Here is a 115,343-nt window from a genome sequence, read left to right as displayed (position 1 = left end):
GGGATGAATGCTCTATCGTGAGTGAGGACAACCAGTCCTCTATTACGCCAAAAGAGAAGCTAGAACAAGCAGAAGAGATTCTTACACGCCAAATCAGCAAGCAAACCAAAGAATTCCAAGATGAAACAGAACCAGAAGCCCGAAAGGAAAAACGTAGAAAGTTAAGCGAATCCAAGAAACTCAAAAAGCAAATTCGTGAAGATTTTCGTCCACGCCTTGAAAAGTATGAATACCAACAACAGTTATTCGGTGAGCGCAATAGCTATTCTAAAACGGATACCGACGCCACATTCATGCGGATGAAAGAAGATCACATGCAAAATGGACAATTAAAACCGGGTTACAATATACAAATGGCAACAGAAAATCAATTCATTCTTTTTTATACTCTGCATCAACGTCCAACTGATACACGATGCTTTATTCCACATTTGGAAGAATTGAAAAAATCATCCGTTCCGTTCCCAAAAAACGTCATAGCAGATGCCGGTTATGGAAGTGAAAGCAATTATCTCTATTCAATGGACCAAGAATTTCAGGCATTGATTCCTTATGGCACATTTTTAAGTGAACAAAAACGAAGTTATAAAAAAGACATTCGTCATGCAAGTAACTGGGTTTACAACGAACAAGATGATACATACATATGCCCTAACAATCGAAAAGTACCTTTTAAACGTTATTCTACACGTACAGATAAATATGGTTTTTCACGAGACTTCAAAATATATGAATGTGAAGATTGTACAGATTGCCCATTGAAAGCACAATGTTCAAAATCTAAAGGGAATCGACAGATTCACTACAATACCGTTTATGAAGAACTCAAAGCAAAAGCACAAACTAGCCTTTGGTCTGAACCAAACGCACAAATTTACGCTCGACGGAAAATCGAGGTAGAGAGTGTATTTGGTCATATCAAGGGCAATCGGTCGTTTCGTCGATTCTCACTTCGAGGTTTAGAAAAAGTGATAACGGAGTACGGCATTGTGGCAATGGCCCACAATTTACTGAAAATAGCTGGAATCCTCCAGCTATTTTCACCAAAACAGAGAAAAACGAAAAAAGTTCCAAAGAAAAACAGTACGTTTTTCTTTGGAACTTTTATTTTAGGGACTTATTAGACAGCCCCTTTTTTAGTCCTCATTTTTAATCTAAAGAAGAACTTATTGTAAATTTTGCTTCTGTTTATTAATGTGGAGTTTTATCTTAATTTATAGCTAAGATTTAGGAATAATTGTCACTGCTATTGTACGTGTATGGGTATTCTGGTTGTCAGTTTTTTCATTGTAATACTTGAGCATTAAACTATTTAATTCTTGCTGGAAATTATTAAAATGTTCATCATCAATTTTTAATTCTAACAGTGAAAAGGTCGCCTTATCTTCTTTAGATCCATCTTGCTCTAATCCAGAAAGGTAACTCTCATATTGAGTCATTAAAGATAATTGATAATAAGATAAATAACTAACCTTTTCATCTTTGGATAGTTTTTGCCATTCTTCTGAGTCAAGTCGAGCGGCTTCTTCGTTTAGTGTATAGTATTTCTCAAATACAGATCTAACTTTCTTTTCCCGAATAATTTGGATAATACCAGCATCCAAAAGCACTTGAATATGTCTATATAGAGTGGCTTGTGGCACATCTTCTATAATTTTCACCATTTCAAGGGGAGTAAGGCCAGTTTCTTTATTTCTCATAAGTGCTTGAGATATTTTCATACGGACAGGGTGAATTAAAACTTCAGCTTTATTTATCATTATTTCTCCTTAAAAAAATATTTTCATTATCCATAATGATAACATTATCGATATGAATTAATAAATTGCAAATACAAGAGTAAAATTATTTTAAGTCAAAATGATTTGCTCAATTAAAATAATTTGAAAATAAGTCTATACAAGTACAGCGTAATTATATTATCATTATCGATAATGATAATAAAAATAAAATATTAGATAGGGGATACTTAAATGCAATTACATTATGGCTTGGATGAATTAAAGGATATCGATTGGATGTCAGTTTTACCAATCATATTACCTTTCATGGGAGTAGGATTTATTCTTATTTTGATTGCTTTAATGGATTTATATCGAAATCGTAAGACGCGGGATAACGTATTTATATGGACAATCGTTATTTTATTTTGCAATACAATTGGACCGATTTTGTATTTTGTAATAGGAAGAAGGGACGGTAAGTCATCTTGAAACTAGAAATTAAAAATGTAACAAAAAAATTCAAAGAAAAGATTGCTGTTAATCAATTTTCAATGGTATTAGAAACGGGGCAGTGTGTAGGATTAATAGGACCTAATGGAGCGGGGAAATCGACTCTAATTAAAATAATTGCTGATATACTTCATGCAGATGAAGGTGAAGTACTGTTAGATGGTAAAAACATCTCGAAAATGAAGCGTGAAATTGGGTATTTACCTCAATATCCAAATTTTTATGAATGGATGACAGCGAAAGAAACACTCTTTTTTATGGGGCAGCTGTCGGAGATTTCAAAAAAAGAATTGATAGAGGAGGTTCCCAAAATGTTAGCTAAAGTAGGGCTTTCAGGTGAAGAAAATACTAAAGTTCGCACTTTTTCTGGGGGTATGAAGCAAAGACTTGGTATTGCTCAGGCATTGTTACATAAACCAGCTTTTATCGTTATGGATGAACCAGTCTCAGCCTTAGATCCAGTTGGCAGAAGAGAAGTACTAAATTTAATCCAGGAAATAAAGCAAGAAACGACTATATTATTATCCACTCATATATTAAATGATGCTGAGGAAATATGTGAAAGGTTCGTCATCATTAAAAATGGAAATAAGATTGAAGATACAACGATGATTGATTTGATAAGTCGTAATAGTAAACCTGTTGTATGTTTAGAAATTTCACCAACAGATAAATTTTGGATAGAAACTGTGAAAATGCTTCCCTATGTAAAAAGTGTAGAAATGGCCGGTCATAAAGTGAAAGTTACATTAGATGATGTTGCTGAAAATAAAAATAGACTTATCCAGAATGCCATAGAAAATAAGGTTGATATCATTCGTTTTGAAATTGATGATCACGAAACACTTGAAGAAATATTTTTGAAATTGGTGGTGGGGGCATGAATTCATTAGGCGTACTAATGAAAAAAGAATATAGTTTAGTTTTGCGTGATTTTAAAGTAATTTGGTTGCCACTAGTATTTATCTTTTTAGGAGCTACGCAACCAGTCATGACGTATTACTTACCAGTTATTTTAGAAGTTCTTGGAGGGACACAAGGAATATCAATCGATTCATCAATGATTGAACAGACAGGAGGGCAAGTACTTGCAGCCACATTAGGCTCTCAGTTTGACCAACTTGGGATAATGATTATAGTCATTGCAATGATGGGATTAATTCAGTCTGATAAATCTAGCGGAATGTTAGCTTTTATCTTAACAAGACCAGTTTCTGTTAGTTCCTATATTAGTGGGAAACTAATCTCGAATTTTTTACTAGTTTCAGTAAGTATTTTACTAGGTTATTTTGTTTCTGTGTTATACATTCATTTTCTATTTACCAATATAGAGTTATCACAAATGATAATAGCACTATTGTGTTATTTAGTGTGGATTCTCTTTTGCGTATCGTTTACTACAATGTTAAGTGCAGTATTAAATAGCCAAGCGTTAATTGCAATAATAGGTATTATTACGTTGCTAATTTGCAGGATGTTAGTTGGGCTTCACCCAATGTTAGATGCTGTGAACCCAGCTGGTATGAGCCAACATGCCATGAATATACTTATAACTGGCTCAATAGGTGCGAACTTGTTTATAAATATTTTAGCAACAATTCTTGTAGTGATGATAACAGTGATGGTTACATATTATTGGATCCAGAAAAAAAAATACCATCCAAATTAGAGTGAAATAGAGTTAACGATTTCGAATTTAAAAAGCTATCAAGTAATCAATGCATTTTAAATGGAGAGGTAATAAACCATGACTAGTATAGGTGACTGTAAGACAATGCAAATTATTGTACTTGGAGGTGGTGACTTTTCTACGAATATAAACGAACCACTACAAGAACAATATATATTACAACAAGCATTAAATAAAAATCCTAAAATTTGTTTTATAGCAACAGCAAGTGAAGATAACGAAAACTATATTAAAGATTTTTATAAAGTTTTCTCTCCTGAAAATTGTAACGCCACACATATTACGATTTCAGACATGAAAGAAGGATATTTAGATTCCATTATTGAGCAACAAGACATTCTTTATATTGGTGATGGTAACCTGGATTTTATGATCAATAAGTGGAGGGAATTTAATATGGAAGAGAGGCTTAAAGAAGCCTATTATAATGGTCAAATCATAGTTGGAGCAGGTACGAGTGCAATATACTTTTTTGAAGAAGGGGTAGGAAAGGATGAGTCTGGAGGGTATAAAATTTCCTCGGGTTTAGGATTAGTAAAGGGAGTATTATGTCCGTACTACAATAATGAAGCGAGTAAGCAAGCTCTATTTAATTATATTAATAAAGGACAAATTTTATCAGGATTAGCAGTAGATGATGGTGCTGTTGTCCACTTTGAAAATGGTGAATTATCAAAATGTATTATTTCAAAGAAAAACTGCTCGGCGTTTTCACTGTCAACAGATGATGAAAATATGAAAGGGAATGTTGATGTTATTATGCTGGATTAGCGTTTTAAATCGTCGAAATAACAGTAACTATAGTTAATGTCATACGCCTTGAATACAATTACTTTATTAATTTTTAAAAGGTTGTCGAACAAGTTCAGTCTTGTATTTGTAGATAGATGATTTTAATAGAAGGGCTAAAGACTAGCTGAAATCAGTTAGTCTTTTTTATATTTCAATGTAATTATTTTGAATTTATAGGATAATGAGATGTGAGTAATGGTTAGAAGAAACAAGGTGTTTTTAGATGGATAAAAAATTAAAAAGAATTCTTTGGGTTATTTCTAAGGTATGTTTTATTTAACTGGAATCATTTTATGTATATAGGTGGTAAAAAATAGCTTTAAAATATTTGGATTCATAATAGTTTTGGCGTTTACTATTTTCGGAACCTATAGAATGGATAAAATCTGGACAATAATATGCGCGCATTTTTAAAATCTAGTCATGATTGATATTATATTTTTGGCAATTTAATCATAAGGATATAATGATGAGAGGAGAAAATATAAACTATGGCGATTTACTATGAAGTAATTTGTGGTTTATGTAAAGAACAGTATAAATTGATGGAAGGTACAAAGCATTACAAGCTATTTAAAGAGAGAAAAGCGAAAAACTTTCATTGTGTAAGTTGTACAAAGAAATTGGAGCAAGTGGCGAAACGGAAGATGTATTGATCTATAAAGGTATGTAGAGTTACATTAAATAGGAATATAACCTATTGTATATAAGGAAGTGATCTTATCTATGAAGAGAATAGAAAAAGTTTTAAAACTGCGAGCGGGTAAATTGTTAGAAGCATCCAATCAATTAATGCTGGATATACAGCAGGATTATCCAGAAGATGCATTTGTTAATTATCAAACTGCGTGGAGTTTTGATGTTCTAGGTCTAGAAAATGAGGCCATTCCTTATTATGAAAAAGCTATTACATTAGGATTAGATAATCAAGATGAACCTAAAGCATATATAGGATTAGGCAGTACCTATCGAACGATTGGAGAATATCAAAAGTCAGAAAAAGTGTTTCAAGAAGGCATCGCTAAACATCCGGATTTTAAGGCACTTCAAGTATTCTACGCTATGACATTGTTCAACTTAAAAAAGCATGAAGATTCCATTGGACAATTACTTAATGTGATTATTTCTTCGGCTAAAGATGAAAGTATTATAGAATATGAGCGTGCTATTCATTTTTATAAAGATAAACTTCATCTAGTTTGGTAGAAGGGATTGTGGAAAAGTGTTTTTCATTCAAATGTCTGGATTCCCTGGTTCAGGGAAATCCACATTAGCTCAAGCTATTGCAAGGCGTACTGGTGCAATTATAGTTGATCATGACATCGTTAAATCTGCACTAATAACGAGTAGTACAGAAACTTTAGATAGAAAAACATCAGGCTCGATTTCATATGAAATCGATTGGCAGTTAATCGATTATTATCTTGGATTAGGCAATAGTGTAATTTTTGATAGTCCATGCTTGTATGACGTAATGATCGAAAGGGGGCTTTCACTACAGAAAAAACATAATGTGTTTTATAAATATGTGGAGTGCTTTCTAAATGACTTTGAAGAAATTAATTGTCGTTTAACTTCAAGAAACAAAATGTTAAGCCAAATTTCATCAGTTAATTCAAAAGAGGATTTTTTATATACGATTCACAACAGTAAGAAGCCTGAAAAGATTAACTGTTTAAAGATAGATACTTCACAGCCTTTAGAATCTTATATTGATTTAGTAGTTGATTATATTCAGAATGATCATCTTTGAACTTTTGATTAGGTGAGAGCTGTAAATGAATTTAAGGCAAGTGCGGTTTAAGTATAAATAGTGTTATAAATCTATTTTTCTCTAGAGATTGCTACTTCTAGGAAGCTTTTTGCGAGTTTCTTTAAATTCATAGCAGCAAAAGTAAGCTTCTTCTGCATGGACACTTTTTTAAGACCTTTTAAGGTTATCCATCCCATCCTTATCTTTCGTATTAGCCTTTACATGTGTAGTTGATTGGAGTGAAGGTAGCGCCCGCTCGCTCGCGGAAAGCGTCCACCGTAGCGGAAATCAATGGTCTTATCTAATTATATATTTGTTAAAATGAAAAAGACTGTAGATAAACCCCAATTTCTTCGAGTTTGTCTACAGGTCTGAAACGCACTAATAAAGAGTGCGTTTTAATATTAAATCCCCATAATGTTATAGCCACCATCAATATAAATCGTTTCGCCAGTGACGCCACGAGATAAATGACTAAGCATAACAATTGTCATATCGGCTACTTCCGCTTGTGTAACATTACGTTTTAATGGTGCGCTTTCTTCAATACGATTTAAAATTTTGTTGAATGAAGGAACGCCTTTTGCTGCTAATGTTTTAATCGCACCAGCAGAAATGGCATTAACACGAATATTATCAGCACCGATATCTGCTGCTAAATATCTAACAGATGCTTCAAGTGCGGCTTTGGCTACACCCATAACATTGTAGCCTTCTAACACACGTTCTGCACCAAGATAACTCATTGTAACAATTGAGCCACCTTCAGTCATATAAGGATGTGCAGCTTTTGCTGCCGCAATTAGTGAATAAGCACTTGTATCTTGTGCGAATGCATAGCCATCACGTGAAGTTTCAAGGAAGCGGTTTTTTAAATCATCTGCGTTTGCAAATGCTACCGAGTGTACGATACCATGAATTGTACCAACCTTAGCACCAATCGTATCAAAAGCCGCTTTAATACTTTCATCGCTATTCACATCACATTGGATGAAAGTAGCTTCTTTATCTTCATATGCTGCCATTAATTTTTCTAATTTCATTAAAGAGCGTTCTTTTCGATAAGTAAAAATGACGTTTGCGCCAACTTCGAAAAGAGATTTTGCGATTCCCCATGCAATGCTACGATCGTTTGCCACGCCCATTACAACGATATTTTTATTTTTTAATTGTAGTAAGTTATCCATAATAGCCTCCAGTATATAGTTACTATTAGTACCTGATACTAAAAATTTTAACCTAAATCAGAGATGAATGCAACAAACAATTTCGCTACTTTGTATAACAATGTAGTTGACAACCAATATGTATTAGCATATAGTCAATGTAGCTACTTGGTAATGCAAAGTAGCTTTTTATTTACTTAACTACCTTGTCATGCAATGTACTAGGAGGTGTTGAATTCGGTGTCTATAAGAAGTCAATTGCTAAAAGGAATTTTAGATGGCTGTGTATTAGCTGTTATTGAAAAAGAAGTTGTGTATGGCTACGAGCTATCAAAAAAGCTACAAACAGTAGGCCTATCTGATGTTAGTGAAGGTACGATTTATCCAGTGCTTCTACGACTTCAAAAGAATGATTTAATTAAAGGTGAAATGAAACCTTCAGATTCCGGCCCAAATCGCAAATATTATAAACTTACAAAAGCGGGCAAAGATGCTTTAAATGATATTCGTTCTGAATGGCTAGGTATTTCTGATGCTGTTGGCAAGCTAATGAAAGAACAGGTGTAATATATAAATGAATTATCCTATATTAAAATTTTACGTTTTTTGAATGATTATTGAAAGGGGATTAGTTGAGATGGTTATAGTGAAGAAGTTAATAGCAGATAATAATGAGAAGCGTAAGTTATTAATTAAAGAAAATGAAGTCTATTATGATAAGATACTTGTCTATGTTAGAGCGCATATACTACTTTCTGAACGTCAATCAGAGGAAGTATTAACAGAGATACTAGATCATCTATTAATAGCACAAGAGGAAGGTAAAACAGCTAGGGATGTGTTTGGACCTAATCCGAAAATGTACGCAGAAGAAATAGTGCAGGCATTGCCGAAGGAAAAGAAGGGAAGCATTGTAACTTTTGGTGTCGAAATTTTATGTGACATAATCGGTTGGTTCATTATTATTGGAGCGATTGGTCGCTATTTCACAAAATCAGATCAGATTTATTTATATTCGACTATTATAAATGTCATTGCAGTTGTTGTGATAGGTTCGGGATTACTTTATGTCATATTAAAGCAATTAAAACAAGGCGCATTTGAAGAAACAATGTCTAAAGGCACTATATTAAAATCAGGTATATTTGGTGTTGTAACGTTCGGTTTGTTTATAGCTATTCTTTACTTTACAGATGAGCTAGGTCCTCTTGTCAACATTACATGGTTCGCCCAGTTTGGTGCTGGTTCAGCATTGTTACTTATTAGTTATTTAATGAAACGCGATCGGACGAAAAGCTATTAAAAAACTGCGGAAGCAATTCGAGGGCACTGAAAAAGTCCATAAAATGAATTTTAGCCAGGGCTTTTTCTTCGATGCCGTTAATTTCCGTTCCGGCGGATGCTTTCCTGGGGACAAACCTTGAGCCTCCTCTCCAAAGTATCAGCCCCTTAAGCATAAATAGATTTATTATAAATTACTATTTTTGAAAAAAATAAAGATAATAAGCTATTATTTTTATCCATAGAACGACGAGACTGCTTTTACTCAATTATACGGACAAGTAATTCGGAATATGGCTACGACAAAAAAGGCTATTTCCACAAAAGTGAAAATAGCCTCCGTCTGTTAATACTATTCGTATTTCAATGCATCGCCTTCGAACGACTCATCAGCTACTTTAATTGAATCAGTAGGACAGCCTTCAAAAGCATCTTGCATATCTTCCATTAGATCATCTGGAACTTCTTCTGTTCCCATGTTATCATCTAAAATAACGAAGGCAATACCCTCGTCGTCGTAATCATAAATATCTGGTGCAGCAGCTCCGCAAGCACCACATGCAATACATGTATCTTTATCTACAATGGTAAATTTCGCCATGTTTCTCTCTCCTTTTTACAATCGCTCCTATTTAACTTCCTTTTCATTCTAAAGTGCTTTTCAACACATTTCAACCAAAATTACTTATTCATGGGGGAAATCGCATTGTACATACAACAAATATTGCTACAGATTTTTCATAAATTTGGAGGCGAACGCTCCGTTTCAGCAGGATTTCATTTGCTAAAAGGAAAACGCTCGGGACAAACAATTCAAGATGTAGGAAATTTTAATCTCCATTCTTTTTTCGGCCTAACACCTAAGCTATCAAAGGAAATATATTTGGAGCATGCAGAGCAATTGATCGACTTAGGCTATGCTACATATAGAGATGAGCACTATTTTATATTAACTAATAAGGGTTTAGAAGTACTTGAAAATAGTAAACCTATGTATTTTAATGGATGGTATTATCGTGGAAATGAGCATATATTTTTCAAAAGATTATCTCTAGTAGTACAATCATTGTCTTATTCAGTTCAGGAAATTAAATCGTTTGCCCCTATTCAAAAAAATGAAGATATTCAATTGTGGGTGAAACAATTTTTAGTGAAAAATAATTATAAATCAAATGTATTTTTTCAGGCTATTCGCGATGAAATCTCAGATTCTCTTAACAAGCTGACTGTTGATGATTCTTCATTAAATCTTTTACTCTATCGTTTAAGTGGCTTTAATACACCTGGATGGACTTGGCAACAGCTTGCTAGGGAACAAAATCGTTCTTTGCTAGATGTTCAACTAGCATATATAGAAGCTCTACATATGTGGTTAGATACTTTATATGAAGAGCCGAAGCACTATTTGATTCAATTAGCTGAAGGAATTCGTATTGAACAACTCTTAACGGAGTCATCTCAAAAAACTGCGAATTTGTTTCAACAAGGTTTTAAGTTGGAACAAATTGCTACTATGCGCCGTTTGAAAGAAAGCACGATTGAAGATCATTTCGTAGAGATGGCGATGACTATGTCGCAGTTTCCACTTTTACAATTTGTGGCATCCCAAGATGTTGAGGCCATTGTACATGCTGTAAAACAAACGAATAGTAAAAAGTTAAAAGTATTGCGTGATGTCGTTCCTGAACTTTCTTATTTTCAAATCAGGCTCATTCTTGCGGCGAAAGGAGTAATGTGAAATGACAAATATAGAACGGCTGTTAGAACAACATTTTGGTTATTCAACATTTCGTCCTGGTCAAAAAGAAGTAATAGAAGCGGTCATCAACAAACAAGATGTAATTGCTCTACTGCCTACTGGTATGGGGAAGTCACTTTGTTATCAATTACCTGGATATATATTAAATAAACCGATTTTAATCATTTCCCCTTTGTTGTCATTGATGCAGGATCAAGTAGAGCAATTAAAACGATTTGGTGAAAAGCGTGTTGTCGCATTAAATTCATTTTTACAAATGACTGAGAAGCGAAATGTTTTACAACATTTACAGCAATATCGTTTTATTTTTACTTCTCCTGAAATGCTGATGAATCCACATGTGCAAGGTGCGTTTAGTGAAATGCAGTTTGGGCTAATTGTAGTGGATGAAGCGCATTGTATTTCACAATGGGGATTTGATTTTAGACCTGATTATTTGAAAATTACTGACTGGTTAGATGATACTAAACGTCCGGCTATTTTAGCACTAAGTGCTACTGCAACAGAGCAAGTTGTAAAAGATATGAAGAATTATTTGCATATGAAGGAGCCATTTGAATATATTCATTCTGTGGACCGTTTGAATTTACATTATGATGTAGTACAACTTGAAAATCCGTCTGAAAAAGCACCCTGGATATTAGAGCATGTTCTAAAAACGTCTGGCCCAGGTATTATATATACACAATCACGTAAAAAAACGGCTATCTATGCAGAGCAACTTTTAGCTAATGGCGTTCGTGCAGCTGCTTATCATGCAGGGATGGAGGGAGAAGATCGACAATTTATCCAACAGCAATTTTTGGCAGGACACCTAGAGTGGATTTGTGCAACAAATGCTTTTGGTATGGGGATTCATAAAGATGACGTTCGTCAGATCATTCACGATCATATCCCTTCTACTGTAGCTAACTATATGCAAGAGGTTGGACGTGCGGGACGTGATGGACAGGAAGCTCTCTCAATATTGCTCTATGCTCCAAATGATGAGGATATGACGAAGTTTATCGTCACAGAAGATTTGCCTCAGCAACGCCATGTTGAGCAATATGTAACCTTCACGCAGCAGGGGGAAAACCCCACAGTAATGTTAGATATGAATCAAATAAGTGAAACTGGATTTCGTGTACTCTCTTATTGGATGCAAAGTTTAACGCCAGAAGAAGTGCAACAAAAGTTAACTGCGATTCGTTTTAGTAAAGTGCATCAAGTAGATGAAATGAAGGAATTAATAACAGCAAAGAAATGTATTCGAGAGCAGCTACTACATTATTTTGGGCAATCATTAAAAGAAAAACCTGCTCATTGCTGCCATTTTTGCGGTTTAGATGTTGGTGTAATTTTGAAGGAAAGAGAACGATTAGAAATGAAGGGAAATATATCTTCTTGGGAGGGGAGATTGACGGCTTTATTACCGAATCTTTAACATAACGAACATTTACTTTTATGTTGTATTTCGTCATAATATAGAATAGTACTAGTGAAAAAGGAGGGGTTAAGATGGCTCAAAAGGATTATCGCGAAAAAATAGAAGAGCATCGTCAAACCATTAAGTTAAAGCTCGATTCTGAGAATAACGAAAACCCTTCAAGAATGACCCGTAGTCAGCTTCATGGTAATAGTAAAAAGAAACGACGTATTAATCCATTACCAACGATTTTAGCCGTTATCTTTATATCGATTCCAATATCAATCCTTATTTATGTAGGTTTTTTCTATGACAAGGGTAGTAATGAAGAAACGGAAATAGAAAAAGACCATGTGAAATTTGAAACCAATACAAAAGCAAATACACAAGCAAAAGCTGAAGAAAAAACGGAAGACAAGAAGGAAAAAGTGAAAGCTAAAGAAGAAAAGAAAGTGAATAAAGAAAAAGAGAATACATCCACTAAAAAAGTTGATAATCCAGTGGTTGAACCTCCTAAGGATCCTAATGTAACCAATCCAGATAATAGCGGAGCGACTACTGAAACCAATCCAACTTCACCTGCAGAAGCCTATCAACAAGCTCAAGCAAGTGGCCGTTTACATACTGTTCAAACAGGGGATACACTTTATAACATAGCCATGAAATATTACGGCAGTATAGATGGTATAGCGAAGATTAAACAAGCAAATGGCATGACTAGTGAAAATGTAGTTGTTGGAACGAGCTTAGCGATCCCCCAATAACTTCTAGTTGGATTTTTGGAAATTACTTGGTAATATGAATGCCTTAAGGAATATCTAGTACTTTATTTCCTAACATTGAGGTTGTTTCATTATTCACTAACATTTAGTATGTATTTTTTGCAGACACTGACATGATTGTCATTGTCTGCTTCTTTATTTTGTCCAATGCTATGTTAAGTAACTAGGTGGTATTTATTTAAACCAAGGTGGTTCTTCAAAGTTTCGTGGTATTAGTCACGAACAAGTTTGTTTTTGTCGCAAAGGACTGCCAAAATTCCACTTACTCTGTTGTTCGTAGATAATGCATCTCTAAATTTAATTAAAGAAGGGTAATTAAATTTACTTGTTACAGGGGAATAGCTAAGAAGAGATAAATTGAAGTGCACATATTATTGAAAATAAGTCACAAAGAATCTGTTTATGATATTTATTCCTAAACGGATTCTTTTTTTTGCTCTAAATTCTGGGTGACTGTCTATGACTTCATTACTTAATCAATAAAAGTAGGCTCCATTATACTTGTACAGTAATATATGCTTTATAGGGTAAGGGGTATTGTAGAAGTATGCACGTATTTTCGAACTCTGTTTTGATAATATCTAACTTGTAGTTCGTGGTTTTTAGTGTAAGCCTCATACTCCAAGGTTTGTTAAAAGAGGAATATTAGGTAGCGTGTCGAATCAATTTATATAAGTGTGGTTATTCAAATAACTAATTTGTCAGGTTAGGTGATAATAAAATGAACTATTTAGTTAAAATGAATGAATTAGAGTTTTACAAGTACATTGAAGAAAAAGAAAAGCGATATGCGGAAACACTAGCTCAACATACTTTTGAAGTAACAGAACCAGCAGATGTTCAAGCAAGAAAGCAATTACAAGGTTATTTACCGCGAGGATTTCAAACTGAACTTCATGAGTTTTATAATATTATCGAAGATGGGCATATTTGTGGATATGTTTGGCTGAAGGTCGATGATACTAAGAAGAGTGCATTTTTGTATGAAATTTATTTGTTTGATGAATGTAGATCAAAGGGAATTGGCAAAAAAGTAATGAAGGAAATTGAGGGATATTTAAAGGTGAAGGAGATTTTATATTTTAAGCTGCATGTTTTTGGTACTAACTATAAAGCAATCAAATTATATGAAACATTAGGTTTTGAAGTCGCTGGTATTAATATGTACAAAGAAATTTATAGTTAAGAAGGATCTGTATGTATTTAATATTTAATTTACAATTAGACAGGTATTAAATAAGGAGATTAGAGATGTTAAGGTTTATTGATGATTTAGCTGGGGCTGTCTATGATTTCTTTAAGTTTATTTTCACAAGCATTTGCTACGCTGTTACGGGTATGTTGATTATCGGAATACCACTTTATTTAATTGCACTAGTATTTGGATGGTTTCATTAACTGTTTGCTTTTCTATATACAAATGGATCCGTATGTTCTTACTTCAAGTAAAAGTGGTTATTGTTAAATCTTCGCTCTCGAAATACCAAAATTAAAACTGAGCTGATTCTACGTATTTGTAGAGCAGCTCTATTTTTTTGCCAAAAATAATGCTGAAATTTAACAAAGCCTTGTCGAAAAAGGTGTAATAACCAAGAAATATTTAATGGATGAGCGTATAATAAAGATGTTAAAGAGTATAAAGTGTCACATCTCCTTGTCTATAGGAGATGTTTATTTATAAGGAGTGAAGGTTCATGCGTCAAACTGATGCAATTATCGTAGGAGGCGGCCCTTGTGGCTTAGCAGCAGCGATTTCATTACAAGAGATTGGGTTACAACCTATCGTTATCGAAAAAGGTAATATTGTAAATGCCATTTACAATTATCCAACACATCAAACGTTCTTTAGTTCAAGTGAAAAATTAGCCATTGGAGATGTACCATTTATCATTGAACAGCCTAAACCAAAACGAAATCAGGCTTTAGTATATTACCGAGAGGTGGTAAAACGTAAAAACATTCAAATTAACCGTTTTGAAACTGTTCTTAATGTAACACCAACTAACGGAACATTCGAAGTCAAAACAGATAAAGACCATTATGTAACTCCATATGTAGTAATTGCCACAGGTTATTATGACCATCCAAATTACATGGGGATTGAAGGTGAAGAACTACCTAAAGTCCATCACTATTTTAAGGAAGCTCACCCCTATTTTGATACAGATGTATTAGTAGTTGGCGGGAAAAACTCTTCAGTTGATGCAGCGTTAGCTCTTCATAAAGCAGGTGCTCGTGTAACAGTTGTTTACCGAGGTGCAGAATATTCCCCGAGTATTAAGCCGTGGGTATTGCCAGATTTCGATGCCCTTGTTCGTAGTGGTGAAGTAGAAATGATGTTTGAGACAAATGCTATTGCTATTAAAGAAGATGAAGTTATCTTATTAAAAGATGGCGAAGAATTTGCTGTGAAAAACGATTTTGTCTTTGCAATGACAGGTTATCATCCAGATCATGATTTCATCCGTGCGATGGGCGTTACAGTTAACGGTGAAACAGGCCGTCCAACATACGACCCAGAAACAATGGAAACTAATGTACCAGGTCTATTTATAGCTGGTGTTATCGCTGCAGGAAATAATGCTAATGAAATCTTTATCGAAAACGGCCGTTTTCACGGTGGTCTAATTGCGAGCTATATTCAAGAGAAATAAGTAAGAAGCTGTCTCACTAGGAAAGAGGCCACTGAAAAAATCCATAAAATGAATTTTAGCCATGGTGGAAACGATTAATCGTTTCTGCCATGGCTTTTTCTTCGATATCGTTAATTTCCGTTCCGGCGGACGCTTTCCTTAGGTAAAAATAAAACACAAACGTATTACTTTGACATAGAAAAATGTAAGGTTTTCCATTACAAGATGGCTGTAATAAAGACGGTGCCAAAAGTAAAACGTATTCAGTTTCCATAAAATCAACCGGACATGAAGCGTAAGTAGCTTTTCGAAAAATGGAAAGAATCGAAGACTTAGGGAAAAAGCGCTTTAAAATTGAAGCGAAGAATAGTAAGTTGAAAAATCCGCATGGCTACAATACGGCAAAATCGACGGGTTTCATACTAATAGTGTTTAATACATAGTCAACAATGATAAACCATATAATTGCATAAGCCATTAAATATGATGCAAGAATGCATTATTGAAAAATAAAAGGATGTGGGCAAAAATGGATAATAAAAACGTTGGTAAAGAATTTGAAAAAACACAATCCCAATTAAAAATAATTTCCGAGATAAACGGAATTAGTTTATCCTTTAATAATATTTTATGGTTACGAGGAGGGTGGGCAATAGATTTTTTACTTGGAAGGATTACTCGCGCCCATTCTGACGTTGATTTTGTTTCTTGGATACAATATCGGGAACCATTAGAACAGGCACTTGTATGTGCTGGTTTTCAGATAACCCCAGTCAGCGAGTATCAAACTGATTTCCTGAAAAACGATGTGGATGTGAGCATAGTATTCGTAAAAAGATCGGAAGAGGGGAACATAATAGCAAATGGCTTTCCAGAATGGGTATGGAGGTCGGATGCTTTATCTACACAATTCTATAATCTACAAGGTGTATCAGTTTGTGTATTAAATCCTCATCAATTGCTTGAAGAAAAGAAAGCTTATGAACTAGGAACAGGACTAAAACTTCGATTAAAAGATTTTGAGAGTATGAAAATAATCCAGCAAGTTATAGATGCTATGGATTGAATGGAGTTGAAAGTAAAAGTCTTAGAATAGGATTAATTGAAGTATCAGGGCTTTAAAGGAATAATAGATGGAACTTCAATTGAGAAGATTCTTCAGTTTGTCGACAAAAGGCATACAGAATGGTTATATCCGGTATGTCTCTTGTTAATTTTGTATATCTTGGTTATTTAAGATCCTCCTTCATGCCAATTGGACTTTGCCAAGTCTAATTGACCAACTTTTTTTAATTCATAGCAGCAAAAGTAATCAGCGCCGCATGGACAAATTTTTAAGACCTTTTAAGTTTGTCCAGCGCCTCAAAAGATTTATTCTTATTACATGTGTAGTTGATTGGAGCGGAGGTGCGACTTCTGCGGGAAAAGCGTCGACCATAGCGGAAATCAAGGTCTTATTTATTCATATATATATTGAAATAAAAAAGACTGTAGATAAACTCGACTTTCATTGAGTTTGCCTACAGTAAAATTTAATAAAACAAATTAATTAAAAGAAATGTGCAACTTCGATTGGGGAATGTACCTGATTTAAGCCGATTAAAAGTTTTAAACGAGCTTTTTGCCCGCTAATCCCAGGAGCGTAAAACACACCCATATCCTCCAGCATTTTACCGCCGCCTTCATAACCGTAAACACCTTGTGCAATACCGTTAAAGCAACGTGATACTAAAACAACCGGAATTTGATGCTCAAGCAGAGCTTGAATACCTGCTACAACAGCAGGAGGAACGTTACCTTGTCCTAATCCTTCTAACACAACGCCATCATAACCGTTATCTATAGCAGACAATAAAAGGTCAGCTTCCATTCCTGCATATACTTTAAAAAGGGCAACCTTTTTTTCAATTGTAGAAACCTCCACATATTGTTTGTGTAAAGGTACGTGGTGAAAATGAATCATCGTTTTAGTAATTAGTCCAATAGGTCCGTACTGCGGACTTTGGAAAGTACCAACATTAGAAGTGGAAGTTTTTGTGACATTTGCTGCGGCATGAATTTCATCGTTCATAACAACTAGCACACCCTTATTTTTTGCCCCTTCGGAAATAGCCACTCTTATTGCTTCGACTAAATTATAAACTCCGTCAGACCCTAACTCATTAGAAGAACGCATAGCTCCTGTTAAGACAATAGGAATATCCATATTCGTCGTTAGATCAAGAAAATATGCTGTTTCTTCTAAAGTATCAGTACCATGAGTGATAACAACGCCGTCAATTACTTGTTTACTGATTGCTTCTAAAATAAAATTTCTCAATTTGAGCATTTCTATAGGTGTCATATGCGGAGAGGGTAGATTAAAGGCATCTAACTCTATAATATCAGCATATTGGGCTAGTTTTTTACTTTCAGTAATTAATGGATTAGTTTCTTTTGGAACGACGGCACCTGATTCCTCATTTACATGCATGGATATCGTTCCACCTGTATGTATTAATAAAATTGTTTTTTTCATGACAAATCCTCCTTGGATTACTTTAGCTATGTCTTATGAATGGTATAATATAAATACAACGATTGAAAGGAGCAACTTCATGTTTATACTATTAACAGTGGCGATTGCTCCTGGCCTCGCGCTGTTTAGTTTTTTTTACCTCCGTAATCAAATGGCTACGGAGCCTAGGAGAACATTGTTCCATACATTTATATATGGTGCAATATTAACGTTCCCTATTCTTTTCTTACAATATGTTTTTCAAGAAGAGCAAATTTTTTCGAATAAGATTTTGCAAGATGTGGTCTTTACAGGTGTCGTTGAAGAGTTTTTTAAATGGTTAATATTAATGATTGCCATATACCATCATGTAGAGTTTGATGATCCGTATGATGGGGTTTTATATGGTGTCGCGATTTCATTAGGTTTTGCGACAGTAGAAAATATTTTATACTTACTTTCTTACGGTGTAAACACTGCATTTTTACGAGCGTTAATGCCAGTTTCTAGTCATGCACTATTTGGTGTCGTCATGGGATTCTATTTGGGGAAATCGAAATTTTCTAAGAAAGAAAATGTGAACGAATACATAATTGTTGCATTATTTGCGCCAATTTTACTTCACAATACTTATAATTTAATCTTCTTTTTACAAGATCATTGGTCTTATTTAATGATTCCATTTATGTTATTTTTATGGTGGTTTGGACTAAGGAAAGTAAAACTAGCGCACAACCACCTAATTCAACATCTATACGCTCAGAAAAAAATATAAATGCCTAGAGAAAATTTCTGATTCTCTTGGCGTTTTTTTTTTTTGATTTAGTATAAAAAATCTAGTTTGAGACATTCTACGAAAAAGGAGGCTCACAATCAATGAGACTTTTTAAAGTTCTTCTCATCATACTTATGACTTTCACTATTTTTGCTATGAACGATGTTCAACGCGGAGAAGCATTTTCTAATCAGGTGATTGCAAGAGGGGCAAATGGCGATGATGTAATTGAATTACAGGCAAGGTTGCAATATATCGGTTTCTATACCGGTAAAATTGATGGTAAATTTGGCTATGGCACTTACTGGGCACTAAGAACCTTCCAAGAAAAATATGGGTTAAAAGTTGATGGTGTCGTTGGTGCAACAACGAAGAAAAAATTAACTGCAGCTTCAAATTATAATAAAGAATTTGTTATGGAGCAGTTAAATAAAGGTAATCGATTTACACATTATGGTGGTAAACCACTAAATCAGCAAGTGCAACAGGGAACAGGTACACAATCTAATACACAATTACCAACTAAATATTCAGATCAAGATTTAAAATTAATGGCAAATGCTGTTTACGGTGAAGCAAGAGGTGAGCCATACGAAGGTCAAGTTGCGGTAGCAGCTGTTATTTTAAATCGATTAGATAGTCCTGAGTTTCCAAACACTATATCAGGTATTATTTTCCAACCTAGAGCTTTTACTGCGGTAGCAGATGGTCAGATTTGGCTAACACCTAATGAACGCGCGATGGAAGCAGTAATTGATGCAATGAACGGGTGGGATCCAACTGAAAATGCGCTCTATTATTTCAATCCAGCAACAGCTACTAGTGAATGGATTTGGACTAGACAGCAAATTAAAACAATAGGACAGCATATTTTTTGCATATAGGAGGTGCTTGATTGAAAAAGTTAACATTCTTTCTTGTTTATGCGGTTATTGTTCTTTCGGTATTTAGTTATACATCTTTAAAGGAAAAAACAAATTTGAAACAGTTATTGCATGCTCAATATACAAATCAGATGTCAGATGCTTCTAGCCAGTTGAATGAGTTGCAAAAATCCGTACAACAATCTCTACTTTTTAGTGACCCTACTGCATTAAATGACTCATTACAGGATGTTTGGCGTATATCTTCAGATATTCGTCAAACAATTGGAGGTTTACCACTAGATCGTGAATTTACAACGCAATGGATGAATTATTTAGGGCGCCTAGGTAATCAAGCAAAGCTAACAATGACTTCTGAAGAATCAAAAGCTAATTGGAACAAAAGTGTATCCAATGTAGCATCAAACTTAAGTTCATTTTCAAGTGAGTGGGACGTAGCAACAGCTCATTTATTACAAGAAGACAAGCATTATAATAAATGGCTAAATCAACTATCCAATATGGATACGAAAAACAATTTTACAAACTTATCGGCAACTGTAAAATCTTATGCAGAAAGTGATTTTCCATTGACATCAAGTGAATCGGATTATCAGAAGAAAAAAGATCTTATTGCACTAAATGATCAAGTCATTACAGAGAAACAAGCTTTAGCACGTTTTAAAGAAATGTTTCCTCAATATGAAAAAGCAACGATTCGTATTGAAGAAAGTAAAAAAACAGCTCCATATCCCTTCTACCATATAACTTTCCATGAAGGAATTAGATTGGGTTATGCAGATATTACGAAAAAAGGTGGACACTTACTTTCGTTTTTAGCGGAACGACCAGTTGATAAAAATACTTTAAGCCAAGAAGAACTTATTAACAAGGCGAATAAACAGATGAAAGCACTAGGCTTTGATGATTTAAAAATTGAAGCTTCTAGAGAGAACACAATGGCATGGCATTTAAATTATGTTCGTATCAACCCATCAAATAAAGCGAAAGTATATGCAGATGGCGTACAAGTGAAAATTGCTAAAGACAACGGTGAAATTATCGGAATTAATGGTATGGAGTATATTCAAAAAGAAACACTGAAAGATCAACCAATGAAAAAAATCGATTGGAAAACGTTTTTCGATAAAAATGTTGAAATCGTAGAAGAAGCATTATCTTATAGTGAGAACGACAAAATGGAAGAACGTTTGTGCTATGAGATGACAGTTGTTTATTACAATAAGAATGTTCCACATACATTCCGTGTATTAGTAGATACAGAAACGGGAGAAATCATCAAGAATGAAAAATTATAACCGTGCTGGGGGCATTTTGTAATGTCTCTAGCATATTTTAACAAACCATGTCATAATTAAACCACTACTAAAGTGGCATAAAGGGGGATTGACATGGAACTTAAAATAGGTACATTAATCACGTTAGAACCTATCAATTCAGAATCTATGGAACGTTTTAAATGTAAAATTGTGGAACAAAAAGATGGTGATATTTATATTGACTATCCAGTAAGTATAACCACTAATAGGACTTCCTTCTTATCTAAGGGCAGTCAATTTCGTGCATCTTTTATTGATGAAGAGAAGATAGCACATGCTTTCAAAACAGAAGTACTTGGAAGGGTAAAAGCGAATATTCCGATGATTATGCTATCCTTTCCAAAAGACGAAGAAATTTATAAGATACAACGTAGAGAATTTGTTCGCGTCTTAACGCCTGTTGATGTAGCTATACACTTCAAGAATGAATATTATCAATTTGTCACAGAAGATATTAGCGCCGGAGGTTTAGCAATTATATTAAACCAAAAAGTGGCGTTTAAAGAAAATGATGAATTCGATATGACGATTGCTTTACCTTTTTCAAATAAGGATGTTAAATATATTCAAACAAGAGCGTCCGTCATTCGAATTATCGAAAGAGACGATTGTGTAATTGCACCGTTGCATTTTACCGACACAGATGAACTAGATCGCCAACATTTAATACGCTTCTGTTTTGAACGTCAGCTATTAATTCGAAAGAAAGAAACTGCTTTTTAATTACCAAAGAGTCCTCTAATTTTTAGAGGACTTTTTATTTTAGTAGGGAATATGTGAAGTAGTGGCTTAATTTTAAGTAAAAAAATTAATATGGGAAAACTATGTTGATAATGATTTAGATAGCAGTTATATAAGTAGCTTAGTGATATGACAGTGATTATTTTAAGTACTTAAAGTTTTAGATAGACTTTGGTATTTAAGCACTACATGATTCGTTGTTAAACGTGTCGCCTCAGCATTTCGGTTGTGATACAATATTACGGAAAGAAGGGGTTGAAACCGTGAAAAAGAATATTCAAATCGCAATTGACGGCCCTGCTGGAGCAGGTAAAAGTACAATTGCTAAAATTGCAGCAGAGGCTCTCGGCTATACATACATTGACACAGGTGCTATGTATCGAGCTCTTACATTAAAAGCATTGAAAGAAAATATAAATTTAGAAGATGCGGAAAGTGTAACAAATTTATTAGGAGAGACTGACATTACATTAAAACTTTCAGAAGATGGACAACTAGTATTTTTAGATGGCCAAGATGTTTCTCAAGAAATTCGCTCAAATGAAGTGACGAGCAATGTTTCTAAAGCAGCAGCACATGCAGCTATGCGTGAAATTATGGTTCAACGCCAACAAGAAATGGCGAAATTAGGCGGGGTTGTTATGGACGGCCGTGATATCGGAACAGCCGTATTAACCGATGCAGAATTAAAATTATATATGTCTGCAACAGTTGAGGAACGTGCACGTCGTCGTTTTGAAGATAATAAACAACGCGGTATTATTTCTACTATTGCACAATTACAAGAAGAAATTGCACTACGTGATAAATTAGATAGCGAAAGAGAAGCTTCTCCACTTGTACAAGCAAAAGACGCCATTTTCTTAGATACAACTGAGTTATCTATTCAACAAGCAGCAGATGCTATTTTAAAATTAGTGAGTGAAAGGATGGCATAATATGGACTTTTACCAATTTGCTAAATCTGTTGTCTTTACCGCTTTAAAACCGATTTACCGTATGGAAGTGATAGGCCTCGAGAATTTCCCGAAAGAGGGTGGCATTTTACTATGTTCCAATCATATAGATGCACTAGATCCACCCGTTGTAGGAATTACTTCTCCTAGACCGGTAAATTTTATGGCTAAGGAAGAGCTTTTTAAATTACCTATTCTGAAAAAGATTTTACCAAGTGTTCATGCATTTCCAGTTAAACGTGGCTTAAGTGATCGACAAGCGTTACGTACTGCCCTTGAGTTATTGAAAAAAGGTCAAGTTGTTGGTATTTTCCCAGAAGGTACAAGAAACAAAACAGGTACTCTTGGTAAAGGTTTTTCAGGTGCAGGTTTTTTTGCATTAAAAGGTGAAGCAAATGTAATGCCATGTGCTATTATTGGACCTTACAAGCCCTTTAGACGCTTAAAAGTGGTCTATGGTAAACCAATTGACATTGCACCTTATAGAGAACGTCGAGCAAAAGCAGAAGAAGTAACAGAGGTCATTATGGCGAGTATTCAAGAGTTACTTGATGAACATTATAAGAAAAATTAAAAAATTTCCAATAAAAAAGAGTTAATTTTTGTTTTTGTAAGAGAATTCGCATAAAATAGAGATGGAACGTTGTGAAGGAGGATTACATATGTCTGAAGAAATGAACTTGAATCAAGGTCAAGAATTCCGTGAGGGAGATATCGTCAAAGGTATCGTTGCTCAAGTTGAAGAAAAGGCAGTAACCGTATCAATTGAAGGTGCACCATTTGATGGTGTCGTACCAATCAGTGAGCTATCAAGCTTGCATGTTGATAAAGCTTCCGACGCAGTCTCAGTCGGTGATGAATTTGAATTAATTATTACAAAAGTAGAAGAAGAGAACTATGTGCTTTCTAAACGTAGAGTTGATGCTGTTCATGCGTGGAAAGTGTTAACAACCAAGTTTGAAAATGGCGAAGTAATCGAATCAGAAGTAAAAGATGTTGTGAAGGGCGGCCTAGTCATTGATTTAGGTGTACGTGGCTTCGTACCAGCATCTCTAGTAGAAGATCATTTTGTTGAATCATTTGAAGATTACAAAGGTAGAACTATGGTCTTTAAAATTGTTGAAATGGATCAACAGAAAAACCGTTTAATATTATCTCATCGAGCAATCGTAGAAGATGAAAAAGCTTCTAAAAAAGAGCGATTATTAGGCGGCATCAATGAAGGTGAAGTATTAGAAGGAACTGTTCAACGACTAGCTTCATTTGGTGCATTTATCGACCTTGGCGGTGTAGATGGTTTAGTCCATATTTCACAAGTGTCTCATGGGCATGTGGAAAATGTTTCAGACGTTCTTTCAGAAGGTCAAAAGGTAACAGTTAAAGTATTGTCTGTTGACAAAAACAACGAAAGAATTTCACTTTCTATAAAAGAAACTTTACCTGGACCGTGGGAAGAAGTCGAAGCGAAAGCACCAAAAGGCGCTGTATTAACAGGTACAGTTAAAAGATTAGTAAACTTCGGAGCTTTTGTTGAAGTGTTCCCGGGTGTAGAAGGTTTAGTGCATATATCTCAAATTGCACATAAACACATTACAACACCTCATGAAGCATTAAAAGAAGGGCAAGAGGTTGAAGTGAAAGTGCTTGATGTCAATAAAAACGAAAGCCGCTTATCATTAAGCATTAAAGCTTTGCTTGAAAATTCTGAAGCGGAAGAAATTACTGATTACGAACTACCTGAAGAAGCATCAGGCTTCTCTTTTGCAGATGTAATTGGTGACAAATTAAAAAAATTCTCTGAATAAAAAACGTTAAATTCAACAAATAACTACATGGAGCAGGCGGGTTCTTCTCATATCCGCCTGTTTTTTCTTGTAATGCCCAGTGTATCATTGTAATATATACATATATGATGACTTGAATTGTTGGTGATGGGGAACTTATAAGGTACCATCGCCTTTTTTGTTGTATAATATGGATTATCAGAAGTTGGAAGGATGAATAAATTATGACGAAACCGGTCGTAGCGATCGTAGGCCGTCCGAATGTCGGGAAATCGACTATTTTTAACAGAATCGTAGGTGAACGTGTATCTATCGTGGAAGATATTCCAGGAGTAACACGTGATCGTATATACAGTTCTGCGGATTGGTTAACACATGAATTTAATATTATTGACACTGGCGGAATTGATATTGGTGAAGAGCCTTTCTTAGATCAAATTCGTCATCAAGCAGAGATTGCCATGGATGAAGCGGATGTTATTATTCTTATGACAAATGGTCGTGAAGGTGTAACTTTAGCTGATGAACACGTTGCGAGAATATTATATAAAACTAAGAAGCCTGTTGTTTTAGCTGTAAATAAAATTGATAATCCAGATATGCGTGAAATGATGTATGATTTCTATTCATTAGGGTTTGGCGAACCATTCCCAATCTCAGGTTCACATGGCCTTGGCTTAGGGGATTTACTTGACGAAGTGGCAAAACACTTCCCAGAAGAAGATGAAGAGCAATATGGTGACGATGTCATTAAGTTCTCTTTAATCGGCCGTCCGAATGTTGGTAAATCATCTTTAGTAAATGCATTTTTAGGTGATGAACGTGTCATCGTTAGTGATATAGCTGGTACAACACGTGATGCAATTGACTCACCTTATGAATTTGATGGACAAGAATACGTGATTATTGATACAGCTGGTATGCGTAAAAAAGGGAAAGTGTACGAAACTACTGAAAAATATAGTGTACTTCGTGCACTAAGAGCTATTGAACGCTCAGACGTTGTTTTAGTCGTTTTAAACGGCGAAGAAGGTATCCAAGAACAAGATAAGAAGATAGCTGGTTACGCTCATGAAGCGGGTAAAGCAGTCATTATCGTAGTAAATAAATGGGATGCCGTTGAAAAAGATGAAAAAACGATGAATCATACAACAAAAGTGATTCGTGAACAATTCCAATACCTTGATTATGCGCCAATCGTATTTGTATCAGCGAAAACGAAAAAACGTGTGCATTCATTATTGCCAGTTGTAAATAGTGCAAATGAAAATCACTCTATGCGTATTCAATCAAGTATCTTAAATGAAGTTATCGCAGATGCTGTTGCAAGAAACCCTGCTCCTACTGATAAAGGCCGCAGATTACGTATTTACTACGTTACTCAAGTTGCGATTAAGCCACCAACGTTTGTTGTATTTGTAAATGAACCAGAACTTATGCACTTCTCTTATGAGCGTTTCTTAGAAAATCGTATCCGAGAAACATTCGATTTCGAAGGCACACCAATTCGTTTAATTACGCGTGCCAGAGGATAACGGTTACATCTAGATGGAGGGATTCAAACATGGATAAAGTAGCGGTTCTAGGTGCTGGCTCATGGGGCACGGCACTAGCAATTGTATTAGCTGAAAATGGTCATGATTGTCTACTTTGGTCACATCGTGAAGACCAAGCTAACGAAATTAATGAGCAACACACAAATGCAAAGTACTTACCAAGCGTACAATTACCAACTACATTAAGTGCAACGCATATATTAGCAGATGCGGTTGCACATGCAAACGTGATTGTTATGGCTGTACCTACAAAGGGTATTCGCGAAACTTGTCAAAAAATGATGAAGACTTTAGGTCGTAAAATTTTATTTGTTCATGTTTCAAAAGGGATCGAACCCGATTCATTACTGCGTATTTCTGAGATTATGAGAGAAGAACTAGATGAAGCCTTCATTGAAGATATTGTTGTTCTTTCTGGTCCAAGCCATGCAGAGGAAGTAGTGTTGCATCATCCAACTACTGTTGCTGCAGCATGTGAAAACTTGGCATCGGCCGAGCGTGTCCAAGATTTATTTATGAATCAATATTTCCGTATTTATACGAATCAAGATGTTATTGGTGTTGAAATGGGCGGTGCGTTGAAGAACGTTATTGCTTTAGCTGCAGGTGTAACTGATGGTTTGGGGTATGGAGACAATGCAAAAGCAGCGCTTATTACTCGAGGATTAGCGGAAATGTCACGCTTAGGTGTGAAAATGGGCGCAGAGCCTTTAACGTTCTCAGGACTTGCTGGTATGGGTGATTTAATTGTTACATGTACAAGTGTCCACTCGCGGAACTGGCGTGCAGGGAATATGCTTGGTAAAGGTATGACGTTGCAGGAAGTTCTGGACCAAATGGGCATGGTTGTTGAAGGTGTCCGTACTACAAAAGGTGCACATCAACTAGCTGAGAAATACGATGTAATAATGCCAATCACTTCAGCGTTATTTGAGGTGTTATTCGAAGAACAAAATGCAAATGAAGGTGTCGAAAAACTAATGCAACGTATGAAAACACATGAAATGGCATGGTTATTCGAGTGATTTTGATTTTTGTCACAAAATTGTACGATAATTAAAACGGCTATAAAATTGTCTAGAATGCAGTAATTACGAGCTCTATTATTAATATGGACAAGAGGTGATGCGTCCTCACCTCTTGTTTTTTTGTGATATACTTTCATCTGTGAGATTGGAAACGATTTCTAGTAAAGAAAGGTGGTTGGTCTGTTGTCAAGCTTAGTCCTACTAAATGGAACTCCATTTTCTCCAATGGACATGATGTGGATTTCTTTCTATTCAATTGGTTTTATGTTTGTAGCGATGGGGTTAATCTACTTAAGTCGTAATAAAATCAAAAATGCAATTGTGAGTTCAATTATAGCGTTGGTCTCATATATATTTTTATTCATAGGTTTCTTGACGATGATGTTTGTCGTCTTCACATGGTAATCCTAAGTAAATGAGGTAAGCATATGAAAAAAATGAGAATATTATTGTTGATAGCTGTAGTAGCTACACTTTTATCTGGCTGTATGTATCCGCAATCTGAACGAGCTGAAAATCAAGTTCCTGATGAAGCACAACTAATAGTTGTCCAAAAGGCGATAGATTCATTTAGAGAATCTTCAGGTGGATTGTTACCAATCCAAAATCGTGATGAAGAAGTGGACCAATATATTAAATACCCTATTCAATTCCAAAAATTATTAAATGGTCATTTAGATAAGATCCCTGGGAATGCCTATGAAAAGGGCGGGATTTATCAATATGTTATTTGGAATGCAGAAAGTAAAAATCCGCTTGTTAAACTAGTGGACTTACGCAGTGCAGAAATGATTCGAGAATTGAACATAAAAAAGGGTGTGAATGGTTTTGTACCAATAGCTGATAAGATAATTGGCGATGTTTATCAAATGGATTACGAAAAGATGGGTTATAAAAAATCACCTTCAGTCCCAAGTCCATATTCAAATGTAAATCTACCTTTAGTTGTAAAAGGTAGCGGGGAAATTTGTCTAGATTATTCTATTGAATTACAGCGTATATTAGAGGAAGATAAACCGAAAGTGAAAAAGGGCGAGGATATCCGTTATCTATTATCGGATAAATACGCGATTTTACCAGCTTATTCTTTACCGTATACAGTAAATGATAGAAATGAAGTCATTTTCTTAACTGATAAAAAATAACCTTTTAAAACGTTTCATGCTTTTAGCATGAAACGTTTTTTTTGTGCATAGAATAGATTGCGTAGAATAGGAGGGATTCACATTTCAGAACAATTATATGAGCAAATTGTGGAGCGCACAAACGGTGATGTATATATTGGGGTTGTTGGACCGGTACGAGTAGGGAAATCGACGTTTACAAAGCGTGTAATGGAAGTTATGGTATTGCCAAACATCACAGATGAAGCAGAACGATTACGAGCACAGGACGAGCTGCCTCAAAGCTCTCCAGGCCCTGTTATAATGACTGCTGAACCTAAATTCGTCCCAGCTAAAGGAACACAAATTGCAGTAGGAGAAGGGCCTCTTACGATGCAAATTAGGCTGGCTGATTGTGTAGGCTATATTATAGATGGTGTGAAGGGATATGAGGATGAAAATGGTCCGAAACTAGTCCATACACCGTGGCATAATGAACCAATTCCTTTCCAGGAAGCAGCTAGAATAGGAACAGATAAAGTCATCCGTGATCATTCGAACATCGGTATTGTTATTACGACTGATGGTTCTGTTAATGGTATTTCAAGGCAAGCAGCTGAAAAAGCAGAAATTGAAATAATCGAGCAACTTCAGTCCATAGGCAAGCCATTTGTTGTGGTAATAAATAGTAAAATGCCTGCACATAAAGACACTGTGGCGCTGAAAAATGAGCTGTTGGACCGCTATCAAGTACCTGTAATTAGTACTTCTGCGGATCAAATGAGTGTGCAAGAAGTAAATGAGATTTTGAAAGAAGCACTTTATGAATTTCCAATTACATCAATCGAAGTGGAGCGTCCAGACTGGATGGAGGTCATTGGAGATACAAGTCCAATCAATGTTTCTTTAAATGATGCCATCTCTACATGGAGTGACTCCGTGACGAAAATTCGAGATGTCAAACATATTGCAACAAAATTGAGTGAAGAAGATTATATATCTAATGCAGAAGTAACGGAAGTCAACCCGGGTCTTGGTAGTGCAAGAATTACTATTCAAGTGAAAAATGATATATACCAAGCCATTTGTGAACAATTTTTGGATGAACCAGTGGTTACAAAAAAGGAATGGCTGTTATTTATTAAAGAATCACAGGAAGCTAGACAGGCTCATAAACGCTTCCATGAAGCTATCGAAAAAGCTAAAAAAGATGGGTATGGAGTGACTCTACCTAATATGCAGGAACTAGAACCAACTCCACCAGAAATTATAAAACAAAATAATTTCTTCGGTGTACGCATGAAGGCAAATGCACCTTCTTATCATATTTTACGTATCGATATGGAAGCGGAATTTGCACCGTTAATAGGATCTGAGTTTCATAGTCAGCAGCTATTAAAAGATTTGAAACACGGATATTATCATGATAGAGATGCACTTTGGAACACTCAATTATTTGGAACACCGCTTTATGAAGTGATGAAGGAAAGTATAGCTTATAAAACAAATGCTGTCCCGGCTCATGCGAAAACGAGAATGCGTCAAACAATTGAGCGAATGGTAAACCAAGGTGATCGTGGAATGGTAACTTTCATTCTGTAATTTCCAAATTACCTATAAATAATGCAAAAAAAGTCTTTTGCGACCGTGCAAAAGGCTTTTTTTTGTGTTTTATAAGGATTATATTTGCTTAAACTAGGTAAAAGGAGTATAAATATTGTTGCATAGGGTTTTCGGTTGTGATAATCTTTTTACATGATTGAGTCAATGCCCCTTGAGAGGAGGTGAATGGTGTGAATAAAACAGAATTAGTTAACTCTGTTGCTGAAGCTGCAGGTCTTTCTAAAAAAGACGCTTCTAAAGCAGTTGAAGCAGTATTTGATACAATTCAAGAAGCTCTTACAACGGGTGATAAAGTACAATTAATCGGTTTTGGTAACTTTGAAGTACGTGAACGTGCGGCTCGTAAAGGTCGTAACCCACAATCAGGTGAAGAAATCGAAATCGCTGCTAGCAAAGTGCCTGCTTTCAAACCAGGTAAAGCGCTTAAAGATGCTGTAAAATAATAGTATCTAGAGTACATAGAACAGCTTTCTTCGGAAGGCTGTTCTTTTTGTATGCTCTTTCGTTAGTCTGTCTTATTGAAGAACTTGCACACTAGAAATGAACAAGAAATTTATTATTCTTGTTCATTTCTAGTGTGGAATCAGGGAAATATAATGATTCATGTTGTTATTTAAGAATTAAGTTGCTAATGTTTTAGAATTATTCACTTTTTTAGTTTCGTATGTTGTATAGTTATATAGCTTTTACTTGTAATATAAAATATATTTATAAGTTCTTGAAATTAGTGGGTGCCTAAGAGTACATAGTTATTTCTACAAAATCAGTCATCTCGAATAGATGGGGTAGGGATTAAAAAGAAAAGTGATTACATGTGAAATGGTCTATTGAGTTATGTAAATCAAAAAATATAAAACCAATATAGTTTTGTTGAAAAAGGCTATGGATAAATCACCAAAAATACTCGCTTTAAAATTAAGCAAGGCATTTTGCATTTTGCTTTGATTGTGCTAACATCACAATGTAACTAGTAATGCAGATATATTGGGGGATTAATGTTGACTACTACGGATTTAAATAAAATAGAGCAAGCGGTTAAAATGATTCTTGAAGCAGTTGGAGAAGATCCAAATCGTGAAGGGCTTTTAGATACACCAAAGCGTGTTGCAAAAATGTATCAAGAAATGTTCTCAGGACTGCATGAAGATCCAAAAAAATATTTTGAAACAGTTTTCCATGAAGGTCATGATGAAGTTGTACTTGTTAAGGATATCCCGTTCTTTTCAATGTGCGAACATCACTTAGTACCGTTTTATGGTAAGGCGCATATTGCATACATACCAAAAGATGGCGTTGTAGCAGGTTTGAGTAAATTAGCAAGAACTGTGGAAACAGTATCGCATCGTCCACAATTACAAGAACGTATTACTGCAACAATTGCTGATACATTGATGGAAATGCTAAATCCACAAGGTGTTTATGTAGTGGTAGAAGCAGAGCATATGTGTATGACTATGCGTGGAATTAAAAAGCCTGGAGCAAAGACGATCACATCTGTGGCAAAAGGGATTTTTGAAGAAGAAGACGTAAAACGTTCAGAAATACTATCATTCATTCAAATGTCTTAAAATACACCTTTATTTGTGATATGATGAACAAAGGAAAAAATGTAGTAAGGAGAATGTTGATATGTCTCAGACTGACTATATAGTAATCCGTGCAGAAGAAGATGGCGTTCACGTAATCGGCTTAACACGCGGAACAGATACAAAATTTCATCACTCAGAAAAGTTAGATAGCGGTGAAATTATGATTGCACAATTTACAGAGCATACATCAGCTATGAAAATTCGTGGTAAAGCAGAAATTCATACAGCCTATGGCATTGTAAAAAGTGAAGCAAAAAAATAATTAATAAACCTAAATTTCAAAAAATAGTATGGCACGAAATTTATATAAATGTTTGAAAAGTATATGACAACAGGAAATGAACTGAAATGGAGAAAAGTTTATGAATGCAGCTATCATTGACAACAAAATACAAGACCTACAAACCAATATTTTAATGCAATTGCATCATAGAACACTCCTCAAATATACAGGACAGCCCATTGTTGAAAATGAGACTTTGTTTTATCTATTATTGCCATTTATGAATGGTGAAATATGGACAAGTGAGCAAGATGAAGTAGCCACTACAATTGGTATCATTCACACTGCACTTCATGCACATGACCAAATTGATGAGGTAGACGCTACATCGAAGGACCAACAACTAACCGTTTTAGCTGGAGACTATTATAGTGGCATGTATTATCAAGTATTGTCTAAAATACCTAATATCGCTTTAATTCGCTCATTATCGGATGGCATCGTTGACATTAGTGAAAAGAAGACAGCTATCTATGAACCAGCTATTCGACCTATAGAAGATTGGTTGCATATATTAACCGTCATCGAAGCGAAGTCTATTGAACAATTTATGAAACATTATCATTTCGACCAATATATACCACTTATGCAGCAAGGTTTACTATTAAATAGACTAGCTTATGAATTGCGAAACTTACAGCAAACACATATGCAAACACGCATAGTGGCCGCTATTGAGAAAAGTGAGCAATTTACTTCTACGAAGAGATCAGCAGAGATAATTTTAGAAGAATTAGTATCAGAGCTTTCATCTACATTTACTCGAAGTATTTCAACTTCTCCATTTCTTCAAGATGAAGTGAAAACGCTCATTGTAAATCGCATGGCACCTTTTGCATGTGAACATCAAACGACGAGAGAAGGTTGAAAACAGTGTCGCAATCTAAAGAAGAACGCGTACATGAAGTGTTTGAGAATATCTCTGATAGCTACGACAAAATGAACTCTGTCATCAGCTTTCAATTACACAAAAAATGGCGCAAAGATACGATGAATCGTATGCAAGTTAAACCAGGTTCTAAAGCTTTAGACGTATGCTGTGGTACGGCAGACTGGACGATTACTATGGCAGAAGCTACTGGAGAGACTGGACAAGTTACTGGTCTTGATTTTAGTCAAAACATGTTAAATGTGGGCATAGAGAAAACGAAGTCTTATCCTCAAATCAATCTTTTGCAAGGGAATGCCATGGAGTTACCTTTCCCAGATAATTCATTTGATTATGTAACAATTGGTTTTGGGCTTCGCAATGTACCTGATTATATGCAAGTGTTAAGTGAGATAAAACGTGTATTAAAGCCAGGTGGTATGGCAGTTTGTTTAGAAACATCACAGTCAGAAATACCTGGATATCGTCAGTTATTTAGATTCTATTTCAAATTTATAATGCCGATTTTTGGCAAACTATTTGCTAAGAGTTATAAAGAATATTCATGGTTACAAGAATCTGCGGATGATTTCCCAGGTATGAAGCAATTGAAAAAAATGTTTGAGCAAGTAGGCTTTGAACATGTGAAATATAAAGCATACAGTGGTGGAGCTGCTGCTATGCATATGGGCTACAAAAAAGAAAACTAGGTGGGAGAAGGTTTATTCACGTGGAAAAGATGAAGTTAAAACTACTCTATTCTGATTTAAAATCAGATATAGAGATCATCGAAAAAGAATTAGAAACAGCGTTGAATTCGTCTTCTCACTTCTTGAATGATGCTTCTCTTCACTTGTTAAAAGCTGGAGGGAAAAGAATTCGTCCCGTTTTCGTTTTACTTGCGGCTAAATTTGGTAAGTATGATATTGAAGTGATAAAAAAAGTAGCAGTGTCATTGGAATTGATTCACATGGCTTCACTCGTTCATGATGATGTGATTGATGATTCGGAAATGAGAAGAGGAAGACCTACAGTTAAATCTCAATGGAATAACAGAGTGGCAATGTACACTGGCGACTTTATTTTTGCACGAGCATTGCAATATATTACTGATATTGATAATCCAAAAGCGCATGAAATTCTATCAGAAACGATGGTTGAAATTTGTGTTGGAGAAGTTATCCAAATTGAAGATAAAATGCAACTCGATCAAAATATGCGTGACTATTTTAGAAGAATTAAACGTAAAACAGCATTACTTATCGCGTCTAGTTGTCATTTAGGTGCTGTAGTAGCTGGTGCAGACGAACAAGTGGCAAGTCGTTTAAAACGGTTCGGTTATTTTGTCGGCATGTCTTTCCAGATTATCGACGATATTCTTGATTTGACATCAACAGACAAACAGCTCGGAAAACCCGCAGGTAGTGATTTACTTCAGGGAAATATTACTTTGCCGGTATTGTTAGTGAAAGATGATCCTGCTATACGTCCTCTCATTGAAAAGGCATTGGCTGGTAAGATGACCGAAGATGAAAGACAAGAATTTCTTGGCAAGATTCGTCAATCAGAAGCGATTAAGAAGTCGAAGAAGATAAGTGACATTTATTTGCAAAAAGCATTGCAAGAAGTTGAAGCTCTTCCACAAAATTCGATTAAAAAGTCTTTGCGTGATATCGCATTATATATGGGTAAGCGCAAATTTTAATACTATATGTTGAACTATCTGTCGTACAATGATAATATTTTACGGTAGGTATAAAACCTGTAAACACATTTAAGGAGTTGTATTTTAACAATGGCTATTCAAAAAACATTTTTAATGGTTAAACCTGATGGCGTTAAACGTCAATTAGTAGGTGAAATCGTAGATCGTTTCGAACGTAAAGGTTTCGAACTTAAAGGCGCTAAATTAATGCAAATTACTGAAGAGCTTGCAAAAAAACACTACGCAGAACATGCTGAACGTCCATTCTTCGGTGAATTAGTAGAATTCATCACTTCTGGTCCTGTATTTGCTATGGTATGGGAAGGCGAAAACGTAATCTCTGTAGCACGTTTAATGATGGGCGCTACAAACCCTGCTGAATCAGCACCAGGAACAATCCGTGGAGATTACTCTACTACTGTTTCTCACAACGTTATTCACGGTTCAGATTCTTTAGCTGCAGCTGAACGTGAAATTGGTTTATTCTTTAACGAAAACGAATAAGTAAATTCGTATTTTCAAAGCTGTTCGCAATTTTTGCGGGCAGCTTTTTTATTGTTTCTGTCATTATAGAATGATTCAAATAGTTTTGGGTAAATTGTCAAACAAGTCTGCATTTCTACTATTTAAGAAATCACTTATATCCGATATAATAGACATAGGTTGAAAGAGAGGGAAGATACGCTTATGACAGATTACGAACAATTTGTAGAAAGTATAAAGAGAAAAACTAGTATCGACCTAGCTTTATACAAAGAGGCTCAAATGAAAAGACGGTTAACATCTTTGTATGAAAAAAAGGGTTATAAAAGCTTCATCGATTTTTTTAATGGATTAGACAATGATCGTGCACTATTGGATGAATTTTTGGATCGTATGACTATAAATGTTTCCGAATTCTATCGTAACGGAAAAAGATGGGAAGTTCTTCAAAACAAAATATTCCCTCGTCTATTACAGCAAAATAAAAAATTGAAAATCTGGAGTGCCGCTTGTTCTACAGGTGAGGAGCCGTATTCTTTAGCGATGACATTATCAAATCACGTGCCATTATCCCAAATCTCTATTACAGCAACTGATTTAGACGAAAATGCCATTGCAAAAGCAAAAGCAGGTATTTACCCTGAGCGTTCTTTAGCAGAAGTACCAAAAGATATAAAAGAAAAGTATTTTGATAATGATGGCTCTTTTTATAAGGTGAAAAACGAAATAAAAAAAACAGTCACATTTAAAAAACATAACCTATTAAAAGATACATATGAACATAATTATGATTTAATCGTTTGCCGTAATGTGATGATATATTTCACTGAAGAAGCAAAAGATCAAATTTACGATAACTTTAGTAAATCACTTCGTTCAGGTGGAATATTATTTGTCGGTTCTACGGAACAAATTTTTAATCCATCAAGATATCAATTAGATATTGAAGATACATTCTTTTATAGAAAGATGTAATTTAAGTTTGTTATATAGGTAAATGAAAAAACGCTTTTCGCTGAACGCGAAAGGCGATTTTTTCTAGAAAAATGGATAATCTAAATTTATAGGAGTTTGCAAAAGTTCGGTTTATACACTGTTTTTTGGATAAAAATATGTTATAGTAAAAAACAAATACTTTAGCGAGTTGAAGGGAGAAAGTGTTATGCGTTATTTAACAGCAGGAGAGTCACATGGTCCGCAATTAACAACAATCATTGAAGGGTTACCTTCTCAATTGCCAATTACGGCTGAGTTAATTAATAAAGAATTAAAAAGACGCCAAGGAGGACATGGTCGAGGTCGCCGCATGCAAATTGAAACAGATACTGTGGAAATCTTATCAGGCGTACGTCATGCGAGTACTTTAGGCTCTCCAGTAGCACTTGTTGTTACAAATGATGATTGGAAGCACTGGACGAAAATCATGGGGCCAGAACCATTAGCAGAAGATATTAACCCAGAGGACATTAAACGTCAAATTTCGCGTCCACGTCCAGGTCATGCTGATTTAGTAGGTGGCATGAAATATGGTCATCGTGATTTACGTAATGTATTAGAACGTTCTTCAGCTCGTGAAACAACTGTTCGAGTAGCAGTTGGTGCTGTGGCAAAAGCATTATTAACAGAACTAGGAATTTCAATCGTTTCGCATGTTACTGAAATCGGTGGGATTATTGCAAATCCTGAATCAACATCTGGAAAATCAGTTGCCGAAATCCGTGCAATAATCGAAGAAGACGCATGCTATTGTGCAGATGCAGGAGCATCTCTTAAGATGGTTGAAGCAATTGATGAGGCTAAAAAAGCGGGCGATTCAATTGGTGGAGTTGTAGAAGTAATCGTAGAAGGTCTACCAGCTGGTATCGGATCATACGTACATTATGATCGTAAGTTAGATGCAAAATTAGCATCTGCCATGTTAAGTATTAATGCATTTAAAGGAGTAGAGTTCGGTCTAGGGTTTGAGATGGCTCATCGCAAGGGAAGCGAAGTGCATGATGAAATTACTTGGTCAGAGGAAAATGGTTATACTAGGAGTTCAAATCGCTTAGGTGGCTTAGAAGGTGGTATGACTACAGGTATGCCTATAGTTGTCCGTGGTGTTATGAAACCAATCCCTACTTTATATAAACCACTTCAAAGTGTCGATATTGAAACGAAAGAGCCATTTAAAGCAAGTGTTGAGCGTTCTGATAGTTGTGCAGTTCCAGCGGCTTCTGTTGTTGCAGAGCATGTTATTGCCTGGGAAATAGCGAACGCAGTGATGGAGCATTTCCACAGTGACCAATTACCACAACTAAAGGAACAGCTTGCAGCGCATAAACAATATACGAAGGAGTTCTAACAATGAATATTCCGGTTAAAGCGAAGTCCCATGCGTATGAAGTGCAAATAGGTGCAAATTGTTTAACAGAAGCAGTTAAATCATTCGATGGTCAACTCTCTAAAGCTGATAAAATTATTGTCTTTACAGATGAACAAGTATGGCAATTACACAGTGATCGCTTTACAGCGGAATTTCCATACCCATTTGAAGTAAATGTATTAGCAGAAGGAGAGGCTTGTAAAACATTTGAGAGCTTCTTTGCAGCGCAATCTTTCTTATTGGAACAAAAGTGCACCAGAAAAACATTTATTTTCGCATTTGGCGGAGGTGCAGTTGGGGATTTAACTGGGTTTGTTGCATCTACATTTATGCGTGGTATCCCATTTGTTCAAATTCCTACGACGATTTTAGCTCATGATAGTGCAGTTGGTGGTAAAACAGCTATAAACCATCCATTAGGAAAGAATATGATTGGGACATTTTATCAGCCACAAGGAGTGTTATATGACATTGCATATTTAACAACACTACCAGAAAGAGAAGTACGTTCAGGGATGGCGGAAGTGATAAAACATGCACTTATTTCAGATGAAAAATGGTTAGAAGAATTAATGGCTACAAACTCTATCTTGCATTTCAGTCAAGCTGAACTTGCTAAACACTTAGAGAAGGGTATTCGTGTAAAAGCAGGTATTGTTGCAGAAGATGAAGAAGAACATTCTATTCGTAAGTTTTTAAACTTTGGACATACTTACGGACATGCGATAGAGGCAGCCTCGGGTTTTGGTAAATTAGCACATGGTGAGGCAGTTATGATAGGGATGGTCTATGCGCTTATTTTAGGTGAGCGTTATGGAGAAATCTCTGCAACATTTACACGTTCCTTTACCGAATTTGCATTCCGCAATGGATACTCATTCAATGCAGTCAAACATTTTACGTTTGAACAACTACTAGATTATTTAATGAAAGATAAGAAAGCTGAATACGGAGTCTTACAGTTTGTCCTATTAAAGAAAATTGGTGAGCCGTTTGTACAGCAAATTTCAATAGAAGAATGTCAAGAAATCGATGGTCTTCTTCGTGTATTAATAGAGGAGGTGCTCGCATGATTCGTGGAGTACGTGGGGCCATTACGGTTCAGTCTGATCAGACGGAAAATGTTTTAGCAGAGACAGAAAAATTAATAAGAGAAATCGTGAGGGCGAATAATATTGTTGCAGAGGATGTTGCGTCAGTTGTCATTTCTACTACACCTGATATTACCTCAGCATTCCCAGCAAAAGCTGTACGTACTATGGAAGGCTGGAGCTATGTGCCCGTTATGTGTATGCACGAGATGAATGTTCCTAATGCATTGCCACTATGTATTCGAGTACTTATGCACGTGAATACGGAAATAAGTCAGCAAGCGATTCGTCACATTTATTTAAATGAAGCAGTTAAATTAAGACCCGATTTAGCAATGTAATCTACTACTAAGGAAGAGGCGAACGTTAGATGAAATGGAAAGAACAAATTACAGGTATGAAAGCTTATCAGCCTGGAAAATCAATCGATACAGTGAAAAAAGAATTTGGTTTAGACGAAATCTTTAAATTAGCATCCAATGAAAATCCATTCGGTAGCTCACCAAAAGTACGAGAATTTTTAGCGAAAGAATCATTTAACTTCGCATTATATCCTGATGGTTATGCAACGAACTTACGTGCAGCGGTGGCTGCTAAATTAGGCGTAGAAGAAAATGAATTAATCTTTGGTAACGGATCAGATGAATTAATCAGTATAATTACACGGGCATTCTTATATCCAGGTGTTAATACTGTTATGGCAAAACCAACATTTTCGCAATATGGCCATAATGCACAAATCGAAGGTGCTGAAGTTCGTGAAATATCTTTGATAAATGGTAATCATGATTTAGATGCAATGCTTGAAGCTATTGATGAAAATACAGCAGTTGTTTGGGTATGTAGCCCGAATAATCCAACGGGTGTTGTAGTAGAAGATGCGCCATTACAAGCATTTTTGAAGAAGGTTCCGTCTGATGTGTTGGTTGTGATAGATGAAGCATATTTTGAGTATGTAACAAATGCTTCACATAAAGATACAATCCCGTATATTCAAGACTACCCAAATATCATTATTTTAAGAACGTTCTCTAAAGCTTACGGCCTCGCAGCTTTCCGTGTAGGTTATGGCATTGCCAATAAAGAGTTAATTGCAAAATTAGATCCAGTTCGTGGACCATTTAATAATACAGTGTTAAGCCAAGCAATTGCGCAAGTAGCATTAGAAGATGATGCTTTTATCGAGAAATGTCGCGAGGAAAACAATAAAGGTAAAAAACAAATCGAAGAATTTTGTGAAAAAAATAATCTACACTACTATACAACTGACACAAACTTCATCCTAATGGAAGTAAAAGCTAATAGCGATGTGATTTACCAAGAGTTAATGAAACGAGGCTTCGTTATCCGTAGTGGTAATGCGCTAGGCACACCGGGATATATCCGTGTAACTATTGGTACCCAAGGTCAAAACGAAGGTTTCTTAACACAATTAGAAGCGGTTTTACAGGAGCAAGGAGTTTTTTCATGAAACAAACCGTTCTAGTTGTAGGGCTTGGCCTAATTGGAGGATCGATTGCATTAGCTCTGCAGAAATCACCAAATGTACGAGTGGTAGGGTTTGATTCCAATCTAGACACGTTACAAAGCGCAAAAATTTTAGGTGTAGTCCAAGAAGTGACGAAAAACCCAGAGGAAACAGCGAAAAAAGTAGATGTTATTATTTTTGCAACACCTGTAAATGCAACATTAGAATGGATGGAGTCCATTAAATCTTGGGGACTTCCAACTTCTACAATTGTGACAGATACAGGTAGTACTAAGTCTTTGATTATGGAAAAAGCTTATGAGCTTCGCGAAAACGGCATTACTTTTATCGGAGGCCATCCAATGGCAGGTTCACATAAAAGTGGTGTATTAGCGGCTAAGCCTTATCTTTTTGAAAATGCGTATTATATGCTCACAACTTTAGAGGGTGAGGATGAAGAGAAAGTTAATAACCTGCAGAATTTACTACAATATACCAGCGCGAAATTAATGCGAGTTTCAGCTATTGAACATGATCATATGACATCAGTAGTAAGTCATTTTCCGCATATTGTGGCAGCATCTTTAGTGCATCAATTGCATGCTGAAGGAGCTGATAACCCTGTAACAAAAATGTTAGCAGCAGGGGGCTTTCGAGATTTGACACGGATTGCGTCTTCTAATCCTATATTATGGCGCGACATAACGATACAAAATCGCCAACAAATTGCTAGTCAATTGGCTGAGTGGCAAGCTGAAATGAAACGTGTTGAGGATCTTTTAATAGCAGGAGAAGCAACTCAGATTGAGAATTATTTTGCAAAAGCTAAAACGATACGTGATGAGTTGCCGATTAGTTCGCAGGGTGCAATGTACATGACTTATGATTTATATGTAGATGTACCTGATTATCCTGGTAGTATTGCTGAAATTACAGCTTTTCTTGCTGAAGAACAAATTAGTATCACGAATATTCGTATCGTGGAGACGCGAGAAGATGTCTTCGGTATTTTAGTTGTTAGTTTCCAAAATGCAGATGATCGAGAACGTGCTGCTGCTTGTATACAAAAGCGCAGTCCATACGAAATTTATATTTCATAAAGGGTAGGTGAATAGAATGGTGAAGAGTAATTCTTTAGATTACAATAAGCCAACATTACGTGGGAAGATAACAGTTCCAGGTGATAAATCAGTATCTCATCGTTCTATTATGTTCGGCGGAATTGCAAAAGGGCGCACTACGGTAAGTGGTTTTTTACTGGGTGATGATTGTTTAAATACAATTTCTTGTTTCCGCAAATTAGGAGTACAGATTGAACTGGATGGTACAAACGTTGTTATCGAAAGTAATGGCATGGCTACTTGGCAGGAACCAACTGATATACTGTATACCGGGAATTCTGGTACGACAACACGCTTAATGCTCGGTTTGCTAGCAGGCTCTACAGTCCATACAGTTTTAAATGGAGACGAGTCCATTGCTAAGCGCCCGATGAAACGTGTCATAAATCCATTGCGAGAAATGGGTTCTAAAATAACAGGGCGTATGGATGGCCAATTTACGCCTCTTGCGATTCAAGGTACGAAGTTAAAGGCGATTGACTATACAATGCCAGTAGCAAGTGCACAAGTGAAGTCGGCAATTCTATTAGCAGGTATTAATGCCGAAGGTACGACAATTATCCGCGAGAAGGAAGTTTCCCGTGACCATACAGAGCGTATGCTTCGACAATTTGGCGCGGAAATAACGTCTGAAGATGGAATTGTCTCACTACAAGGTGGTCAACAATTGACTGCTACTCATATAGAGGTACCTGGAGATATATCATCTGCAGCATTTTTCCTTGTTGCTGGTGCCATCTCAAAAAATAGTGAAATAACGTTAGAAAACGTTGGTTTGAATCCAACACGTACTGGTATTATTGATGTCTTACAGGAAATGAATGCTAAAATGTCGATTGAAATCAATGATGATTCGGCTGCAGAGCCGGTTGGAACTATCACCATTTACACATCTGAATTACAAGGAACGACAATCGGTGGAGACGTTATTCCTCGACTCATCGATGAAATACCGATTATTGCATTATTAGCAACACAGGCTACTGGACAAACCGTTATTAAAGATGCTGAAGAGCTGAAGGTAAAAGAAACAGACCGTATTACAGCGGTTGTGGATGAATTGAAAAAGCTTGGTGCAGATATAGTAGCGACAGATGACGGTATGATTATTAACGGACCAACACCGTTAACAGGTAGTACTATTCGAACGTATGGAGATCACCGTATTGGCATGATGGGAGCAATTGCTGCACTTATTACTGAAGGTGCAATCGAGCTAGATGATCCTGACTGTATTGCTGTCTCTTACCCAACATTCTTTGAAGATGTACAAGCTATTAGCAACCGAATAGATTAAAAGCGAAAACTCTCCACTAAATAGGAGGGTTTTTCCTTGTACATAAAGAATTTGTCATGTAGCATAATGATTGAAATTAATGAGAATAGGTGAAGCATTTGGATATTCAAAACAAAATGATAGAAGTAATTGAGCAAGGAAATCTAGAAGGTATACAAGATTTAATGGAACAGCTTAAAATTCAAGCCGACCCAAATGTACAATATGAGATTGCAGAGCTATTAGTGAACTATGGCTTTTTAGCTGAAGCAGACCAATTATTTGAGCATTTACAATTTTTGTTCCCTGAAGAGACACAATTAAAAATTGATCGAGCTGTATTGCTAATGGATATTGGAAACGAGGACGAGGCATTAGAAATGTTTATGTCTGTACGTCCGGATGAACCTGAATATCCACAAGTTTTATTAGCATTGGCGGATTATTATCAAATGCAAGGACTATACGAGGTCGCTGAGCAACGTATTAACGAGGCGTTAGAATTATTGCCTACAGAACCTTTATTGCGTTTTGCGAAAGCAGAGCTTCTTTTAGAGCTAGGTCGTTTAGCAGAAGCGGCACGTCTTTATGGTGAGCTATACGAGGAACAAGAAGAGATTGCAGGGATCCGTTTAGTCGAACGTCTTGCAGAAGTACATCGTACGGGTGCAGCATTTGAAGAGGCTTTAACATATTATTTGAAAGCCCTTGAATATCATGTTGCTCCTGATTTATTATTTGGAGCAGCTTATTCGGCATTTCAAACACAAATGTATGAAACCGCAATTAAACATTTAGAAGAGTTAAAAGAAGTAGACCCAGATTATTTTGCGGCTTATTTATTATTAGCAGAGAGTTATGCAATGCAAGAAGAAAATAAAAAAGCTTTAGAAATAATCCAAGAGGGCATTAAACGTGATGAATATGATAAAGAATTATATTTATTTGCCGGTAAGATGGCTTTAAAAAACAGTCTGCCAAAAGAGGCTGAACAATACTTACGTGAAGCGGTTGCGCTTGATGGTGAATATATGGAAGCTATTTTAACGCTCGTTTCACTGTTGGCACAAGATGAACGTGATGAAGAGGTGGTTGAATTAATCGAAACATTACGTAATGATGATTTTGACTGGTCTACATTATCTGCTTTTGCTGCACAATCTTATGACCGCCTAGAAGATTATAATCGTGCATACGAATTTTATACTTTGGCATATAATGACCATAAGGAAGATCCAGCATTTTTAGAAAAGTACGCGTATTTCTTAATCGAGGATGGCAAACGTGGGGAAGCCCACGAAGTCGTAAAACGATTAGTAGCACTACAACCTGATGAGCCGACTTGGTTGGATCTCTTACAAACTTTTGAGTGAGAGGGGGAATCGGTATGACCGCTTCCGTTTCTGTGATGGATAAAAAGGTTTTCGTACATTGGTTTTTAAAACGTTATCAATTAAAGCGACGTGAATGTGTATGGATTTTAAATTATTTACTTGGCCATGATGAATTACTAGAGCATGTCCACTTTGTTGAGGAAGCACATTATTGTCCACGAGCAATGGTCATGTCAACGACTGAATCATCTGGTATTCCATTTCGATTTTATAAAGGAAATATTATGACAGCAGACGCAGAGAAATCTTTCCACGATCTGAGGATGCACCCAGACGAAGAAATGTATATTCAACTTAACTTTCCTAAATTACCACCAAGTAGCGAATACTTAGCGGTTCTTGAAGAGAACCCTCATATGCCGAAGTATTTGCACATTAGTGAAAAGGATCGCATGTTAGCAGAGGAAATATTAAACGATAGCATGAAGTCTTTTAGGGAAGAAACAATTTTAAAGCAAATAGATGAAGCGTTAGATAATAATGATAAAGAGAAGTTTTATGAATTATCTGCATTACTTAATGTCTTAAAAAATGTGAATGAATGAAAAAACTTCATCGTTTAGATGAAGTTTTTTCTCGGGGGGAAATAAAAATGTTTTGGATTGGCAAAGATGTAGAAGTATTCTCAGCACAAAAGGAATTTATAGATACAGCTATCGTTCCATTAGCAGTTATTGATGGTTCGCCAACAGGAATGAAGCAAAGCGCATCGGCTGCAGAGTTTTTAATGTCGTTAACAGGTTTTGTTGAACAGCAATTTAAAGGACGAGTTATGGTAATGCCACCATTTACGTATACAAATAGCATGTTAAAGAAAGACTATATTCAATCAATAGACCAAGAATTAAAATTGGCAGGTTTTAAATATATCTTTTATATGACATCAGATCATAGTTGGACAAGGGAAGTGCCTGAGCTATCTGTATTGTGGCTACCATCTATACCACTTGGTGATATGGATCAATCAGTAAAACAGTCAGTACTAAGTGATCAAATTCGACAAGTTGTCCCAATGCTATCAGCTAAATGGGCTGAGCTGTAATTTTCTTTCATGAAATGTTCACAAATCATGACAAAAGTGTCGAATGCGTTATTGACCTTCCATTTTGATTGATATATCATAGATATGTCCTAGTATTACTATTTTGTATAAGTTTGTCCGTTGGACTTACCTTTAAAGTTAGAGGGGGGAAAAGTATGAGTAACAATCGTGTAACAAGACGTCAATTTCTAAACTACACATTAACAGGTGTTGGTGGCTTCATGGCTGCTGGAATGTTAATGCCAATGGTTCGTTTTGCAGTTGATCCGGTATTACAGAAAAAAGCCGGTGGAGATTTTATACCAACAAAACAAAAAGTCTCTGAGTTATCAAAAACACCTGTAAAAGTTGACTTCACGTTTGAACAAGTTGACGCTTGGTACAAATCTGATGTTACAAATACAGCGTGGGTTTACAAAGAAGGCGACGAAATTATCGCACTTTCACCTGTATGTAAGCATTTAGGCTGTACTGTAAACTGGGAAGGTGACCCAGCACACAAAAACCAATTCTTCTGCCCTTGTCACGCTGGCCGATATGAGAAAAATGGTGATAACATCAAAGGTACACCACCTCTTGGGCCGTTAGATGAGTACGAAGTAAAAGAAAAAGACGGTCTGTTAATGATCGGTAAAACAAGACCAAATACGTTAGTTAAATAGTAAGGGGGTACGACACAAGTGCTAAATAAAATCTATGATTGGGTAGATGAACGCTTAGATATCACACCAATTTGGCGCGATATAGCTGACCATGAAGTTCCAGAGCACGTTAACCCTGCACATCATTTTTCTGCATTCGTATATTGTTTCGGGGGCTTAACGTTCTTCGTTACGGTTATTCAAATCCTTTCAGGTATGTTCTTAACTATGTACTATGTTCCGGATATTGAAAATGCATGGAAATCTGTTTACTACCTTCAAAATGAAGTAGCATTCGGTGAAATTGTGCGTGGTATGCATCACTGGGGAGCTTCACTCGTAATTGTCATGATGTTCCTTCATACATTACGTGTATTCTTCACAGGTTCATACAAAAAACCACGTGAACTTAACTGGATCGTTGGGGTTCTAATTTTCGCAGTAATGTTAGGTCTTGGCTTTACAGGTTACTTACTTCCGTGGGATATGAAAGCTTTATTCGCAACAAAAGTAGGTATTCAAATCGCTGCTTCAGTACCATTTATTGGTGAAGCAATTAAAGTATTACTTGCCGGAGATTCTACAATCCTCGGTGCACAAACATTAACAAGATTCTTTGCGATTCATGTATTCTTCTTACCAGCTGCTTTGCTTGGGTTGCTTGCAGCACACTTTGTAATGATTCGCAGACAAGGTATTTCAGGTCCATTGTAATTTTACAATGAATTTGAATACTTCCTAAAGGAGGGGACACAATGCATCGCGGAAAAGGAATGAAATTCGTAGGAGATTCTCGTGTGCCGTATAAGGCAAACAGAACAAAAACTCCGCCAGACTATTCCGAGTATCCAGGTAAAACAGAACCATTCTGGCCAGATTTCTTATTAAAAGAATGGATGGTTGGTGCTGTATTCCTTATTGGTTATTTAATCTTGACTGTCGCTCACCCGTCTCCACTTGAGGCGCAGGCTGATCCGACAAATGCAGGTTATGTACCAATGCCGGACTGGTATTTCTTATTCTTATATCAATTATTAAAATATGAATATGCTTCAGGTCCATATAACGTGATTGGAGCTATCGTTGTACCAGCAATTGCTTTTGGTGCACTTATGTTAGCGCCATTCCTAGATAGAGGACCAGAACGTCGCCCAATGAAACGCCCACTTCCAGTAGCGTTTATGTTATTAGCACTTGCTTCTATGATTTTCTTAACTTGGGAATCAGTAGTTAACCATGACTGGGAAGCTGCTAAAAAACAAGGTGCGATTGTTAAAACAGTCGAATTCGATAAAGAGTCTGATGGTTATAAAGTTTATGCTGGTCAATCTTGTATCAACTGTCATGGTGAAAACCTTGAGGGTGGTGCAGGCCCAACATTAATGAACACTGGATTAACTGCTGATGAAGTAACTAAAATTGCTCATGATGGTATCGGCGGTATGCCTCCAAAGCAATATAATGGCTCTGATGAAGATCTAAAAAAACTTGCTGAGTTTATTGCAAGCTTAAAAGCTGAATAGTATTTATATTTATTAAAAGAGTCAGGAAACTGGCTCTTTTTTTATTATTAAGTTCCTTGATACACTAAATGAAATCCGTTTGCATTGAGGGACTGGACCAATAATATGTAGGTGAATGAAATTATTTTACTTACAAATACTAAAGAATACATATTTCATTAAAAAAAGGGAGTAATAATATGCCTTCAATTATCTCGAAATGTTGGGTGATACTAACACATCGTTCGTTTTTATGGCTTTTATTAATAGTCAATGTGGTCGGTACAATTTGGGGCTATGATTGGTATGGCTGGCAATTAGAAATGACAAAACCAATATTTCTTATTTTTGTGCCAGATAGTCCTACTGCAAGCCTCTTTTTTAGTATAGCAATTGTCGGCTGGTTGCTTGGACGACATTGGAAATTAATCGAGGCACTCGCTTTAATAACGCTTGTCAAGTATGGTCTGTGGGCTGTTGTGATGAACATTTGGGCACTTATTGAAGATGGTTCAATTGGCTGGATGGGCTGGATGTTAGTCTTCTCGCATTTCATGATGGCTGTTCAAGGGATACTATATTTACCTGCGTACCGCTTCACTTTTATCCATGTATGGATTGCAGCGATTTGGACTTTGCATAATGATGTGATTGATTATGTTTTTGGTCAGATGCCAATTTATCATATGTTGTCGGATTATGTGCAAACTATTGGTTACTTCACATTTTGGTTGTCGATTTGTTGTATATCTATAGCATTTTGGACAGCGAAAAAAAGCTTTTCATTTGCTCAAAGGACTTAGACACCTTAAAATAATAGTAAGCTAGTATTAGGAGGATGGTTAGTTTGACAACTACGATGTATATCGTATATTTTATCGTATTATTACTATTACCGATTTACGCTCAAATGAAAGTAAAAAGAACGTATAAACGGTACTCACAAGTTCGATCAACTTCAGGTATGACAGGTGCAGAAGTTGCAAGATTAATCTTAGATCAGAACGGGTTAAGTAACGTCCGCGTAGTAGAGCAACAAGGTTTTTTAACTGATCACTACAATCCAGCAACAAAAACAGTTGCTTTATCTACTCATAACTACCATGAAGCATCTGTAGCAGGTACTGCTGTTGCTGCCCATGAATGCGGACACGCAATTCAACATAAAGAAGCGTATTCATTTTTAACATTACGCTCTCAATTAGTTCCTGTAGCGAATATTTCGTCAAATGCATCTTGGATTTTCATTATGATTGGTATGATTGCAACTATTAAGCCTTTGTTACTAGTAGGTATCGTTTTACTTGCAGCAGGTGTTGTATTCCAACTAGTTACATTACCAGTCGAATTTGATGCTTCAAAGCGTGCGATGAACCAGATTGTTGAGCATGGTATTATTCGTAACGAAGAAGAGCCATATGCGAGGAAAGTTTTAAGTGCAGCGGCATTAACTTATGTTGCAGCGGCAGCAACTGCTGTAATGGAATTACTACGATTAGTTTTAATTTATACTGGAATGAATAACGAAGACTAAATGTAACTGTACTAGTATAATATGGAAGGTCCTTGACTGGGAAATCAGTCAAGGGCCTTTTTTTGGTACAAAAATGGGAAAATATGAGTTAAAAAATAGAAAAAATCAAAAAAATGATATAAAACTCTGTTTTTTGTATTCAAACTGTAATATATCTGTAATTGAAATAGCGTTGTTTATTACAAAGGATTTCTGTAAAGTAAGTCTTGTAGAAAAAAACAATTACTAAATTACAAAAATAAATCAACTAATAATAGTTTGAATAAATATTGGAGAGTTTAAATCAATGAAAAAGAAAAATCTATTTACAGCAATTACAGCAGGTACATTAGCTTTAACGATTTCATTTACAGGACTGACAAATGGTCATCAAAATACAGCTTCAGCAGAATCATTAACAACTTCAAAAGAAGTACATACATCAACTGCAATCACAATGGTTGCTAGTTCAAAAGCTACTAAAATTAGTGGTAAATACAAAACAACAGCAGCATTGAATATGCGCTTAAGCGCAAATACAACTTCAAAAGTACTATTAACTACTAAAAAAGGTGCTGTCGTAAAAGCATCTTATAAGAAAAAAGTAAACGGCACAACTTGGTATAAAGTTTCATATAATGGCAAAACAGGTTGGATGTCTTCAGCATATTTAAAAAAATATAAAAAAGTAAGTAAAGTTTCAAATAGTGCAACTGCATCAGCTATTATTGATGCTGGTAGAAAATACTTAGGCGTACCATATGTATGGGGTGGTACTTCACCTTCAGGATTCGATTGCAGTGGTTTCACTCAATATGCTTATAAACTAGCTGGACAAGGTACAATTCCTCGCAACAGCCGTGCGCAACGTGCAGCAGCAACGTTTACAAGTAACCCACATGTAGGAGATTTAGTCTTCTTCTCTGCAAATCCTGGTGGCGATTATATTACACACGTAGGATTATATGCGGGTAACGGTCAAGTTCTACATGCTGCAGGTGATAAAGTTCAATATCAAAGTATTGCAAGTGGTAGTTATTGGGGTCCACGTATCATAAGTTATGGTACTTTCCGTTAAAATAAAGTTAAAGCCCTCAACAGTGGGGCACTGAGTATCGTTTTTGAGACAATAAGAAAACACCTTATTTTGCAGCCAGTTGACGGTATTGTACCGGCGACTGGCTGTTTAATTTCGTTTTAATCCGGATATTGTTATAATAATAAATGTATTCTTCGACCATATTTATTACGCGTGCATTTGTCGTGCGGTAAATTTCGTCGAGGTAGAACGTTTCAGACTTTAGCGAGGAGTGAAACGTTTCGATTGGGGAATTATCAACGGGCGTGCCTTTACAAGACATGCTCATGGTAATTCCCTTTTCTTTGATTGTTTTTTGATATACATAAGATGTATATACAGATCCTTGATCACTATGCAGAATGCAGCCCTCTGGTAAATTAGGTAATTGATTGAGCGTATCTAAAACAAAGGCTGTATCTTGCTTAGACCCAATGGTTTGTGCAATAATCTCGCCATTAAACAGATCTAATATACTTGAAAGATACATCATGGTTTGTCCAAAAGGCAAGTAGGTAATATCTGTTACGAGCTTCTCTAATGGTTTTGTTGCACTAAAATCGCGAGCTAATAAATTTGGAGCGATGTAAGCTGGTTGGCCCGTACGTTTACGTTTCTTTACTTTTACACGGCACTGCCAGTTATATTTTTGCATCACACGTTGCACCGTTTTCTCACTAATACCTATTAATGATTTTGTGATTTTTCGATAACCGTATCTAAATTTGTGTAGCTTGCACAAGTTACCAATTTGTTGGTCTCTAAGCTCCTTTGGTGTTTGCGTATGAACTTTTGCTTTCCAACGATAGTAAGACGAACGGCCAACTCCTAAATGAAGACAGATTTCACCAATTGACATACTTCCTTTTAACTCCTCCACTAATTGAACTACGACTCTTGAGACCACTTCCTCTCCAACTCTGTGTACTTTTTTAATACTTCAATCTGTTGTTTTAGATAACGATTTTCAGCTTGTAACTTTGCGGTTTCACTTCCATATTCAGGTCCTTTACCGAAGGTATATTGTTTACCCACTGGCTGTTCAAGCCGATGTAATTCGCCATTTCGATACCATTTCAACCATGTTTTTAATTGACTGTGATTACGAATATTCAACTCTTCTAATACTTGCTTTACAGGAATCCCAGCTAATCTCATCTCAATTGCCTTCATTTTAATTTCTACTGGATAACTGACTCTTGTCCCCATAGAAAAAACACCTCCGCGTTGGTTTTTAAAGGTAGGATACCCATTTTTTCAACGAAAGGTGTTTTTATTTGTCTCATATTTTTAGGTCAGTGCAGTGGAGATATTCCATTGTTGAGGGCTTTTTTCATTCCTAAAATGTAAACCCAATATTTAAAATCCTTTAAGCAAAAGCAGATAGGGTCGTTCTATCTGCTTTTGAAAAATTAATCAATCGATTGGTTGTTTCTTATCATCTAATGTAAAACCTTCTCCAATAACATCATGTACTTCAGAAACAGAAACAAATGCATGTGGATCAACGGATTGTATAATACTTTTCAACCTAAATAATTCATTTTTTGCAACAACACAATAAATAACTTCTCGATCTTCTTTTGTGTAATGTCCGTAACCTTTTAAAATAGTGACTCCGCGTGACATTTGTTTAGTAATACGGTTGGCAATTTCATCTTGTTTATCGGAAATAATAATTGCTCCTCGTGCAGCATACGCACCATCTTGGACGAAGTCGATTACTCGTGCACTCACGAAAACAGCGACGAGCGTATACATCATTGAGCGTGAATTAAGGAAAGTTGTCCATGATATAACAATAACGACAGCATCAAACATGAACATTGTCTTTCCCATTGGCCATCCGATATATTTATTAACTAGACGTACAATAATATCGACGCCTCCAGTAGTACCACCATACCGGAAAATAATACCGAGCCCTGCACCTAGGAGTACACCTGCGAATAATGCAACTAAGAACATATCGTCCTTCAATCCAATATCGACTTGATAAAATTGGAATATTTTCATAAATACAGAGACAGAAACTGTTCCAATTATTGTATAAATAAACATTTTCCGCCCAAGTAGTTTCCAACCGAGTATAAACATCGGCACATTCAGTACTAAGTTCATCAGTGCGGGATCCCATTTGAAAACGAAGTACAGAATTAACGTAATTCCTGTAACGCCGCCTTCTCCTAGTTCGTTTTGAACGTTAAAATGAATAAATCCGAAACTGAAGATAGCTGCACCGAGAATAATAAACAGTACATTTTTAAATTTAATATTTGGCATCATTTTTTCACCTCATTTTTGGTTAGTAGAATGTATAATAAAAAGGACTGTGAGAAAAAATGATAAGTAGCCAATCCGTAAACTATTTGATTTACAATAAAGAGAGGTCATTGACAAGCGCTCTTGTGAATCTTTATGGAAGACTTTACATATTTTCCTTTGTAAAAATATATTATCATGTATTTTCGACATTTTGACAACAACAAGTATTATTGATTACGATGAACAAGAGGAGAGTGTTATAGATGAGTAAGCAAGTAACAATGGAACAAATGCAAAAACAAGTAGATGATTATATAGGGCAGTTTAAGGAAGGCTACTTTCCACCATTTGAATTACTAGCACGTTTAACTGAAGAACTTGGCGAATTATCAAGAGAAGTTCAAAATGTTTATGGTATGAAAAAGAAAAAGCCTACAGAAGCAGCCAAATCATTAGAAGAAGAATTTGGAGACTTTTTATTTGTCCTCATCTGTTTTGCAAATGCAGAGAATATTAATATGGCTGAAGCTTTACACAGAGTTTTACATAAATTTGAAACGCGGGACAAGGATCGCTGGACTAGAAAGGAAGAGAATGAATGACAATTCGTGTTGCAATAGCTGGACCAAGAGGTAAAATGGGATCCGAAGCTGTACATACAGTAATGAATAACGATCATATGGAATTAGTAGCAGTACTTGATCATAGAGAAATTGCAAATTCACTGGATTGTTATACAGAATTCCCTAATTCCTATCGTGTACCCGTTTATAGAAATTTAGAAGAATTATTTGAAACGGTGAAACCAGATGTTTTTGTTGATTTAACGGCACCTGAAGTTGTGTATAAACACACGAAAGAAGCACTTCGATATGGAGTGCGTCCAGTTATAGGTACGACTGGTTTTACAGATGATCAATTAGAAGAATTGACTGAACTATCCGCTAATTTGCAGCTTGGAGCAATTATTGCACCTAACTTTGCAATTGGTGCCGTGTTAATGATGAAGTTCTCACAAATGGCGGCTGCCTATTTACCAGAAGTTGAAATTATTGAAATGCATCATGATAGAAAGTTAGATGCTCCTTCTGGTACCGCGATTAAAACGGCGCAGCTAATACAAGAAAATAGAAGAAGGCACAAACAAGGGCATCCAGATGAAACTGAAACGCTTCCTGGTGCTAGAGGCGCTGATTTTGAAGGCTTACGTATTCATAGCGTACGTCTCCCTGGACTTGTAGCTCATCAGCAAGTACTATTTGGTGGAGAAGGACAATTACTCACTCTACGTCATGATTCGTTTAACCGTACCTCATTTATGTCAGGTGTGAAGTTTTCAATTGAAAAAGTTATGGAACTAGATGAATTAGTATACGGCTTAGAGAATATTTTATAAGAATGGAATGAGCTCTGTGAAAATATCTTTAATCGCGCATGATAAAAAAAAGGATGATTTAATCCAATTCGTAACAGCATATCGTGCTATTTTAGCCGAGCATAGTTTATATGCAACTGGAACGACAGGACAACGTGTTATCGATGAAACAGGTTTATCAGTGACAAGATTCCGTTCAGGGCCTGTTGGGGGAGACCAGCAAATTGGTGCGATGATTGCCAATAATGATATGGATATGGTTATTTTCTTCCGAGATCCATTAACAGCACAACCGCATGAACCGGATGTTACGGCCTTAATCCGCCTATGTGACGTTTACCAAGTTCCTTTAGCGACTAATATGGGCACAGCAGAAGTATTGCTTAAAGGTCTACAAGAGGGCTTCATTGATTGGCGTTTAATAGAAGAACAAAGAAATTAAGGGCTTTTATTAATAACTAACTGTAAAAGTGTGCTGGGTCCAGCAAATGCATCAATTAAGTATTATGAAAATATAGATATAAGTAAGAAAGGAAGTGGTCGGGTGCGTAAAATGAAAATAGGTATAACTTGTTATCCGACTGTTGGAGGCTCCGGTGTTATTGCGACTGAGCTTGGTAAGATGTTAGCTGAAAAAGGGCATGAAATACATTTCATCACTTCTAGTATGCCTTTTCGCTTGAACAAAATTTATCCAACTATTTTTTATCATGAAGTTGAAGTTAATAGTTATTCCGTATTTCAGCATTCTCCGTATGATATTGCACTAGCAAGTAAAATGGCAGATGTCATAAAAAGTGAGAAATTAGATGTGTTGCATGTGCATTATGCTATTCCACATGCTGTATGTGCGGTTTTAGGTCGGGATATGGCTGGAGAGGATGTCGGCATAGTAACAACGCTCCATGGTACTGATATTACGGTATTAGGCTATGATTCATCATTAACTGGTGCAATTCGCTATGGCATTGAAAAATCTAATATAGTAACAGCTGTTTCAGACTCTTTGAAGCGTCAAACATACGAGCTAATTGAAACAAATAAACCAATCGAAACAATATATAATTTTGTTGATGAAAGGGAATATACACCTAAAGATGGTACGCGATTAAAGAGGGAATTTGGTATACAAGACAATGAGCGCGTACTAATTCATGTATCGAATTTCCGTAAAGTAAAACATATTCCAGACATTATAAAAACGTTTATTCAAGTTAGAGCAAAAATGCCTGCAAAACTATTACTTGTTGGAGATGGACCTGAAAAGCACCGTATTATGGAAGAAGTAAAAAAATGTCCATTTATAAATGATATTTTATTTTTGGGTAAACAAGATAATTTATCTGAGCTTTATGCGATGAGTGATCTAAAACTACTTATGTCCGAAAAGGAATCATTTGGACTTGTTTTATTAGAGGCAATGGCATGTGGCGTACCTGGTATTGGTACGAATGTTGGCGGTATTCCAGAAGTTATTGAACATGGTCTTAATGGTTATATTGTGGAGTTGGGTGATATAAATCAGGCAGCTACATATGCGATAGATTTACTACAAGACGAATACAAACTAAAAGTTTTCCGCGAAGCAGCTATTTATAGAGCAAATCATTGCTTCCATTCTTCAAAAATTGTGGAGCAATACGAAGCTCTTTATGAGAAGGTGGCACGGAAAAATGAAGTTAGATGAGAATTGGCAAGCCGCTTTTGATATTATACAAAGTTTGGAAAGAGCAGGTTATGAAGCGGTCATTGTTGGAGGTGCAGTAAGAGATTATTTACGAGGCCAACTAGCCAATGATGTCGATATTGCTACGAGTGCTTTACCTGAAGAGGTGAAGACTGTATTTTCACGTACAGCAGATGTCGGTATCGCTCATGGTACAGTTTTAGTAATTCATCCTCTTAGTCCTGTAGAAGTCACAACATATAGAACAGAAGGCACTTATGCAGATCATCGTCGACCTGACGAAGTTCATTTTGTACGTTCATTAGAAGAGGATTTAAAACGTCGTGATTTTACAATTAATGCGATGGCGATGCGCGGCTCGAAAGAAATAGTAGATTTATATGGTGGGCAAAGTGATTTATCTGCTGAAATTATTAGAGCTGTTGGAAATGCTAGTAGTCGTTTTAGTGAGGATGCACTACGAATGCTACGTGCTATTCGGTTTAGTGCACAGCTTGGCTTTGCAATTGAAGAAGAGACTTTCAAAGCCATTCGTAAACAAGCACTAGATATAAGTTTTATTGCGAAAGAACGCATAAAAGTAGAGTTTGATAAAGTATGGACCAGCAAGAATGCTCATAAAGCGATACACTACGTCATCGAAACGAATCTTGTAGACTATCTACCGGGGGATATTTCAAAACAAGCAGAACATTGGAGTACTTTCGAGAGTTTTGGTAATCCCGTTAATGGCTGGGCCTTTTTAATATTATTACAACAAGATGAAAATGCCGTCCAACTTTTAAATACATTTAATTGTTCCAACAAAGAAAAAAACTATGTGAAACAAGTGTTACAAGCATATCAAACACGGACGACAACAGGTTGGACTGCGAAAGACTATTTTGAATATGACTTACCTGTATTAGAAATTGCAAATGATTTTGCGACAAAATTCCACCATTCGAACGATGATTTAAAAAGTTCCGATATTGCACGGAAGAAGAATGCACTAGTCATTCAATCTCGCTCTGAAATTGTCGTCAATGGACGTGACTTGATTGAGTGGAGTGGGAAAAAAAGTGGTCCGTGGTTAAAAATAGTTATTGATAAAATGGTCGATGAAATATTATCAAATAACCTTGTTAATGATCGACAACAGATAAAGGAGTGGTTTTTGAATGAGTATACGAAGTAGGTTTCAAAACATTTATATATAAGCATTCTAAGCCCATTCCGAACAGGTGACCAAAAAGCGACCGAATAATAAAACGTCGTCTAATAAGTTACCTGTTTTTGCTTTGTCTTTTTTGGCCAAATGACTATAAGTGTTTAATGTTTCCTATAAGTAAAAAAACCCATTAATAACCTTTTAATGTTTTTATTTTCATTCAATAAATCAATGATACAAAACATTAACATGGAATTTGAGAAAAAATCTTTTAATTGCCGTATCGTTTAGTAGAACAAGAAAAAAAGACTAAGTAACCGATTATCCGGATGCTTGGTCTTTTTCACTTTACATGAGAACGAATGTTCTATATGATGGTGAGAAAGAAGTGAACAACTATGAAAGAGCAGCTAATAAGAGTCATGCAACATAATTAACTTATTGATTTAAAGTATTTGTCGAAAGGTGGAAAAGTAACAAAAAGGCGTGTGAAAATAATTAAAATGACTGATGAATGGTTCAGGCGTATTGCTTTTCGAAACAAGCTAAACGTACTTTTATCATAGATAATATTCTTGCGATTGTTCCAATAATTATGAGAGAGCGTGAGGTAGTATGACTGCATTTGATACTTAAATCTATGTTCACAAAGCAATCGTACTAGAATTGACTAAACGAATTTTAAAACGTGAGAAAATTTGTCGGCAAGTTCGGCTGTTAAGGAATTGAAAGAACAAGAGTTGCTCAAAGAAGGCCTTGTCGAAAAATTGCCAACTCCGTCAAGTGTGTTATCGTCGTTTTTCAAATCTAGCGAATTGTATAGATTCTCTGGAATAATCTTTAAAGCAAAAGCATCTATTGATAGAAACATAGTTTTAGAGCATCACGAAAGTAAATATAGAAAAACACTATTAAGTGTTATGAGTGCGTATAAGCATGGGAAGGTTGAGTGCTTAGATTCGTCATTTATACAGCCATCAAGCGTGTGAGTAGCAGTACCAAAGTGAAATCAATAATGAACGAGGCTTGGGAAATCTAAACCATAGGGGTGTATGGACATGAAGATTTTGTTGAGTATTTACTATTGTTTCGTTGATGAGGATATTGCACCTGAAGATGTAGCGTTAGGAGAATGGTTGTGGATAGCGTCATTGCCTGTTGCAGGAGTAATAAGTTTGTTATTGGTACTTTCATAAGATACAGCGGTATAAAAATAGCCATTCGTATTGAGTGGCTCAATTTCCCTCTTTACTGTTTTACTTCAAATTTTTGTCGTCCTAATTCTTCGCCGCCAATACCTTGATTTGCTACCCTTATTTCTATAAATGTTCATATTTAATTATACAGGGGATTGTGACCGTTTTTTGGGGAGATAAAAAGACCACTCTATAAACGGTCTGAATATATTTATTGAGTGACCAGAAGGTGACTAAATGTTAAGATTGATTAAGGTTTAGGCATATTTTGAGATAAATAATGATACTATTGAATCTGATTAACAGCTTTAAATAAACAATAAGTTATATTTTGATACTACATTCAGATAAAGGATTGGTTTAGTAATGAAAGCAACATTAAAAAATGAAATTATAAAGCGCTTAGTCGAGGCTAATGGTGAACCAATTTCTGGTCAACAGCTGGCAGATGAATTTGGCATCTCTAGGACAGCAATATGGAAGCATATGAAGCAACTTCAAGAAAAAGGGTACTCCTTTGAAACTGTAAAGAAAAGAGGCTACGTTTTAACAGCAACGCCTGATACAGTCGATGATGCAAATATTACAATGGCTCTTGAAACGAAAAGCTTCGGTAATCGTATTATATATGAACAGTCAATGACCTCTACTCAAGCTATTGCACATAATAAAGCGCAAGAAGGAGCCCCAGAAGGTACTGTTGTTATTTGTGAAGAGCAGACAGCTGGCCGAGGCCGTATGATGCGTGAGTGGAAATCAACAAAAGGCAAAGGTATTTGGATGAGTGTTATCCTCCGCCCGGAGATAGCTCCTTATGAAGCACCGCAATTAACTTTAGTAGCTGCAGTAGCATTAACTAAGGCGATAGCTGATATAACAGATGTACAACCAGAAATTAAATGGCCAAACGATTTATTGATAAAAGGTAAGAAATGTACAGGGATATTAACAGAATTACAAGCAGATCCAGACCGCGTAAATGCAATAATTATGGGGATCGGCATAAATGTAAATCATCAGCCAAACGATTTCGAGAAAGAAATAAAAGACATTGCAACATCACTAAAAATAGCTAGTGGTAAACACATAGATCGCGCAATCCTAGTCGCAAAAATACTCTATTACTTAGAAATTTATAGTGCTCAATATGTAAAAGAGGGTTTTGAACCAATTAAGTCTCAATGGGAAAGCTTCTCTTGTACTATTGGCAATCGTATTCGTGCCACAACATTACAAGAAGAATTCATAGGAAAAGCTATCGGGATAACAAATGACGGTGTTTTACAATTGCAATTAGATGATGGCACGATAAAAGGTATCTATTCAGCTGATATTACACTTGAGAAATAAAGATTGGAATGTATCAATAAACTTGTTATAGTTGAAGTATAGGACAGTATCAATTTAATTGAACTGTACCTCGCTACAAAAAACTAAAACTAAAAAGATTCGCCTTGATCTAGTAATAGACAGGGACGGAAGAAAACGATGCATTTTATTGAAGACGCAACCCTTCTGTCCATTTTTTGACAGAGGGGTTTTTTGTTTTCTTCCTGTAAAGAGGAGGAAGCGTTATGAAAACAACGACTGATTTTTTGAAGATGAAAGAACAAAGCAACAAGATTGTTATGTTGACCGCTTATGATTTTCCGTCTGCAAAACAAGCTGAAGAAGCTGGTGTTGACATGATTTTAGTAGGTGATTCTTTAGGAATGGTTGTACTCGGCTATGATTCAACTGTACCTGTAACTGTTGCAGATATGGTCCATCATGCGAAAGCGGTGAAAAGAGGAGCAAAGGATACTTTTATAGTAGTCGATATGCCATTTGGTTCTTACCACGGAGAAATTGATAAAACATTACAAACTGCGATTCATATGTTCCAACAAACTGGTGCTAGTGCGTTAAAAGTTGAAGGAGCAGAGCTTGTTGTCAATGTAATATCCTCTTTAGTGAATACTGGGATTCCGGTGGTGGCACATTTAGGCTTACTACCACAATCTGCGGCAGTTCTTGGGGGATATAAAGTGCAGGGGAAAACAGCCGCTGCAGCAGAAAAATTATTGCAAGATGCAAAAAAAGTTGAAGAGGCAGGGGCATGTGCGCTTGTCCTTGAATGTATTCCATATCAGCTCGCAGCAGAAATTACAAAAGTACTTAAAATCCCAGTAATCGGCATAGGAGCAGGAGCAGATGTTGATGGACAAGTTCTCGTTTATCATGATGTGCTAGCGTATGGAACACACCATGTACCAAAATTTGTTGAAACGTTCGCACTTGCTGGAGATTTGATGCAGAGCGGTATCGAAAGCTACACAAAGGCAGTAAAACAAGGTTCTTTTCCAAAAGTAGAGCATCGTTTCACGATGACAGATAATCAACTAGAACAGCTTTACGGAGGAATAAGAAAATGAAAATTGTTTCAACTATTAAAGAACTAACTGTGCACATCACAACAGCCATAAAAGCTAACAAAACAATAGGTCTCGTTCCGACAATGGGCTATTTACATGAAGGGCATATGGCGCTAGCAACGGCTGCTCGCAAAGAAAATGATTTAGTAGTCATGAGCCTTTTCGTCAATCCAGCACAATTTGGACCTAACGAAGATTATGAAAGCTATCCTAGAGATTTAGAGCGTGATGCGCGGATTGCAGAAAAAGTAGGAGTTGATTTTTTATTTGCTCCTTCTACCAGCGAGATGTATCCGACTAATGGTGGTATTCAAATATTGGCAGGTCCGCAATCTAAAATTCTTTGTGGAGCAACAAGACCTGGACATTTCGATGGGGTATTAAAAGTTGTGACAAAGCTTTTCCATTTAACTAGGCCAACAAACGCTTACTTTGGACAGAAAGACGCACAACAGTTAGCGATTATCGAAACTATGGTACGTGATTATAATTTCCCATTAGAAATTCGAAGTGTGCCAATTGTTCGAGAAGAAGATGGCCTTGCAAAAAGCTCACGAAATGTATTTTTAACAGACCAACAACGTGTGCAAGCACCAGTTATTTGGCAAGCGTTAGATATTGCAACAACCCATTATTTGAAATACGACAATGCTATTGAAGCAACAAGACTTGCAAAAGAACATATCGAAACCAATTCAAATGGGCGTATTGATTATTTGCAAATGCTAAGTTACCCAGATCTGACTGAAGTGACAGAGCAAACTGGCGAAATTTTACTTGCAACAGCAGTTTACTTTGGTAACACGCGCCTAATTGACAATATTATTTTTCAAAGAAAAGGGGAATAAGCAATGCTAAGAATGATGATGAATGCGAAAATCCATCGTGCAGTTATAACGCAAGCGGACTTAAATTATGTAGGTAGTATTACGATTGATGAGGATTTACTCGATGCAGTTGGCATGCTACCAAATGAAAAAGTGCATGTTGTTGATAATAATAACGGTGCACGATTTGAAACATATATTATTGCTGGAGAGCGAGGTAGTGGTGTTATTTGTGTAAACGGAGCAGCAGCTCGTCTAGTGCAAAAAGGTGATGTAGTTATTATTATGTCTTATGCATATGTTAATAATGAAGAAGCAAAAAACCACAAGCCAACTGTAGCAATTATGCAACACGGTAATACGATTAAAGAACTCATTCAATATGAACCAGAAGCAACAGTAATGTAAAAGAAGGAAGCATCCAATATTGGGTGCTTTTTTTAGTATCTTAAGACGTGAATATTCAGCTAAATAACAATGAGGCTAATTAATGCAACAAACAAACGAATTAGTGCAACAAACAGCAAAGTTAGTGCAACAATCAACAGAAATAACACAACAATCACCAGACTTAACACAACAATCCGCAAAATCTACAATTCTACACACCAACCTCAGCTATTCTGCCCAAAATGTGATAGAATTTTGAGTATAAACCGATCGGAAAGTTGTGAAGAAAATGATGGACAGTCAAACATACGCAATCGTAGATTTAGAAACGACAGGTCACTCCTCTCAAAACGGAGACCGTATCATTCAAATAGCGATTGTTTTAATGAAAGATTGGGAAGTGCAATCAACTTTCACGACTTTCATTCACCCAGGGAAGAAAATCCCTCGTTTTATTCAAGACTTGACGAATATTACGGACAAAGATGTAAAAGATGCGAAACCATTCGAAGCGCATGCTGAAAAAATTTATAACATTTTGCAAGATTGTGTCTTTGTTGCGCACAATACTGATTTTGATTTGCCTTTTTTACAAGCTGAATTCAAAAGAGCAGGTCTACCAAAATGGTTTGGTAAACAGATGGACACAGTCGAGCTTTCGAAAATTTTATTCCCAACGGCATTTAGCTACAAGCTACAGGATATCGCTATGGAATTGAATATTTCATTGAAACAAGCACATAGAGCTGACGATGATGCCTTTGCAACGGCACTATTATTAAAACGTGGTTGGGAAGAATTGTTAACTATTCCACTATCAACAATTGAACAATTACATCAGCGTTCTTTTCGCTTAAAATCAGACCTATCTCAATTATTCTTTGATGCGATTCAGATAAAAAGAGCAGTATCCAAACAATCTGAGATCCACTTTTATTATAAAAATATAGCGTTAAGAGGAGCAGTAATTGAGGCTAAATCAGAGGTGGCGCTGAAATATCCACAATCTACTGCTGAAAAAAAAGACTTATTTACTAGAGCTTTCAAAAATTTCGAAGTTCGCCCTGATCAATTTAAAATGATGGATCAAGTTTGGCAAGCTTTAAATACCAAGCAGGAAGTATTAACAGAAGCGTCTACTGGGATTGGTAAAACACTTGCATATTTAATTCCTGCAATTATTTATGCCAAGCAAACAAATGGTAAAGTAGGGATTAGTTCATATACTTCGCATCTGCTTGACCAACTGTTAGCAGAAGAATTGCCAAAAGCAGAAGCGATTCTGCAAACATCTATTAATGTTACTTTGTTAAAAGGAATGGAGCACTATATAGATGTGGATCGTTTTGCAGAGCTTTTTGTTGCTCAAGATACTTCCTATGATGAATCATTTACAATGATGCAACTACTCGTTTGGCTCGCTAATACAACGACAGGCGATTTGAATGAAATTACATTATCTGGTGGAGGACAATTACTATTAGACAAAGTACGACGTTCATCGGCGACTGTTATTTCACGTGGTAAAGGTTACTTTGACTTTTACGAAAATGCGATTAAAAAAAGCAAAACAGCAGATCTTATTATTACAAACCATGCGATGTTACTTTCTGATTTAACGCGAGTTGAGCCAGTTCTTGCATCCGTTGATGGTTGGATTCTTGATGAAGCACATCAATTTATTCAGGCGGCTACATTAAGAGATGAAAAAGCACTCTCTTATACACAATGGAAATACATTTTTGGTCAACTTGGATCAGTTGATGACCATCAGTTAATTCATAATTATTTTAAATTGATGGCTGATAGCGGGAAGATTCCAATTAGGCAATTATCAAAATTAGAAATAAAATATTGTGAGATGGTGCAGATTTTTGATGCAACAATTCATCAATTGATTAATCTATTAAATATTCAAAAGTCAGGTTCACGTCACAATAAGCGTACTTATCCTTTAAATTCGCTCATAATTAAGCAACCTTTATTTGAAAAAGTGAGTCATAGTATACAGGGATGGGTACAATTTGCACAGGAAATAAGTGATGTATTCCAGCAAAATCCTGATGATTTATCACCTACACAGCAAACGATATTATCAGACTGGTATTACTGGTTACGTGAATTAACTATTAAAGTAGCTGAATGGGATGCTATCTTCTTGACTTATGAAGTGGATTGTTCAGCATGGATTGAGTTAGATCAGCGAAGTATACCAGGAAGCTTGCATGTTTATAAACGTCCAATTCACGTTGCGCAATCGGTCACAACTGTTTTAGATCGTTTCCGTAATCACTCAGGAATTATTTGGGCATCTGGTACATTAACTGTACCGAACAATCGTCGCTTTATCGCGGACCAACTAGGACTTCAAAGTTCAGTGCCACTATTCCAATTCCAAGCACCGCCATCATACTATGACGGTGCGAGCCTTTATATAGTTGATGATATGCCTGAAATTCAGCAAGTTTCCCAAACAGAATATGTGGAAGCTGTAGCAGATGCCATTATTCAAACTGTACTTGCTACTGAGGGCCGTTGTTTTGTATTGTTTACGTCTCAAGATATGCTTAGAAAAACGGTTGAGTTAATTCAAGAAACGGAAGCATTATGTGATTATATGCTCTTTGCTCAAGGTATGTCTTCAGGTAGTCGCATGCGATTATTAAAACTATTCCAGAAGTTTAATCATTCTGTATTGTTTGGTACGAATAGCTTTTGGGAAGGTGTAGATGTACCAGGTGATGCATTGTCGGCGGTTATTGTCGTGCGTTTACCATTTTCTGCACCAGAAGAACCGATTTTCAGAGCTAGATCCGAAGTATTAAACGAACAAGGATTGAATTCATTTTATAAATTAGCTCTCCCTGAAGCCATTTTACGCTTCAAGCAAGGGTTTGGTCGTTTAATCCGTTCTTCACAGGATAAGGGCGTTTTTATCGTTTTGGATCGCCGAATTGAGACTAAATCGTATGGGAAGGAATTTATACGTGCACTTCCAGCGATTCCGGTGAAAAAAGTATCCCTTCAACATATGGTCTTAGAATTAGAACATTGGTATAATAAAAAAGTATGAGGATAGAAAGCAGGTCGATCATATGAAAAAGCAATTTAAAGTACGATCAGCTATTAAGATATGTTTTCAGCCGAGCTTCAGTCAACTAGAAAATGCGTTAAGATTAACCAATTCGATGTTAGAGTTAACGCATTTAAATGCAGGCATTATGAAGCCTATCTTCACGATAAATGAAACGTAAGGTGATATAATGAAAAATTGGATCAAGTTCTTTACGATATTTTTGTTAATCCTGTCGTTATCAATTGTCGTTATAGTTGCTTGGAAATCTTATTCACCGTTTTACAGCTCGGAGAAAGACGCGAAGCAAGTTGTGCTTGATGCAAATAAGCTAGCGACTGTCACCGATACCTATGTGTATAACGGTAAGAAACCGTTTGTTACGGTTTTAGGAACAGATAAGGCAGGAAAGAAAAAGGCTGTGTTTGTTCCAAAAGATGATAGTAAGGCAAAGCTAGAAGAAGTTTTAATGGAGGAAGGCACTTCTGAAAAAGAAGCACTTTCTGTTGTGTCCAAAAAGGGTGACGTGAAAGAAATCCTTCATACAAAACTAGGTATAGAAGAGCCCGGTGTCGTTTGGGAAATTACGTATCTTAATCAAGAGGATAAACTAAATTACGTTTATATTCTGTTCGAAAATGGACAGTGGTGGAAGCGTATTTTGAACTTGTAAAAAAAGGGGAAGATTAACTTGAAACAGTATTTAGCAGACCGTGTAAAAACATTAACACCTTCAACGACTTTAGCAATTACAGCAAAAGCAAAAGAATTGAAGGATCAAGGTATTGATGTTATAGGATTAGGCGCGGGTGAACCTGATTTTAACACACCAAAAAACATTTTAGATGCAGCAACAGACTCTATGATGAAAGGTTTCACCAAATATACACCTGCTGGAGGTCTACCAGCATTAAAACAAGCTATAATTGCTAAATTAGAAAGAGACAATAATCTTACTTATACTCCAAACGAAATTATGGTAGGTGTAGGTGCGAAGCATGTCCTTTATACTCTGTTCCAAGTGTTATTAAACCCTGGAGATGAAGTAATTATCCCAATTCCTTATTGGGTAAGTTATCCGGAACAAGTGAAATTAGCTGGCGGTGTCCCTGTACATTTAGAAGCTACTGCAGAGCAACAATACAAAGTAACAGCCGAACAACTTCGCAGTGCTATTACTGATAAAACACGTGCACTTATTTTAAACTCACCAAGTAATCCTACTGGTATGGTTTATACAAAAGAAGAATTAGCTGAAATTGCTGCAGTTTGTGAAGAAGCAGATATTCTAATCGTGTCAGACGAAATTTACGAAAAACTTGTTTATAATGGAATTAAACATTTCTCAATCGCACAACTTTCAGATAGCATAAAAGCACGTACGATGGTGATTAATGGAGTAGCTAAATCTCACTCTATGACAGGATGGCGTATTGGTTATGCAGCAGGTAATAGTGAAATCATTAAAGCGATGACGGACTTAGCTAGTCATTCAACGTCTAATGCAACAACTACTGCACAATATGCAACAATTGAGGCTTACAATGGACCTCAAGATACAGTAGAAGAAATGCGACAAGCATTTGAATCACGTTTAACAGAAATTTATCCAAAATTAAATGCAATCCCTGGCTTCCATGTGTTGAAACCAGAAGGCGCATTCTATTTACTACCAGACGTAACGGAGGCGGCTACTAAAACTGGTTATGAATCTGTTGATGCATTTGCGAAAGCTTTATTAGAAGAAGCAAATGTTGCAGTCATTCCTGGTTCTGGTTTTGGTGCAGAAAAAACAGTTCGTCTTTCTTATGCAACTTCACTTGATTCATTAGAAGAAGCTGTTTCTCGTATGGATAAGTTCGTTAAATCTAAATGGCAAGATTAATATTCTAACAATGAAGCAGACTGTCTATTTTTAGGCAGTCTGCAAAATTGTTTAAAATGCAGGAGGTCTATATGAAAAAAATTCGCATTCAAGACATGTCAAACCACGTTGGCGAAACAGTTAAACTAGGTGTTTGGCTTGCAAACAAACGCTCGAGCGGTAAAATAGCATTTTTACAATTACGTGATGGTTCAGGATTTGTCCAAGGCGTAGTCGTAAAAGCTGACGTTCCAGAAGAAGTATTTGTAACGGCTAAAGGCTTACATCAAGAATCATCTTTATATGTAGTAGGGGAAGTAACAAAAGACGAACGCTCGGCATTTGGATATGAGCTTCAAGTAAAAGAAATTGAAGTTATTGCTGAAGCACATAATTACCCAATCACACCTAAAGAGCATGGTATTGAGTTCCTAATGGACAACCGTCACTTATGGTTACGTTCTCGTAAACAACACGCTATTATGAAAGTTCGTAATGAAATCATCCGTGCAACTTACGAATTCTTCAACAATAATGGTTTTACAAAAGTAGACCCGCCGATTCTAACAGGGTCAGCTCCTGAAGGAACATCAGAACTGTTCCATACAAAATATTTCGATCAAGATGCATACCTTTCTCAATCCGGCCAATTATATATGGAAGCAGCTGCAATGGCACTAGGAAAAGTATTCTCATTTGGTCCAACATTCCGTGCAGAAAAATCAAAAACTCGTCGTCACTTAATCGAGTTCTGGATGATTGAGCCGGAAATGGCTTTTGTTGAACACGATGAAAGCTTAGAAGTACAAGAACAATATGTTTCTTACATCGTGCAATCAGTTCTTAAAAATTGCAAAATCGAACTAGAACGTTTAGGTCGTGATACATCTAAATTAGAACATATTCAAGCACCATTCCCACGAATTTCTTATGATGATGCAATCAAACTTTTACATGAAAAAGGCTTCGATGACATCGAGTGGGGAGAAGATTTTGGTGCACCACACGAAACAGCAATTGCTGAACATTATGATAAACCAGTCTTTATCACATGCTACCCAGTAGGTATTAAACCGTTCTACATGCAACCTCACCCAGACCGTGATGATGTTGTATTATGTGCGGATTTAATTGCACCAGAAGGTTACGGTGAAATCATTGGTGGTTCTGAACGTGTACATGACTATGAGTTAATGAAACAGCGTTTAAAAGAACATGACTTAGATGAAAGTGCATATGCTTGGTATCTTGACCTTCGTCAACAAGGATCAGTACCACACTCAGGTTTCGGTCTTGGCTTAGAAAGAACAGTAGCGTGGATTACAGGAGCAGAGCACGTACGTGAATCAATTCCATTCCCACGTTTACTAAATAGACTATATCCTTGATAAATGCTGAAGTGGCCCGTTCAGCCCCGACAAGCACTGGACAAAGGAACACAGTCTAAGAACGCCACGTCCTGTGGCAACGACTGCGTGACCCACATCGTGCGGGCCTGAATCAAAGGCGCTTTTTGCCTTTGACCGAGAGACTGAAGTGACCTCGAGGGGCTGGCCACTGAAGCTGGATATGTGATAAAAGTACAAAGGAAGGCAACCTAGGTGCGCGGCGTCCTGCCGCAATGGTTGCATTCGCGTCATGCGGGCCTTAGAAAAGGACTGGATATTTTCATTATGTAGTAAAACCAATCAATAAACCTAACAAGAAGAACCGCAATTTATTGCGATTCTTCTTGTTAATTTACAGACAAAAAAGGGGAGTTCGATAATGACGAACGAAGCTGATCGACTCCGAATTTGGATTGAGCAGGGGAATGTTTCCATTTCTCAGCTTTTTTTTAAGTTTTATAAGGAGTTAGGCATCAAAGATTTAGATGCCATGCTTATTATGCATTTAACTGCATTTCGTGAAGAAGGAAATGAATTTCCAACACCAACAGACATAGCGAATCGAATGCAAATAACCGAGGATGAAATAGCATCTAGTCTACAACGACTAATGCAAAAAGGCTTTATAGAAATTTTGCAAAAAGTGGACGAGCTGGGTGTATTGTTTGAAACCTTTAACTTACAACCATTATGGGCGCGATTAGTAGACTGTGTAACGGAGAAAAATGTTAAAAAAGTAGAGGATAGCTCCAAGTTAAAAGAGGGAGAGCTATTCAATTTATTTGAACAAGAATTTGGGCGATTTCTATCACCAATGGAAACCGAAACAATTTCAATGTGGTTAGATCAAGATGGTCATTCTCCAGAAGTGATTCGCAAAGCATTAATTGAAGCTGTCTTATCACAAAAATTAAGCTTACGCTATGTGGATCGCATTCTATTTGAATGGAAAAAGAAAAATGTCAAAACACCTCAAGATGCTGAAAAATTGGCTCAAAATTTCCGTCAAAACTCAGTACCCGCAAGATCACAACAGATTGAACCACAACAAACCAAAAAAGTACCATTCTACAATTGGTTAGAAGAACGCGAATAGGGAGGTACACATGCTAACGAAGAAACAATGGGATTATTGCTTAGAGGAAATGGAAAAGATGTTTCCTGATGCTTATTGCGAGCTAGTACATGATAATCCTTTCGAATTAACGATAGCCACATTATTATCTGCCCAATGTACGGATGTTTTAGTAAATAAAGTTACTGCCGTATTGTTTCAAAAATACAAAACGCCAGAAGATTATTTAGCAGTACCATTAGAAGAGTTAGAACAAGATATTCGCTCTATTGGTTTGTTCCGTAGTAAGGCGAATAATATTCAAAAACTGTGTCATATTCTATTATCGGAATTTAACGGTGAAATCCCTGCGAACAGAGAACAGCTTGTTACATTACCTGGTGTTGGGCGAAAAACAGCGAATGTTGTTTTATCTGTCGCATTTGATGTTCCAGCACTCGCAGTCGATACGCATGTCGAACGAGTTGCGAAACGTTTAGGTCTATGCCGTTGGAAAGATTCCGTTTTACAAGTTGAAGAAACAGTTATGAAAAAAACTCCTATCGAAAAATGGTCGAAAACGCATCATCAGCTAATTTTCTTTGGACGTTATCACTGTAAAGCACAAAATCCGCAATGCCAAGTATGCCCACTTTTTGACGTTTGTAGAGAAGGGCAAAAACGCGAAAAGAAAGGTCTTGTAAAGCGATGATAGAATGCCGAAAAGAGGCTATCTCAAAAGAACAAGTTAATCTATGGCTAGAAGCCTGGGAGATATTACGAGCAGAAATCCATAGTTCACATGCAGCCCGTGATGGCAAAGCGAAAGATGTTATGCAAAATGGTATCGAATTATATGAATCTTTTATTGTAACCGTATCCAATTCTGAAACAGAGAACATTCTATTGACAGATGAATATGAGGTTTTGCCGATTAATGGTGTTGAACGTTTGCAATTCATTAAAGGAAGACCAGGGCAGTATGCATGTTATCGTCAACTGGATGAATTGTTTATTGAAACTAAAAAGAGAATGGCACGTTTACGTCTTAAAAAGGTCTGATATTTAGTTCTGTAAATGAAAAAGCAGCAATCTCCCATTGGAGATTGCTGCTTTTTTCATAATGTTATTGTCGGTTATTATTGTTTATTGGATATTTATTGTCATTACTAGTGTCATCATCGGTGGCACTTGTATCGACATCTTCTTCATCTTCATCAGGTTTTATAGCCTCGTTATTATCTTCAGGCGGACTACCGTTATCAGGGTTGTTATTACCATTCTGATTACCGCCGTTTTCACCTTCTGTAGGTTCTTCAGGTGTAACAGGAACTTCAGGTTGCTCGGTTTCATCTGGAGGTGTTATTTCATCTTCATCAGGAGGTGCCGCCTGAATCTGAATGGATGTTGATGCAGGAGCACTCCTCTCATTATCTGCGACTGCTACGATAGAGAAGACATATGTTTTACCATCTTGCGGCGTTCCATATGTGTACGCCTTATCACTAGTTTGTGTTAGCTTCTGTTTACCTCCACCATCTACTGACACTGAAACTTCGAAACTTACACTTTTATCTTTAGGTGGTTTATGAGCCCAAGTTAAGTTGATCGCATTAGCCTCATCATCGAATGTTGCTTTTAAGTCAGTAGGTGCTTCCAGCTCTTCTACTTTTTCAGCAGGAGCAGTATTTGTAGGTATTGTTCCTTTAACGAATAATTCAGTAGCTGTTCTATCAGCAGGTGTACTTGAACTTGCTAATTGTAACGGTTTTGAACCTTTCACAATTTTAGCTTCTACAACTGAATTTGGTTTCTTAAAGTTAGGTGTTGTTGTATTCGCTGAAATTTGACTCATGACTGTTTTGAATAATCTTTGTGGCAATAATCGTTCATCTGTTGTAGTAATTGGATCTTTACGGTTTGTATAGCCACTCCATACAGAAATGGAATACTTACTTGAATAACCGGCAAACCAGGAATCTGGAACTGAAGATTCAGGTAGGTTATATTTTTGGAATTCATCAGCACCGTAGTTTGTAGTACCTGTTTTACCAGCAATATCTAAGCCTGGAATAGCTGCAGCAGTACCAGGAGCACCGTATTTTGGACCAACTACATCACGTAGCATATCAGTAACCATATAGGCAGTGTAATCATTCATTGCAGGTGTTGGATCCGGTGTATACGATTTTGCAGTTTTTCCATCACGATAGACAATTTTCTTAATCGAATGAGGTTTAGTGTAAATACCGTTATTCCCAAATGCAGCATATGCTCCTGCCATCTCAATTGGGGATAAGCTGATTTTACCACCGCCGATTGCATCAGATTCATAAATTTCGTCTGCTTCGACTCCTAGATTACTAATAAATTTCTTCGCTTTATCTGTACCCACTTCTTTTAAAAGTTTTACTGCAGGTACGTTACGAGAAGTATAAAGGGCCTCGCGAAGAGTCATATCACCTTTATACAATCTATCAACGTTATTGATTTGTTTTGTGCTGCCGGTGTAGAACATCTTGTCGTCGGTAATAGTTTGTCCTGTAGAATATTTTAAATTTTCAATGGCAGGACCATAATCCATAATTGGTTTCATTGTAGAACCAGGTTGGTTTTTAATAGCCTCAGCATAGTTTAAACCACGTTCAGGACCATAATTACGTCCACCACCAATTGCTGCTATCGCCCCAGTTTCAGTATCAACTACTGCCATACCAGATTTAATATCTTTTGTAGGGAATATATCTGAGTTCATAGTAGTCTCTACAATTTTTTGAGCAGAAGAATCTAATGTTGTATAGACATTAATACCTTCTTCTAATGATTTTCCATCACCATTTTCAGCAAGTTCTTTTAAGACTACATCGATAAATGCGTCATATTTTGACGTTGATGCTGTTTTACGTTTTTTTTCAGGTAATAAACCAACTTCAACTTTAACAGATTTTGCTTTATCCATTTGTTCTTTTGTTATTTTCTTATGTTTGTACATTAATGCTAAAACTGTATTTCGACGTTTCTCAGCATTTTCCGGATATTTGAATGGATTATAGGCGTTTGGTAGTTGAGACATACCAGCAAGAAGAGCCATTTCTTCTAATTTAAGATTTTTTAAATCTTTCCCATAGAAATATTTTGATGCTGTTCCATATCCATAAATACGCCCGGACATTAATACTTTGTTAAAGTACATTTCGAAAATCTCTTCTTTAGAGTATTCTCGCTCTAATTGGATGGATAAATATGCTTCTTGAGCTTTACGCTTAATTGTTTTCTCATTTTGTAAAAATGAGTTTTTAATAACTTGTTGGGTTAATGTACTAGCACCTTGTGCTCCAAACCCTTCTCGTAAATTGGCTAGAACAGCTCCTCCAAGGCGGTAAAAGTCAATCCCGTGATGGTTAAAGAAACGAACATCTTCTGTCGCCAAAATAGCGTCTCGCATTTCCTTAGGAATGTCTTCATAAGCTACGTGTTCACGTTTTTCTAACCCCATTGTATAAAATACTTTGCCGTCAGAATCGTAGAATTGCGATGATACAGGATCCTTTAATAATTCTTCATCTAGGTCAGGTGAAGTAGCTGCATAATATGCAAATGTAGCAGCACCTGCTATAAATAAAACAATACCTATTGATACTACTGCTATTAAAAGACGTTTAAGCCAAACTTTCATTGGTTTTTTTTGTTTCTTTTGTTGTTCTCGCATTTTCCTTCTTTGTTCCCGAGAATTAATTTCTTGCCCCACTAAATTTTCCTCACTTTCTTACAAACATTCATAAGTTATGGCAGCATTTTACGTACTGCTTGTAAATAATCGATACGTGGACTATAGGTTGGTATTACTTCTATCGCTTGTTCCTCAAACTCTACTAAAGAAATTGATTTGCGACCACCTGTAAGCATTCTAGTCCAAGCATTTTGAAGCATTTCTAAAGGTACTACAAAATAACGTTCCATGGAAGAAAAACGTATTAATAGAAAACAAATACCTCGTTGCTTTGCAACAACTGTCATATGATCAACCTGATGTGGATGAACGTTTTTTAAGGGGAAAGATGTATTACTTTCCGTTTCTTTGGCGTCAAAATCAATATGATAGCCATCATAGATGCCATTGTAGTCCGTCGTAGAAGGCGTTCTAAAATATGCTTCCCGGATAACAGCTGCACTTCTCGATGGATACTCTACTTTGACGATTTGTATCGGAACAGGTTTCTTATGAATGACTGCTATTTGTCGTTGTAAATAAAAGTCATTTGCTTCATCAATTTCATCTTCTAAAGTTTTGCCCCGATTACTATAGGAATAATCCTTTATACTCCTTTTTTTTCCCTCTGAAGTTGGTGGAGTATACTTTTTCCCATTTGGATAGCGAATTGCCATTTGACCACCTCATCATCAATTATAATAACATATTTTCAAATACAAGAATTGTAGAAGAAATGACAGAGATTTTTTCTATTTATATCGAACTTGCACTTGTTTTGTCTTGTGGAAAGGATTATTTAAATTTATAAGGAAATCCTAAAGCTAGGAGGCGATAATGATGCAAAGAATATCTCATTTACTTACTCAACTTGAATTAATCGATCAGTTACTACACGCACAAATGTCTGTGGAACGTCACACCGAAATTCAAAAACATATGAATGACATTGCAACAGTTCAACACCGCCTAAGTAATCTTGAAAAACAATCGAAAGGAATATTCGTTCGTGCATAAGTAGTTTCTTTTACGATATTTTGATACACTGAAAATAAATGATTTCTTAATGTTAAAAATGAAAATGGAGGTGTGTATAAATGCTATTATCTACCACAGAAAAATTATTAGAAGAATGCGAAGCATGCTGGCTACGATTTTTGCGTATGCGAGAAGAAGACACATCTCCGGATTTCTTTCTTGAAGTGAAACCGCATGCCGATGAATGGCATGCTATATTAGTAACTTGGCAGTCAGAGTCTGAGAAATGGATACTATTAAATAGACCGAAATACATGCACAAAACACAAATTGATAATGCGCTAGATGCGATGGATCAATTTGTGGTGCAATCTTTTTATAAAGCAACGAGTAAAAAACGATTCTATCAATCAATACAATCTGTAAAATATACATTAGAGACTTTTTTGCGCTATTTGCGTGAGGATGGTGAACAATATGCTTCAGAAAAAAACGATTAATCAGCTTTTAGAAGAGTGGCAACTGTATCCAGAAATGATGGAGAGAATTGAGTATCAACATACGATTGATGCAATGCCAGCAAAACTCGTTCCTTTTCCCGATAAATTACACCCTGCTATAGCAAAAGCTTTACAAAAGCGTGGTATTAGTCAGCTTTACTCGCATCAAAGACAAGCTTTCGATTATGCGACTAATGGGCAATCTTTTACGGCCGTCACACCAACTGCCTCAGGAAAATCCCTCTGCTATCATTTACCCGTCTTACAAGCGATTTTAGAGAATAAAGCCTCACGTTCCCTATATCTATTCCCGACAAAGGCGCTCGCACAAGATCAAAAAAGTGATTTGAATGAATTAATAGAGCAAAGTGGAGAAGAAGTTTTAAGCTACACATATGATGGTGATACTTCACCTGGTATTCGTCAGAAGGTTCGAAAGGCTGGTCATATCGTTATGACTAATCCTGATATGTTACATTCAGGAATTTTGCCTCATCATACGAAATGGGTTTCGTTATTTGAAAATTTACAGTATATTGTCCTGGATGAGCTGCATACATATAAAGGAGTATTTGGTAGTCATGTTGCCCACGTTATAAGACGTTTGCAACGTATTTGCCGCTTTTACGGAAGTGATCCCATCTTTATATGTACATCAGCGACAATAAAAAACCCGAAAGAGCTGGCAGAGAACTTAACGAATACGACACATCAACTAATAGCTGATAATGGGGCACCAGTAGGGAAAAAAACATTCCTATTTTATAATCCGCCCATTATTCATCCTACTTTTGGTGTTCGGAGAAGTGCAATTTTAGAAGTAAGAGATTTAGCTAGAAAACTATATGAAGCACAGATTCAAACAATCGTTTTTGCTAAAAGTCGTGTACGAGTGGAAATGCTTGTAACGTATATGAAGAACTTAACGAAAAAGAAAATCAAAGATGAATCAATTCGCGGTTATCGAGGCGGATATTTACCTTCCGAGAGACGTTCAATTGAAAAAGGTTTGCGTGAAGGTACAATTCAAACAGTTGTCAGTACGAACGCACTAGAGCTCGGAGTTGATATTGGTCAATTACAAGCTTGCATTATGACCGGCTATCCCGGCAATATTGCAAGTGCATGGCAACAAGCTGGACGTGCTGGCAGAAGGCAAGATGCAGCGTTAATTATTTATGTGGCACAATCTACTGCATTGGATCAATACATTATCAATCATCCTAATTATTTGTTAGGTAGTTCTCCAGAAGAAGCTCGTATTTATCCAGATAATATGCTCATTTTAATGGATCATTTAAAATGTGCTTCTTTTGAGTTGCCTTTTAAAACCACTGATATGTACGGAGAGTTTGAAATTCAAGAACTATTGGAATATTTACAGCAGGAGGGTGTCCTTTTAAAAACATCTGAACAATGGCACTGGATGAGCGATAGTTTCCCGGCTCACGAAATTAGTTTGCGTTCAGCATCACAAGAAAATGTCGTAATCATTGATCAATCTATTCCTGCAAATACTCGTGTTATTGGAGAGATGGATCGGTATAGTGCACTTACCCTGCTTCATGAAGAAGCAATATATTTACATCAGGGTGTACAATTTCAAGTAGAAAAACTTGATTGGGAAGAGAAGAAAGCTTTTGTTCGTGAAGTGGATGTTGATTATTTTACAGATGCTAATTTAGCGGTTGAACTAAAGGTGATGAGTGAAGATAAGCAAAAGCTTCTTGGTCAGTCTGAAGCAGCATTTGGTGATGTTATGATTTTGGCTACCGCAACTATATTTAAGAAGATTAGATTTGATTCGCACGATAATATCGGTTCTGGTCCGATTCATCTACCACCAGAAGAACTTCATACGAGTTCTACATGGCTATCCTTTGAACAACCGGTGAACTGGACAGAAGACGATTTAACAAGCGCTATGACAGGTGTGGCGTTTGCGATGAACAGTTTTATTCCGTTATTCATTCAAAGTGACCGCAGTGATGTCCATGTCATACCACAAGTGAAGGCGGTACATTCAGAAAAGCCAACTTTCTTTGTTTACGATCGTTATCCAGGTGGTATCGGGCTAAGTGAACGGGTGTATGATATTTGGGGACCACTTATTCAACATGTTTTTGAACATGTTCATGCATGCCCATGCCAAAATGGATGCCCTTCTTGTATTGGCGCACAAGATTTAAGCGATAAAGGTAAGAAACAAGTATTGAACTTTTTGCAATCATTTCTATTAGAAGAATTGGATGATTAATATGTCATATGAAAATAAAATTCTTCAAATGAAAAAACTATTGAAGAAAAATAACACGCAACAAATGATAGAAAAAGAACCATTTATAAAACCAGACGTCCCTATCTATGCCGGCAAATGGCAGGATGCTGGATTACAAATGATTGAAAATGATTTTGGTGTAGTGTTTTTATTAGAGAAGCATTATCCACCTGATTATAAACACGGTGCTATTTATTTAGGTGAATTATATGATGCTTTTGAAAAGTGGCAACAAACAGAAAATCCACATCCGATATCTTTAATGGATGCTAGTAATCTTGTATTCTATGATACAGAAACGACTGGATTAAAAGGCGTAGGTACGCATATCTTCCTAAACGGTTTACTTGAAGAGTCTGCAGATGGCTTTACATTAAAGCAGTATGTATTAGCTGATCCGAGTAATGAAGTAGCATTTTTGTTTGAATCGAAATTTTGGCAAGGAAAGAAAACTATTATCACGTATAATGGTAAAAGTTTCGATTGGCCACAGTTACAAACTCGTTGGACATTAAATAAAAAAGAGCTACCACCATTAAAAGAGCATGATCAACTAGATTTATTGCATGGCTCAAAACGCATTTGGAAAAATGACATTGCACGTATGAAACTTACACAAGTAGAAGAGGAAAAATTGGGCTTTACTCGTCTTGACGATGTACCAGGTTATTTAGCGCCGATTATTTACTTAGATGCAGTCAAAAGTGGGCAGCCTGAGGCATTGCTAAAAGTACTACAACATAACGAATGGGATTTATTGTCATTATTGACGTTGTATGTGCAGGCGACGAATTTACTTTGTGAAGACATTACAGAAGAATCAGCTACAACCTATACAAACATTGGAAAATGGTACGCTGATTTAAAAGAAATCAATCGTAGTGAGGAACTTTTACAACAAGTAACGTCTCAATATACGAGTGAAGAAGCAGCAAATGCATATTATTATCTAGGTTTCCAGCTTAAAAGACAGCAGAATTATATAGAGGCACGGAAATCATTTCAACAAGCCTTGCCGTATTTACAAGGTAGACAACAAATTACGGCACACATTGAGCTAGCGAAAATTTTTGAACACCGTGAAAAAAACTATGAGTTTGCAATAGAAATGACAAATCAAGCATGGAAACTTGTAACGGAAAGTTCACTGTGGACTAAGGAATCTAAAGCTTCAAGACTTTCAGATATACAAAAAAGGAAGAATCGGCTTGAAAGGAAGAAATAATTTCCTGGGCAATCGCAGTTTTCGACAAAAAACGTTGAGAAATGGCTGTAAGTAAGCATTGCCTTTAAGAAATATGCTATACTAAGAACACTTATGTTGCGATGGAAGGGCGATGTATATGGATACTAAATTAACAGCAAAAAAGATTTTAGATAAAGATTTTAAAACCGGTTTAAGAGGTTATAGTCAAGATGATGTAGACCAATTTTTAGATGAAATTATTCAAGATTATGAGAACTTTGAAAAAATTGTAGCTAAGAAGCAAGAAGAGATTAACATGTTGAAACAAGAGCTTGAGGCTGCGCAAAATGCTAAGTGTCAAACACCGGCACAAGTTCAACCACAACAACCACAACATACTGGCAATACAAATTTTGATATTTTAAAGAGAATCTCGAACTTGGAAAAACATGTTTTTGGAGATAAGTTATACGATTGAATATAGGTCTTTAGTCGTATTGGGTTGAACATGTTTTTATATTATAATGAAAAACATCATCATGAATTTTCGGGTAATCGCTGCAATGCTTGACATTGTTGAGGAAAGTCCATGCTCGCACGGTTCTGAGATGACCGTAGTGTTCGTGCTTAGTGAATAAATAAGCTAAGGCAGCCTTATGGCTGACGGCGGGAGGAAAGCCTAAGTCCTTTAAAGGATATGGTTGAAACTCTCTGAAAGTGCCACAGTGACGAAGCTGGTGCGGAAACGTAACAGGTGGAACGAGGTAAACCCCACGAGTGAGAAACCCAAATTATGGTAGGGGCACTCTCCTGAAGGAAATGAATGGATGGAGAGACGTGAATGCTTGCATCTCACGTAGATAGATGATTACTACCCGGCTGTACGAGATGTAAATCGTTTGAGTACTCGGGCACAAAACATGGCTTATTGAACTTTCAATGATGTTAAACATGAACAGTCAGGCTCTCCAGTTCCTGGAGGGCCTTTCTTTTGGGGATATGGTGAAATTTATGGAAAAAATATCTATTAACGAGATTATTGGCCAAACCACTATTTCTAGCTATTCTGACGAATTAATACAAAAAGTATTTGAAACAATTTCTGAAGGAATCATGATAACTGATCCAAAAAAGAAAATAATAAATGTGAATCCAGCTTTTGAATTTGTTACAGGCTACAAAAAAGAAGAAGTTGTTGGACATAGCCCTGCTATCTTACAATCAGGCATTCATGATAGTGGTTTTTATAAAAGCATGTGGAACGAGCTGTATTCAAAAGGTGAATGGCAAGGTGAGATATGGAACCGTCGAAAAACGGGTGATGCATATCCAGAATGGCTTTCAATCATGGAAGTTCGTGATAAGCAAGGTGAAGTTACAAACTACTGCGGTGTTTTTTCCGACCTTACTGAACAAAAGGACGTGGAAGATGAGCTTGAAAAACGTGCAATGACCGATACCTTAACAGGTGTTTCAAATCGATTTGCCTATAATGAGCGCATGAGAGTTTTACTTGAGTCTTCCTCTACACGGTCTTATCAACATGCTGTTTTATTTTTAGATTTAGATCGCTTTAAGCAAATAAATGATACACTTGGTCATGCAGTTGGTGACTATTTGTTAGTGGAAGTAGCAAATAGAATACAATCGCTGTTGAAAAACAAAGATATTTTAGCTAGATACGGCGGTGATGAATTTGTTATTACATTAACAAATATCCATCATCCTAGAGAAGCTGTACACTTGGCTGAAATGATAATCCAATTGTTAGAACAACCCTTTACTGTTGATGATCAGAATTTATATGTGTCTACCAGTATAGGAATTAGTATTTATCCGCATGATGAAGATGATACGGAAGTATTATTAACCAAAGCTGATAAGGCCATGTATTATGCGAAGCAAAATGGGAGAGGTCAATTTTCTTTTTACTTTGACGAATTACAAACAGATAACAAACGTGTTTTACTCCTAGATAATGAGTTACGAAAAACTATAGAAAATGATAGCTTTGAATTACATTATCAACCGAAAGTCTCTGTTACAACAGGTGCAATCGTAGGAGTAGAAGCTTTAGTACGCTGGCATAATGAAAAACTAGGCTTCGTCTCGCCCGGGGAATTTATCCCTTATGCAGAGGAAACAGGTTTAATTATACCGATTAGTGAATGTATTATTAATCGTGCATGCCAGGACTATGTAAAATTAAAATCACAAAATGTAAAAAGAATACCAATCGCATTGAACATATCGAGTATTCATTTTCATCAAAGTAATTTCATTGAATCTATTACGCAAATATTGGAAAGAAATAATTGTCCTGCGCATTATTTTGAAATTGAGTTAACAGAGCGTACGGTGATGAGCAGTGAAAAAGAAACGATTCGAAAATTAGTACTCCTTAAGCAATTAGGTTTTAAGCTTTCAATCGATGATTTTGGGACAGGCTATTCTTCACTTAGCTATTTAGTTCAGTTTCCATTAGATTATTTGAAAATTGATCGTAGTTTTATACAACATATTTGCTCGTTAGATGATAAGCAAGCAATAGTAGATGCCATTATTCAAATGGCGCATCGTTTACATATGAAGGTAATTGCTGAGGGAGTAGAGCAAAGAGAACAAGTTCAGCTATTACGTAAAATGGGCTGTGATATGATTCAAGGATACTATTACTCAAAGCCTTTACCTTTAGATGAATTTATCGAATTCCTTGAATTTTGGGAATTAGAACAGTTAGAAGGGAAATAACAATGACAACATTTCGATTAGTAGCAACCGCAGCAATGGGGTTAGAAGGAATTGTCGCACAAGAGCTTCAGGACCTAGGATTTGAAACAACAACAGAAAACGGAAAAGTTTACTTCGAAGGTGATGAGAAAGCCATCGCAAAAACGAATCTTTGGTTACGTGTAGCGGACCGAGTGAAAATTATTGCAGGTGAGTTTCCAGCTCGTACATTTGATGAATTATTTGAGGGCGTAAAAGCAATTAATTGGGAGAAATTCTTGCCAGTAGATGCAGAATTCCCTGTAACAGGTAAATCCGTTAAATCTAAATTATTTAGCGTACCTGATTGCCAAGCAATTACAAAAAAAGCAATAGTTGAACGTATGAAATACCACTATAAACGTTTAGGTTTCTTAGAAGAAACTGGACCTAAATTTAAAATTGAAATTTCAATTTTAAAGGATGTGGCAACACTTACGATTGATACTAGTGGAGCAGGCCTACACAAACGTGGGTATAGACTAGATCAAGGTGAAGCGCCGCTAAAAGAAACATTAGCAGCAGCGCTTGTTCAAATTTCTAAATGGAATCCAAATCGTCCATTCGTTGATCCTTTCTGTGGTTCAGGTACAATTGCACTTGAAGCTGCAATGATTGGTCAAAATATGGCTCCTGGTTATAACCGTGAGTTCATTTCAGAAGCGTGGCCTTGGATGAAACAACAGATTTGGGATGATATTCGTCTGGAAGCAGAAGATGTGGCAAACTACGATCAGCCTTTAGAAATCATTGGCTCAGACATCGACCATCGTATGGTCCAAATTGCAAAAAACAACGCGGTTGAAGCTGGTTTTGCGGACTTAATTACTTGGAAACAAATGCAAATAAAAGACTTCACTACACTTTCAACTGATGGCGTGATGATTGGTAACCCACCTTATGGTGAACGTATTGGTGATATAGAAATGGTTGAACAAATGATACGTGAAATGGGCGACAATATGGCGCAATACCCATCTTGGTCAGTCTACATGCTATCATCAATGGAAAACTTCGAAACACTATACGGTAGAAAAGCAACGAAAAAACGTAAATTATTCAACGGATTTATCAGAACAGATTTTTATCAATTCTGGGGTCAACGTACACCGAGAAACTAAATTAAAAACGGAAGGGGATATATCCCTTTCCTTTTTTGTTTATGCTAAGAATATTACTAAAAGTATTTAATTTTTGTTTATAGAATAATTCTTTCCAAAAATCAATATAATTTTTTGTTAAGTAAATAATGAACTTTGCCTAGTTCTTCTATAAAATAAATGCCGACTTGTTTTACTTAGTTTCTTCTATTATATAAAGTACACAAATTTCATGGTGTTTAATTTCCTGTTTTCTGGGTAATACTACGATATCCGTGATTTGACCACAAATTGAACACATAAAATGAAAAAAAATTAAATCGTATACATGCATGTAACAAGGTAGATAAGAATAATGCTATAATAACAAAGGTTTCAATTACCGTTTAGTTGTAAATAATTTTTTATTTCGTTGACGTACGAGGGGGAACAAGATGAGACAAGCAATACCATTTGCTCTATCAAAAGAAAAATCATTCTTCGACTCGTTGGGTGATTGGATGGGCGATATGCTTTATGATGAATTACCTGAAAAGGGTCTAGAATGTCGTGATGAGCAAATCTTTATGGCTTATCAAATAGAAAAAGTTTTACGCGAAAAATCAGTATTATTTGCTGAAGCAGGTGTAGGTACAGGAAAAACAATAGCATACTTATTACCAGCTATTTCATATGCGCGCTACACTGGACGTCCAGCATTGATTGCATGTGCAGATGAGACTTTAATCGACCAGCTCGTTAAAGAAGGTGGCGATATTCATAAATTACAGCAATATCTTGATTTAAATATTGATGTGCGTTTAGCAAAATCACGCGATCAATACTTATGTTTAAAACGCTTTGAAGAGGCTGAAAAGTTTCATGACGGCGAATATATAGATGATATCGTAGAAACGATACCAGATGGCGTATTTGGCCAAGGAACATTATCTTTATATGGTCAACGTAGTGACTATCCAAATGTCAGTGATGCTGATTGGCAAAAGGTCAACTACAATTCAATTCAACAGTGCTCAGTCTGTGATTTACGTAATCGCTGCGGGCAAACCCTACACCGTGCAGATTATCGCCAATCGACGGATTTAATCATCTGTTCACAGGATTTCTTGATGGAGAATATTGCGACAAAAGAATCTCGTGAACGCGAAGGGCAATTAGCTCTTCTACCGGAAGTTTCTATGATTGTACTTGATGAAGGGCACTTACTTGAATACGCAGCACAAAAAGCGATGACTTACAAAGTGCAAGATTACACTATTGTGAAACTTCTAGATATGCTAATGGTTGATGGTTTACGAGAAAAAACGCTATATACAATGGAAAAGTTACAAGATGGTCACGAATTATTCTTTGATCAACTACGTGATGATGTCATTGAATCGGATGAAGATCGTAAACGAATTAATAAATCACCATTACTGATAAAATTAGGTCAAAAAGTAATAGATACAGTGGAATCTTTACTTGAAGAATTTGTTTTCGAATCAGAAATGTATATTATTCCTGAATATGAGTTACGCATGGTAGAGGAATTCCTAGAACAATACGAGGCTGCGATGCGTATATTCATCGCGCAAGGTGATGCTGTAGACTGGTTAGAGGAAACTGATGGTGAAGAGACACTTGTCATCATGCCTCGACTTATTACAGAAGTACTTGAGGAAAAGTTATTCTCGAAAAAAATGCCTTATGTATTTTCATCAGCAACTCTATCAATAAATAAAGACTTCTCATATATCGCAAACAGCTTAGGAATTAACAAATTCCAATCATTCTCAGTTTCTTCTCCATTTGAATATGAAGAAGTTATGAAGATTCAATTGCACAAAATAGCTCAAGAAAAGAAACTTGCAGCTGTTGAGAAGTTATTACAAGATGATGAGAAAACATTGATTCTATTTAAATCAAAACAAGCAATGCTTAAATTTAAAGAACAATTGGCGGAACAACTTCGTGCAGATGTTGCATTTGAAGGCGATCGTGAACTATCTTCGATTATCCGTGACTTCCAAGCAGGAGAAGTAAAAGTACTTTGCTCATATCATTTATGGGAAGGCTTAGACTTACCAGAAGAATCTTTAACACGTGTGATTATTTTCGATTTACCATTCCCACCGAATGATCCATTATTTGATGCGAAGCGTTCATTTGCTACAGATGCATTTGAAGAAGTTGACATACCATTCATGCTGTTACGACTACAGCAAGGAATGGGTCGATTAATCCGTACATCAAAAGACCATGGAGACATTCATATTTTACTAAATGAAGAAGAATATAAACATAAAGAGAAAATACAACCTATTTTCGCAGTTGAAGCAACAGAAGTTTAATAAGAAAAGGCCAGCTCTAGATAAAATGAGCTGGCCTTTTTTGTGTGAATAGGGTAAGCATAATTGGTGTTTTGCAAGAAGTTATGACATGAATATTCTGCTAAATATCAATCAGGTGACTTAGCGCAACAATCACAAGAGATAGCGCAACAATCACAAGACTTAACGCAACAATCAACAAACTTAGCGCAACAATCAAAATCCCACACACAAAAACTTACAACTGATTTACTTCGGTATTCGTGATAAAATAGAGTAAACATAAGGGGGTAATACAATGTCAGTAGAACAACGCTTTATAGATTACATAAAAAAAATTGATAATTATGAAGAGGCTCTTTCAGTAATATATTGGGATATGCGTACTGGAGCACCAAAAAAGGGGTTAGAGCAACGCGCAGAAGTAGTAGGTACTATATCGTCAGAATTATTCCGTTTACAAACATCAAATGAATTAGGTGAAATGCTGCAAGAATTAGCTACAAAAAAAGAAGAACTATCAGAAATTGTTCGTCGTTCATACGAAGAAACACAGAAGGCTTATAATTTAAATAAGAAAATTCCTGCAGACGAGTATAAAGCGTATGTCGTACTCCAATCAAAAGCAGAAGCTGTTTGGGAACAAGCAAAAGAAAAATCGGATTTCAATCTTTTCTTACCATATTTAAAAGGCATTATTGAAGCGCAACAAAAATTTGTTACTTATTGGGGTATCAAGGATAACAATCCTTACAATACTTTATTGGATCAATATGAGCCTGATATGACAACAGAAATTTTGGACCGTGTATTTGGAGAGTTGAAAGAAACTATTGTTCCATTAGTTCAAAAAATTGTTGCATCATCTCATCAACCGGATATGAGCTTCTTATTTGACTTCTTTCCAAAAGAAGGACAAAAGGCAGTTTGTCTAGAAATTTTACAACAACTTGATTATGACTTTGAAGCAGGTCGTTTAGATGAAACTGTACATCCGTTTATGATTGGTTTAAACCGTGGTGATATCCGTGTCACTACAAAATATGACGAGCATGATTTCCGCTCTGCTCTGCTTGGTACAGTGCATGAGTGTGGCCACGCTCTTTATGAACAAAATATAATGCCAGATTTAGATGGTTTACCGCTTAGCACGGGAACGTCTATGGGGATTCATGAATCGCAGTCATTGTTTTTTGAAAACTTTGTAGGGCGAAATAAAAACTTTTGGTCTCATAACTTTGATCTGTTGAAAAAATATTCATCGAAACAATTTGAAAATGTCTCATTAGAGAAGTTTTTACGTGCGATTAACGCCGCGCAACCATCATTAATACGTATTGAAGCTGATGAATTAACATATCCACTTCATATTATGATTCGATATGAAATTGAAAAAGAATTATTTAATGGGTCATTACAAGCAGAAGATCTGCCAAAAGTATGGAATGAAAAATACGAAGAGTATTTAGGTATCACTCCACAAAATGATGCCGAAGGAGTATTACAGGACACTCATTGGTCAGGTGGTAGTTTCGGATACTTCCCATCTTATGCACTTGGTTTTATGTATGCAGCTCAATTTAAACATGCGATGGATCAAGATATTCCAAACTTTGATGAACTTTTGGCAGAAGGGAATCTCACTCAAATTCGCGAATGGTTAACGGATAAAGTACATCAATATGGTGCACTAAAAAAACCACTTGAACTATTAAATGATGTAACTGGAGAAGGATTAAATGCTAAGTATTTAGCTGATTATCTGACAGAAAAATATACGCGAATTTATAATTTATAAAACCACTAATATATTATTCAATTCTATCTTGAAAAAAGCCAAAGAGAGCTTAGTATAAACCCTCTTTGGCTTTTTTATTATCTATTATGACTATAATGCCCTGGATTCGGCACAGCACCAATCGTACTCACCCAGCGGTTTGTAAAATTGAAGAATCCAGCAATAAATGAAGCTTCCAAAATTTCATGATCATTAAAACCAGCTAAACGTAACATATCCACTTGATTTTGTGTTGTCTCTTGAGGATGAGTAGTAACGAAATAAGCATAATCACATAGCGCTCGCTGCTTATTTGTTAATGTTGCAGATCGATAGTTATAAGTGAGCTGATCAACCCAAGTGGCATCTTCAGTTAAACCACGTAGTGCATCACTGTGTGTGGTTAAACAATACGTACAACTATTAGTAGAAGAAACTACTAGCCCCATCATTTCTTTATCTATATTACTCAAGTAGCATGTTTTTTCATCAAATAAAGTGTTTTTAAAATCTAAAAAACCTTTATATTGTAGCGGATTTAATGGAAGTATTTTAAATAAATTATTGATAAAGCCCCAATTCTCTTGTTGAAAATCTACATGTTGATCAAACTCTGCCTGTAATTCCACAGGGACATCTTTTTCATCAGGCTTTTGTAAATAGGATAGTTGCTCTGTATATTTTGACATGTATTTAACACTCCTTTTATTTTATTTTGAAAAATCTAATTATTTTATATTTATAACATTACAACTTTTGAAGATAAATTAAAAGTCCTTACACAATTGAATAGATTTTCGGCAAATAGAAAACATAAAAAATAATAGATTATTGCTGGCGTTATCTGACAATTATTCAATGGAAACAATGTATCTAAACTGCACCTTTAAGTAGATATTTTGTATTATATGTTTTAGCCCTCCAATACAATTGAAACTATTGTAATAGACTTTTAATCTAATATTTAACTGAAAAATGATAAAATGATAGAAGAAATAATTGAGATTATTTACAGGTTTTTTCAAGCTTCCTTAAGTAGACAGAAGGGGGATGAGTAGATGAGTTTTAAGAAAAGGCAAATAATCGGATTTGGTTTAATCTTGCTTTTTTTAATTATATTGTTATCAACTATGATATTTACTTTAAGCAAATTAAAAACGGATATGACCGAAATTGTAGAGGATCGTTATTATAAGGTTCAAACAGTAATGGAAATTCGCCAGTTATTTTCACGCTCAGATAGAGAAATTTTGTATGCAGCAATCGATGCAAAAAAAAGTGATATTGACTCTAGTTTACAAACAATTAGTGACAATCAAACTTCAATTTCAGAAAATATTATTAAATTGTCTACTATAGCCAATCAAACAACATCACAGCAACTATTAAAAAAACTAGATAAACAATACAGTTCATACACAGATACCGAAACTAAAATCATTCAACAGATTAAAGCCAACAGTATGCAGGGGAATCTAAAAGAATTGATGCAAGAACAAAGATCTAAGCGAATAGAAGTGTTAGGTACGCTTGATGAATTTAAGGTATATCAAGAAGGACTTATGAATGATACTTTAAAAAATTCTCAACAAACGTATAGTGATATGATTAAATTCACTTTATTTGCTGTGGTTTTTAGTATACTTATCATTTCATTAATACTACTTTGGATGATTCGTAGCACTTCAAGTGAGCTACAGTCTATTACAAAAGTGATTAAAAAGATAGATTTCAAAAATTTATCTGATATACCTAGAATCCAAATTAAAATGAAAGATGAAATAGGGGAAATAGCCTATTCCTTCAACGAAATGGCCGGTTCTTTAGAAGACTACAATCGAAAAGAAAAAGATTTCACAAAAAAAATTAGTGAGCAGAACTGGATGCAAACGGGTCTTGCAGAAATTGCGACGATGTATCAACGTATTGTAGATGTTGAAGAGTTGGGTGAACGACTAATTACAAGACTAGCACCTATGGTTGACGCATCCTTTGGAGTGTTCTACATCCGTCGTGGGCAAAGAGAAGATACTCGTTTTGTCAAAACGGCTTCCTATGCAGGTGAAGGGGATATGGCTGGTAGAAATGAATTCCGGATAGGTGAAGGGTTAATAGGACAATGTGCAGTAGAAAAAAAATCACATATTATCACAGATATACCGGACAATTATCAGTTAATTACAACTGGATTAGGAGCGGTAAATCCTAAAAGTATAATAATTATGCCAGTCATTTTTGAAGATGAAGTCGTAGGTATACTAGAAATGGCCAGTCTAGAACCATTCACAAACCTGCAGCAAAACTTCTTACAACGTGTTTTAGAGACACTAGGAATAACTATTAATAGTGTGCAAGGTCGAATGGAAATTGAGCGACTGTTAAAAGAATCACAAGCTCAAACAGAGGAACTTCAAGCTCAGTCGGAAGAGTTACAATCACAATCAGAAGAGCTTCAGGCACAATCAGAAGAGTTGCAATCACAGGCAGAAGAATTGCGAATGATCAATGAACAACTATCTGAGAGAACTCACGATGCAGAAGAAAAATCTCGAGAGCTGGAAGAAGCAAAAATAAACCTCGAAGAACATGCTGAAGAGCTACGAAAAAGTTCAAAATATAAATCAGAATTCATGGCTAATATGTCGCATGAATTAAGAACACCTTTAAATAGTATTTTAATTCTATCTGAAATGTTAGAAACCCCTGATGATAATACCTTAGCTGAGGAACAACAAGAGTTTGCTCGAATAATCCACTCTTCAGGACAAGACCTATTGAAATTGATTAATGACATATTGGACTTATCGAAAGTTGAAGTAGGGAAATTAAAAATTCAATTTGATGAAATGAATATGAGTGAAGTACCTGAGTTGTTACATCAGAATTTTGACCATGTGGCAGTAAAAAAAGGATTAACCTTTAATGTTGAAAAAGATAGTAACGTACCGAATATATTGTTTACCGACCATCAACGTTTTCAACAGATTCTTAAAAACTTATTATCTAATGCTTTTAAATTTACACATGAAGGTGCTATTTCAGTTCATATTAAAAATGCTGAAAAAGAACGGATTAATAAGCTTGTTCATACAGAAATTACAGACGAGTGGGTTGAAATTAGCGTGAAAGATACTGGAATAGGTATCTCTAAAGAAAAACAAAGATTAATTTTCGAAGCATTCCAGCAAGGCGATGGAGCAACAGAAAGGAAGTATGGAGGAACTGGCTTAGGATTATCCATCAGTAGAGAATTTGCTAAACTTCTAGGAGGTTGGGTCTTTGTTAAAAGTGAAGAAGGCAAAGGAAGTATCTTTACTTTATTGATTCCCAATTTACCTAGCGGGATAGATGTATCTTTAGCTGAAGAAGTAGATGCTTCTTTGTTAACAGCAGTATCCGATGAAAATGAGGTTCCGGAAAAAATAAAACCAGATCAATTAATGCAAGACAGACAACAACTTATACAATCGAGCAAGAATATGTTATCCAATAAGACGATACTTATTGTGGATGATGACCATCGAAATATTTTTGCACTAAAAAATGCTTTAGAATCTCAAGGGATGAAGATTATTTCAGTTGAAAATGGCTTTGAATGTTTAGAGATTCTTAAGGGAAAAAATACAGTAGATGCTGTTTTAATGGATATAATGATGCCTGTAATGGATGGATATGAAACGATGCGTAATATTCGTAGCCAAGAAATTTATCAAGACCTTCCAATTATAGCACTTACAGCAAAAGCAATGAAAGGCGATAGAGAAAAATGCTTAAAAGCCGGTGCATCAGATTATATCAGTAAGCCATTAAAAATAGATCAGTTATTATCTGTTCTTCGTGTATGGTTGGCTAAGTAATTAATCGAGCGGGCGAGAAAGGGATTATTGTGAAAGACTTATTAACTAATGAAGAAAAAGAGAATATTGAGATTGATTTGTTACTTCAAGCTGTTTATAGTGTTTCAGGTTTTGACTTTCAAAAGTATATGCGTTCTTCGATTAAAAGAAGAATCATGAATCAAATGAGGCAAGAGAAAATGGAGAAAATTAGCGCTTTGATAGAAAAGGTTTTATACGAAAAAGGGTTTGTTGAAAAGTTAATTGATGATTTCTCTATACATGTTACTGAAATGTTTCGTGATCCTGGATTTTTTAAAGCTTTCCGATTAAAAGTTGTTCCACTTCTTAAAGAAATTCCTGAAATACGTATTTGGCATGCTGGTTGTTCAACTGGTGAAGAAGTGTTTTCGATGGCCATATTACTAAAAGAGGAAGGGCTTTACGATCGGACGAAAATATATGCAACAGACATAAATGAAAAAGTAATATCACAAGCAAAAGAAGGTATTTTGCCATTAAATCAGATGCAATCATATACAAAAAATTATCTGGCTGCAGGTGGTAAACATGAATTTTCAGAGTATTATTCCACTGATTACCAAAATGCCTACTTAGATTTAACTTTATTAAAAAATATTGTGTTCTTTCAACACAATTTAGTTACTGATGGCTCATTTAATGAATTTCATGTAATTATTTGCCGAAATGTTATGATTTACTTTACAGGTGAACTGCAAAATAGTGTTAATCAGCTGTTTTATGATAGCCTCTGTCACGATGGGTTTATCGGAATTGGTAGTAAAGAAACATTACGTTCATCTACTTTTTCAGAAAAATATGAGGGGTTAGTAAGCCAAGAGAATATATATCGGAAGTTATAACAACAAAGGGTCGCAGAAGCGGCCCTTGTTTTTTTGGGGGGGAAATGTTTAGCTGAGCTATATAAAGGGTAAAGGGTAATATAGATTAAATAACTAATCCAAGGTAAACAAAAATAGAAGCTCAACCAAAAAAAGAATTATATTTATCATGGATTTTTAAGTAGTTATGGGCGAAGTAGGATTCATATGCTAAAGGGGACGAACAAGAATGACGATTTTAATCGTAGATGATAACCAAGTAAACCTTTTCTTAGTTGAAAATATTTTAAAACGCGCAGGGTATAATGATTTCCATTCACTTTCATCAGCCCATGAAATGTTTACCTATTTAGGTGCTGAACAAGAACATCCAAAAGAAACTAATGTAGACATTATTCTCCTAGATATTATGATGCCGGAAATGGATGGTATTGAAGCTTGTAGAAGGTTACAGAACATTCCACACTTGAAGGACATCCCAGTTATTTTTGTGACGGCATTGGAAGACTCAAATAAAGTAGCCGAGGCACTTGGAGTAGGTGGAATAGATTACATTATGAAGCCCATCAATAAAATAGATTTACTTGCTAGAATTCGAGTAGGGCTACGTTTAAAAAATGAAAAGGATTGGCACAAGGAACAGGATAAAAAGCTCAGAGATGAATTGGAATTATCGATGCAAGTACAGAGCAGTTTATTAAGTGAACCTATCTTCAATGAACAGCTAATGATAAAAGCTTCTTACCTGCCGGCAAATAAACTCGCAGGTGATATGTATTATTGGCAACATATAGATGAAAATCGATATGGAATAATTATTTTAGATATGATGGGACACGGAATATCGGCTTCACTTGTATGTATGTATATTTCTTCTGTACTGCGCGATGCTATTCGGAAGAATAGCGACCCCGAAGCAATCATCATCGAGTTAAATAGATGGATGAATATTTTAAATAAAAAAGAAAATCCTGTACATTATTATTTTACAGCTATTTATATGATTATCGATACGTATGAAAAAACTCTAGAGTATGTCAATGCAGGTCATCCACCTGGCTTTGCCTATGTCGATGATGAAAAAGTAGAATCTCTTTCTAAAGGATCTTGTCCGGTTGGCTTTTTTAGTGAAATGAAAATAAGTAAAGCTATTATTCATTATAAGAAGAGAATTCAACTTTTAATATTTACCGATGGTGTGATGGAATCTCTTGATAATGAAGATACTGAAGGTTTGGAAATAATAAAAGAAGCCATTTCAGAGCAATGGGTGGATTGCGAAGCGATGGAACCTATTGATATTGTGATGCCAAAAGGTTTACAACAAGACCAACCTGATGATATGTGTGCTGTGCTAATTCAAGCAGGTCATCCTTTATAATTTGAGGTGGAAAATTAAAATAAAAGATTAGTTACCTTGAAAAAAGGTCATCAAACATTTAATGCTTGTATTAATATAAGGTCATATCAAGCTAGTTTTTATGTGATATGCTTTTAATATCACATTTAATTCAAACTGATTGTAGTAAATAATAAAAACCCCGAACATAGGACTTATAACGGTCCAATATTCGGGGTTAATTTTTTAAAAAGAGATTTTTAGTGTTTCATATTTACCAAAGTTTATAACCTTTAGAACCCAAAGGAGCATTATTAATAATATCAATGATTGGGTACGAATATGCGATTAACACTAGTGCAACAAGAATAACGATCCAAAGTTTGAAGTTTTCTAAAATTGCAGGTGTTTTTTCTGCGTTTGGAGCAACTTCTCCAATTGGGAATTCTTCTTGACCTTTAGGTGCGAACCAGCAAAGTTTCGCGAAAATATAAAGGAATAACAGAATACCGATGAATAGAAGGGTACCACCAACAGCTTGTGCGATTTGATAAGATATCCAAGTGTTAGCAATTTCAGCGCCACCATAATCAGAGAATGTAGAGCGGCGTGGTGCGCCAAGTAAACCAGCTACGTGCATTGAACTTGACATGATTCCCATACCAATTACCCAAACGATTGATTGGATAATACCTAACTTATTCAATTCTTTAGTTAATGTACGACCAGTTAAGTGTGGTACTAACCAATAACAAGCACCGAAGAATGTTAAAACCACCGTTGTTGCAACAGTTAAATGGAAGTGACCAGTTACCCAAATAGTGTTATGAATTAATTGGTTCATTTGGTAAGAAGCATTGACAATACCACCAGCACCACCAGGGATGAAGACTAACATACCAAGGAACGGTACGAAGAATCGTGCATCACCCCAAGGTAATTGTTTTAACCAACCGAATACTCCTTTACCACCTAATTCTCTTCCTCGTGCTTCAAATGAAGCGAATAAAGAGAAAGCAGTTAATAATGAAGGTATTACAACCATCATAGTTAAAATTACCTGTAAAAACTTCCAAGATCCATCTACACCAGGTTCAGTTAATTGGTGATGAAGACCTACTGGAACTGAGAATAGTACAAACATGATAAAAGATAAACGAGATAAAGAATCAGAGAAAAGTTTACCGCCTATTACTTTAGGAATAACAACATACCAAATCATATAAGCTGGCAATAACCAGAAGTATACGAGCGCGTGACCAAATGACCAGAATAGTGTACGAGATAATAAAATATCAACACGTTCAACTAAACCTAATGACCACGGAAGTAGTTGGAATAATACTTCTGAAGCTACTCCAATTGTTGCTACGAACCACATTAGATTGTTACAAACGACCATAAATGATAGTAATGGAGAAGTTTGACCTTTGTTTTCTTTTCGCCATTGTATCCAGCGTAATGCTTGACCTAATCCACCAATCCATGAACCTACAACTACTAATGTTAATCCTAAATAGAAAATCCAGTGCGCTTGAAGTGGTGCATAGAATGTATAAAGAACGGATGCTTCATTTAATAACACCATAGTTGCTGACATTGCAGTACCAATAGTCATAGTCCAGAAGCCGATCCAGCAAAGTAAGCGTTGTTTGGCGGATAATGTACCTGAAGTACGACTAACTGCAGCAATTTGGAATCCATAAATGAAGAATGTTGTTAGTATTAAGCCCAATAAAACACCATGGACAGTTAGTACTTGGTAATAGCCAATGCCCCAAGGTAATTTAAATTCTCCAGAACGAACAAGTACTTGTAAAAGACCTGCTGTCCCACCTAATAAAAGTGCAATCATTGCCACATAAATATGTGCCATTGCTAATTTTGAATCTTTATGATCAACTTGCATAAAATCATTAACTTTATTGGAAACCTTACCAACAATATTTTGTTTATTTACATCTGCTTTTGATTTATTTGCTATTGCTTGACTCATTTAGCTTCCACCACCTTAAGCATAGAATGCATTTGAGCATGACCAACACCACAATACTCATTACAAACGATTAAATATTCGCCAGCTTTGTCTACTGTTGTGACATATTCTGAAATGTAGCCAGGCTCTAACATCATATTGATATTCGTACCAGCAACCTCGAATCCATGAACAACGTCCTTAGAAGTTGCAATGAACTTCACTTTAGCTCCTTCAGGTACTTCTAAAATGGGTGGATCATAGTAGAATGCTGAAGCTACAACAACTACTTCGTAATCCCAATCTTCCCCCTCCACTTTATGCACTCCTGGTTTATTAAATGGAGTGAGTTCATCTACTTTTTCGTGATTAATTATTTTTTTTGCGCTTGGTGGGTGGCTACCATTATGAAAGGCCATGATACCAGTAATTAATAAGAACACTATAAGCGAGCCAACACCGAATGAAAGCCAGTATTTTTCGTATTTATGAAGATGCATAGTTTTCACTTCCTTCTTTCAGTTTAAAAACGATCAAGAAATAGTCCGAAACAAAGTCCCCAAACAACAACTAAAAAGCTGCCTAATGCCATAACTAAGTAAAATGTTCCTTTTAAATCGCTGTCGGAATGATTTTTGTTAGCCATAATGAATCCTCCCTTATCAGTTAATAGACAAACACTTAATTCTTTCTTCTAAGTCTTGTGAACATCATATAAAATTCAACTTTTCCCGGATGTGATAAATATCACACTAAATCATATGAAATGTGAATGAACTGTGAAAAGGCCTAGAATAATGTAGAAATATAGATGAATAGAAGAGCAAATCAAGCTACCAAGGCAATAAAAAAAGCGTCTAGTTCGAATTGTTGAACAAGACACTCATATACTATTCATTTATATCTATAGTTAATAGGATGGTTAGTTTGCCGATGTTATCGATTGTTACTGGCAGTTTAAAAGCGTGTTGAAAACCGTATAATTTCGTTTGCCCAACCATAACAGTAGGAGGTGTAATATCTAAATCCAATTCTTTTTCGGCTGCAAAAGTACATAAGTTTCCAGCAATCATATTGCCAAATTCTCCTGTAAAAGATTCTAACATGGTGCCGTCTAATGTCATGCCATACATCCCTGCGCCAATTGCACTAAATGTATCAGGTGTTGAATCTATAATAATCCGCCCTTTTAAATCACCAATCATGCCAATTAGCACGCCGATTTCATTTTGTTCATAAGGATCTGATGTTATAGTCGGGGTTGATACTTGAATTTCGTAAGGGATAACTGATTTTAGTGCGTTTATAGTACCGTTTAAGACGGCTTGTATTTGAATAGAAGTACTCATTTAAACACTCCTGCTATGTGACTTTATTTCTATAATAACATGTGTGTTTAAAAAAATGAATTATTACTTGACGAAGAGGATGATTTTCATTATCATTGAGATAGATGAGAATGATTTTCATATTCATTGCATATACTTAATGAACACATAAAAGGGAGCGGTCAAAGTGATATTTGCATTTATTGGAGCTACATTATTGGTTTACGGAGCAGTTAGTAAATATGTTTTCACTCAAACAACCGCACATTTAAAATAATGACAAAATCCTCCTGGAATCGGGAGGATTTTTTTGTTTGTCGTTTTCTTTCTACATGTTAGAATGAGTTTATTACATATAAAAGGAGTTAAAGCCTTTCATGACAGTATTTGAACAGCAGCTTCAACAATTATTAAAACAAACAGCTATGCAATATTTAATTTACAAAGAAAACGAAGATGAAGAACGTCTACAAAAAACGATACTTTTTGCAAAAAAACTATTAAATAAGGAATATATGATTGGATTTGCTGGACATTTCTCTGCAGGGAAATCGAGCATGATTAACGCATTAACGGGTGAACAGTTATTACCTTCTAGTCCGATACCAACGAGTGCGAATGTTGTTAAAGTATATAAGTCTGAAAGCGATTACGCAATTGCCTATTTAACAGGACAAGATCCAGTGAAATTTGCAGGTGATTATGATATTAAAACAGTTAAAGCATTCGCTAAAAATGGAGCGCTTGTATCGCAAATCGAAATCGGCCATTCAAAATCTGTGCTTCCTGATGGAGTAACGGTCATGGATACACCTGGAGTGGATTCGACGGATGATGCGCACCGTATGTCAACTGAATCCGCCCTGCATTTAGCAGATATCGTGTTTTACGTTATGGACTATAATCATGTGCAATCGGAATTAAATTTCCAATTTACAAAACAATTAATGAAATTCAATCCAAATGTTTATCTAATCGTCAATCAAATTGATAAACATAAAGACAATGAACTTGATTTTACTGCATTTGAGCAATCTGTTCATACTTCTTTTGCAAATTGGGGAGTTATTCCTAAAGGTATCTTCTTTACATCTCTGCGTGAACTTGAGCATCCGCATAATGATTTCCAAACAGTGAAGGAAATTGTCATGAGCAGTATGGATGGCTGGCAAGACCAGTTAGTAGAGACAGCTAAAAAGACATTACAACAATTGAACAAAGAGCATGAAGACTATTTACATGCGACAAAGCAAGAAATTTTCGATACAAATGAAGAAACTCTGCCGTTCGTAGAGTGGGAAAATCGCCAAGAGTTAAAAGACCAATACGCCAATATTCAACGCCAATTAGAGCTCTACTCTGTTGAGAAATGGAAGAAATCCTTTGAACAGCAACGTGAAGAGTTACTCGCAAATGCTGGTATTATGCCGTATGAGCTACGTGATAAGCTGAAACTCTACTTAGAAAGTTGCCAAGAAGACTTTAAAATAGGAATGTTCTTCTCTGCAAAGAAGACTGTCGCAGAAAAAGAATTACGAAGAGAAGAGCTATACAAACTATATCAGTCGATTATTACTTCTCAAATTTCAGGTCATATGCTAACAATGATGAAAAACTCATTAAAAGATGTGGGTGCACTAACTGATGATTTATCTCTTGAAATTGATACGATCGAATTCAATGTACCTTTTGAAACAATACAAGACCAAGTGAAAAAAGATGCTTTAACAACTGGCGATGCATTGTTGAATTTTGCAAACCGAGTATCGGAAGCTTCAAAGCGTTGGTTTATAAGAACAACTGATGAATGGAAGGATGACAAAGCAACTTTTGTCGAGCAATTATCTTTTGGGTCTGTTGAACCATTGAAGAAAAAACAAGAGGTACTTTCTGAAAAAGTAACAGTTATTAAAGAAATCGAACATGTCGAAGAACAGGAACAGTTTTATGCGAAAAAGGCTGCAGCTGCTACAACAGTATTAAATAAGGATGCAGATAATTTCGTTGCAATGTGGACAAAAGAGCATGAAGAAGCTTTTGCTCATATTCGCTTATTCGATCCTGTGATGCTACAACAAGACGAGGAAAATATAATTGAGGAAATGCCAACCGATGATAATGGTATTGTCGAGACTATTCAAACTAGCATTGCAGTGAAACAGGCATTGCATACAGCAAATGCAGTGTCGAATGTCCAAGGATTTAAAGAAGTATCAAATTATCTGAAAAATAAAGTAGAGCGACTTAACAAAAAAGATTTTACAATTGCATTATTTGGTGCATTTAGTGCGGGTAAGTCATCTTTTTCAAATGCGTTAATGGGCCAAAGAGTTCTACCTGTGTCGCCAAATCCAACGACAGCAGCAATTAATAAAATTCGACCTGTTTCACCAGAACATCCTCACGAGACAGCTGACGTGCGATTAAAGACAGCTGAACAATTACAAACTGACATCATTTCGTCTTATGAAGCGATTGGGATGAATATCACTTCTTTAGAAGAAGCCTTCAATAAAGCAGCTGAGGCATTACAAATGGAGTTGGTAGACGAAAGGTTGCATGTCCATAAATCTTTTATCCGTGCTTTTGCACAAGGGTATGAGGAATTTAAAGCGCAATTAGGAACGACATTACGCACAAATCGAGACGACTTCGAAAAATTTGTTGCAGAAGAAAAACGTAGTTGTTTTGTTGACTCCATTGATTTTTATTTTGATTGTGAATTAACGAGAATGGGAGTCACATTAGTAGATACACCAGGGGCAGATTCAATCAATGCTCGTCATACTGGAGTTGCCTTTGATTATATTAGAAATGCTGATGCGATTCTGTTCATTACGTATTATAATCATGCATTTGCTAGAGCAGACCGTGAATTCCTAATACAATTAGGACGAGTAAAAGACGCCTTTGAACTGGATAAGATGTTCTTTATCGTGAATGCAATCGACCTTGCATCGAATAAGGAAGAAGAGGAAGACGTTAAAACTTATGTACAGCAAGAGTTACAACGTTTTGGTATTCGTAAACCACGATTATTTGGTGTATCTAGCTTACTTGCATTAAAAGAAAAAGTAGAAAAGAATGAATTAGAATCAGGAATGCAACCGTTTGAAGACGCATTCCATCATTTCTTAACTGAAGAGCTGAGTGCGCTAGCAGTCCAAGCTTTAGTAGAAGAAACAGAGAAAACACAAAATCGTCTTGCGTCACTTATTAAGCAAACTGAAGACAATATGAAACGCAAAGACGAACGCCTTGCTGAACTGACTAAGCTGGAGCAATTTGTTCATGCACGTTTTGAAAAATCAGGTGCAGCTGTTATAAAAAAAGATGTCGAGCAAGAATTATCAGAGCTTATGTATTATGTATTACAACGCGTTTACTATCGCTTTGCAGATTTTTATAATGAGGCCTATAATCCGGCGACATTTGCAGGTAAATCAGCATCAACGGCATTACAATTGGCATTAAGAGAATTATTACAAAGCTTAAGCTTTGATTTAGAACAAGAAATGCGTGTGACAAACTTCCGCATTGCGAAATTTATCCATAAAAAAGTGACTGAGCGTTATATTGAAGATGTAAGAAGGTTAAAAGATGTTAATGAGAGTTTTTCATTTACTCCATTTGAATCAGAAGAGCCTGTAATACTTGAATTTACAGGTCCATTTGAACAAACTGCACCTTATGAATCAGTTAAATCTCATTTTAAAAATAACAAAGCATTCTTTGAAAAAGGCGATCGCTTGAAATTAAGAGAGGCATTAGAACAATTAACAAAACCAGACGCAGAACAATATTTGAACACAGAAACAAAACGTTTAAACAGTTGGTCTGATACGCTTATATCTACTGAAGCCGAGAGTTTACGCCATCATCTAAGTACTCAAGCAACAGAGCAAATCGCAACAGAACGTGAGCTTTTACAAGAAGTAAGCAAACTTGCTGAATGGAAGAAAATCTATGCATCACTAGTTGAGGGAGTTGTGAAGTAATGGGGAACGTATTTATTTCTATTAAAGATATTGATGTGAACAATTCTATCTGGATTGATACGCGATTTAATCTACAGAATCCCGAAGAAGGTCGAAGCTTATATAATCGTGAACATGTTAAAGGAGCAGTTTACTGGGATTTAGAAAAAGACCTTTCTGATATGACTAAAAACGAAGGTCGACATCCTATGCCTGAAAAGGCACAATTACAGGCGTTATTTGAACGAAGCGGTTTACAAAACGATACGGATAAAACAATCGTTGTCTACGATCAAGGGGCTTCACCCTTCGCTACACGTGCATGGTGGATGCTTCAATACGGTGGTTTTACAAATGCCAAAGTAGTAAAAGAAGGATACACTGCAATCAAAGAAGCAGGTTTTACTGTTGAAACAGGAGAAGAAGTAGTAGCATCCACTAAACTTGAACTGCAATGGCAAGATGATTTATATGTTAATCGTTCAGCGGTCAAAGAAATCGTTGACGGGAAAGTAAAAAAGGTGCTACTTGATGCAAGAGCAGAAGCACGTTATTTAGGAGAAATCGAGCCGATGGATAAAGTGGCTGGTCATATTCCTGGTGCTCGTAATTTTGACTGGGAGCAATTAAAAGAAAATGGTGTTTTAACAACGAATCAGAAGTTGAATGAGGTTGTACGCCAAGATGAGCAGATAGTTGTTTATTGTGGTAGTGGTGTAACTGCATCGCCATTATACGCCATTTTAAAAGAAGACGGGTATTCAAATGTACAACTGTACACAGGTAGCTACAGTGATTGGATTACTGAACACGCACCTGAAAAGGGGATATCAAAAAAGTAATAATTTCAAATTTTAAAGAAAAGCAGCATTTAAAAGCGAGCAAAGTAATGATTTTGCTCGCTTTTTTGTACCTTATAACATAATTATTCCTATTTTCACATAAGATAGAGTCTGTCCTAGTTTATAACTTTCCATTTATTTATAAAGGAGTAGAATAGTTAACGATATCTAAATAGAAAGAAGGAGAACAAATGGATGCAGCTTTTATAACAAAAATCTTATCCATTATTTTGCTAGACATTGTTTTAAGTGGTGATAATGCAGTAGTCATCGCACTAGCATGTCGTAATTTACCAAAAAGACAACGAAAAAAAGCAATTCTTATTGGTACTGCAGGAGCCATTGTTTTACGAGTAGTACTTACATTCGTAGCTGTGTGGTTATTACAAATCCCATTAGTTAAATTAGTAGGTGGTTTTTTATTATTCTATATTGCACTGGATTTGTTAAAATCTGACGGTGGAGATCCTGATTTGAAGAGTGGCAACTCACTATTCACAGCTATTCGCACAATTATAATCGCTGACTTTGTTATGAGTTTAGATAATGTATTAGCAGTTGCTGGAGTTGCAGACGGTCATATGGGATTAATTATATTTGGACTTGCAGTAAGTATCCCGCTAATTGTATTTGGTAGTCAATTGATCATTAAGTTAATGGATAAATTCCCGATTCTTATTTGGATTGGTGCATTAATGATTGCTTATACAGCAGGGCATATGGTAGTAGCTGACAAATACGGGGAACGATTCGTTGAACAAACATTCCCTCAAATGGCATTTGCTATTCCTACAATTAGTATGATTTTATTGGTCATATTAGGTTTATGGATTAAAAGTCGTCAAACACGTCATTATGCAAAATAACTATCATATAGTTGAATATATCAACCTATCCATGTTTAACAAAAAATGGTCAACAACATCAAATCTACATAAAAATGAGTTTTTAACGATTCACATAGGATTTGAGAAAATGGTGGAAAGAAATATTTTATTTTGTATACAATTGGATGATTATTTTAATCTCCAATATAGGATGAGGATGTTATTTCTTTACTGTGTTTATATATTATTTGATATAGAAAATGTGACTTTATGGCAATTGTTATGAAGTCGCATTTTTTAGTTAATTAATCAATTTTCGAAAAAAGTTATTACATATGAACAACATGAATTTAATGGTTAATTACTTGTAATTCCGAGTTCTAAAATAATCCATCATATAAATATATTAGATTCGAATGAAGCTTAGAAATGTATTTTTTGTATGAAATAAAACCCGTTTAGTATTTTTAATCCATTTTTAAACGCTTAATATATATCATATGATTTTTTGTTAGATAAACTGATGTGTATTAAAAGTACTTGAAAATAATCGGGAGTATAGATACCAAAATGAATGTATGGGACAGTACACCATTTTCTTTAAACAAATGAGAATGGGGATGTATTATGCAAAATTAAAGATTTAGAGGTTGTATACAAAAAGGTAACAAGCAGCGGGAAAGAAAAAAGTGAAAAGGCATTAAAGCATAGAGGAGAAAATGGACCTACTGATTGTTAATCGGAAGGTCCATTTGGTATAACCAAAATTAGGCTTCTATTTCGTCTGTTAGCTTTTCTAATTGGTCAATTAAATCCCCGATAAAAGCAATTGTATTAAGAAGTGGTTCATCAGTCGTAATATTAACTCCGGCCATTTGAGCAAGCTCTACAGGCGTTTTAGTGCCACCTGCTTGTAATACTTTCAGCCAGTCATCAACAGCAGGTTGACCCTCATTTAAAATGCGTTGTGATACTTCTGTAGAAATCGTTAATCCTGCGCTATAAGTGTATGGGTATAAGCCCATGTAATAGTGAGGTTGTCGCATCCAAGTAAGTTCGGCACCTTCAGTAATTTCAACTGCATCACCCCAGAAATCTTCCAATACTGTACGTTTTAATTGATTTAATACATTAGCATTCACGCTCTCCCCAGCATCAACTTTGTCATACACTTTACGTTGATATGCAGCTTCTAATAAGTGAGTAACGAAATTATGGTAATAAGTACGAGAGATAATTGATGCAATAACCCATCGTTTAAAGCGAGCATCCTCAGCTGTTTTCAATAAGTAATTGGCCATTAACATTTCATTCATTGTAGAAGGGGCCTCTATGAAATAAGTTGAAGGTCGACTGTTAAATAACGATTGCTTCTTATGTGCATTGACAAAGTGCCCTGCATGTCCAAGCTCATGTGCTAAGACAAATACTTCATTCATACGACTAGTCCAAGAGATTAAAATATAAGGATGGAATCCGTAAGGACTTGAACAAAATGCACCTGTAGATTTTCCTTCATTTTGTGCAAAGTCAATCCATCGTTCACTATATGATTTTCTAATCATATCCATATATTCATCGCCCATTATTTGAAGCGCATTTTCCATATAATTCTTTGATTCTTCCACCGTAATCATAGGCTCAAATTCAGGGTCTAATGGAACTTTTAAATCGGCGAATGTCATTTTGTCTAAGCCATGAACTTTTTGTAACAGCTTAGCATAGCGTCGCATATGTGGTGCTAATTCTGTAGTAATTAAATCGATTTGTCGGTTATATAATGTACGGTCGACTTCTTGATCAAATAGTAAATAATCTGTAACAGATTCATAGCCACGCAAGTCAGACAGTGTTTTTTCAGTCGTGATATGTGTGTTATATGTTTTAGCCGTTGTATGTTGGTATTCACGGAGTTTGTTTGAGAAAGCTTCAAATGCTGCACGACGGATGTTTACATCAGTTTCTAATTCCCAGTCACCCTCGAATAAGCTGTAATTTAAAGGGAACGATTCTCCGTTTGCAGTAAAGTTGTCAAATTTCATATCAACAAGCTTTGTCGTATTATATAGCTCGTATGGCGCACTTAAAGAGGAACTAAGTGCTGCTAGTGTTTTTTCAACTTCAGGGTGCAATTGATGTGCCTTTTTCTTGATTATTTGATGAATATAGTTTTCAAATTGCGGAGCAATAGAAGCAGCTTCTTCTAAAATTTCAGTAGAAAGCTCAGAAATATCACTATCTACAAATGATAATTGACTACCTATTTTTGCAGATATTGATCCCAATTTACTTGCTCGCATCTGAGCCTCATCGTTCGTTTGATCTACCTCCAATGAAAGGCTAGCATAGGCTCCAAAAGGAACGAGCTTTTCATATAATTTCTCATAGTCCGTCAATACTTGTACGACAGATTTAGCATCTATAATATTACCAATGTATTTTTGATTAAATAAAAGTGCATCTTCTTCAACTTGAGCAACTCCAGCGTTATATGTCTCAATTGAATCCATGAGAGGGGATAAATCCCAAGTTTGTTCAACAGGTATTAAATTACGTGGTGCAAAACTTTTTTTCATTACTAATCTCTCCTTTGAAATTACGAATCTCGAATTATCTCCATTATATTGAAAATATTTAGTAAAGTAAAATAATTCTATATAAATAGTTTATTTACCAACTAAAAAAGCTAGCCAAAATTGGCTAGCTCTGAAGATTACTTATTTTGAAAGCATTATTTTTTCAAGTTGAAGTGGTTCAATATAGTCTGGACCTTTGTAAGCACGCATATTACCACCAGAAATTTCGTCGATTAATAAAATTTCGCCAGTTTCAGCATCTCGACCAAATTCTAATTTAATATCATAAAGTTCTAAACCTTTTTTAGCTAGTTCCGCTTTAACGAAGTTTGAAATCTCAACAGTATGTTGTTTTAAAGTTTCATATTCATCATGGGAAAGAATTTGAAGCTCAGCTAATGCATCAGCCGAGATAGGTGGATCTAAACGATCGTCATCCTTAATCGTAACTTCTACGAAAGACTCTAGTTTTTGTCCTTCTTCTACATAAGCACCGTAGCGACGTAAAAAGCTACCAACAGCACGGAATCGGCAAATAACTTCAAGTCCTTTACCAAAGACAGTAGCAGGTTTTACAGTCATTGTCGCATTTTCTATATCAGAAGAAATGAAATGAGTAGGGACTTCAATTGCATTTAACTTTTTATAAAAGAATGTAGTGAGACTTAAACCTGCACGACCTGCACCATCAATAGTTAAGCCAACAGTATTTGCACCCGGATCAAACACACCGTTTTCACCTGTTACATCATCTTTGAATTTTAATAATAGAGGACCTTCCTCTAATTGATACACATCTTTTGTTTTCCCTTGATATTTAAGTTCCATACATTCAGCCTCCGTTTCACTGTAATTGTAAGTTATTTAGTTTAAAAATGGTAGTTTTTTTCATAAAAAAGGGAAATGTATGTAAAAAAGACGAATAATCATCTAGAAAGCAGTAAACTCATTCGTTTTATTAAAAGTCAAGAGTTAAAGCAATACAGTTTGATACATCAGCATTCTTTATACAATGTGCAACAATTTTTCTCTCGTCTTTTTAAAAAGCTTTAGCAGGGGTTAAAATAAAACCGGAATTCGGAAAAAAGTTAGAAAGAGCATAAGGGGAAAATGCCTTTGCAAATTCAATGTGCAGCTTTCAGCTGTACGCAATCAAGAACCAAAAGGACACCTTATATCGCTTCTTTTTTGAAAGAGAACAATTGAATTCTAAAGGCGATGACTTCATTCAAACTTTACAGGGTCATTCTACAAAAGAAGGCTTGAACTTGAGTAAAGAAATGCCCAAGTAACTTTAAATAGTGTTGACCAAACCATCAGAGCTATTAGAGAAGCTATAGTAGAAATGCTTAGACTTCAAGGTTGTCTTGCTTATACACTACGAAAAACTATGAAGACGCTTTGAAATGGAGAGCGTTATTTGATTCTTACAATCGGAAGGTTTTGCACATTGATAAACTTCTAGTTATTGGGAATTATTTTGAGGGAGATGCTAACCTTTTACCAAAGGCGGATGGGGTCCCTTTCTCTCGGAAAATTGAACAAGCTATAGAATATTGGAAGGGTAATGTGAAAAATGAACTACCTGAGTTTTTGGTTAACGGAATCATTGAAGTGGTAGAAGTTATTGAAGATTTTTCATCATTATCGAGTACTTTAGTGGACGATTATTGAGCTGTTCGTACGGCTCTTTTTTTATTCAACTACCATGAAAATTAATTTCTTCAAGAAAAGAAAAATGACAATACTTAAGAAGACCCTTGCCTAATCGTTAAAAAAAGAGGAGAGCGGACATTAATAAGGCTAACGGGTGCTTAGTAGAAAATCTTGGAGCTGTCCAGACAGCTTTTTTTTTCAACTAAAGAGGAGTTTAGTTGAATAATAGATGTTATAATATGGATATTATTAGAAAGAAGGACTTAGAATATTGTTTCGATATGGACGCAAAGCAATGGGGGGAAGTAGTATGTTTATAGTTAGAACAGTTATTTTATGGATTATTATATCAACTATCATTAATGCATATTTAATGACATTACCCATACCTGTTTTACGAAAAAGAGATTATCCGGCTAACTATCTAATTAAACGAAATAATAGGATAGATATACAAAACAATAGGGAATGTGCAGCATTTTCAACAGCATATGTGTTGCGTCATTTTGGAATGGAGGCCGATGGTGAAGAGTTATATACTAATTTCCCTAGTAAAATGAGGTCAGGCAATGTATATCCAAAGGGAATCCGTACGGTGTTAAGAAAAAAGGGATTTAAAACAAACTATTATAAAGGAAATATAAATACATTAAAGTACGAAGTTAGTAAAGGGACTCCCGTAATTGTTTTTATTAAAGTACATAAGGATCGTAATAATTTGCATTTTGTCCCTGTCGTAGGATATGACAAGGAGTATTTCTATCTTTCAGAATCATTAAGGCACCTGGTGAATTGTAATGATGATAACAATAGCTATAATCGAAAAGTTCCTATTAATGAATTTAGGGAATTGTGGAATGTGAAAAATATTAAAATGCTTCTTTATAGCAATACTTACATAACCGTAGGCGCCACACAGAGCTAATATTAATGACGAAGAATTTTATCTGGACACAAAGAGAAAAAATACTAAACATTGATGGAGTCTTATTAATTTTCAATAATATGGAACTTTTGTTGAAGATATTTTTACTCTGCCTAGTTTTGCTAACGGATGCTAGTAACTAAACGAGTTATAAAAATCATCTTATCTAAGGTGATTTTTTATTTTTAGAACGTATGAAATGTATAAAAATGTACATGAAGTTTGAAGTAAAAGAGAATTTATCAAACTGACAGAAATATCCTTAACAATAAGAGGTAAAAAAGGTAAATGATGTTGAAAGATATTAATGATATGGTATAATGTTTGAAAATAAACAAAACACTATGAATAAGAGTAGTAAGGAGCAGAAGTTGTTCAGAGAGCTATCGTTTGCTGAGAAGGTAGTCAATAAAACTCCTGAAGTCGCTTATGAGTGGTTAGACTGAAATTGAGTAGGTCTAAACGGATAAATTTCGTTAACATGTCATAAGAAAATTTGTTGTTTTCTGGCAAATTAACTAGAGTGGTACCACGTTGGGTTAAGCCTATCGTCTCTATAGAGACGATAGGCTTTTTATATTTATAAAAGGAGGGTGACTCAGCTTTACACATTTATTTAGATGGTATTTTAAAACTTAAATTGGAGGGTATTTTATGAAATATAATAAATTAAAAAATACAATTCTTACTGACAGATTGTATTTGAGACTTTTTGAAAAAAGTGATGCAGAATCCGTTCAAGCATTATGTAATAATTTTAATATTTGTAGATTATCATATTAAGTCGAACGAAAGATAAATAAAAAATAGCTCAATCGGGTACACATTAGTTAACGCCAATCAACTAATAAAGGAGTGCTCCCGATGAGCTATACACACATTTTACCATGGGAACGTGTTTTAATCGAAGAATATAGACTGGTTAATAAATCTATTTCCTATATCGCAAAACAACTAAAAAGAAGCAAAAGCACGATTAAATACGAATTGGACCGTGTCTGCCCTTACAATGCACTTCAAGCGCAAATGGATTATGAAAATAAGCGTGAAAACTGTGGTTGTAAGCCCATGGTTGATTTAGATGATATCAAGTATATTCTTGTCCATTTAAAGAAAGGCTGGTCGCCTGAAATGATTGTTGGACGATATGAAAAAGAACACAAAAAACCATTCGCTATAAGCGTTTCAAGTATTTACCGATACGCAGCAGCAGGACTATTCCAATTGTCTCAAAAGCTCCTCATCCGTAAAGGAAAGAAACTGAAAAACAACCAAGAAGAAACACGTGGAAAAATGCCACAGTTGAAAAAAATTCATGCACGACAGGCTCCACGAAGCGAAATAGGACACTGGGAAGTAGACACAATAATTGGTAAAGGTCACAAAAGCCAGATTCTCACACTTACAGAACGTATGAGCAGATTTACAATCGTTCAAAAATTAGCATCTAAAACTGCCTACGAAACAGCTAAAGAAATTATATCTCTTCTGAAAAACCTCCCCAAAAAACTAGTGAAATCAATAACAGCCGATAGGGGAAAGGAATTTCACATGTGGATCGAAATTGAAAAAGGACTGGAAATCCCATTCTACTTTTCAGATCCTGGCGTCCCAGGTCAACGTGGAACTAATGAAAATACAAATGGTCGAATCCGACGCACATATCCAAAAGGAACCGACTTTAACAAGTTAACTCGAAATGAAATCATGACGTTTCTTTTGAATTTCAATCAAGTACCTAGAAAAGTTCTTAATTTCAATACGCCTTTTGAGATATTCATGAGTTATCTGCCATGTTCGACTTGAATTGACAATTTACATTTTATAAAAGCACACTTTATTTACCATACCCATATTCTTTGAACAACGCCTTAGTATGGATGGAAAACCATAAGGAAAATTTTGATGAAGATCGTTCATATGAATTCGCTATTACAGATAGATTAAGTGGAGATTTGTACGGTGCTATTTCATTATCTAATAATCAAAAGTTTAATAATGGAGAAATGGCCTATTGGATTGGAGAAGAATACTGGGGAAAGGGATACGGTACAGAAGCTGCAAAGGCAATAGTAGAATTTGCATTTGAGGAAAAAAAATTGCATAAAGTTTTCGCACGTTATTTCAAGTCAAACATAGCTTCCGGGAGAATTATGCAAAAAGTTGGAATGGTACAAGAGGGCTTATTGAAAGATCAGGTAGTAAAAGATGGTAGATATGAAGACTTATTTTATTATGGATTAATAAACCCTTATGATATTGGAAAAAAAGATAGTATCTAGATTGTCCCTTATAGGGAGTTTTGATTTGTTGTACAAAGCTAAACAAGAGCGTTGATCCAAGAAGGATTAACGTTTTTATTTTATTGACCTTATTACTAACGGGGCTGGTTAGTTCAAGAGTTGTTTAACTTGTGTTCAACAATCCGATATTTTACTTTATACGGAAATGTTATATGAAGTAGGAAACTTATTGAAAAATATAATCAATGAATTTCATACATTTGAAGATTTTAGGTCATTTATTGTAAATCCAGATGAGATATTTGTTTTAATTTTAGATAAGAAAAGGGGAATGAATTTTATGTGGGAACAAGGATTAATAGAAACAGAAAGAGGTATCTTTGAGTATTTTACTGCTGGTCAAGGCGATCCATTAGCCATTACACATTTATATATGGCATTTGATAAACGTGGAAATTTATTTGCAACCCCTTTTACCGATTACTATAAAGTTTATTTAATTAATACACGGGGTGCTGGTCATTCGGTAAAAGCTGAAAATAAAGATCAACTTAGCATGAAAGAAGCTATAAAAGATTTAGAAGCAATTCGAACAGCGCTAAAGATTGAAGAATGGGCATTTGCTGGTCATTCAACAGGTGGTATGTTGGCATTGCAATATGCAATAGATTCACCGCAATCTTTAACAAAATTAATTGCAGGTTGTACTGCAGCAAGTAAAGAATATGCTGGACACAAGAATAGCATCTATTGTTCAGAAAATAAGTGTTTTCCACGAATTATTGAGATTATGGAGTTGTTGAACAATCCAAATACAGTACAAGAAGATCGTCAAAAATTAGGATATGAGTGGGCATTAATGTCGTATTATTCTGAGGATAAATTAAAAGAAGCAATTAAGCGCCCGAATAGTGGTCGTACAGTTGGAGAAAATCTAGATTATTTTAGAAAAAAAGAAGTGAAAAATTTTGATCTTCGAAACCAATTAAAGAATGTAAATATACCTAATTACATATTTGCAGGTAGATATGATGTTCAATGTCCTGTTGAATTTGGTATTGAAATAGCAAATCTTATTCCTCAATCGCAATTAATCATTTTTGAGGAATCAAATCATAATCCATTTATTGAGGAAGAAGAGAAGTTTAGAGAGTTTGTAAATTTAACTTTATATGAGTAACAATAATTAAGAAGGTTTATAACAAGTTTGTCCAATCGATTCCAGGAATCGGAGAAAAAATCGCAGCCACGATACTCTCTGAGATTGGTGAAATTGACCGTTTAGTCATCCGAAAAAACTGGTTGCCTTTGCAGGAATACATTGGATTTATGCTTTATTAAATAGAAAAGAAACTTTCCAGGAAATAGCGTAATTAACGGTTACAAGTAATGAATATAAAACCTTCCAAAAGGTTTTTGGAGGGCTATTTGACATGCTCAAAATTATATAACATAAGATTTATTAGAATTATAGAGGAAAATATTGACATCCTATTAGCTGGTTTAGTACAAGAAGGATTACGCTCTATTTTATTGAACTTGTTGTACAACGGGGCAGAAGAGTTCAGATACACCGCTCAGTTAGCCGACATCAGGCAAAATAGTGTATAGGCAGTAACCTATTTTTTTTACACGAATATCTTATTGTTAAATTCACTTTACGGAGGAAAAGACATGGGATACTTTGTTAATGTAGAACCAGGAGTAAATTTATATGTGGAAGATATAAATCCCGAGGGCAGCAAGACCATAGTTTTTATACATGGTTGGCCGTTAAGCCATAAACAGTTTGAGTATCAATTTGATTTTCTTCCTGAAAAGGGATATCGCTGTATAGGAATTGATTGGAGAGGTTTCGGTAATTCGGATAAGCCAATGAATGGCTACAATTATAATAGATTGGCGGATGATATCCGTACTGTAGTTGGTGTACTTGATTTAAACGACTTTACACTCGTTGGTCACTCCACGGGTGGAGCAATCGCGATTCGGTATATGTCCCGGTTCAATGGTTACGGAGTATCTAAACTTGTCCTTATAGATGCTGCAGCTCCTATAGGTTTTACAACAGAGACTGCTAATAAATTTCTTAATGAAACGTTAAATGACCGCCCTAAGATGATACAGGAAGTAACAGACACCTTTTTCTTTCAGTATATAACAGGCCCATTCACTGACTGGTTTTTTCAAATGGGATTACAGGCAGCTGGTTGGTCAACCGCGGCAATCATAGTTCTACTTAGAGATGAGAAACTAGATACTGATCTTCAAAAAATATCTGCCCCTACTTTAATTGTTCATGGCATTCACGACAAAGTGATTCCATTTGCACAAGCTCAGGAACTAAATCAAAAAATTAGAAACTCGCAGCTTGTCCCTTTTCAATACAGTGGCCATGGCCCTTTCTGGGAAGAACGAGATAAGTTTAACCAGCTTATGACACAATTTATTGGCTTATAGTTCCTCCTTAGCTCTAACGGAGAAGCCATATTGAACTGCAACCTGAGAGCTAGACACTTCTGAAAAAGAGTGGCTGTTCTCCGGGTTTTTGTGTTTCAATGAAAAAATTAAAGTATTACAAGTTCTTGTCCTGAGCTAAGGATAAGAACTATCTAATTACTAAATGACCAGTATTTTTCATCATTAAGCAGTAAACTTTAGCGGTAAAGGACTGTAGGGGACAGGTTTAACTTTTATTCAACTAAAAGGCAGCATTCTTGTTTGAAAGATGTTCAGGGTCTTGAAAGAAAAAGAGCCCTCTAGTATGATGCTGAGTGTCAACGACCATTGACCCAACATATACAAGGAGGACTCCTAAATGCATTCTAAAATGAATTACAAAATTAATCAAGTGACTGATAATACACTTGTCGTTGATATAGACATCGCGAAGTGATGAAAATAGTTGATACTTCAATGTTTGTAGAGGGAGTTTAGTTCAATAAGGGTATGCAGGGAATTCAATTAACAAGGGAGAATATTACTCGTGGAGAAAATAGGAAATGGAGAATTAGACGATGATTATGCAGGATGTATTAAAGCAGATTATTAAAGATGATATAACTCCTTTATTTAAGGCTAAAGGTTTTAAAAAGAAAGGAAATAATTTCGTAAAGATATTCTCGGATTTTGCTTGGACTGTAAATATCCAATCTTCTAAGTGGAATACGAAAGAAGATGTTGAGTTTACTTTTAATACTGGAATTTTTACTGATAAATTGTTTGGACCATTTTATAAAGAGTCACCACCAAAATTTCCAACAGAAGTTAATTCCGTTCTTAGACTTCGTATTTCTGAGTTAAAAGATGAACCAGGTACTTGGTATAAAATTGGTCTCTCAAGCGATTTAGATGAAGTTAAAAGAGAAGTCCAAAGTGATTTACAAAATGTGATTTTTCCACACTTTGATAAATTCCAAACAATTGAAGATGTAATCCAAGGGATGAAAAGAAAAGAAGAACAGGGCTGGTACGAATGCCCTCACTTCCTAACAATTCTATATAAAACATATGGTTATAATAATGAAGCCCAAAATAGAATAAATAAAGAATATACTGAATCCGAATTGGATTCGCAAAAAGAATTTACCAAAGAACTCGCTGAATATTTAGGGTTAATGATAAAGTGATTTCACCAAATGGGAATTATCGTTAATCTAACGGGAGCTTTAATTGGAGAATCGCATTCCAGAATAATCAATCTAAAAGACCCTAAATTGTCAGCGATTTGGTATGAAGATATACTTGGCTTTAAACCTAATTTACATAGAAGAAGCTGTTGTAATGAAGATTGCAGAACAATCTCAAACAGTAGTTTTGTTGAACTTATTGTACTAACGGGGCAGGATAATCTAATTAAGGATTTATATTTTTATAGTAAAATTAGAATGTTAGGGGATATTAAGTGAAAAGAATAATTGGATTTTTCCTATTTTCATTGTTGATATTACTTTTCTTAAATGGATGTAATTCAAGAGAAGTAGATGAGGATATATTTCAATATAAAGATTCATTTGTAGGTGATAATAGTGCAGTAGGGAATATTGTAACTCTATTGCCTAATAGTGAATATTTCAATGGATTTGAACTTAAAACCAAAGAAGAGCCTTATGGAATAATTTTAAATTATAAAGGTATAGGTGAAGATGAAATAGAAAAAAACTACAAAGAAATGGCAATATACAATGCTACATTTATATTTAAGTTAGTCAAAAATGCTAAGTGGATTACATTTAATTTTGATGACCAAGAGTACAAAATTACAAAACAAGAATTAGAAAATTGGTACGGAAAAGAATTAAGTGAATATATGAGTGAAGAAGACCTAACAAAACTCACACAAAAATATTTGGAAGATGAAAATAAAGTAAATCAGTTCTTTGGAGAATAGCACTTAACGGGTGCTTTACTTGAAAATCATTGAGTTGCCATATGCAGCTCTTTTTCTTGGTTGGGGAGTGGGTTTTCAATGTATAATGGTAGCATTTCCATATTTAGAGAAAGGTGCGGTCGTAATGATGAATACAGAATTGGGTGTTCATCAAATGGAAGGTATTATAGGAGGAATATATAAATCTCTTTTGTCTTCTTAGGGGGGATATGCAGAAGCCTGAAGTTGTGTCGTTCTTCTAGGAAAATATAGACCGCAATAACAGTGCAGTTTATTCTGAAGAGTTTTTATGTCCTCTTGAAATTAAAGCAGCCTTAAGAAGAAAGCAAATGTGGATTGATGATGAAAAATGGTCATAAGTATTAAAAATGCATTTGATTTTCTTAAAGAACTAACGGATGCTTTCGTATGAAGATCATTTATGAGGTTCATCTGTTAGCAATTTGTCTCAAGACATAATCGTTTGACATTATCCATCCCGATTTTCGAAGCCAACTTCGCAATCTTCCATTCCTTCAAATTCGACTGCCAAATAACCATGTTAGGTGTTATTGAACAAGAGTACTTTAGTTGAACAAGGAACTGACATAGGTAGGTACTTTTTTGTTAGTTGAAACTTCTTTATTGTTGTTAATCTGCATTTTCTTGACGATATACCTGAATAAATTGGTATAAAACAAAAGGCTTCTTCTTATCGATGAAGCCTTTTTAGATTTTCAATGTACTGTATACAATGTTAAACTTCTATTCCTGCAATCCCAAACCTGTAACGTTCAAAGCATTAATTAAAAAAAGATACTTTAAATCTTCCGATGCTATTAACGCATTTTGATTGGAAAATGAAAACAAGCAATTAAGAGAACAACTGAAAATAGCTTCCGCTGATGTTTACAAAAAGTTATAGTCAATACTAGAACGTTGTTTCTCCTTCTTCAACAATCGGGCCATTTAATGGAGTAACATTTCTTATGAGATGGATATTTAAATTGTATAGTGAAGAAATGTAATTAAACAACTGGAGTTGAATAAGAAACGTGTTAAAAATAATAAAACATACAAGGCGCTTATAAATTTAACTAGTGTGTTGATCCAAGAAGGATTAATGCGGTTTTTGTGAAAAACAGTTTAAATTTCTATAATGGTTCAAACTACTATTATATGACTTTAACTTGTTAAGATTGCATGATAAACGATTTGAATACTACGGGAAGAAGCGTTTGAAAAAAACAAGAGAAAAATCGGTAAGTTCTCCAGCGCCTACACTATATTCTCCGTTCGCGCCATTTCTATTGCTTCCTCGCGGTTGTTGACGTCGAGCTTCGAGTAGAGATTCGAGCAGTAATTTCGGATCGTTCCCTCCGATAAAAATAGCTTGGCGGCGATCGACTTGTAGCGCAACCCGTTTGACAGATGCTCCAGAATCTCCATCTCGCGTTTCGTAAGCCCGTACGGGTAGTTTTCCTTACTTGAGCCGATCTTCTCCAACTGCTCGCGTTGACGCCTCATCTCTTCGAAAATACGCGTAGCGACCGATTGGTCGATCCAGGTTCCTCCGTTATAAACAAGTTTCAAGGCTTCCTTCATCTCTCGCGGATGAATCGACTTCAGTATGTAGCCTTCCGCCCCCCGCTCCAATGCAGTTGCTGCCTGCAAGGTATCCTCAAAAGTTGACATGAGCACAATCTTCATATCAGGCCATCGTTGTTTCATCTCAAGTAAAGCTTCAAGCCCGTCCATTTCCTGCATGCGAATATCCATTAGCACGATATCCGGCTGCGACCGCTCACAATGTTCTAATGCTTCGCACCCGTCCCCCGCCTTCCCAACGACGGTAAAATCAGCATGCTGATCCAAAAGTTGCTCCAAACTGTCGGTAATGATCGCCTGGTCATCAACAATCAGCAGGCGGATCGTGTCATGTACTGGCTCTGTCTGCAACAGAATATTACATATGACGAAAGTTCCTTGCCCAGACCCGGAATGAACGGACAGCGTGCCTTTAAATAGTTCAAGCCGTTCCTTCACCCCATTGAGCCCGAATCCGAATTGGATTTCTTCCATTCCGATGCCGTTATCTTCGATCTGTAACCGGAGCTGCTGACTATCGAAATGCAGTTGAACGGATATCACGCTCGCCTGGCCGTGCCGAACCGCGTTGGTTAGAGACTCTTGAAGGCAGCGATACAGACAAAATTTTATTTTTTGCATAACGAGAGTCTCATTGCCTATCACACGAAATTTGACCGTTATACCTGTCGACTTCATAAACTTTTCGGTTAATTGCCGCAGCGATTCACTTAACGAATGGCTTAACGGAGTATGAGAAAGCTGGTGCAGATGCTTTCGGATATCATCCAGACTGTACTGGGCAATACCGACAAGCGAATCGATTCTCTCGATCTTCGAATCTGGCACGGACGATCGTAGCGATTCGACGCCAACGATGAGCGAGGTAAGGGCATGGCCAATCGTATCATGCAGCTCATGTGAAAGCCGGCTACGCTCCTCTATCAGTGTAAGCTCCTCAATCCGCTTAATATGCTGCTCCAGCAACAACTTCTGCTCTTGAATAATTCGGGCTTGCTTATGGGACTGAATTAAGATATTAAACGCGATGCCGATGGCAAAACCAAGGCTGCAGCTAACGATAAACTCATACGGGAGACGATCAGCGATCCAACCGTTCAATGCAGGGAATACGATTCCACAGAGGACACCTGTCCACATATAGGTTTTTCGACTGCTCTCCAAGCCGATAATCATCACGAGTAAAACAAAAGACCAAAGCAATCCCGGCGCTGCGTAGGCTAAATAAAGATGAAAAAAGCCCGCTGCCGTGACATCGACTGCAAGATACCCGTCTTCTTTCCTATAGCGGACGATTAATGGAACGAGGTAAACGATAAAAGCAAGAGAAAGAACAATCCAAAGCGGCGCATCGATTAATGACGGATTGATAAAATCAGCACTTGCGATTATGACCAGCCAAAGTGTTCGTATGGCCACAAATATCCAATCATACCAGTACCATTTTTTCATTATGGAGAACACGGATTATGAACACCTACTTGTATTTTTTTTTAAACCAATTGCCGAATGATTCAGAGCAATCATGCACCATAACTTCTCGATCCGTCAAGCGAATGAAGGGGGAGTGGTTAGTACGTCATATATGACAGTTGACAGTTTGTCATGCGTTATAAGTGACAGGTCCAAATAAGATGTCATCAAAAGCTTAGCGGTTTTATCACTGTTCGATTTTATAATTACGGAGGTAAGATGAGGGGGTAAATCAGAACAACATTCTTAATAATAGGAGCGATGCATTATGAAATCATTCACCATTCAAAAAGGAGTTGCACTTACTTTAACAGCTATATTGGCGGGTCCACTGGCTTTCCATGCTTATGGAACTGTCCACGCAAAAGATCAGACGGCAACCTATCAAGCTATCGATAAAGTTGGCAATAACGAGAAAGAAAAGAAAAGAAAGCATAGGGAAGAAGTCAAACGCGTCATGGATCAAGTAGTTACCACCAAAGGAGTCCCAAGTGTCATAGCGGGCGGGCTACAGGACGGGAAAACCTGGTCTTACGCTACAGGTACAGCAAGTTACGAAGTACCACGCCCGGTGGAGTCCGATTTCTCATTCCGTATTGGAAGCATTTCGAAGACGTTCACCGCCTCTGTTGTATTGCAGTTGGCTGACGAGAAAAAATTGAGTCTGGATGATTCGGTTGAAAAATGGTTGCCAGGGGTCATAAAAGGTAAAGGGTATGACGGCAATAAAATTACGATTCGTCAGTTATTGAATCATACAAGTGGTCTTGCTAGCTATACAGATTTGGATTTCCGAGATATTACTTTGCCTCAAAATCCATACCGTTACTATTCCGTCGATGAGCTTATCGGCATGGGACTTTCAAAGCCGCCTGTATTTGCGCCAGGGAAGGGCTGGAACTATTCCAACATGAATACTGTACTAGCCGGTCAAATTATTCAGAAGGTAACAGGAGAAACGTATGCGGAGCAGATCAGGAAACGTTTCATCATACCTCTTGGGATGACAGGAACATTTGTGATGGGAAATA

The 115,343-nt window shown here is 35.9% G+C and carries 111 protein-coding genes, 1 other RNA gene, 5 pseudogenes and 1 other annotated feature (2 of these 118 cut by a window edge); of the genes and pseudogenes, 100 read left to right on the top strand and 17 right to left on the bottom strand.

All coding sequences use genetic code 11. The features are described 5' to 3' along the window. Positions 1 to 1,124, top strand: the 3' portion of a protein-coding gene (locus ACZLO7_RS16495; protein ID WP_511261355.1) for an IS1182 family transposase. 646 nt of this gene lie to the left of the window's left edge; only the last 1,124 of its 1,770 coding nucleotides appear in the window; its start codon lies off the left edge, out of view; the stop codon is at positions 1,122 to 1,124. Positions 1,125 to 1,220: 96 nt separating this feature from the next. On the opposite strand, the gene ACZLO7_RS16490 is transcribed toward ACZLO7_RS16495, so the two are convergent. Then, complete coding sequence (locus tag ACZLO7_RS16490) at positions 1,221 to 1,760, bottom strand: helix-turn-helix domain-containing protein (protein ID WP_464940680.1); 540 nt, start codon at positions 1,758 to 1,760, stop codon at positions 1,221 to 1,223. 213 nt (positions 1,761 to 1,973) lie between these two features. On the opposite strand from ACZLO7_RS16490, the gene ACZLO7_RS16485 reads away from it, so the two are divergent. The 7 genes from ACZLO7_RS16485 (at position 1,974) to ACZLO7_RS16455 (ending at position 6,469) form a co-directional block, all read left to right on the top strand. After that, the gene (locus tag ACZLO7_RS16485; RefSeq protein ID WP_464940679.1) at positions 1,974 to 2,213 is read left to right on the top strand and encodes a PLD nuclease N-terminal domain-containing protein; all 240 of its coding nucleotides are present in this window, start codon (positions 1,974 to 1,976) and stop codon (positions 2,211 to 2,213) included. Continuing rightward, positions 2,210 to 3,118, top strand: coding sequence for an ABC transporter ATP-binding protein (locus ACZLO7_RS16480; protein ID WP_464940678.1), 909 nt, complete (start codon positions 2,210 to 2,212; stop codon positions 3,116 to 3,118). Before ACZLO7_RS16485 ends, ACZLO7_RS16480 begins: the two co-directional genes overlap by 4 nt. Continuing rightward, positions 3,115 to 3,903 (top strand): ABC transporter permease, encoded by a 789-nt coding sequence (locus ACZLO7_RS16475; RefSeq protein WP_464940677.1) that lies wholly within the window; start codon positions 3,115 to 3,117, stop codon positions 3,901 to 3,903. The genes ACZLO7_RS16480 and ACZLO7_RS16475 overlap by 4 nt, the downstream gene beginning before the upstream one ends. Positions 3,904 to 3,981: 78 nt before the next feature. Beyond that, positions 3,982 to 4,695 carry a Type 1 glutamine amidotransferase-like domain-containing protein gene (locus tag ACZLO7_RS16470; protein WP_464940676.1) on the top strand — a complete coding sequence of 238 codons (714 nt, stop codon included), beginning with the start codon at positions 3,982 to 3,984 and terminating at the stop codon, positions 4,693 to 4,695. 512 nt (positions 4,696 to 5,207) lie between these two features. Further along, positions 5,208 to 5,372, top strand: a complete 165-nt coding sequence (locus tag ACZLO7_RS16465; protein ID WP_464940675.1) for a DUF2197 domain-containing protein — start codon at positions 5,208 to 5,210, stop codon at positions 5,370 to 5,372. A gap of 70 nt (positions 5,373 to 5,442) precedes the next feature. Further along, positions 5,443 to 5,922: a tetratricopeptide repeat protein gene (locus ACZLO7_RS16460; protein WP_464940674.1), complete on the top strand. Its 480-nt coding sequence runs from the start codon at positions 5,443 to 5,445 to the stop codon at positions 5,920 to 5,922. Positions 5,923 to 5,938: 16 nt separating this feature from the next. After that, positions 5,939 to 6,469, top strand: a complete 531-nt coding sequence (locus ACZLO7_RS16455) for a P-loop nucleotide/nucleoside kinase family protein (RefSeq protein ID WP_464940673.1) — start codon at positions 5,939 to 5,941, stop codon at positions 6,467 to 6,469. A 71-nt stretch (positions 6,470 to 6,540) separates the two neighbouring features. On the opposite strand, the gene ACZLO7_RS16450 is transcribed toward ACZLO7_RS16455, so the two are convergent. Together ACZLO7_RS16450 and fabI are read right to left on the bottom strand one after the other, a co-directional pair. Beyond that, positions 6,541 to 6,681 carry a transposase gene (locus ACZLO7_RS16450; RefSeq protein ID WP_464940683.1) on the bottom strand — a complete coding sequence of 47 codons (141 nt, stop codon included), beginning with the start codon at positions 6,679 to 6,681 and terminating at the stop codon, positions 6,541 to 6,543. Positions 6,682 to 6,873: 192 nt separating this feature from the next. Then, entirely contained in the window at positions 6,874 to 7,656 is a 783-nt protein-coding gene (gene fabI / locus ACZLO7_RS16445) for an enoyl-ACP reductase FabI (protein ID WP_464940672.1), read from the bottom strand. Positions 7,657 to 7,875: 219 nt separating this feature from the next. Here fabI and ACZLO7_RS16440 point away from each other — a divergent pair, with 219 nt between their 5' ends. Both ACZLO7_RS16440 and ACZLO7_RS16435 read left to right on the top strand, forming a co-directional pair. After that, the gene (locus ACZLO7_RS16440) at positions 7,876 to 8,202 is read left to right on the top strand and encodes a PadR family transcriptional regulator (RefSeq protein ID WP_464940671.1); all 327 of its coding nucleotides are present in this window, start codon (positions 7,876 to 7,878) and stop codon (positions 8,200 to 8,202) included. 70 nt (positions 8,203 to 8,272) lie between these two features. Continuing rightward, positions 8,273 to 8,938 carry a DUF1129 family protein gene (locus tag ACZLO7_RS16435; RefSeq protein ID WP_464940670.1) on the top strand — a complete coding sequence of 222 codons (666 nt, stop codon included), beginning with the start codon at positions 8,273 to 8,275 and terminating at the stop codon, positions 8,936 to 8,938. Between the two features lie 330 nt (positions 8,939 to 9,268). Here ACZLO7_RS16435 and ACZLO7_RS16430 read toward each other — a convergent pair whose 3' ends face one another. After that, positions 9,269 to 9,517, bottom strand: a complete 249-nt coding sequence (locus ACZLO7_RS16430; protein ID WP_038190800.1) for a ferredoxin — start codon at positions 9,515 to 9,517, stop codon at positions 9,269 to 9,271. Positions 9,518 to 9,622: 105 nt separating this feature from the next. Between ACZLO7_RS16430 and ACZLO7_RS16425 the strand changes: the two genes are divergently transcribed. The 8 genes from ACZLO7_RS16425 (at position 9,623) to ACZLO7_RS16390 (ending at position 16,564) form a co-directional block, all read left to right on the top strand. Then, entirely contained in the window at positions 9,623 to 10,654 is a 1,032-nt protein-coding gene (locus tag ACZLO7_RS16425; protein WP_464940669.1) for a YpbB family protein, read from the top strand. A 1-nt stretch (position 10,655) separates the two neighbouring features. Next, positions 10,656 to 12,101 carry a RecQ family ATP-dependent DNA helicase gene (locus ACZLO7_RS16420; protein ID WP_464940668.1) on the top strand — a complete coding sequence of 482 codons (1,446 nt, stop codon included), beginning with the start codon at positions 10,656 to 10,658 and terminating at the stop codon, positions 12,099 to 12,101. Between the two features lie 74 nt (positions 12,102 to 12,175). Next, on the top strand, positions 12,176 to 12,847 hold the full coding sequence (locus ACZLO7_RS16415) for a LysM peptidoglycan-binding domain-containing protein (RefSeq protein WP_464940667.1): 672 nt from the start codon (positions 12,176 to 12,178) through the stop codon (positions 12,845 to 12,847). 739 nt (positions 12,848 to 13,586) lie between these two features. Then, on the top strand, positions 13,587 to 14,051 hold the full coding sequence (locus ACZLO7_RS16410) for a GNAT family N-acetyltransferase (RefSeq protein ID WP_464940666.1): 465 nt from the start codon (positions 13,587 to 13,589) through the stop codon (positions 14,049 to 14,051). 65 nt (positions 14,052 to 14,116) lie between these two features. Further along, positions 14,117 to 14,263 carry a hypothetical protein gene (locus ACZLO7_RS16405; protein WP_464940665.1) on the top strand — a complete coding sequence of 49 codons (147 nt, stop codon included), beginning with the start codon at positions 14,117 to 14,119 and terminating at the stop codon, positions 14,261 to 14,263. A 296-nt stretch (positions 14,264 to 14,559) separates the two neighbouring features. Continuing rightward, entirely contained in the window at positions 14,560 to 15,519 is a 960-nt protein-coding gene (locus tag ACZLO7_RS16400) for a YpdA family putative bacillithiol disulfide reductase (protein WP_464940664.1), read from the top strand. A gap of 293 nt (positions 15,520 to 15,812) precedes the next feature. Next, a complete protein-coding gene (locus tag ACZLO7_RS16395) occupies positions 15,813 to 15,941 on the top strand; it encodes a hypothetical protein (protein ID WP_464940663.1) in 129 nt (42 codons plus the stop codon). 86 nt (positions 15,942 to 16,027) lie between these two features. Next, the gene (locus tag ACZLO7_RS16390) at positions 16,028 to 16,564 is read left to right on the top strand and encodes a nucleotidyltransferase domain-containing protein (RefSeq protein ID WP_464940662.1); all 537 of its coding nucleotides are present in this window, start codon (positions 16,028 to 16,030) and stop codon (positions 16,562 to 16,564) included. A 483-nt stretch (positions 16,565 to 17,047) separates the two neighbouring features. On the opposite strand, the gene ACZLO7_RS16385 is transcribed toward ACZLO7_RS16390, so the two are convergent. Beyond that, a complete protein-coding gene (locus ACZLO7_RS16385; RefSeq protein WP_464940661.1) occupies positions 17,048 to 18,016 on the bottom strand; it encodes an asparaginase in 969 nt (322 codons plus the stop codon). Between the two features lie 79 nt (positions 18,017 to 18,095). On the opposite strand from ACZLO7_RS16385, the gene prsW reads away from it, so the two are divergent. The 35 genes from prsW (at position 18,096) to ACZLO7_RS16210 (ending at position 49,183) form a co-directional block, all read left to right on the top strand. Beyond that, complete coding sequence (prsW, locus tag ACZLO7_RS16380; protein WP_427748544.1) at positions 18,096 to 18,770, top strand: glutamic-type intramembrane protease PrsW; 675 nt, start codon at positions 18,096 to 18,098, stop codon at positions 18,768 to 18,770. A 101-nt stretch (positions 18,771 to 18,871) separates the two neighbouring features. Beyond that, positions 18,872 to 19,654 (top strand): spore cortex-lytic enzyme, encoded by a 783-nt coding sequence (gene sleB / locus ACZLO7_RS16375; RefSeq protein WP_464940660.1) that lies wholly within the window; start codon positions 18,872 to 18,874, stop codon positions 19,652 to 19,654. A gap of 11 nt (positions 19,655 to 19,665) precedes the next feature. Continuing rightward, entirely contained in the window at positions 19,666 to 20,952 is a 1,287-nt protein-coding gene (locus ACZLO7_RS16370; RefSeq protein WP_464940659.1) for a PepSY1/2 domain-containing protein, read from the top strand. A 93-nt stretch (positions 20,953 to 21,045) separates the two neighbouring features. Beyond that, on the top strand, positions 21,046 to 21,696 hold the full coding sequence (locus ACZLO7_RS16365; RefSeq protein ID WP_464940658.1) for a flagellar brake protein: 651 nt from the start codon (positions 21,046 to 21,048) through the stop codon (positions 21,694 to 21,696). A 281-nt stretch (positions 21,697 to 21,977) separates the two neighbouring features. After that, positions 21,978 to 22,652: a (d)CMP kinase gene (gene cmk, locus ACZLO7_RS16360; protein WP_464940657.1), complete on the top strand. Its 675-nt coding sequence runs from the start codon at positions 21,978 to 21,980 to the stop codon at positions 22,650 to 22,652. A 1-nt stretch (position 22,653) separates the two neighbouring features. Then, positions 22,654 to 23,244, top strand: coding sequence for a lysophospholipid acyltransferase family protein (locus ACZLO7_RS16355; protein ID WP_427748535.1), 591 nt, complete (start codon positions 22,654 to 22,656; stop codon positions 23,242 to 23,244). An 88-nt stretch (positions 23,245 to 23,332) separates the two neighbouring features. After that, on the top strand, positions 23,333 to 24,475 hold the full coding sequence (gene rpsA, locus ACZLO7_RS16350) for a 30S ribosomal protein S1 (RefSeq protein ID WP_464940656.1): 1,143 nt from the start codon (positions 23,333 to 23,335) through the stop codon (positions 24,473 to 24,475). Positions 24,476 to 24,678: 203 nt separating this feature from the next. Beyond that, on the top strand, positions 24,679 to 25,989 hold the full coding sequence (gene der / locus ACZLO7_RS16345; RefSeq protein ID WP_464940655.1) for a ribosome biogenesis GTPase Der: 1,311 nt from the start codon (positions 24,679 to 24,681) through the stop codon (positions 25,987 to 25,989). Between the two features lie 29 nt (positions 25,990 to 26,018). Beyond that, the gene (locus tag ACZLO7_RS16340) at positions 26,019 to 27,035 is read left to right on the top strand and encodes an NAD(P)H-dependent glycerol-3-phosphate dehydrogenase (protein ID WP_464940654.1); all 1,017 of its coding nucleotides are present in this window, start codon (positions 26,019 to 26,021) and stop codon (positions 27,033 to 27,035) included. 186 nt (positions 27,036 to 27,221) lie between these two features. Next, entirely contained in the window at positions 27,222 to 27,443 is a 222-nt protein-coding gene (locus ACZLO7_RS16335) for a DUF2768 domain-containing protein (RefSeq protein ID WP_464940653.1), read from the top strand. A gap of 23 nt (positions 27,444 to 27,466) precedes the next feature. Then, a complete protein-coding gene (locus ACZLO7_RS16330) occupies positions 27,467 to 28,183 on the top strand; it encodes a YphF family lipoprotein (RefSeq protein ID WP_464940652.1) in 717 nt (238 codons plus the stop codon). Between the two features lie 57 nt (positions 28,184 to 28,240). Then, a complete protein-coding gene (gene spoIVA, locus ACZLO7_RS16325; protein ID WP_464940651.1) occupies positions 28,241 to 29,743 on the top strand; it encodes a stage IV sporulation protein A in 1,503 nt (500 codons plus the stop codon). Between the two features lie 191 nt (positions 29,744 to 29,934). Continuing rightward, positions 29,935 to 30,207: a non-specific DNA-binding protein Hbs gene (gene hbs, locus ACZLO7_RS16320; protein ID WP_038190738.1), complete on the top strand. Its 273-nt coding sequence runs from the start codon at positions 29,935 to 29,937 to the stop codon at positions 30,205 to 30,207. Positions 30,208 to 30,759: 552 nt separating this feature from the next. Further along, on the top strand, positions 30,760 to 31,332 hold the full coding sequence (gene folE, locus ACZLO7_RS16315) for a GTP cyclohydrolase I FolE (RefSeq protein WP_464940650.1): 573 nt from the start codon (positions 30,760 to 30,762) through the stop codon (positions 31,330 to 31,332). 61 nt (positions 31,333 to 31,393) lie between these two features. Continuing rightward, on the top strand, positions 31,394 to 31,615 hold the full coding sequence (gene mtrB / locus ACZLO7_RS16310) for a trp RNA-binding attenuation protein MtrB (RefSeq protein ID WP_427748522.1): 222 nt from the start codon (positions 31,394 to 31,396) through the stop codon (positions 31,613 to 31,615). 100 nt (positions 31,616 to 31,715) lie between these two features. Next, the gene (locus ACZLO7_RS16305; protein WP_464940649.1) at positions 31,716 to 32,504 is read left to right on the top strand and encodes a heptaprenyl diphosphate synthase component 1; all 789 of its coding nucleotides are present in this window, start codon (positions 31,716 to 31,718) and stop codon (positions 32,502 to 32,504) included. A 5-nt stretch (positions 32,505 to 32,509) separates the two neighbouring features. Continuing rightward, positions 32,510 to 33,214, top strand: a complete 705-nt coding sequence (locus ACZLO7_RS16300; RefSeq protein WP_464940648.1) for a demethylmenaquinone methyltransferase — start codon at positions 32,510 to 32,512, stop codon at positions 33,212 to 33,214. A gap of 20 nt (positions 33,215 to 33,234) precedes the next feature. Next, entirely contained in the window at positions 33,235 to 34,209 is a 975-nt protein-coding gene (hepT, locus tag ACZLO7_RS16295) for a heptaprenyl diphosphate synthase component II (RefSeq protein ID WP_464940647.1), read from the top strand. 90 nt (positions 34,210 to 34,299) lie between these two features. Next, positions 34,300 to 34,713 (top strand): nucleoside-diphosphate kinase, encoded by a 414-nt coding sequence (ndk, locus tag ACZLO7_RS16290; RefSeq protein WP_464940646.1) that lies wholly within the window; start codon positions 34,300 to 34,302, stop codon positions 34,711 to 34,713. A 183-nt stretch (positions 34,714 to 34,896) separates the two neighbouring features. Then, the gene (locus tag ACZLO7_RS16285; RefSeq protein WP_464940645.1) at positions 34,897 to 35,667 is read left to right on the top strand and encodes a CheR family methyltransferase; all 771 of its coding nucleotides are present in this window, start codon (positions 34,897 to 34,899) and stop codon (positions 35,665 to 35,667) included. Positions 35,668 to 35,854: 187 nt separating this feature from the next. Further along, a complete protein-coding gene (gene aroC, locus ACZLO7_RS16280) occupies positions 35,855 to 37,036 on the top strand; it encodes a chorismate synthase (RefSeq protein WP_464940644.1) in 1,182 nt (393 codons plus the stop codon). Between the two features lie 2 nt (positions 37,037 to 37,038). Next, complete coding sequence (gene aroB, locus ACZLO7_RS16275) at positions 37,039 to 38,130, top strand: 3-dehydroquinate synthase (RefSeq protein WP_464940643.1); 1,092 nt, start codon at positions 37,039 to 37,041, stop codon at positions 38,128 to 38,130. After that, positions 38,127 to 38,489 (top strand): chorismate mutase, encoded by a 363-nt coding sequence (aroH, locus tag ACZLO7_RS16270; RefSeq protein ID WP_464940642.1) that lies wholly within the window; start codon positions 38,127 to 38,129, stop codon positions 38,487 to 38,489. The genes aroB and aroH overlap by 4 nt, the downstream gene beginning before the upstream one ends. Before the next feature lie 29 nt (positions 38,490 to 38,518). Continuing rightward, complete coding sequence (hisC, locus tag ACZLO7_RS16265; RefSeq protein ID WP_464940641.1) at positions 38,519 to 39,619, top strand: histidinol-phosphate transaminase; 1,101 nt, start codon at positions 38,519 to 38,521, stop codon at positions 39,617 to 39,619. Continuing rightward, on the top strand, positions 39,616 to 40,716 hold the full coding sequence (locus ACZLO7_RS16260; protein ID WP_464940640.1) for a prephenate dehydrogenase: 1,101 nt from the start codon (positions 39,616 to 39,618) through the stop codon (positions 40,714 to 40,716). The genes hisC and ACZLO7_RS16260 overlap by 4 nt, the downstream gene beginning before the upstream one ends. Positions 40,717 to 40,732: 16 nt before the next feature. Then, on the top strand, positions 40,733 to 42,034 hold the full coding sequence (gene aroA, locus ACZLO7_RS16255; protein WP_464940639.1) for a 3-phosphoshikimate 1-carboxyvinyltransferase: 1,302 nt from the start codon (positions 40,733 to 40,735) through the stop codon (positions 42,032 to 42,034). A gap of 116 nt (positions 42,035 to 42,150) precedes the next feature. Continuing rightward, a complete protein-coding gene (locus ACZLO7_RS16250; protein WP_464940682.1) occupies positions 42,151 to 43,386 on the top strand; it encodes a tetratricopeptide repeat protein in 1,236 nt (411 codons plus the stop codon). A 14-nt stretch (positions 43,387 to 43,400) separates the two neighbouring features. Then, the gene (locus ACZLO7_RS16245) at positions 43,401 to 43,952 is read left to right on the top strand and encodes a ReoY family proteolytic degradation factor (RefSeq protein ID WP_464940638.1); all 552 of its coding nucleotides are present in this window, start codon (positions 43,401 to 43,403) and stop codon (positions 43,950 to 43,952) included. A gap of 47 nt (positions 43,953 to 43,999) precedes the next feature. After that, complete coding sequence (locus ACZLO7_RS16240; RefSeq protein ID WP_464940637.1) at positions 44,000 to 44,449, top strand: YpiF family protein; 450 nt, start codon at positions 44,000 to 44,002, stop codon at positions 44,447 to 44,449. Between the two features lie 155 nt (positions 44,450 to 44,604). Continuing rightward, positions 44,605 to 45,111 carry a QcrA and Rieske domain-containing protein gene (locus ACZLO7_RS16235; protein WP_464940636.1) on the top strand — a complete coding sequence of 169 codons (507 nt, stop codon included), beginning with the start codon at positions 44,605 to 44,607 and terminating at the stop codon, positions 45,109 to 45,111. A gap of 18 nt (positions 45,112 to 45,129) precedes the next feature. After that, positions 45,130 to 45,804, top strand: coding sequence for a menaquinol-cytochrome c reductase cytochrome b subunit (qcrB, locus tag ACZLO7_RS16230; protein WP_427748505.1), 675 nt, complete (start codon positions 45,130 to 45,132; stop codon positions 45,802 to 45,804). A 41-nt stretch (positions 45,805 to 45,845) separates the two neighbouring features. Continuing rightward, complete coding sequence (locus ACZLO7_RS16225) at positions 45,846 to 46,613, top strand: c-type cytochrome (protein WP_464940635.1); 768 nt, start codon at positions 45,846 to 45,848, stop codon at positions 46,611 to 46,613. Positions 46,614 to 46,792: 179 nt separating this feature from the next. Continuing rightward, on the top strand, positions 46,793 to 47,395 hold the full coding sequence (gene lhaT / locus ACZLO7_RS16220; protein ID WP_464940634.1) for a lipoprotein heptaprenylglyceryl N-acetyltransferase LhaT: 603 nt from the start codon (positions 46,793 to 46,795) through the stop codon (positions 47,393 to 47,395). A 56-nt stretch (positions 47,396 to 47,451) separates the two neighbouring features. Beyond that, positions 47,452 to 48,126, top strand: coding sequence for a zinc metallopeptidase (locus ACZLO7_RS16215; RefSeq protein WP_464940681.1), 675 nt, complete (start codon positions 47,452 to 47,454; stop codon positions 48,124 to 48,126). Positions 48,127 to 48,412: 286 nt separating this feature from the next. Then, a complete protein-coding gene (locus ACZLO7_RS16210) occupies positions 48,413 to 49,183 on the top strand; it encodes a C40 family peptidase (protein WP_464940633.1) in 771 nt (256 codons plus the stop codon). Positions 49,184 to 49,247: 64 nt separating this feature from the next. Here ACZLO7_RS16210 and ACZLO7_RS16205 read toward each other — a convergent pair. Then, positions 49,248 to 50,392, bottom strand: a protein-coding gene (locus ACZLO7_RS16205) for an IS3 family transposase (protein WP_511261354.1) whose coding sequence is annotated in 2 segments (ribosomal slippage) — positions 49,248 to 50,119 and positions 50,119 to 50,392 — 1,146 coding nt in all. Because the reading frame shifts where the segments join, the coding sequence is not laid out codon by codon here. A 207-nt stretch (positions 50,393 to 50,599) separates the two neighbouring features. Next, positions 50,600 to 51,469 (bottom strand): YitT family protein, encoded by an 870-nt coding sequence (locus ACZLO7_RS16200; RefSeq protein WP_464940591.1) that lies wholly within the window; start codon positions 51,467 to 51,469, stop codon positions 50,600 to 50,602. Positions 51,470 to 51,711: 242 nt separating this feature from the next. On the opposite strand from ACZLO7_RS16200, the gene ACZLO7_RS16195 reads away from it, so the two are divergent. The 19 genes from ACZLO7_RS16195 to ACZLO7_RS16105 all read left to right on the top strand — a co-directional run bounded on the left by ACZLO7_RS16195 (position 51,712) and on the right by ACZLO7_RS16105 (position 68,928). Then, the gene (locus ACZLO7_RS16195; RefSeq protein WP_464940590.1) at positions 51,712 to 52,050 is read left to right on the top strand and encodes a nucleotide pyrophosphohydrolase; all 339 of its coding nucleotides are present in this window, start codon (positions 51,712 to 51,714) and stop codon (positions 52,048 to 52,050) included. After that, positions 52,047 to 52,844 carry a 4-hydroxy-tetrahydrodipicolinate reductase gene (gene dapB / locus ACZLO7_RS16190; protein WP_464940589.1) on the top strand — a complete coding sequence of 266 codons (798 nt, stop codon included), beginning with the start codon at positions 52,047 to 52,049 and terminating at the stop codon, positions 52,842 to 52,844. Before ACZLO7_RS16195 ends, dapB begins: the two co-directional genes overlap by 4 nt. 16 nt (positions 52,845 to 52,860) lie before the next feature. Further along, positions 52,861 to 53,265: a methylglyoxal synthase gene (gene mgsA, locus ACZLO7_RS16185; protein ID WP_464940588.1), complete on the top strand. Its 405-nt coding sequence runs from the start codon at positions 52,861 to 52,863 to the stop codon at positions 53,263 to 53,265. Between the two features lie 102 nt (positions 53,266 to 53,367). Beyond that, the gene (bshA, locus tag ACZLO7_RS16180; protein ID WP_464940587.1) at positions 53,368 to 54,510 is read left to right on the top strand and encodes an N-acetyl-alpha-D-glucosaminyl L-malate synthase BshA; all 1,143 of its coding nucleotides are present in this window, start codon (positions 53,368 to 53,370) and stop codon (positions 54,508 to 54,510) included. Beyond that, positions 54,497 to 55,687, top strand: a complete 1,191-nt coding sequence (locus ACZLO7_RS16175; protein WP_464940586.1) for a CCA tRNA nucleotidyltransferase — start codon at positions 54,497 to 54,499, stop codon at positions 55,685 to 55,687. The genes bshA and ACZLO7_RS16175 overlap by 14 nt, the downstream gene beginning before the upstream one ends. A 1,031-nt stretch (positions 55,688 to 56,718) precedes the next feature. Further along, complete coding sequence (locus ACZLO7_RS16170) at positions 56,719 to 56,856, top strand: hypothetical protein (protein ID WP_464940585.1); 138 nt, start codon at positions 56,719 to 56,721, stop codon at positions 56,854 to 56,856. A gap of 366 nt (positions 56,857 to 57,222) precedes the next feature. Then, positions 57,223 to 58,206, top strand: coding sequence for a biotin--[acetyl-CoA-carboxylase] ligase (locus ACZLO7_RS16165; RefSeq protein ID WP_464940584.1), 984 nt, complete (start codon positions 57,223 to 57,225; stop codon positions 58,204 to 58,206). A gap of 224 nt (positions 58,207 to 58,430) precedes the next feature. Beyond that, positions 58,431 to 59,270, top strand: a complete 840-nt coding sequence (gene panB / locus ACZLO7_RS16160; protein ID WP_464940583.1) for a 3-methyl-2-oxobutanoate hydroxymethyltransferase — start codon at positions 58,431 to 58,433, stop codon at positions 59,268 to 59,270. Then, on the top strand, positions 59,267 to 60,118 hold the full coding sequence (panC, locus tag ACZLO7_RS16155; protein WP_464940582.1) for a pantoate--beta-alanine ligase: 852 nt from the start codon (positions 59,267 to 59,269) through the stop codon (positions 60,116 to 60,118). The genes panB and panC overlap by 4 nt, the downstream gene beginning before the upstream one ends. A 3-nt stretch (positions 60,119 to 60,121) precedes the next feature. Then, positions 60,122 to 60,505, top strand: a complete 384-nt coding sequence (panD, locus tag ACZLO7_RS16150) for an aspartate 1-decarboxylase (RefSeq protein ID WP_464940581.1) — start codon at positions 60,122 to 60,124, stop codon at positions 60,503 to 60,505. A gap of 82 nt (positions 60,506 to 60,587) precedes the next feature. Continuing rightward, positions 60,588 to 60,746: a hypothetical protein gene (locus ACZLO7_RS16145; protein ID WP_464940580.1), complete on the top strand. Its 159-nt coding sequence runs from the start codon at positions 60,588 to 60,590 to the stop codon at positions 60,744 to 60,746. Positions 60,747 to 60,776: 30 nt separating this feature from the next. After that, complete coding sequence (gene dinG, locus ACZLO7_RS16140) at positions 60,777 to 63,560, top strand: ATP-dependent DNA helicase DinG, 3'-5' exoribonuclease type (RefSeq protein ID WP_464940579.1); 2,784 nt, start codon at positions 60,777 to 60,779, stop codon at positions 63,558 to 63,560. A gap of 22 nt (positions 63,561 to 63,582) precedes the next feature. Then, entirely contained in the window at positions 63,583 to 63,741 is a 159-nt protein-coding gene (locus tag ACZLO7_RS16135) for a hypothetical protein (protein ID WP_464940578.1), read from the top strand. A gap of 9 nt (positions 63,742 to 63,750) precedes the next feature. Next, positions 63,751 to 64,233: a cell wall elongation regulator TseB-like domain-containing protein gene (locus ACZLO7_RS16130; protein WP_464940577.1), complete on the top strand. Its 483-nt coding sequence runs from the start codon at positions 63,751 to 63,753 to the stop codon at positions 64,231 to 64,233. An 18-nt stretch (positions 64,234 to 64,251) separates the two neighbouring features. Continuing rightward, entirely contained in the window at positions 64,252 to 65,445 is a 1,194-nt protein-coding gene (locus ACZLO7_RS16125) for a pyridoxal phosphate-dependent aminotransferase (protein ID WP_464940576.1), read from the top strand. Between the two features lie 71 nt (positions 65,446 to 65,516). Further along, entirely contained in the window at positions 65,517 to 66,812 is a 1,296-nt protein-coding gene (gene asnS / locus ACZLO7_RS16120; RefSeq protein WP_464940575.1) for an asparagine--tRNA ligase, read from the top strand. 379 nt (positions 66,813 to 67,191) lie between these two features. Then, entirely contained in the window at positions 67,192 to 67,908 is a 717-nt protein-coding gene (locus ACZLO7_RS16115; RefSeq protein WP_464940574.1) for a DnaD domain protein, read from the top strand. A 10-nt stretch (positions 67,909 to 67,918) separates the two neighbouring features. Continuing rightward, a complete protein-coding gene (gene nth / locus ACZLO7_RS16110; protein WP_464940573.1) occupies positions 67,919 to 68,578 on the top strand; it encodes an endonuclease III in 660 nt (219 codons plus the stop codon). Further along, a complete protein-coding gene (locus ACZLO7_RS16105) occupies positions 68,575 to 68,928 on the top strand; it encodes a YpoC family protein (protein WP_464940572.1) in 354 nt (117 codons plus the stop codon). Before nth ends, ACZLO7_RS16105 begins: the two co-directional genes overlap by 4 nt. A 64-nt stretch (positions 68,929 to 68,992) precedes the next feature. On the opposite strand, the gene ACZLO7_RS16100 is transcribed toward ACZLO7_RS16105, so the two are convergent. Then, positions 68,993 to 71,575, bottom strand: a complete 2,583-nt coding sequence (locus ACZLO7_RS16100) for a transglycosylase domain-containing protein (RefSeq protein WP_511261423.1) — start codon at positions 71,573 to 71,575, stop codon at positions 68,993 to 68,995. A 74-nt stretch (positions 71,576 to 71,649) separates the two neighbouring features. Further along, positions 71,650 to 72,252, bottom strand: a complete 603-nt coding sequence (recU, locus tag ACZLO7_RS16095; RefSeq protein ID WP_464940570.1) for a Holliday junction resolvase RecU — start codon at positions 72,250 to 72,252, stop codon at positions 71,650 to 71,652. Positions 72,253 to 72,412: 160 nt separating this feature from the next. Here recU and ACZLO7_RS16090 point away from each other — a divergent pair, with 160 nt between their 5' ends. From ACZLO7_RS16090 to ACZLO7_RS16045, 10 genes are all read left to right on the top strand, one after another. After that, a complete protein-coding gene (locus tag ACZLO7_RS16090) occupies positions 72,413 to 72,592 on the top strand; it encodes a hypothetical protein (protein ID WP_464940569.1) in 180 nt (59 codons plus the stop codon). Positions 72,593 to 72,672: 80 nt separating this feature from the next. Next, the gene (locus ACZLO7_RS16085; RefSeq protein WP_464940568.1) at positions 72,673 to 73,053 is read left to right on the top strand and encodes a YppE family protein; all 381 of its coding nucleotides are present in this window, start codon (positions 72,673 to 72,675) and stop codon (positions 73,051 to 73,053) included. Continuing rightward, on the top strand, positions 73,031 to 75,310 hold the full coding sequence (locus ACZLO7_RS16080) for a DEAD/DEAH box helicase (RefSeq protein WP_464940567.1): 2,280 nt from the start codon (positions 73,031 to 73,033) through the stop codon (positions 75,308 to 75,310). Before ACZLO7_RS16085 ends, ACZLO7_RS16080 begins: the two co-directional genes overlap by 23 nt. A gap of 1 nt (position 75,311) precedes the next feature. After that, positions 75,312 to 76,556, top strand: coding sequence for a ribonuclease H-like domain-containing protein (locus ACZLO7_RS16075; RefSeq protein WP_464940566.1), 1,245 nt, complete (start codon positions 75,312 to 75,314; stop codon positions 76,554 to 76,556). A gap of 118 nt (positions 76,557 to 76,674) precedes the next feature. Next, positions 76,675 to 76,995, top strand: coding sequence for a cell division regulator GpsB (gene gpsB / locus ACZLO7_RS16070; RefSeq protein WP_464940565.1), 321 nt, complete (start codon positions 76,675 to 76,677; stop codon positions 76,993 to 76,995). A 65-nt stretch (positions 76,996 to 77,060) separates the two neighbouring features. Continuing rightward, positions 77,061 to 77,450, top strand: an RNA gene (gene rnpB / locus ACZLO7_RS16065) — RNase P RNA component class B. A gap of 78 nt (positions 77,451 to 77,528) precedes the next feature. After that, the gene (locus tag ACZLO7_RS16060) at positions 77,529 to 79,268 is read left to right on the top strand and encodes a putative bifunctional diguanylate cyclase/phosphodiesterase (protein ID WP_464940564.1); all 1,740 of its coding nucleotides are present in this window, start codon (positions 77,529 to 77,531) and stop codon (positions 79,266 to 79,268) included. A 2-nt stretch (positions 79,269 to 79,270) separates the two neighbouring features. Then, the gene (locus ACZLO7_RS16055; RefSeq protein WP_464940563.1) at positions 79,271 to 80,407 is read left to right on the top strand and encodes a THUMP domain-containing class I SAM-dependent RNA methyltransferase; all 1,137 of its coding nucleotides are present in this window, start codon (positions 79,271 to 79,273) and stop codon (positions 80,405 to 80,407) included. Positions 80,408 to 80,820: 413 nt separating this feature from the next. Continuing rightward, on the top strand, positions 80,821 to 82,719 hold the full coding sequence (locus tag ACZLO7_RS16050; protein WP_464940562.1) for an ATP-dependent DNA helicase: 1,899 nt from the start codon (positions 80,821 to 80,823) through the stop codon (positions 82,717 to 82,719). Positions 82,720 to 82,996: 277 nt separating this feature from the next. After that, on the top strand, positions 82,997 to 84,496 hold the full coding sequence (locus tag ACZLO7_RS16045) for a carboxypeptidase M32 (protein ID WP_464940561.1): 1,500 nt from the start codon (positions 82,997 to 82,999) through the stop codon (positions 84,494 to 84,496). 77 nt (positions 84,497 to 84,573) lie between these two features. Here the strand turns inward: ACZLO7_RS16045 and ACZLO7_RS16040 are convergent, their stop codons facing one another. Continuing rightward, positions 84,574 to 85,164, bottom strand: a complete 591-nt coding sequence (locus ACZLO7_RS16040; protein WP_464940560.1) for a peroxidase-related enzyme — start codon at positions 85,162 to 85,164, stop codon at positions 84,574 to 84,576. 369 nt (positions 85,165 to 85,533) lie between these two features. Here ACZLO7_RS16040 and ACZLO7_RS16035 point away from each other — a divergent pair, with 369 nt between their 5' ends. The 3 genes from ACZLO7_RS16035 (at position 85,534) to ACZLO7_RS16025 (ending at position 90,555) form a co-directional block, all read left to right on the top strand. Next, positions 85,534 to 88,332 carry a response regulator gene (locus tag ACZLO7_RS16035; protein WP_464940559.1) on the top strand — a complete coding sequence of 933 codons (2,799 nt, stop codon included), beginning with the start codon at positions 85,534 to 85,536 and terminating at the stop codon, positions 88,330 to 88,332. Between the two features lie 26 nt (positions 88,333 to 88,358). Next, positions 88,359 to 89,195, top strand: coding sequence for a CheR family methyltransferase (locus ACZLO7_RS16030; protein ID WP_464940593.1), 837 nt, complete (start codon positions 88,359 to 88,361; stop codon positions 89,193 to 89,195). A 208-nt stretch (positions 89,196 to 89,403) separates the two neighbouring features. Then, positions 89,404 to 90,555, top strand: a complete 1,152-nt coding sequence (locus ACZLO7_RS16025; protein ID WP_464940558.1) for a SpoIIE family protein phosphatase — start codon at positions 89,404 to 89,406, stop codon at positions 90,553 to 90,555. Between the two features lie 232 nt (positions 90,556 to 90,787). On the opposite strand, the gene ACZLO7_RS16020 is transcribed toward ACZLO7_RS16025, so the two are convergent. The 4 genes from ACZLO7_RS16020 to ACZLO7_RS16005 all read right to left on the bottom strand — a co-directional run bounded on the left by ACZLO7_RS16020 (position 90,788) and on the right by ACZLO7_RS16005 (position 93,837). Further along, positions 90,788 to 92,422 carry a b(o/a)3-type cytochrome-c oxidase subunit 1 gene (locus ACZLO7_RS16020; RefSeq protein WP_464940592.1) on the bottom strand — a complete coding sequence of 545 codons (1,635 nt, stop codon included), beginning with the start codon at positions 92,420 to 92,422 and terminating at the stop codon, positions 90,788 to 90,790. A gap of 83 nt (positions 92,423 to 92,505) precedes the next feature. Next, positions 92,506 to 92,988, bottom strand: coding sequence for a cupredoxin domain-containing protein (locus ACZLO7_RS16015; RefSeq protein ID WP_464940557.1), 483 nt, complete (start codon positions 92,986 to 92,988; stop codon positions 92,506 to 92,508). A 23-nt stretch (positions 92,989 to 93,011) separates the two neighbouring features. Then, on the bottom strand, positions 93,012 to 93,134 hold the full coding sequence (locus tag ACZLO7_RS16010; protein ID WP_464940556.1) for a hypothetical protein: 123 nt from the start codon (positions 93,132 to 93,134) through the stop codon (positions 93,012 to 93,014). 244 nt (positions 93,135 to 93,378) lie between these two features. Then, positions 93,379 to 93,837 (bottom strand): chemotaxis protein CheX, encoded by a 459-nt coding sequence (locus ACZLO7_RS16005; RefSeq protein WP_464940555.1) that lies wholly within the window; start codon positions 93,835 to 93,837, stop codon positions 93,379 to 93,381. Positions 93,838 to 94,193: 356 nt separating this feature from the next. Between ACZLO7_RS16005 and ACZLO7_RS16000 the strand changes: the two genes are divergently transcribed. From ACZLO7_RS16000 to ACZLO7_RS15990, 3 genes are all read left to right on the top strand, one after another. Further along, on the top strand, positions 94,194 to 97,814 hold the full coding sequence (locus ACZLO7_RS16000; RefSeq protein ID WP_464940554.1) for a dynamin family protein: 3,621 nt from the start codon (positions 94,194 to 94,196) through the stop codon (positions 97,812 to 97,814). Then, entirely contained in the window at positions 97,814 to 98,635 is an 822-nt protein-coding gene (locus ACZLO7_RS15995) for a sulfurtransferase (protein WP_464940553.1), read from the top strand. The genes ACZLO7_RS16000 and ACZLO7_RS15995 overlap by 1 nt, the downstream gene beginning before the upstream one ends. A 191-nt stretch (positions 98,636 to 98,826) precedes the next feature. Then, positions 98,827 to 99,501, top strand: coding sequence for a TerC family protein (locus ACZLO7_RS15990; protein ID WP_464940551.1), 675 nt, complete (start codon positions 98,827 to 98,829; stop codon positions 99,499 to 99,501). A gap of 728 nt (positions 99,502 to 100,229) precedes the next feature. On the opposite strand, the gene pepF is transcribed toward ACZLO7_RS15990, so the two are convergent. Continuing rightward, positions 100,230 to 102,038 carry an oligoendopeptidase F gene (gene pepF / locus ACZLO7_RS15985; protein ID WP_464940550.1) on the bottom strand — a complete coding sequence of 603 codons (1,809 nt, stop codon included), beginning with the start codon at positions 102,036 to 102,038 and terminating at the stop codon, positions 100,230 to 100,232. A 141-nt stretch (positions 102,039 to 102,179) separates the two neighbouring features. Beyond that, entirely contained in the window at positions 102,180 to 102,866 is a 687-nt protein-coding gene (locus ACZLO7_RS15980; RefSeq protein ID WP_464940549.1) for a phosphoribosylaminoimidazolesuccinocarboxamide synthase, read from the bottom strand. Positions 102,867 to 103,192: 326 nt separating this feature from the next. On the opposite strand from ACZLO7_RS15980, the pseudogene ACZLO7_RS15975 reads away from it, so the two are divergent. The 11 genes and pseudogenes from ACZLO7_RS15975 to ACZLO7_RS15925 form a co-directional block, all read left to right on the top strand. Further along, positions 103,193 to 103,712: pseudogene (locus tag ACZLO7_RS15975) on the top strand (DUF2441 domain-containing protein); the annotation flags it as partial. Positions 103,713 to 104,004: 292 nt separating this feature from the next. Beyond that, entirely contained in the window at positions 104,005 to 104,619 is a 615-nt protein-coding gene (locus ACZLO7_RS15970; RefSeq protein WP_464940548.1) for a cysteine peptidase family C39 domain-containing protein, read from the top strand. A 335-nt stretch (positions 104,620 to 104,954) separates the two neighbouring features. Beyond that, positions 104,955 to 105,178: a binding site (T-box leader), on the top strand. A gap of 305 nt (positions 105,179 to 105,483) precedes the next feature. After that, entirely contained in the window at positions 105,484 to 106,425 is a 942-nt protein-coding gene (locus tag ACZLO7_RS15965; protein WP_511261353.1) for an IS30 family transposase, read from the top strand. A gap of 8 nt (positions 106,426 to 106,433) precedes the next feature. Continuing rightward, positions 106,434 to 106,901: pseudogene (locus ACZLO7_RS15960) on the top strand (GNAT family N-acetyltransferase); the annotation flags it as partial. A gap of 301 nt (positions 106,902 to 107,202) precedes the next feature. Further along, entirely contained in the window at positions 107,203 to 108,042 is an 840-nt protein-coding gene (locus ACZLO7_RS15955; protein ID WP_464941362.1) for an alpha/beta fold hydrolase, read from the top strand. A gap of 23 nt (positions 108,043 to 108,065) precedes the next feature. After that, positions 108,066 to 108,181: pseudogene (locus tag ACZLO7_RS15950) on the top strand (transposase); the annotation flags it as partial. Between the two features lie 355 nt (positions 108,182 to 108,536). Next, positions 108,537 to 109,322: an alpha/beta fold hydrolase gene (locus ACZLO7_RS15945; RefSeq protein ID WP_464941353.1), complete on the top strand. Its 786-nt coding sequence runs from the start codon at positions 108,537 to 108,539 to the stop codon at positions 109,320 to 109,322. 557 nt (positions 109,323 to 109,879) lie between these two features. Beyond that, positions 109,880 to 110,491 carry a DUF4304 domain-containing protein gene (locus tag ACZLO7_RS15940; protein WP_464941354.1) on the top strand — a complete coding sequence of 204 codons (612 nt, stop codon included), beginning with the start codon at positions 109,880 to 109,882 and terminating at the stop codon, positions 110,489 to 110,491. A gap of 9 nt (positions 110,492 to 110,500) precedes the next feature. Next, on the top strand, positions 110,501 to 110,770 hold the full coding sequence (locus ACZLO7_RS15935; RefSeq protein WP_464941355.1) for a hypothetical protein: 270 nt from the start codon (positions 110,501 to 110,503) through the stop codon (positions 110,768 to 110,770). Continuing rightward, a complete protein-coding gene (locus ACZLO7_RS15930) occupies positions 110,767 to 111,252 on the top strand; it encodes a DUF4825 domain-containing protein (protein ID WP_464941356.1) in 486 nt (161 codons plus the stop codon). The genes ACZLO7_RS15935 and ACZLO7_RS15930 overlap by 4 nt, the downstream gene beginning before the upstream one ends. Positions 111,253 to 111,307: 55 nt before the next feature. Further along, a pseudogene (locus ACZLO7_RS15925) lies at positions 111,308 to 111,454 on the top strand (serine hydrolase domain-containing protein); the annotation flags it as partial. 1,055 nt (positions 111,455 to 112,509) lie between these two features. Here ACZLO7_RS15925 and ACZLO7_RS15920 read toward each other — a convergent pair. Then, on the bottom strand, positions 112,510 to 114,303 hold the full coding sequence (locus ACZLO7_RS15920; RefSeq protein WP_464941357.1) for a response regulator: 1,794 nt from the start codon (positions 114,301 to 114,303) through the stop codon (positions 112,510 to 112,512). Positions 114,304 to 114,724: 421 nt separating this feature from the next. Here ACZLO7_RS15920 and ACZLO7_RS15915 point away from each other — a divergent pair. Then, a pseudogene (locus ACZLO7_RS15915) lies at positions 114,725 to 115,343 on the top strand (serine hydrolase domain-containing protein) (its annotated part continues 422 nt past the right edge of the window); the annotation flags it as partial.

The sequence above is a fragment of the Viridibacillus sp. d25.2 genome, from assembly GCF_055456015.2.
Note: the sequence above shows the minus strand (reverse complement) of the source record. Positions and strands in the feature narration are given on the sequence as shown.

Coding starts and splice junctions, on each gene's coding strand:
- ACZLO7_RS16060 (WP_464940564.1), top strand. CDS start 77,529: ATGGAAAAAATATCTATTAACGAGATTATTGGCCAAACCACTATTTCT.
- pepF (WP_464940550.1), bottom strand. CDS start 102,038: ATGAAAAAAAGTTTTGCACCACGTAATTTAATACCTGTTGAACAAACT.
- rpsA (WP_464940656.1), top strand. CDS start 23,333: ATGTCTGAAGAAATGAACTTGAATCAAGGTCAAGAATTCCGTGAGGGA.
- panC (WP_464940582.1), top strand. CDS start 59,267: ATGAAAATTGTTTCAACTATTAAAGAACTAACTGTGCACATCACAACA.
- ACZLO7_RS16235 (WP_464940636.1), top strand. CDS start 44,605: ATGAGTAACAATCGTGTAACAAGACGTCAATTTCTAAACTACACATTA.
- ACZLO7_RS16365 (WP_464940658.1), top strand. CDS start 21,046: ATGGAACTTAAAATAGGTACATTAATCACGTTAGAACCTATCAATTCA.
- ACZLO7_RS16115 (WP_464940574.1), top strand. CDS start 67,192: ATGACGAACGAAGCTGATCGACTCCGAATTTGGATTGAGCAGGGGAAT.
- ACZLO7_RS16005 (WP_464940555.1), bottom strand. CDS start 93,837: ATGAGTACTTCTATTCAAATACAAGCCGTCTTAAACGGTACTATAAAC.
- lhaT (WP_464940634.1), top strand. CDS start 46,793: ATGCCTTCAATTATCTCGAAATGTTGGGTGATACTAACACATCGTTCG.
- ACZLO7_RS16080 (WP_464940567.1), top strand. CDS start 73,031: ATGCTTCAGAAAAAAACGATTAATCAGCTTTTAGAAGAGTGGCAACTG.
- ACZLO7_RS16405 (WP_464940665.1), top strand. CDS start 14,117: ATGTTAAGGTTTATTGATGATTTAGCTGGGGCTGTCTATGATTTCTTT.
- ACZLO7_RS16050 (WP_464940562.1), top strand. CDS start 80,821: ATGAGACAAGCAATACCATTTGCTCTATCAAAAGAAAAATCATTCTTC.
- ACZLO7_RS16285 (WP_464940645.1), top strand. CDS start 34,897: ATGACAGATTACGAACAATTTGTAGAAAGTATAAAGAGAAAAACTAGT.
- ACZLO7_RS16355 (WP_427748535.1), top strand. CDS start 22,654: ATGGACTTTTACCAATTTGCTAAATCTGTTGTCTTTACCGCTTTAAAA.
- panB (WP_464940583.1), top strand. CDS start 58,431: ATGAAAACAACGACTGATTTTTTGAAGATGAAAGAACAAAGCAACAAG.
- ACZLO7_RS16010 (WP_464940556.1), bottom strand. CDS start 93,134: ATGGCTAACAAAAATCATTCCGACAGCGATTTAAAAGGAACATTTTAC.
- ACZLO7_RS16415 (WP_464940667.1), top strand. CDS start 12,176: ATGGCTCAAAAGGATTATCGCGAAAAAATAGAAGAGCATCGTCAAACC.
- dapB (WP_464940589.1), top strand. CDS start 52,047: ATGACAATTCGTGTTGCAATAGCTGGACCAAGAGGTAAAATGGGATCC.
- ACZLO7_RS16385 (WP_464940661.1), bottom strand. CDS start 18,016: ATGAAAAAAACAATTTTATTAATACATACAGGTGGAACGATATCCATG.
- ACZLO7_RS16390 (WP_464940662.1), top strand. CDS start 16,028: ATGGATAATAAAAACGTTGGTAAAGAATTTGAAAAAACACAATCCCAA.
- ACZLO7_RS16485 (WP_464940679.1), top strand. CDS start 1,974: ATGCAATTACATTATGGCTTGGATGAATTAAAGGATATCGATTGGATG.
- aroH (WP_464940642.1), top strand. CDS start 38,127: ATGATTCGTGGAGTACGTGGGGCCATTACGGTTCAGTCTGATCAGACG.
- ACZLO7_RS16210 (WP_464940633.1), top strand. CDS start 48,413: ATGAAAAAGAAAAATCTATTTACAGCAATTACAGCAGGTACATTAGCT.
- ACZLO7_RS16130 (WP_464940577.1), top strand. CDS start 63,751: ATGAAAAATTGGATCAAGTTCTTTACGATATTTTTGTTAATCCTGTCG.
- ACZLO7_RS16145 (WP_464940580.1), top strand. CDS start 60,588: ATGCAACAAACAAACGAATTAGTGCAACAAACAGCAAAGTTAGTGCAA.
- gpsB (WP_464940565.1), top strand. CDS start 76,675: ATGGATACTAAATTAACAGCAAAAAAGATTTTAGATAAAGATTTTAAA.
- ACZLO7_RS16215 (WP_464940681.1), top strand. CDS start 47,452: ATGTATATCGTATATTTTATCGTATTATTACTATTACCGATTTACGCT.
- ACZLO7_RS15980 (WP_464940549.1), bottom strand. CDS start 102,866: ATGGAACTTAAATATCAAGGGAAAACAAAAGATGTGTATCAATTAGAG.
- folE (WP_464940650.1), top strand. CDS start 30,760: ATGTTGACTACTACGGATTTAAATAAAATAGAGCAAGCGGTTAAAATG.
- ACZLO7_RS16025 (WP_464940558.1), top strand. CDS start 89,404: ATGACGATTTTAATCGTAGATGATAACCAAGTAAACCTTTTCTTAGTT.
- recU (WP_464940570.1), bottom strand. CDS start 72,252: ATGGCAATTCGCTATCCAAATGGGAAAAAGTATACTCCACCAACTTCA.
- ACZLO7_RS16015 (WP_464940557.1), bottom strand. CDS start 92,988: ATGCATCTTCATAAATACGAAAAATACTGGCTTTCATTCGGTGTTGGC.
- ACZLO7_RS16225 (WP_464940635.1), top strand. CDS start 45,846: ATGCATCGCGGAAAAGGAATGAAATTCGTAGGAGATTCTCGTGTGCCG.
- ACZLO7_RS16105 (WP_464940572.1), top strand. CDS start 68,575: ATGATAGAATGCCGAAAAGAGGCTATCTCAAAAGAACAAGTTAATCTA.
- fabI (WP_464940672.1), bottom strand. CDS start 7,656: ATGGATAACTTACTACAATTAAAAAATAAAAATATCGTTGTAATGGGC.
- ACZLO7_RS15990 (WP_464940551.1), top strand. CDS start 98,827: ATGGATGCAGCTTTTATAACAAAAATCTTATCCATTATTTTGCTAGAC.
- ndk (WP_464940646.1), top strand. CDS start 34,300: ATGGCTATTCAAAAAACATTTTTAATGGTTAAACCTGATGGCGTTAAA.
- ACZLO7_RS16000 (WP_464940554.1), top strand. CDS start 94,194: ATGACAGTATTTGAACAGCAGCTTCAACAATTATTAAAACAAACAGCT.
- ACZLO7_RS16410 (WP_464940666.1), top strand. CDS start 13,587: ATGAACTATTTAGTTAAAATGAATGAATTAGAGTTTTACAAGTACATT.
- ACZLO7_RS16490 (WP_464940680.1), bottom strand. CDS start 1,760: ATGATAAATAAAGCTGAAGTTTTAATTCACCCTGTCCGTATGAAAATA.
- ACZLO7_RS16340 (WP_464940654.1), top strand. CDS start 26,019: ATGGATAAAGTAGCGGTTCTAGGTGCTGGCTCATGGGGCACGGCACTA.
- ACZLO7_RS16020 (WP_464940592.1), bottom strand. CDS start 92,422: ATGCAAGTTGATCATAAAGATTCAAAATTAGCAATGGCACATATTTAT.
- ACZLO7_RS16045 (WP_464940561.1), top strand. CDS start 82,997: ATGTCAGTAGAACAACGCTTTATAGATTACATAAAAAAAATTGATAAT.
- ACZLO7_RS15970 (WP_464940548.1), top strand. CDS start 104,005: ATGTTTATAGTTAGAACAGTTATTTTATGGATTATTATATCAACTATC.
- ACZLO7_RS16465 (WP_464940675.1), top strand. CDS start 5,208: ATGGCGATTTACTATGAAGTAATTTGTGGTTTATGTAAAGAACAGTAT.
- ACZLO7_RS16420 (WP_464940668.1), top strand. CDS start 10,656: ATGACAAATATAGAACGGCTGTTAGAACAACATTTTGGTTATTCAACA.
- ACZLO7_RS15940 (WP_464941354.1), top strand. CDS start 109,880: ATGATTATGCAGGATGTATTAAAGCAGATTATTAAAGATGATATAACT.
- ACZLO7_RS16260 (WP_464940640.1), top strand. CDS start 39,616: ATGAAACAAACCGTTCTAGTTGTAGGGCTTGGCCTAATTGGAGGATCG.
- ACZLO7_RS16090 (WP_464940569.1), top strand. CDS start 72,413: ATGATGCAAAGAATATCTCATTTACTTACTCAACTTGAATTAATCGAT.
- prsW (WP_427748544.1), top strand. CDS start 18,096: ATGTTTATACTATTAACAGTGGCGATTGCTCCTGGCCTCGCGCTGTTT.
- ACZLO7_RS15955 (WP_464941362.1), top strand. CDS start 107,203: ATGTGGGAACAAGGATTAATAGAAACAGAAAGAGGTATCTTTGAGTAT.
- ACZLO7_RS16075 (WP_464940566.1), top strand. CDS start 75,312: ATGTCATATGAAAATAAAATTCTTCAAATGAAAAAACTATTGAAGAAA.
- ACZLO7_RS15995 (WP_464940553.1), top strand. CDS start 97,814: ATGGGGAACGTATTTATTTCTATTAAAGATATTGATGTGAACAATTCT.
- ACZLO7_RS16170 (WP_464940585.1), top strand. CDS start 56,719: ATGAAGATTTTGTTGAGTATTTACTATTGTTTCGTTGATGAGGATATT.
- asnS (WP_464940575.1), top strand. CDS start 65,517: ATGAAAAAAATTCGCATTCAAGACATGTCAAACCACGTTGGCGAAACA.
- dinG (WP_464940579.1), top strand. CDS start 60,777: ATGATGGACAGTCAAACATACGCAATCGTAGATTTAGAAACGACAGGT.
- ACZLO7_RS15935 (WP_464941355.1), top strand. CDS start 110,501: ATGGGAATTATCGTTAATCTAACGGGAGCTTTAATTGGAGAATCGCAT.
- ACZLO7_RS16460 (WP_464940674.1), top strand. CDS start 5,443: ATGAAGAGAATAGAAAAAGTTTTAAAACTGCGAGCGGGTAAATTGTTA.
- aroA (WP_464940639.1), top strand. CDS start 40,733: ATGGTGAAGAGTAATTCTTTAGATTACAATAAGCCAACATTACGTGGG.
- ACZLO7_RS16165 (WP_464940584.1), top strand. CDS start 57,223: ATGAAAGCAACATTAAAAAATGAAATTATAAAGCGCTTAGTCGAGGCT.
- ACZLO7_RS16100 (WP_511261423.1), bottom strand. CDS start 71,575: ATGCGAGAACAACAAAAGAAACAAAAAAAACCAATGAAAGTTTGGCTT.
- panD (WP_464940581.1), top strand. CDS start 60,122: ATGCTAAGAATGATGATGAATGCGAAAATCCATCGTGCAGTTATAACG.
- ACZLO7_RS16470 (WP_464940676.1), top strand. CDS start 3,982: ATGACTAGTATAGGTGACTGTAAGACAATGCAAATTATTGTACTTGGA.
- ACZLO7_RS15965 (WP_511261353.1), top strand. CDS start 105,484: ATGAGCTATACACACATTTTACCATGGGAACGTGTTTTAATCGAAGAA.
- ACZLO7_RS16400 (WP_464940664.1), top strand. CDS start 14,560: ATGCGTCAAACTGATGCAATTATCGTAGGAGGCGGCCCTTGTGGCTTA.
- ACZLO7_RS16330 (WP_464940652.1), top strand. CDS start 27,467: ATGAAAAAAATGAGAATATTATTGTTGATAGCTGTAGTAGCTACACTT.
- ACZLO7_RS16430 (WP_038190800.1), bottom strand. CDS start 9,517: ATGGCGAAATTTACCATTGTAGATAAAGATACATGTATTGCATGTGGT.
- ACZLO7_RS16395 (WP_464940663.1), top strand. CDS start 15,813: ATGGAAAGAATCGAAGACTTAGGGAAAAAGCGCTTTAAAATTGAAGCG.
- ACZLO7_RS16040 (WP_464940560.1), bottom strand. CDS start 85,164: ATGTCAAAATATACAGAGCAACTATCCTATTTACAAAAGCCTGATGAA.
- ACZLO7_RS16085 (WP_464940568.1), top strand. CDS start 72,673: ATGCTATTATCTACCACAGAAAAATTATTAGAAGAATGCGAAGCATGC.
- aroC (WP_464940644.1), top strand. CDS start 35,855: ATGCGTTATTTAACAGCAGGAGAGTCACATGGTCCGCAATTAACAACA.
- ACZLO7_RS16475 (WP_464940677.1), top strand. CDS start 3,115: ATGAATTCATTAGGCGTACTAATGAAAAAAGAATATAGTTTAGTTTTG.
- mtrB (WP_427748522.1), top strand. CDS start 31,394: ATGTCTCAGACTGACTATATAGTAATCCGTGCAGAAGAAGATGGCGTT.
- hisC (WP_464940641.1), top strand. CDS start 38,519: ATGAAATGGAAAGAACAAATTACAGGTATGAAAGCTTATCAGCCTGGA.
- ACZLO7_RS16195 (WP_464940590.1), top strand. CDS start 51,712: ATGAGTAAGCAAGTAACAATGGAACAAATGCAAAAACAAGTAGATGAT.
- sleB (WP_464940660.1), top strand. CDS start 18,872: ATGAGACTTTTTAAAGTTCTTCTCATCATACTTATGACTTTCACTATT.
- ACZLO7_RS16305 (WP_464940649.1), top strand. CDS start 31,716: ATGAATGCAGCTATCATTGACAACAAAATACAAGACCTACAAACCAAT.
- ACZLO7_RS16250 (WP_464940682.1), top strand. CDS start 42,151: ATGATAGAAGTAATTGAGCAAGGAAATCTAGAAGGTATACAAGATTTA.
- aroB (WP_464940643.1), top strand. CDS start 37,039: ATGAATATTCCGGTTAAAGCGAAGTCCCATGCGTATGAAGTGCAAATA.
- ACZLO7_RS16200 (WP_464940591.1), bottom strand. CDS start 51,469: ATGATGCCAAATATTAAATTTAAAAATGTACTGTTTATTATTCTCGGT.
- nth (WP_464940573.1), top strand. CDS start 67,919: ATGCTAACGAAGAAACAATGGGATTATTGCTTAGAGGAAATGGAAAAG.
- ACZLO7_RS16435 (WP_464940670.1), top strand. CDS start 8,273: ATGGTTATAGTGAAGAAGTTAATAGCAGATAATAATGAGAAGCGTAAG.
- ACZLO7_RS16035 (WP_464940559.1), top strand. CDS start 85,534: ATGAGTTTTAAGAAAAGGCAAATAATCGGATTTGGTTTAATCTTGCTT.
- ACZLO7_RS16240 (WP_464940637.1), top strand. CDS start 44,000: ATGTTTTGGATTGGCAAAGATGTAGAAGTATTCTCAGCACAAAAGGAA.
- ACZLO7_RS16135 (WP_464940578.1), top strand. CDS start 63,583: ATGAAAAAGCAATTTAAAGTACGATCAGCTATTAAGATATGTTTTCAG.
- ACZLO7_RS16245 (WP_464940638.1), top strand. CDS start 43,401: ATGACCGCTTCCGTTTCTGTGATGGATAAAAAGGTTTTCGTACATTGG.
- der (WP_464940655.1), top strand. CDS start 24,679: ATGACGAAACCGGTCGTAGCGATCGTAGGCCGTCCGAATGTCGGGAAA.
- ACZLO7_RS16175 (WP_464940586.1), top strand. CDS start 54,497: ATGAAGTTAGATGAGAATTGGCAAGCCGCTTTTGATATTATACAAAGT.
- ACZLO7_RS15945 (WP_464941353.1), top strand. CDS start 108,537: ATGGGATACTTTGTTAATGTAGAACCAGGAGTAAATTTATATGTGGAA.
- ACZLO7_RS16055 (WP_464940563.1), top strand. CDS start 79,271: ATGACAACATTTCGATTAGTAGCAACCGCAGCAATGGGGTTAGAAGGA.